Source organism: Pseudomonas sp. LJDD11, from assembly GCF_024584215.1.
Lineage (GTDB): Bacteria > Pseudomonadota > Gammaproteobacteria > Pseudomonadales > Pseudomonadaceae > Aquipseudomonas.
Genome location: NZ_JANJFL010000027.1, coordinates 1 through 83,284 on the forward strand (window position 1 = coordinate 1; position 83,284 = coordinate 83,284).

The following is an 83,284-nucleotide window of genomic DNA, read 5'->3' on the forward strand; positions in this document are numbered from 1 at the left end:
TCAAACCGAAAGACATGAGAGCCCCAGGTTGATACTGGCGAAATGGAGTTAAAAAATTATCGCGCTGTCAGACTAATGCTATAGCGTGCGCTCGGGTGGTGTCGGATAATTTTTGTTCCTGACAGCCCTCCGTATTATTCCGCCCCCTCGCAGCGTTGAAGCTCGGTTAACATGGAGATTTTGTATGGATACTTCCCTTGTAGGCATGAATGCCTACGGGACGAACGGCGTGCATCTTGGGCAAATGTGTAGTGATAGATGCATACGCAAGGATGGTGTTGTGATATTCAGGATCATTGATTTTAAGGTCTATTCGATGCATTCCCAGTGCCTGGGACGTTACGCAAACGGAGTTGGAACGCATTGGGGAGGGGGTGTGATTTTCTCGCTTTTGGAGGGTGACGATCTGAACAGCAATGCCGGTTGGTCATAAAATCAGCTCATTCTCCGAAAAAAGATGGCAACCAGCTATCTATCAGATAATTTGATGCCCAATTGGATCGCAAGGTGAGCGGCATGAACGGCATCGGCAGGCGATTGAAATATGAGCGCATCAGGCTTGGCTTTACTCAGGCCCAATTCGGGTCCGTCGGTGGTGTGGCAACTAACGCACAAGCGCACTACGAAAGCGGTGTGAGAGTACCTCGAGCAGATTATTTTGCGGGTGTCGCGGCAGCGGGCGCGGATGTCATGTATGTGTTATCAGGCGGCCGCTCCAGACCCTGCGGGGTAACTCTGCCTGAGCATGAGCGCTTTTTCATTGAAAGCTATAGATCGCTGCCTGGTAGTGGGAAGCATCTGATTCACCAGCTGCTTGAGATGCTTTGTGATGAGCGCTTCGTTCGGTGCTTGATGTGTCATGTTCAGCACGTTGGCTCTTGTGGGTATGACACTCAAAATGCAATGTCGCCTGACTGATGGTTTTTTGAGGGGATTTGGTTCGGCAGAACGCCGGAGATTGCCATGAATGGCCGGAGGCGGCCTGTTGCGGCCTGAGAGTTGTTCTTTTTGCCCTAAAATTGCCCTAAAACTATGGGGCGCAAAAGAAAAAGCCCCGATTTTATCTAGTAAAATCAGGGCTTTAGCTTACATCGAATATGGCGGTGAAAGAGGGATTCGAACCCTCGATACGATTTCTCGTATACACACTTTCCAGGCGTGCTCCTTAAACCACTCGGACATCTCACCGTATCTCGTTTCAGACGTTGCGTCCGTCGAGGTGCGCTAATGTAGTCGAACGTTTTTCCTTATGCAAATGTTTTTTTCAGATTTTTCATGTGCTTAAGCAAAAAAGCCGTCCTGGTGGGGTTATGGGTTCTGCAGGAATACCACATAACCCTTGAACCAGGGACTGGCTTGTAAAAAATCCGGCTCTTGCCATTCGCCACCCTGGATCAGGCCGACCTTGAACGGCAGGCCCAGGCGGCTCAGGCGCGGCAGGTAGGCGCCGTAGTCGGGGATGCTGTGGCGGCCCTGGTAGGTCTGGACCACGACTTCGTCGATCACGCCGTTGAGTTCGCCAATCACGCTGGCGTCGGCGTTGCTGCTCCAGTCCATCAGGCCGGTGATGCTCAGGCGGTAGTCGGGAGGCAGGCGCTGGCGCAGGTCGCGCAGGAAGGTCACGTATTCGTCGAGGTGGCGGGTGCGGGCGTCGAAGTCGATCTGGACGCCGACCACCGGGTTGCCGGCCCTGCGCCAGCGCTCGACCTGGGCGAGCAACTGGCGATATACGGTGTCGGGCCAGCGCAGGGTGTGGGCGCGGTAGACGATCCACAGCTGTTTTTGCGGCAGGCGGGCCACGCCCGGCCCTTGAGCGATGAAGTGCACCTGCGGGTCGCGGCGTGACTGGCTGATCTGGCCTTGCAGCACGTAGAGCGTATTGGCGTGTTGCAGCACCGGCTGCTGGTCGACGCCGGCCCATAGCCAGAACTGGTCGTAGTGGCTGGCGTCTACCGCCGCATGGCCGGGCTCAGTCGCCAGTAGGCAACTGAGCAGCAGCCAGGGCCAGGTTTTCATCATGGCTTTACCAGTAATACTGCAGGGTTTTGCCCCACTGAGTGCTGGCGTAGCTGCCTTTGAGCTGGCGGAACCAGGCTTTGCGGGTGGCCGGCTCGACTTCCTGGCCGCCACAGCTGTTGTAACCCGAAGGTGCATAGCAGTTGATGGCGCGAAACAGCGCATAGGCTTTGTCGTCACGGCCTGCCTTGGGGTTGTCGATCACCTGGCGATAGCCGTCGAGCCGTGAGAACACCTCGCCGGCAAAGCCCGGTGCGCTGCCTCCTAGGGTGTCGGCATCGCGGCGCTGATCCAGCGGCATGCTGTCGAGGCGGTTGCGCAAGATGAACTCGCCCAGGCAATTGAGCGCCTGAGGGTCTTTGCTATCAGCCTGCAAGGCGGCAGCGGTCTGAGCGATGCTCGGGCAGCTGTAGCCAGACTCGGCCTTGTCGCCTTGCCACTGGAACAGTTCCAATGATGGACCTTGCTGGTAGACGTAGCCCAGGCCGTAGCCCAATTGCTCTTTGGGCAGCGGTTCAGGCAAGCGTTTGAGGTCTTGTGCGAAGTCGGCATAGCGACCGCGCAGCAGGTCTTTGTAGAGCAGCACGAACAGCGCCAGGTTGCGTTCGCTGGTGTCCAGCCCGTTCAGGGTCTGCTCGCGCAGCAGTTGCGCATCGGCCACATGGCTGAGCAGGATGTTACGCACTTGCCGGGATTGGATCGGCGAGTCGGCGGCAAACACGCCGGACAGTTGCTCGTCGTGCTCGTAGCTCATCGACAGGGCCAGCTCCAGTTGCTCGCGTTGCAGCGGCGCCTTGGCCATCGGCAGGATGGCGAGCCACGTCTGTTGTGCTCCCTTGAAGTCCTGGCGAGCTTGCAAGGCCAGGCCGCGCAGCATTTGCTGGCTGAAGCTCAGATAACTTAGGGTGTCGCCTGCGGCAGGTGGCTGCGGCAAGTGCTCCAGTGCCTTCGCTGGATTGTCTTGCACATAAAATGCGTGGGCGGCCAGCAGGTAGTCATACATGGCCGGATCGTTGGCAAATACCGGCTGCTGGGCCTGCAGATCTTCCAGCGACAGGCCGGGGCGGGCCTGTTCGCGCATGCTCATCAGGTCAATGACCGCCAGCAGCAGAGGTTCTTGCAGCGTATGGGCACGGTTGATGAGTAACTTGATATCGATCTCGTTGATCAAACCATCCAGGCTGGCGTTGCGCTGTGCGTCGCTGGCTTGGGTCAACTGCCAGACATATTCGTCAGCCAGCTTGTCGTCGTTACCGGCCAGCCAGTGTACGCGGCGCAGTAAGCCGCGCGCTGATGCCGCGTAATCACCTTGCGGCCATTGGGCCAGGTATTGCTGGAACGCCTGGTCAGCGCGACCCAGCAAGGCCAGGTCCAGGCGATCAGGGTCGATTTCACCGTACTCAGTGAAGCCCGTTTCTTGCACCTGGTTGAGCAGGGTGCGAGCACTCATGTAGGCAGCGGTCTGGTTCAGCCATGGCTGGCGGCTGTCGGCCAGGCGGGCGAATCCGCTGGCGGCTGCATCAAAACGACCACTGTAGAAGTCCGCTGCTGCACCCAGGTAGAGAGCAAATGCCTGTGCCTCACTGGACGCCAGGTTGCCCGGTAGCAGGCTCGTTTGCTGGTCCGGATCCCAACTGCAGGCACCGAGCATTTGCAGACGGCTGTGGGCCAGTGCCTTGCGCTCGTTGTCTGTCAGTTCGGGGCTGTTCAGCACGGCGCTAATGAAGGCCGTGGCGCTGGCCTGATCGTTACTGCGGCAACGGCTGCCTTCACCTTGCAGAAACTCCTGCCCGGCGGTTGTTGCCGGTCGGCTCAGGCCCAGTCGTTGCAGTGGTGCAGCCAAGGGGTCGACAGCCTTGCTGGTTGGTTGTGCGTCGGCAGGCGTCGCTTCTGGCCTGAGCCGGTAAACCGGGAATGGCACCTGACCGTAGCCTTGTTCCAGGTCGAGGGCTTGCAACGGCTGCGGGCTTGGCGGCAGCACGCCTTTGTCGGCCAGCAACAGGCGCAGGTTGATCTGGCTATCGTTGCCAGGGCTGAGAAAGGCCAGGTTGCTGCACGGCTCCAGATTGTCCTTGATCAACGACCAGCGCGGGTAGCAGGAGTCGTCGCTGCTGGCCTGGGCTTGAAGGGAAAACGCGCAGCCGACAGTCACTGTCAGGGCAGTCAACAACCGCATGTGCATGAAGAGTCCTTGAATCATGGCTAGAACACAGGCGCAGATCATAGCCCGCCTTGTCCGTCATGTCCGTCATGCACGGCGGTGTGTTGAAAATTCCCACAGGGTTCACAGCATTCTGCTGAGGGTGTCGTCCTTGCGGATGAAGTGATGCCAGAGCGCGGCGGCAATGTGCAGGCCGACCAGGTAGTAAAACAGCGAGGCGAACAGCTTGTGCAGGTCTTCAAAATACTCGGCGGTACGTCCCGAGGTCGGCAGCGGCCAAGGGATGGCCAGCCCGGTAAACAGGATCGGCAGTTCGCCTTTTTCTACCAGTACGGTGAGCATGCCCAATATCGGCTGCACGAACAGGAACCCGTACATCAGGTAATGCGTCACTCGGGAGGCCACGCGTAATCTGTTGTGCAGGGGCGGGGTAATGGCTGGCGGCGCATGACGGCGTCGTTCGGCCAGGCGAAAGAACGCCAGGCCCAGCAACAGGATGCCGGTCAGGTAATGCCCTTGCACCACCATCATGCGGTATTCGGAAAAGCGGCTGAACTCACTGCGGCACAGAATCAGGCCATAAGCCAAGACAACCAGCAGTGCCATGAGCCAATGGAGCCAGCGGGCCTTTGCGGTATAGCGTGCGATTGACGAAGCGGCCACGGCTCGGTTCCTGTCGTCGTCTTGAATGAAATCAGCTTAGCCGGTTTTGCTGCGTTTCCAGCGAGTGGAAAAATCTGTCACCGGTGGCTCTCAGCCCCCTGTGCAAGCAACCCGCGTGCCGTTTCAGGTTTCAGTGTTCAGTAAAAAACCAAACGCCCCGCCAGGTGCGTGGGCCGCGCCATCACAGGCTTTGCCCGCACCTATGAGCGGGTAAGTGCTGTGCGCGGCATAACGCTCATTTATCGCTGACCAGCGTTGCATTCTGCGCGTTGGTCGATAAACGACGGAACCGGCTCGTTTGGCAAGCTTCATATGCAGTGATTGCCCTCAAGGAGTAAACGTTCTTGACCCGAGCCCATACGCCCGTCGGCCAATTACAGCCGGTATCGGCCAACCTCTCACTGAATGTACTGACCATGAATATGCATATGGGCTTTGGCTTTTTGAATCGGCGCTTCATCCTTCCCGAACTGCGTGAGGCCGTGCGCAGCGTGTCGGCCGATGTGGTGTTTCTGCAGGAAGTGCACGGTGAGCACCAGCGCCATGCCAGCCGGGTCAAGGACTGGCCGAGCATCTCGCAGTACGAGTTCCTGGCCGACAGTATGTGGAGCAGCTACGCCTATGGCCGTAATGCGGTTTACCCGCATGGCGATCACGGTAACGCACTGCTTTCCAAATACCCGATCCTGCGCCACGAGAATCTCGACGTGTCCATTCATGGCACTGAAGAGCGCGGTCTGCTGCATTGTGTGCTTGATGTTGCACACCATGGCCAGGTGCATGCGATCTGCGTGCATCTGGGCCTGCGTGAGAAGCACCGTGAGGCGCAGATCCGGCTGCTCGCGCAGCTGGTCAAGGGCCTGCCGGACGGTGAGCCGGTCATTGTGGCCGGCGACTTCAACGACTGGCGCCTGCGTGCCGATGCGCTGCTGGCCGGCACCGGGTTGCGCGAAGTGTTCGTCCAGCACACAGGGGCGCCGGCGCGCAGTTTCCCGGCGCGCTGGCCGCTGCTGCGGCTGGACCGGATCTATGTCGCCAACGCCACGACCCGGCGGCCGCAGGTGTTGAGCCATCGGCCCTGGTCTCATCTGTCCGATCATGCACCGCTGGCGGTGGAGGTGAGCTTATGAAACAAGGGCAATGGCGTGACGGTAACTCGGTTGAGTTGCTGATCAATGGCGAGGATTTCTTTACCGCCGTATTCCAGGCCATCCGCTCGGCACGCCGTCAGGTGCTGGTCGAGACCTTCATCATTTTTGAAGACCGGATTGGCGAAGGCTTGCAGCAGGCGCTGATCGAAGCGGCGGGTAATGGCGCACAGGTGGTGGTCACCGTGGATGACTACGGCACCTGTGATCTGAGTTCAGCGTTCGTCAAGCAAATGATCGATGCGGGTATTCATATCCAGTTGTTCGACCCGCAACCGCGTTTGCTGGGCATGCGCACCAATCTGTTTCGCCGTCTGCATCGCAAGGTGGTGGTGATCGATGGTGAGCTCGGCTTTATTGGCGGGATCAACTACAGCGTCGATCACATGACTGAAACCGGGCTGACTGCCAAGCAGGATTATGCGGTGCGGGTCCGTGGGCCGATCATTGCCGATATCCACCGCAGCGCCTTGGGCATGCTCAGCGCGGCGGTGCGTGAGCGGTTGGCGCCGGTGCCGCTGCGCCTCGAGCAGGCCGGCCATGCCCGGATGTTGTTGGCTGAACGGGACAACCGTCAGCACACCACCGACATTGAAGAGCAATATTTGCAGGCGATCAGGGCCGCCAATTCGCGGATCACCCTGGCCAATGCCTACTTCTTTCCCAGCTATCGGTTCTTGCGCGAGTTACGTAACGCCGCGCGACGCGGGGTCAAGGTCACCCTGATTCTGCAAGGCAAGCCGGACATGCCGTTCGTACGGGTCTGCTCAAGGCTGACCTACACCTACCTGTTGCGCGACGGGGTGGTGATCCACGAATACAAGCAGCGCGCGCTGCATGGCAAGGTGGCGCTGATCGACCATGAGTGGTCGACTGTGGGCTCCAGTAACCTCGACCCGCTGAGCCTGGCGTTGAATCTGGAAGCCAATTTGTTCATCCGTGATGCGCCACTCAATCAGCAGTTGCAGGAGCATCTGCTTGGGCTGGCGGCTGCCCACAGCGTGCCGATCACCCTCAAAGGGGCGGCGCGTGGCCAGTGGTGGAGGGCGCCGATGATTTTTCTGTGCTTCCACTTCCTGCGCCACTTTCCGGCCATCGCCGGGCTGTTTCCGGTGCACGGCATGCGCCTCAAGCCCCTGCGTGCGGCGGACGTGATGCCCGAGGCGCGGGTTGTTGAAGAGCGACAACAGGCGGCCCATGAGCTGTCCAATTCGGAGAAATCGTCATGAGCCAGGCTGGCGCTGCTGCATCCGAAACCCAATCAAGCAAATGGCTGTGGGCCAAACGCTTGCTCAATGTGTTTTTCATCGTACTGATCCCGGTGTTGCTGTTTCTGCTGGTCAAGAACCTTGATTGGCAGGAGGTCATGCAGGCTTTGCGCTCCTACAAGGCCAGTACCTTGTTCATCGCCGTGCTGGTGGCGGCCTGCAGCTACCTGGTCTACTGCGGCTTTGACATCCTGGCGCGCTTTTACACCCGGCATCGGCTGAGCATTGCCCAGGTCGTGCCGGTCACCTTCGTGTGCTACGCGTTCAACCTCAACCTCAGTTCCTGGGTAGGCGGCATTGCCTTGCGCTATCGGTTGTACTCGCGGCTGGGGCTGGATGTGCCGACCATCACCCGCGTTCTCAGCCTGAGCCTGATTACCAACTGGCTGGGCTATATGCTGCTGGCAGGTCTGGTATTCGCCTTGGGCTTTCTTGAGTTGCCGCCGGAGTGGGCGATTGGCAGCACGAGCTTGCAACTGATAGGCGTGGCGCTGCTGATCCTGTGCGCGGCTTATCTGGCGGCTTGCCGGTTTTCCAAGCGCCGGTGCTGGACCATTCGCGGCCAGGAGATTGTCTTGCCGACCCTGAGTCAGGCGCTGATCCAGGCCAGCCTGGGTGCCTTGAACTGGTCGCTGATGGCGCTGGTGATTTACACCCTGCTGCCGGACAAAGCGTTTTACCCGGCAATTCTGGGTGTGTTGCTGATCAGCAGCATTGCCGGGGTAATTACCCACATCCCGGCCGGGCTCGGTGTGCTGGAAACCGTATTCATGACCCTGTTGGCGCACCAGTTTTCCAAAGGTACCTTGCTGGCGGCGCTGATCGGCTACCGGGCAATTTACTTTTTGCTGCCGCTGCTGTTGGCGGTGGTGGTGTACCTGGTGCTGGAAAAGCGCGCCAAGCGCCTGGGTCAGAAAAATCGCCAGGCGCTGGAGGCTCAGTAGCGCGGTTCAGTGAGCGACTCTGGCAAACATCTTCACAGCGTCCACCGCGTGATTGGTGCCCTCGCTGATTCGCACGATGACCGAGCCGGCCTGGTCGGCGAGGTCAACGCCCTTGATCGCGTTGTTGCGGGTATTGTCCATGCTGTCGATGGCCTGGCGCGTTTCGTTCTGGATCATCCCGATCATCTCGGAAATCTCCGCCGTCGAGCGGCTGGTGCGCCCGGCCAATTGCCGGACTTCGTCGGCCACCACAGCAAAGCCACGGCCCTGATCACCCGCCCGTGCCGCTTCGATAGCGGCATTGAGCGCCAGCAGGTTGGTCTGCTCGGCAATGCTGCGAATGGTATTGACGATGGCCGTGATCTGCTCGGAGCGTGCGCCCAGTTGGGTGATGATCTTCGACGAATCTTCGATGCTCGATGAGATCTGGCGCATTTCCTGGGCGGCCTGCTGAATCACTTCGGTGCCGTGTTCGGTGACTTTGCGGGTCTCGACCGAGATGTGATACGCCTGGGCGGCACTGCTTGCATCACGTTCGTGCTGCTCAATACGCGGGGTGATATCGGCGGCGAACTTGATCACCTTCCACAGCTTGCCGCTGGCGTCGTAGATCGGATTATAGGTCGCCTCCAGCCAGACGGGCTGGCCGCTACGGCTGACACGCTTGAACTGGCCGCTGAACGATTCTCCCTTGTTCAGGCGTCGCCAGAAATCGGCGTATTCGTTGCTGTTGCTCTGCTCCGGCGGGCATAGCATGCGGTGGTTCTTGCCGATCAGATCGGTTTCGCTATAGCCCATGGTGCGTGTCAGATTGTCATTGACGGCCAGAATCCGGCCCTCAAGGTCGAACTCGATCACGGCCATGGCGTGGTCGATGGCTTCGAGCTTACGGCGCGCCTCGTTGTCGGCCTCGATTCGTACCGTGACATCGGTGGCGTATTTGATCACCTTGGTCACTTTGCCATTAGCATCGCGCACCGGGTTGTAACTGGCCTCAAGCCAGACGATGTGGCCGTCGCGGGCGACACGGCGGAAGGTCGAAGAAACGAACTCGCCGTTACGCAGGCGTGACCAAAGCCGATCGTACTCGCTGCTGCGGCCATCTTCAGGCGTGCAGAACATCCGGTGCTGTTTGCCAAGGATATCTTCGCGGCGATAGCCCATGGCGCTCAGGAAGTTGTCATTGGCATCGAGCACGACACCGTTCAGATCGAACTCGATACTGGCCATCGAGCGGTTGATCGCCTTTAGCAGGCTGGCCTGCTGCTCGACGAGCTGTTGCAGGGCAATAATTTCTTTAGTGTTTGATTTGAAGAACATAGCGGCAAGCTCACGAAGCGGCAGGCTCGGGTCCGGTCCATGATGATGCGAACAGGTTCGCATGCTTGTCCGTGTGCATTGAGCGCACTATAGATGGCACTTTGCTGCTTTGTACAATGCAATTTGTCTGAAGTTAAAAGATGTTAAGAGAGTTGCTCAAATCCCCCGGTCACTGTGAAAAATAGTGCGTTGTAGTGATGTGTATGAGGGAACGATAACTCATCCAGCCTGTCACTTTGCATCCGGGTGTGGTGAGCTTGAAAAGGGCAGGGGTATTACCGGTGCCAGCAAATGCCAGATGCATTTTATGGTCTTGCAGCTTGCCGGCCGGGCACTCTGGTCGAGTCGCGGCGAACTCCAGCCTTTTTGCACATTTTTTGCGCAATTGTTCGGCATAGATGGGTCAAACGGGTTGCCGACTGAGCATGGCAGCCGTAGACTGCCGCCCCTCTTGAGTGGAGTGCAGGGCGGTGCCTTTAAAAGCCATGGCGTCGACACGCCACGCCAAGGCCTCTCCAGACCGGCTAAATGCACGTTTTTATTAGAGAATTCAATGACAAAGGACCAGTTGCTGGCCATGCCGGCCGATGACTACATGAATGCTGAACAGCACGGTTTTTTCACCGAGCTGCTGCAATCGATGAAGGTTGAAATCCACGAGCGTATCGAAAAGAGCCGTGTTGCCATCGAAAGCCTGGACACCCCGGCAGATCCTGCCGACGCTGCTTCTGTTGAAGAAGAGCGTCACTGGCTGGTGAACTCCATCGACCGTGACCAGCGCATGCTGCCGCAACTGGAAATGGCCCTGACCCGTATCGCTGATGATTCTTTCGGCTGGTGCGATGACAGCGGCGAGCCCATTGGCCTCAAGCGTCTGTTGATCAGCCCGACCACCCGTTACTGCATCGAAGCGCAGGAACGTCACGAGTCAATTGACAAGCACCAGCGTCAGTACTGATCGCTCAGTGCTGAGGGGGACCTGACCGGGAGGCAAGCAACTGCCTCCCGGTTTTGTTGTGCCTGCCGTTTATCGTTTTTTACTGCGTTGTATTGATTCGGGCCGGATGTACCACTAACGAACCATGGCAAATAGCCTGTTCGTGGCGTTTAATGTTTTTCAATAAGAAAAACGACAGGTGGAGGGATCATGACCGACAACGTAGCCTATGCAGGGAAGCTGGCAGAGCCCGGCGTGCAGGCCCCCGTTTCACACGAATTCGCGCCCTTGTGGCTGGCACTGACACAAAGCCTTGGCATTGTCGTGCTACTGGTCGTCACCGGGTTGAATCTATTGCCCGTGTGGCTCGCAGCACCGTTGGCTGTTGCGCTGATCTGGCTGCCCCGGTTGCGCAAGCGCCAACCGGCATCGGCCCCTGAGGCCGCAAGCGCCAGTGACATCACCCGCCTGACCCGCGACCTGTCATTCACCACCAGCCATAACGCGTTGTCCGCCGCCAGTGTGTCCTTTTCGGTGCGGCAACTCGCTGGCCGGATTCAATCGCAGCTCAAGGCCGCCGAGCAGGTGGTGGGCAGTGCCGAAGTGATGATCGCCACCGAACAGCAGGCTGCGCAACTGAGCCAGCAGGCCCTGAGTGCAGCCAGTGAAGCGCGGCAGAGCAGTGAGGCCGGGCGTACGGTGCTGGTTGAGTCTATCGAGTGCATGCGCCGCCTGAGTCAGGGCGCAGTGGACAGCCGCCAGGTCATCCAGGCGCTGAGCCAGCGCAGTGAAGAGATCCAACGGGTCGCTCAGGTTATCCAGTCGATTGCCAGCCAGACCAACCTGCTGGCACTCAATGCCGCCATTGAGGCGGCGCGGGCCGGCGAGCACGGCCGAGGTTTTGCGGTGGTCGCCGATGAAGTGCGCGGCCTGGCGGGGCGTACGGCGACGGCGACTGAGGAGGTCGGGCAGATGGTTGCCGATATCCAGCAGCGGACCACCCAGGTGGTCGCGCAGATCCAGCAGTTATCCGTCGATCTCGACACAGGCGTACGTCAGGTCGAGGACACTGGCCAGCATCTGGAACGCATCGCCAGCCTGGCTGCCGACGTCGAAGTTCAGGTCAGCGAGATTGCTCAGGGCACGCAGATCAATCAGGAGCAATTGGGCAGCCTGTTTGGATCCATCGAACACATGCGCGCCGACCTGTCGGTCAGTAACCAGCAGACCCGCCAGCTGGCCGACTCTGCCGTGCAGATGGAAGGTCAGGCAGAGAGCATCAGCCAACGCCTGGCCGAGGTCGGGCTGGATGATTACCACCAGCGTATCTACGATCTGGCCCGCGAAGGCGCTGTGCAGATCGGCGCCCGCTTCGAGGCTGATATCGCCAGGGGCGCGGTGAGCCTGGATGATTTGTTCGACCGCAGTTACCAGCCTATCGCCAAGACCAGCCCGCCGCGCTTTCATACCCGCTTTGACGGCTACACCGACAAGGTGCTGCCGGATATTCAGGAGCCCTTGCTCAAGCGCCATGAGGGGCTGGTGTTTGCCATTGCCTGCACCCAGCAGGGTTATGTGCCGACCCATAACGCGGCTTTCAATCAGCCATTGACCGGCGACCCGGCAGTGGACACCGCGCGCAATCGTAGCAAGCGCAAGTTCGATGACCGCACCGGAATTCGTTGTGGTAGCCATCAGCAGGCGGTGCTGTTGCAGACCTACACCCGTGATACCGGTGAGCTTATGCATGATCTGTCGGTGCCGATCATGGTCAAGGGGCGGCACTGGGGTGGATTGCGTCTGGGGTATCGGCCCGAGCAGGCATAACAGCATTTTTGAAACCGACTTGCTGGCAGCCTGGCCTGTGTTTTTTAAAGGCGCCCCCCATAGGGGGGCTGGTCAGCCAAGGTTGTTGTAATTGATAACAGCTGAAGAATTATTGGGCGTGGGGTGTGTAGGAATTGGTTTAATTGTGTAGGAATATTCTGAAATATCTATGACTGCTTGACTGTCGTGTCACGTTGAGCAAGCTGTTTGTATGCGCAGAAAAAAGGCGCCAATAAATAGTTTGCAGTCGACGCATCTAAGGATGGATACACGATGAATACTACAGCACATGTAAATGTACACCCTGATACTGCGCAAGTTACCCGGTTCCCTGTGACCGTGCGGGTCGGGCTGTTTTTCGATGGCACCGGTAATAACCGGGTCAATAGCGGTATCGCCGCCCACTGCCGCGAACAGATGCAGGCCGGCCACCAGGAGCATACCCGCGAGTGCGCCGGGCGCCACGCCGGGTCACACGGTAGTTACACTAACGACTACAGTAATATCGCTCGTTTGTTCGAGCTTTATCGTAAACAGGCCGTTGCCCGGCGTGAAACGGATGGCTGGAAAGTTTACTGGCCGGTGTATATCGGCGGGGTCGGCACCACCTCAGGCGGGCGCGATTCGCGTTGGCCTGGGCAAAGTCTGGGGCGCGGCAGCACCGGGGTGCTGGCCAAGGTCGACAAGGCGGTCAGTCGGCTGGCCGAGTGCCTGGCGCTTTTTGCGCTGGATAATCCGGGGTGTGTAATTGATGTTCTGGAACTGGACATCTTCGGCTTCAGCCGCGGCGCCGCATCGGCCCGCCATTTGGTCAACGAGATTCTCAAGCAGGAGCGCGGAGCGCTAGGCCGTCTGCTGGCCGATACGACACTGGCCTGGAGCCCGACTTTCGGCTGGCAGCAAGGCAGTGTGCGGATCATGCTGGTCGGCCTGTTCGACACTGTTGCGGCAGTAGGCGGCTGGCGAGACCTGGGCAATGTGCGCGACTCTCATAACCGTCGGGTCAATCTGTATCTGCCACCTGGCTGCGCCAGGCAGGTGCTGCATCTGGTGGCACGGGACGAGTGGCGGCGCAATTTCGCCCTCAACAGTATTGCGCCGGGCTGGGAGCGGGAGATTGTGCTGCCGGGGGCGCATTCGGACATTGGCGGTGGCTACCATCAGTTGACCTACGAAGAGGTCCTGATGAGCCGCCCGCACACCAGTGTGGTTGGCCGGGATGTCCGTGATGAGGACAGCCCGGCCTGGCGAGAGGCTGAGGCAGACTTGCAGGCCATGGATGCCGCGTATTGGGTTGACCCTGCTGATCCACACGCCTGCCTGCAGGTGCAAAGCTCAACGGTGGCCAGTGCCAGGCATGCCGCAGGTTCCGGGGGCCGCCTGGTGATGGCCACCGTCTGTATGCGGCGGCAGGTCTGCGGGCATCTTTCGCGCATTCATTTGCGCATCATGCACACGCTGGCCTGTGATGAGGGGGTGCCCTTTGAAGCCATTGGTGATAGCCCTGACCTGGCGTTACCGCCCGCGCTCGAAGATATCTGCAGGCGCCTGATCGGTCAGGCGCGGGGCGATACCGTCGGGCTGAGGCCAGAGCAGCAACAACTGCTGCGCTGGCGCTATATCCACCACTCTGCCCACTGGGAGCCGCTCATCGGGACGCTGGGCGGACTGGGCGATGCATTGTTCGTGCATGCACCCCAGCCTGGGGGGCGTAAAATTCACCCTAATGTCGCCCCGTCCGATTATCCGTATTAAAGCCAATGCCGTTCACTTAGGTGCCTTATGCCCCGGTGGGAGCCAGCTTGCTGACGAAGACGGCAGCACATTCGCAGCAGAGGCTATGATTTGACTGGCCTCTTCGCGACCAAGGTCGCTCCCACAAAGGCAAGCATTGCGCTTGGCATCGGCGCTTTGTCAAACCGGCGGCAGATGCAAGCGCTCATTGAGTTCATCGACCACCAGAGCCCAGTCGTCATCGCTGCGCAGCTTTTCTTTGAGCAACTGGGCCTGGGCCGGGGTCCAGAACTCGGCATCGATCAGTTTGATCCCGTCGGGCAGCGAGTGATTCGCGATGAAGGCTTCAATGCTCGCCTCGTCGCTCTCAAGGCCCAGTTGGGCGAACAGGTCGGGCAGGCTAGGGTTTGGCAGTTCCATGGTCTCTCCTGAGCGTAATGTGAGCAGTTGTTGAGTATCCGATTGTCCCTGGGCAGGGGAGTTCGATCAAAAATGGCAGATAGGGCAACAATGAGCAGGAACTGTATACACACTCTGGATGCCATAGTTGTGCGCAGGCGGTAGAATCGCCGCCTGCCTGCCTGCGTCGTCAACTGCAGCGCACCAGCAGGTGCCCATCAGGAGTTTCAGCCGCCAGACGGCCACATAGGAGTGATAACAATCGGTTGACTGCCCTGGCATTGTCAGAGCAGTTCATTTTTCAGTTCGTTGGGGGTTTGTACTTTGGCTGTAAGTAACCTGGATACGCACGCCTTGTTCGTGCTTGGTGATCTTCGTGCAAAGTTGGTAAAGCAGTTTCAATCGCGCTTCGTCTATGTCGCCGAGCAATCGCCTGATGGCGTCTACATGGCTGAGATCGATACCGAAAGTGCGCTGGTGGTTGATGACAAGCCTCGGCTTGAGCTCAAGGTAGGCGACCACTTCCGTGCCGCCGTGTTGCCCAGCCGCGAAGGCGGCAAACTCGAGCTGCGCTTTCGCGATATCAAAATGACAATCTATGGGCTGGGGGAGTACGCGTTCGTCGACACGCCTGCCGGCCACGGCATCGTTTTCAAGGAAGGCCATGGTGTCATGCTGGTCTTCGCCGCTACCGAACAACTGCAGACCGGCCTGACCCAGACCCTCAAAGCCGCCATCGCCAAAGCCGCCAAATGGCGCAAAGGCGAACTGACCTTTCGTGCCAGCGAGTAACTGACTGCTGCAAGTTTGAGATCCTGCTTTCGCTTTTTGGGTTTCGTGCCGAGCAAGCGCCGCTGTGCCAAAACGGCATATCGGCGCGTAACGGCGATGCGGCGAGGATCAGGGCGTCGCGCTGAGGACGGGTCAGACTTTGGTCTGCGTGGCTGAAGCCGCGCCTACGCCTGCTTGCTGTCCGGTCGGTCACCACTGACCTCCGGCGGTACGTCCTCACCCGCCATCCGCTTGCGAAACAGGCTGGTTCGTGCCAGTAGCAAGGTCGTCACCGGCACGGTAATGGCCAGCAGAATCGGAATCAGCCAGGCGTGCAGCACCGGCCCGGACTTGAGCGCCGAGAAATACACAATCGACGCCAGCGCCACACACCATGCACCGATTGTCGACGCCAGTGCCGTGGGGTGCATGCGCTGGAAGAAATCCTGCAAACGCACCAGGCCGATGGCACCGGTCAGGGTGAACAGGCTGCTGGTCAGCAACAACAGGGCGGTAAGCACCTCGACCCAGAAGGGAACATCGTAGGTCATTCGATCACCTCACCACGCAACAGGAACTTCGCCAGGGCGAAGGAGCCGACAAAGCCAAACAGCGCAATCAGCAGCGCGGCCTCGAAATACGTGTCGCTGGCATAACGGATACCCAGCACCAGCATCATCAGCATGCCGATGATGTACAGATAATCCAGCGCCAGCACCCGATCCTGCGCCGACGGTCCGGTGAACAGACGCCACAGCGTCAGCACCATGGCCAGGGCAAATATCGACAGGCTGATCAGAATCGTCACACTGAGCAAGGCACTCATTGGAAAATCTCCATCAGGGGGCGCTCATAGTGGCTCTTGAAATGCTCGATAAACTGCGCCTCATCCTCCAGATCGAACACATGCATCAGCAAAATGCTACGGTCCAGCGCCAGTTCCGACCAGACCGTGCCGGGTACCACGGTGCAGACCATGGCCAGCGCCGCCAGGCCGTGGGCGTCATGCAGCTCCAGCGGCACCTTGACGAAGGCCGAGCGCGGCGGCCGACGTTTGAGGGCCCATACCGAACGCGCCACTTGCAGGTTCGATATCACCACATCCACCCCCACCCGCAGGATGAAACGCAGGATGGTGCCGGGCTTGCGAATCCGCGCCGGCATTGGTCGCAGCGAGGCAAACATCAGCGGGGCCAGAAATGCCAGGATGGCGCCGAGCAGAATGTGCCCGGCACTGAGCGAGAGGTTCAGCAACAGCCACAGCGCCCATAGCGCCAGCGACAGGAACGGGGCAGGGAAGAAGTGCTTCATGGCTGCTCCTGCGAAGTCTGAAGGGTTGGCCCCGGCACCGGGCGGGTCGCCATGACCGACTGGATGTACTGCTGCGGATCATGCAGGGTCGCTGCGGTGTCCTGGGTGTACTGCAACAGCGGTTCGGCCCGGAAGGTCAGGGTGATGCACAGGCCCAGCAAAACCACAATCGGCAGGTACTCACTGTGGCGCAGCAACGGCGGGACGGTTTCAGTCGGCGTCCAGAAGCGTTGCACGCCCAGGCGGACGAACGACATCAGCGCTGCCAGGCCTGAGAAAATCAACAGCGCAATTAACAGCCAGGCCTCAAGTGACACGGGTTGATCCTTGGCGACATCCAGGCCGGACGGGTTGAGCAGGGCGCTGAGCAGGGTCAGCTTGCCGATAAAGCCCGACAGCGGCGGCATACCGATGACCAGCAGCGCGCAGGCCACGAAGCACAGGCCCAGAAATGCCATGGTCATCGGGATCACCTGACCGACCACGATATTTTCCTCTTCATCGAGGTTGACGCCGCGGGGTGGGTGCAGGGACTCAAGATTGTGTGGCAACTGGTCGGCGTCCTCGTCCTCGCCATACTGGTTGGCCGAGCGTGAACGCTCGATCAGTTCGCCGAGCAGGAACAGTGCGCTGAGTGCCAGCGTCGAGCTGACCAGATAGAACAGCGCGCCGGCGGTCAGGCTCGGTTGGGCGAAACCGATCGCCGCCAGCAGGATGCCGGCCGAGACCAGGATGCTCAGGCTGGCCATACGCTCCAGACGCTGGGCTGCAATCACCGCAATGGCTGCCGTGGCAATGGTCGCCATGCCGCCGAAAATCAGCCATTCACCGCCGAAGAACGCTGACTCGCCAGCATGGCTGGAGAACAGCAGGGTCCACAGCCGCAGCAAGGTGTAGATCCCGACCTTGGTCATGATCGCGAACATTGCCGCCACCGGCGCACTGGCGGCCGAGTAGGCCGGCACCAGCCAGAAGTTCAGCGGCCACATGCCGGCCTTGGCCAGAAATGCCGTGGCCAGGATCGCCGCACCGGCGTGCAGCAGGCCGCGATCGGCCTCAGGCACCTGCGGGATCTTGACCGCAAGGTCGGCCATGTTCAGCGTGCCGGTCACGCCGTAGATCAACGCTGCGCCAATCAGGAACAGCGACGAAGCCAGCAGGTTGATGGCGATGTAATGCAGGCCCGCCGATACCCGCGCACGCCCCGAGCCGTGCAGCATCAGGCCGTAGGAGGCGGCGAGCAGCACCTCGAAAAATACGAACAGGTTGAACAGGTCGGCGGTCAGGAATGCACCGTACAAGCCCATCAGCTGGATCTGGAACAGCGCATGGAAACTGGTACCGGCCTTGTCCCAGCGCGCCAGGGCAAACAGCAAGGCGCAGACCCCGATGATCCCGGTCAGCACCAGCATCAACGCTGACAGGTGATCGACCACCAGCACGATGCCGAACGGCACGTCCCAGTTACCGGGCATGTACACGCCGATCGAGCCCATGCCGCCGCTTTCCTGAACCCACATCAGCAGGCGGATCGAGACGGCCAGGCCGAGCAGGGTCGAGAACAGGTTGATGCGCGCCTTTAGTGGGCGGTGCTTCTCGCCGAGCATCAGCATCAGCCCGGCGGTGAACAGCGGCAGCAGGATCGGGACAATGATCAGTTGGTTGATTGCACTCATGCTTTCGGCTCCCGGCCGTCGACATGGTCAGTGCCGGTCAGGCCACGGGAAGCCAGCAGAACCACCAGAAACAGCGCGGTCATGGCAAAGCTGATCACGATCGCGGTCAGCACCAATGCCTGGGGCAGCGGGTCGGTGTAGTGCAGCAGGTCATGCGGCACACCGTCCTTGATCACCGGCTCTTTGCCGATGAACAGGCTGCCCATACTGAAGATGAACAGGTTCACCCCATACGACAGCAGGCACAGGCCCATGATCACCTGGAAGGTCCGTGGGCGCAGGATCAGCCAGACGCCCGAGGCGGCCAGTACGCCGATGGCAACGGCAATCACTTCTTCCATCACAAGACTCCTTCTGGTGCGTGGACGGGCTGGCCCGGTGGCAGGGCGCCCACCGGCTTGGGCAGCGCGGTCGGGCGATGGCTACGCACCGCCTGGTGACCCAGGGCGGTGAGCATCAGCAGGGTCGAACCGACCACCACGGCGTAAACGCCGATATCAAAAAACAGCGCACTGGCCACATGCATGTCGCCGAGCACCGGCAAATGCAGATGCGCGGTATGGGTGGTCATAAACGGGTAACCCAGGGCCATGGCGCCCAGGCCGGTGAGCACCGAGCACAGTAGGCCGACGCCAATCCAGCGTTGCGGACGCAGGCTCATGTGCGCCTCGACCCACTGGGTGCCGGCGACCATGTATTGCAGGATGAACGCCACCGACATCACCAGCCCGGCGACGAAGCCGCCACCGGGCTGGTTATGACCGCGCATGAAAAGGTACATCGAGACGATGAAGGCAATCGGCAGCAGCAAGCGTACCAGGGCTGCCGGGACCATCATAAAGCCCAGTGCGGTGTCGCTGGCGCTGCGCGGGTTGACCAGGTCGGTGGCCACATCGCGGGCCAGCAGGCGCTGCTGGGCGGGCAGCGGGATGCTTTCTTTGGGCGGGCGGAAGCGCCGCAGCAGGGCAAACACGGTCAGCGCCACCACACCCAGTACCGTAATTTCACCGAAGGTATCGAAGCCGCGGAAGTCCACCAGCATCACGTTGACCACGTTGGTGCCGCCGCCTTCGGGCAGCGCTCTGCTCAGGTAGTAGGACGAAATCATGTTCGGTGTCTGGCGGGTCAGCATCGCGTAAGACAACGCCGCCATGCCGCCACCGACCAGAATCGCCAGGCTCAGGTCGCGCACCCGCCGGGTACGGGCCTTGAGTCGCGAGCTGACCGTGGCCACTTCTTCGCTACGCCGTGGCAGCCAGCGCAGGCCTAGCAGGATCAGCACTGTGGTGACCACTTCGACCACCAGCTGGGTCAGGGCCAGGTCCGGTGCAGAGAACCAGACGAAGGTGATGCAGGTCATCAGGCCGCAGACACTGACCATGATCAATGCCGCCAGGCGGTGATACTTGCCTTGCCAGGCGGCGCCGATGGCGCAGGCAATCGCGATCAGCCAAAGCGTGACGAACACCCCGGAGCCGGAAATCTTCGGCCGGTCGCCCCAGCTCAGACCGCTGTAATACATCGGGATAAAGCCCAGCACCACGGCGGTGAGAACCAGCGCGAACAACTGCGGTTGCAGGCGGCGGGTGGTCAGCCGGCGCTCGACCCGACGCGCCCAGTGCATGGTTGCCACCAGCAGTTTTTCGAACGAGCGCTTGCCGTTGAGCCGGCCGATCAGCGGCGGCCCGCTAAAGCGCTCGTTGCGCAGCGGGTTGCGCAGCAACAAGTACAGCAAAATGCCGCCGCCCATCGCGATCAGGCTCATGATCATCGGCGCATTCCAGCCATGCCAGATGGCCAGGCTGTACTCGGGCAACTCTGCGCCGACCACCGGTTGCGCCGCTGTAGCCAGTATCGGACCCACCGACTGCGCCGGGAAAATACCAACCACCAGACACGCCATCACCAGCAGCTCGACCGGCATGCGCATCCAGCGCGGCGGCTCGTGGGGCGAGAGCGGCAGGTCCTTGGCCATCGGGCCGAAGAACACATCGACGGTAAAGCGCAGTGAGTAGGCGACGCTGAACGCACCGGCAATGGTTGCCACCACCGGCAGGGCGATTTCGACCCACATTGACGAGGTAATGAACACTGTTTCGGCGAAGAACATCTCTTTGGAGATAAAGCCGTTCATCAGCGGCACGCCGGCCATCGCCGCACTGGCGACCATGGCCAGCGTGGCGGTGTACGGGATCATCTTGACCAGCCCCGACAGCCTGCGGATATCCCGCGTGCCGCTCTCGTGGTCGATGATTCCGGCGGCCATGAACAGCGAGGCCTTGAAGGTTGCGTGGTTGAGGATATGAAATACTGCAGCGACGGCCGCCAGCGGGCTGTTCAGGCCCAGCAGCAAGGTAATCAGGCCCAGGTGGCTGATGGTTGAGTAGGCGAGCAGGCCCTTGAGGTCATTCTGGAAAATGGCGGCAAACGCACCCAGCAGCAGGGTGCAGGCGCCCGCGCCGCTGACGATCCAGAACCATTCCTCCGTGCCGGACAATGATGGCCATAGCCGGGCCATCAGGAATACCCCGGCCTTGACCATGGTCGCCGAGTGCAGATAAGCCGAGACCGGGGTCGGCGCGGCCATGGCGTGGGGCAGCCAGAAATGAAACGGGAACTGCGCGCTCTTGCTCAGTGCGCCGATGAGAATCAGCGCCAGCAGTACCGGGTACAGGGCATGGGCACGAATCGCATCACCCGATTCCAGCACCCGCTCAAGATCATAACTGCCGACCACATGACCGAGCACCAGCATCCCTGCCAGCAGCGCCAGGCCGCCGGCGCCGGTGACCAGCAACGCCATGTAAGCGCCGCGCCGCGCATCGTTGCGGTGGTGCCAGTAGCCGATCAGCAGGAACGAGAAGACGCTGGTCAGCTCCCAGAAAAACACGATCTGGATAATGTTGCCGGAGATCACCAGGCCGAGCATCGCGCCCATGAAGGCCAGGAAAAACGCGAAAAAACGCGGCACCGGGTCATCCGGCGACATGTAGTAACGGGCATACAGCGACACCAGCGCGCCGATCCCCAGCACCAGCATGGAGAACAGCCAGGCAAAGCCGTCCATGCGCAGCACGAAGTTAAGGCCCAGGCTGGGCAGCCACAGATACTCCTCGCGGATCACCCCGCCATCGGCAATCTGTGGGTACCACAGCGCGACCTGCAGTGCGCCGCCAATGGCAATCAGGCCGGCCAACAGGGATTCCGCGTTGCGGGCGTTATGCGGCAGCAAAGCTGCCAGACAGCTGCCGATAAAGGGCAGAAGCAGTAGAACTATCAGGGACATAGGCTTCTAATCTGCGGAGAAATATTAAGCATCATACGTGCCAGATCGTTCATCACCAAACGCCGTTGCTCTGAAATTTCCTACAAAAAATGTCTGGAAATCAATGAGCTGTCACTGAAAGGACCAATCGGTCATGTCATGACGGCAGTAGGTGATGGCTGTCAGGTAACAGCTATGACCCTGAGGCCAGAGCCAAGGTGCCAACGACAGGCAGAGTATTTTCCGCAGATTGAGACAGTGTCATGAAGCTTGCGGTTTGACGGGCAGACAAGGGGCGATGGCTTTTTCAAGCGCGATCTTGACGGCCATGGCGTCACCGGGTTGTGTAGCGGTTTTAAACGGCCTGGCAACTTCGGGCAGCGTGGATTCCTGCATCTGACTGTCGCTTGCCATGATCGAAAATAATGTTTGTTGGGGCTGCGCGGTCAGCCAGCGGCGCAACACGTCGTACAGTGAAACGTCATGCCACTGGTCCGGGTTATCGATGATGCTGGTGATCTTTTCCAGCAGGTGCTTCTCATGGTTGTCGGGCATCTGTGCTTGTTCGATGGCTGGTTGGGTGCGGTAGTAGTCCAGCATTTGCCCATAGGCTTTGGTAACGTTGCGGGTCAGGCTGTACTCCAGCATTACTCCGGCTGCGACACGACATCCCCAGGCTTCCCGCTGGTCATAGGATTCAGACCAGGCGGCTCTGCGTTCGTGAAGGGTGAAAGCACCGCTGTCATCGTAAGTAATGGCGGCAAGCAGTTCAGGCGACATGCCCTTGAACGGGTTGGGGCCTTGATTGTTTTTAAAGTCAGTGGCTCTGCGGGCCCGATCCAGAATCTCGGGGTCATCGCTATTGGGCCGTTCGGCGTCATTGATGGTATGGGGTGCGGCCAGACGCACGCTATGAATCTGGGTAAGCGCTGTTTGCGCTACGGCCCTTAACTGGTCGCGGTTCAGGCTGGCATCGCGATGCTTGGCGCGCTGCAAGGCGTCACTCAACTGGCGGGCCATGGGGGATATCTTGTCTGCACCAGGCTCATCGGATGGGACTTTCAGGTTCTGGGCCAGGGTTGTGGATACTTGAGCAGGTTTAGCCGTTGGCGTCAGCGCTTTGCAGGCACTGTTCGAAGATGTGCAAGTAGTCAAACCAGACATGATTTACTCCTATGATAAAGAACATCGCAATTGCAAAGCCTGTTGTGGCTACAACCAATGACGCAGGCTGTAGCCGCAACGGTCGTGTTTTTTATCTCATGGTGAATACGACACTCCATGAGTGGTCAGAGAAACTGGTCGAAGTTACCGTGACCGTACAGGTTGCATTGCCGCTACCGATAGCCTTTTTGTCCCACTTTGGGACAGTGTTCAGTTTGCCGCTGAATAGGCCGCCAGGGGCGACACTTTTGATGTACGAAGTTCTGAATTCGCAGGCTTTATTACCTATGGTGTAACGCAATGATGCGGTCGTGATATCCGCGAGCGCTGTATTTACTACGGTGAATGAATTTGAGTTTAGGCCCTTAATCGATAGTGCTGGCGTTGGGCTCGCATGAGCGTGGGTCATGGCGCTTGTAGATTGGTAGTGCATCTCCTGATCACTGAGGTTTTTTACCGTGATATGTACCGGTGGCCCTGCTTGTGCCAGGTGGCTCGCAAGAATACTGCCTGCAGTCAGTGTGATCATAAAAGCGTTTTTAAAAGTCATGATGGATTTGCCCTGATTATTAGATTTGTTGTTTCATGGCAATAACGGATGGTGAGAGTTCGTTGTCTCTCGCCTTATCAGTTATGCGTGTCATTGGCCGGGTTTTTCTTAAATATCTAAGTCCCGGGGTTAATGTGCCGCTGGTGCGCTAGGCACAATTTTTAAAGTTGTTATGCAATACGACAAAATATTGCGGAGTGATTTCATCTTGGGGTGGGTTGCGGCGTTTGGCGATCAGACTTTTTTGACGCAGTTTGTAGGGCATTTCCGAGATTTTCACCGTTCAAGTAAAAACACCGGTAACCCTTTGTTTCGCTAATGTTTAAGAGGATGAAGCGCGACGGCCCGTTGCAGGCCGCCGTTGAGAGGTTTGAATCAATCAGTGGAAAACGTCAGTCGGGCTTGGGCAATGCGTCGCCTGCCTGGTCTGCGTCCTCAGCCTTGCGCTTCTTCATTTCGCTGACGATCACCCCGGCGACGATCAGCGCGCCGCCCAGCAAGGCCAGGCCTGGCAGGCGTTCGCCGGCAAGGCGGCCGAGGATGCCGGCCCAGACCGGTTCGCCGGCATAGATAACGGTGGCGCGGGTCGGCGAAACGCTTTTCTGTGCCCAGTTCATGGCTACCTGGATCACTGCACTCATCATCCCCAGGCCGATGGCGGTGCTCAGCAGCAGCCAGGAAAAGTCTGGAATACGTTCACCGGTCGGCACCACCATTAAAAACGCCAGCAGTGATGCCGTGGCCAGTTGCACGACGGTGACCCGGCGTACATCGACCTGGCCGGCATAGGCGCTGATCATGATGATTTCTGCGGCAATGGCCACGGCGCTAATGATGGTGGCGATTTCACCGGGGCTGAAATTCAGGGCTGCGCCTTGCGGGCCTGACAACAGCATCAACCCGCTAAACGCCAGCATGATGCCCAGGCTCGGCATCAGGCCGGGGCGGCGGCCGAGTACCAGCCATTGCAGTAGCGGCACAAAGGGTACGTACAGCGCGGTAATGAAGGCCGACTGGCTGCTGGGGATGGTCTGTAAACCGACAGTCTGCAAGCCATAACCGAGCATGATCGCAGTGCCGATAAACACCCCGGCGCGCAGTTCCAGCCAGGTCAGGTCGCGCAGCACCTTGAGGCTGAACAGCGCGACCAGCAGCGCTGCTGCCGCAAACCGCAGGCCGACAAAGAACATCGGCCCACTGACGGTCATGGCGTGTTGCACCAGCAGGAACGTGCCGCCCCAGAGCATGGTGATAAAGATCAGGACGGCTTCTGCTTTACTGACTCGGGGCAATCGGTTGGGTAATTTCATTGCGCTACCGCTGTGGAACCTTGCATGGTGAGGGAAGGGCGGCCCACAATGCGCCGCAAGTTGAGCAGTATAATGCGCAAGCGCTTCGAGTGAGCAATATGATGCACAAAGATATTTCCCCGCGTGCCCCGGTGTTGCAGCATGTGGGTCTCAATGTTCGACGACTGCGCAATGCCGCTGGCATCAGCCAGAGCGCATTGGCCGACAAGTCCGGGGTCAGCCGGCGCATGCTGGTGGCCATCGAGGCCGGTGAGAACAATGTCAGCCTGGCGACCCTGGACCGGGTTGCCGAGGCACTGGATGTGGCGTTCAGTGACCTGATCCAGGCACCGGATGTGCACGACCATAGTCGTATCAATGAGCTGGCGTGGGCCGGCACCCAGCCGGGCAGCAAGGCTGTGTTGCTGTCCAAGGCGCTGGCCCGACGTGAGGTGGAGTTGTGGGAGTTCTGTCTGGAACCAGGCGATCGCTATGATTCCGAGCCTGACCCGGAAGGCTGGAGCGAGCAGGTGTATGTGATCGAAGGTCAACTGAGCCTGCGGCTGGGCAGCCATGAGCAGCCTCGGCAGATCGCGGCCGGTGAGTTCTTCATGTTCCCCAGCAACCAGACCCATTCATTCTGCAACGACGCTACGACACTGCTGCGCTTTGTGCGCAATGTCGTGTTATAGCTTTGTTTTTTTGCCTGGAGCACCTGAATGAGCCCTGACAGCGTCGATGTGCTGATTATCGGCGGCGGTCTGAGTGGCAGCCTGCTGGCCATGCAGTTGCTGCGCTTGCCGGGCCGGCGACGGATCATGATTGTCGAGTCACGCGCCGAACTGGGCCGTGGCGAGGCCTACAGTGCCACCGAGCTGGGGCATACCCTGAACGGCAACGCGGCACGCATGGGCGTCGAACCGGATAACCCGGATGATCTGAGCCAATGGCTGGCCGGGCATCTGGCTGCAGGCGGCTGGCCGCAAGCCCATCAACAGCGGCTGCCGGTGGCCGAGCTGTTCCCGCCGCGCGGGCTGTTCGGCACTTATGTGCAGGAGCGTCTGGAGCAGGCCCGGCGGCTGGGCGCCAGTCATGGTTCGACTGTCGAACACCGACGTGGCGAAGCGGTTGACCTGCAAGCGGCTGAGCAAGGCATGACGCTGACCCTCGACAACACCGAGACCGTGCATGGCCGGGTGGTGGTGTTGGCCACCGGTATGTACGCGGCGGCGCGCACCCCGCAGCATCACAGCGACGCGTTGGGTGCCGCCGCGCTGGATCCCTGGGGAATCGAGGCCATGCGCGGTCTTGATGCGCAATCGCGGGTGGTGATCGTCGGTTCCGGGCTGACGATGGTCGATGCCCTGGAGTCGTTGCAGCAGGCCGGGCATCGTGGCCCCATTCAGGTGATTTCACGCCACGGATTATGGCCTCATGTGCGTCGCCAGCCGCCGCAATGGCCGGACTTTCTCGCTCACGACCACAGTATCCGCAGTCCCTTGCAGTTGCTGCGCAGCCTGCGTCAGCAGTGCCGCCAGGCGATGGCCGCCGGCATTGACTGGCAGGCCCCGCTGGATACCGTGCGGGCGCATATCGGCCGCCTGTGGAGCCAGGCCAGTGATCGGCAGCGCCGGCAGTTCGTGCGGCATGTGCGGCCCTGGTGGGAGAGCCATCACCACCGCTCGCCGCCGCAGGGAGCTGCGTTGCTGGAGCGGCTGCTGGGCGAAGGGCGTCTGGGCATACTGGCTGCGACCCTGCTGGGTGTCGAGTCACGGCCCGGTGAGCCGTTGCAGGTGCGCATTCGGCGTCGCGGCGCGACACAAGCCGAGTTCATCGGTGCTGATGCCTGGATCAACTCCAGCGGTATTCAATACGATTGGCGTCGGGTCGACCGGCCGTTGCCGCGCCAGTTGCTGGCGCGCGGCCTGGTGCGCCCCGGTCCGCTGGCGCTGGGTATCGACGCGGATCCGGGCGGCGCGGTACGCAGTGCCGATGGGCAACCCTCGGCGTGCCTGTTCGCCATGGGCCCACCGCTGCGCGGATTATGGTGGGAAAGCACTGCAGTGCCAGACGTAGCCAGTCAGGCCAAAGCGTTGGCGGCGCGTCTGGTTGAGGTGTTGGCTTAACGGCTCTGGCAGGCACCGCAGGCCCCTGTAGGAGCGACCTTGGTCGCGAAGACGGCGGTACATTCGCAGCAGATGCGGTGACTTTACCGGCCTGTTCACGAGCGAGCGCGTGCCCACAGGGATCTGCGGCGCCTGGCCGAACAATATTGAACCTATGCCTGGTCCAGCAACTGCGGCCCCGCACCCTGGCTGCCCAGTTCGTCGCCCCAGTTACGCAGTGGGCAGGCCTGCATCGACAGGCAGCCGCAACCGATGCAGCCGGTGAGTTGATCACGCAATTGCGTGAGTCCCCGAATGCGCTCGTCCAGCTCGACGCGCCATTGTTCTGAAAGTTTCTGCCAGTCAGTAGCGGTCGGCGTGCGGCCCTCGGGCAGTGCCTGTAAAGCTGCATGGATACTTGCCAGTGGCAGGCCCAGACGCTGGGCCACCTTGATCAGCGCGACACGGCGCAGCATCTCGCGGGGATAACGGCGCTGGTTACCGGCGTTGCGCTGGCTGCTGATCAGCCCTTTGCTCTCATAAAAGTGCAGCGCCGTGACCGCCACGCCGCTGCGCGCCGCCAGTTGCCCGACACTGAGCTGCTGTTGGGCCGGGGCGGGGGGCTTGTTCATGGGCAAATTCCTGCTTGACCTAAAGTTAACTCAAGGTTTTACCCTGCGCAGCCATTACCCGCAATCATCGCGCTCAGGGAGATGCCTATGCATGGCTACAGTCAACTTGTCGAATTCAGCGTCGAAGCTACTCAGCAATCAGCGCTGGTCACTGCCTTGGCGCAAGTAGATGAGCAATACACCAGCAGTTGCCCCGGATTCATGGGGGCGAGTGTGCAGGCCAGCGAAGATGGCAGGCGGGTGCTGCATCAGGTGCTCTGGCAATCACGGCAGGCCTGTGAGGCGGCGTTGTCAGCGATCGAATCCAGCGTGTATGACCTCAACGTCCTGATTCGCCTGCATCGGGTCCGGGCGGCGAGCTTCGGCAGTTATCAGGTGCTTAGCCACGTGCCGCCTCGCGTTTGATTTCAGACCGACAGGTTCAATACCCGGTCACCTTGGCGATACTGGCCGACCCGGCGTTTGTTGACGGTCAGTTCGCCCAGGCGAATCAGGTGGCTGCGGGTCACATTGCGGGTCAGGCCCAGCAGATTCGCGGTATGCACCTGATTTTGATGACAGAAGCGGTAGGCCGCACGCAGCAGGGCATCTTCGACCTTTTCATGCAGCGCGCCGGCCTGATCCTCGAACAGTTTGGCAAAGGCCTGAGCGAGTAGCTGCTCGGTCGTCAGCCCGTCTGCCTCGCTTGCCGAAGGGCTCACTGGCGGTGTGAGCTGGCGCTGCGAGAGGTGCAGGTCGTCGGCTTCGAGCAGGCCGTTACGACACACCAGCAGGCTGTGATGAATCACGTTTTCCAGTTCGCGGATATTGCCTGGCCATGGGTGTTGCCTGAGTTTGAGTTCGGCTGCGCGGGCGAGCCGTGCCGGTGCATGACCGAGGCGTCGGCAGTAGCTTTCGATGAAGTGCCGGGCCAGCGGCAAAATGTCCAGTGGCCGCTCACGCAAGGGTTTCAGGACCAGGCTCACCACGCTCAACCGATAGAACAGGTCTTCACGAAACTGCCCGGCGCTGATGGCGTGGTCCAGTTGCACATTGGTGGCCGCCAGCACCCGCACGTCGATAGGCTGGCTCTTGCGTGAGCCCAGCCGCACCACTTCGCGCTCTTGCAGGACGCGCAGCAGCTTGACCTGCAGGGCCACTGGCAAGTCGCCGATTTCGTCGAGAAACAAGGTGCCGCCGTTGGCCGCTTCGAACCAGCCGGGTTTGGCCGCGTGGGCGCCGGTGAAGGCGCCTTTTTCGTGGCCGAACAGCTCGGCCTCGACCAAGGACGCGGACAGCGCCCCACAGTTGACCGCTACAAAGGGTCCTGCACTGCGGCTACTGAGGGCGTGGATCTGCCGGGCGACCAGTTCCTTGCCGGTCCCGGTGGCGCCGATGATCAAGACACTGGCGTCACTGGGTGCGACCTGGCGGACATGCCCGAGCAAGGCCTGCGAGGACGGGTCTTCGAACACCAGCGGCGGCGCAGGCAGCGCACGGTCACGCAGCGGCACGGCCATGCTCACTTCGCCTGCTGTGGCGGCAGGTCATTGGCGATCATCTCGCCGAACGGCCCGGTCAAATTGGTCACCCCACGCCCGGCCAGGCTGGCGTAGGGCTCGGGCAGCAGCGGGAACACCAGTTCAGCGAAGCGGTAGGCTTCTTCCAGGTGCGGGTAGCCGGAGAAAATGAAACTGTCGATGCCCAGGTCGGCGTATTCCTTGATCCGTGCTGCCACCTCTTGTGGATTGCCGACCAGTGCGGTGCCGGCGCCGCCGCGCACCAGGCCAACCCCGGCCCACAGGTTCGGGGCGATTTCCAGATTGTCGCGCTGGCCATCGTGCAGCGCCGCCATGCGCCGCTGGCCTTCGGAATCAAAACGCGAGAAGGATTTTTGCGCGGCGGCGATGGTTTCGTCACTGATCGGCTCGATCAGGCTGGCAGCGGCTTGCCAGGCCGCTTCGCTGGTTTCCCGGACAATCACGTGCAAACGAATCCCGAACTTCACGGTACGCCCCTTGCGCGCTGCACGCTCACGTACATCGGCCAGCTTGGCGGCGACCGCAGCGGGGGGTTCACCCCAGGTCAGGTATACGTCGACCTGCTCGGCTGCCAGGTCATGGGCTGCGTCGGAAGAACCACCGAAATACAGCGGCGGGTAGGGCTGTTGCAGCGGTGGGTACAGTGCCTTGGCATTTTCCACATGCAGATGTTTGCCCTTGAAGTCCACCGCCTCACCCTGCAACACCCGGCGCCAGATCTGGAGAAATTCGTCGGTGACTTCATAGCGTTCGCTATGGCTCAGATGAATGCCATCGCCGCGGTTCTCGTCCGGGTCGCCACCGGTGACCACATTGATCAGCAGCCGGCCGCCTGACAACCGGTCCAGAGTCGCAGCCATGCGCGCCGAGACCGTCGGCGAGATGATCCCCGGACGAATCGCCACCAGATAACGCAGGCGTTGGGTCAAGGGGGCCAGTGCCGAAGCCACTACCCAGGAGTCTTCGCAAGAACGGCCGGTAGGAATCAGCACCCCGTAGTAGCCCAGATCGTCAGCCGCCTGCGCGACTTGCTTGAGGTAGTTGAGCGTCACCGGGCGCGCGCCTTTGGTGGTGCCCAGATAGTGGCCGTCGCCATGGGTGGGGAGAAACCAGAAAACGTTCATAGCAGTCCTTCAGAGGCTGGGGTCGACCAATGGGTACTGTTGGCTGGCAGACAGTGGGTCAACAGAGCAGGGATCACCCAGTCTTTATACGGACGTATTTTTATTCCTCAAAATATCTTGGAATCATATTTTTATCTCTATATGGAATATATGGCGTTTTGAATGTTTTCTGGCTACTGACTGAACCGGGCACTGTTGCTGGAGCAACAGCCAGTTGGGGCGTTGGTCTCACAGGTGAAACTTTGCTGTTCGCCGGGCAGTCACCTCTGAACCAACGCGTGGGGAACAGGACAATGGCAAGGGCAATCTGGAAGGGCGCGATCAGCTTCGGTCTGGTGCATATCCCGGTGGCACTGGTGTCAGCCACCAGCAGCGAGGGCGTGGATTTCGACTGGCTCGACAAGCGCAGCATGGACCCGGTGGGCTACAAACGGGTCAACAAGGTGACCGGTAAAGAGGTCAGCGCAGAAAACATTGTCAAGGGCGTGGAGTATCAGAAAGACCGCTACGTGGTGCTCAGCGAGGAGGAAATTCGCGCCGCCCATCCCGAGGCGACCCAGACCATCGACATCTTTGGCTTTGTCGACAGCCAGCAGATTCCCTTGCAGCACATTGATACGCCTTATTACCTGGCGCCGGTGCAACGTGGTGAAAAGGTCTACGCCTTGCTGCGTGAGACCCTGCATACCAGCAACAAGGTGGCCTTGGCCAATGTGGTGCTGCACACCCGCGAGCATTTGGCGGCATTGATGCCGTTGGCTTCGGCGCTGGTGCTGGTATTGCTGCGTTGGCCGGAGCAGGTGCGTGATATGGATGAGACGCTGCAACTGAGCGAGGCGGTGACGGACGTCAAACTGAGTAAAGGCGAGCGGGATATGGCGAAAAAGCTGGTCAAGGACATGAGTGTCGACTGGCAGCCCGAGGACTACCGCGACACGTTTCAGGACAAGATCATGGCGTTGGTCAAGACCAAGGCCAAGCGCGGCAAATTGGAAGCCGTGGGTGGGCAAAGCCCGGATCCTGAGCGCAAACAGGCGGACGTGATTGACCTCACCGAGTTGCTGCGCCAGAGCTTGGCCGGCCAGAGCAGCCCGCGCAAGACCAAGGCGTCAGCCAGGGCTTCGGCCAAGCCTGCCGCCAAGTCCGGTGAGGCCAAACCGGCAAGCCCTGGCAAACGCCGCCGCGCCGGGTAGTGATTGAAGGAGTCGCCAGATGGTCAGCGAGTACACCCGCAAGCGCCGTTTCGATATCACCCGCGAACCGCCAGAGACCGGCACCCGCAGCAAGCGCAAGGCCGCTGGAGAGGCGCTGAGCTTTGCGATCCAGAAGCACGACGCCAGTCACTTGCACTACGACTTGCGTCTTGAACTGGACGGTACTCTGAAAAGCTGGGCGGTACCCAAAGGCCCGAGCCTGGACCCGGCACACAAGCGCCTGGCAGTGCAGGTCGAAGACCACCCGCTGGCGTACGCCAGCTTTGAAGGGCGTATTCCCGAAGGGCAGTATGGTGCCGGTGAGGTCATTGTCTGGGATCGCGGTGTCTGGCAGCCGCACGGGGATCCGCGCAAGGGGTATGAAGCTGGCAAGCTGGAATTCACCCTGATCGGGGAAAAACTCAATGGCGAGTGGGCGTTAGTGCGCACCCGGCTCAAGGGCAGCGGGAATCGCAAGCAATGGCTGCTGATCAAGCGCAGCGACGATGCGGCGCGGCCGGTCGATGAATTTGATATCACCGTCGAGCGCCCCGACAGTGTCTTGAGTGACGCCACCCTCAGCCGAACCCGGCCGGCCAGGCCTGAGCAGCCGAAAAAACCCACAGCCTTCGTACACACGTTGAGCCCGCAACTGGCCACCCTGATGGACCGACCGCCGCCCGGCGACTGGCTGTATGAGATCAAGTACGACGGCTATCGGATCCTGACCTGCATCCACGCCGGTGAAGTGCGCCTGCTGAGTCGTACCGGCAATGACTGGACAGCACGGATGCCAAGGCTTGCCAAGGCGCTGGCCAGGCTGGGGCTTGAAGACAGCTGGCTCGACGGCGAGGTGGTGGTTCTCGATCGTGACGGCTTGCCGGATTTTCAGGCGTTGCAACGGGCATTTGATGAGCACAGCGATGCACAGATCGTTTACTACCTGTTCGATGCGCCTTGGCTCAACGGCGATGACCTGCGCAAGCAGCCGCTGCAAGTGCGGCGTGAGGCTCTGGCCCAGGTGCTTGAAGGTCAGCGCAGCAAATTGATCAGATTCTCCGCAGGCTTTGCCGCCAGTCATCACGACATTGTCGAGAGTGCAAGGGCCATGGGCCTGGAAGGGGTCATTGGCAAGCGTGCTGGCAGTCTCTACCAGGGCAAGCGCAGTGCTGACTGGATCAAGCTCAAGTGCCGTCTGGCTCAGGAGTTTGTGATCGTCGGCTACACACCGCCCGAGGGTAGTCGTAGTGGTTTCGGCGCGTTGTTGCTGGCGGTCAATGATGCCAAGGCGGCAGGATTGGTGTACGCCGGGCGGGTCGGCAGCGGCTTTGATGGCAAGACGCTGCGCCAGCTCAAGCAACAGCTTGATGCATTGCAGCGTGACAGCTCGCCGTTATGCAAGCCGCTCAGTCGTGAGTTGAGCCGCGATGTGCAATGGGTTGAACCGCAGCTGGTCGCCGAGGTGCAGTTTGCCGAATGGACCCGAGATGCGCTTTTGCGTCAGGCCTCGTTCATCGGCTTGCGTACCGATAAGCCGGCGGCGCAGGTGCTGCGTGAGGTCGCCCGCCGAGCAGGTCTGCCGTTGGTGGATGAGGCGCAGCCGGACTCCTCAGAGCAGGCCACTAAAGCCTGCGTCGCCGGCGTCGCGATCAGTCACCCTGAACGGGTCATTGATCCGCAAAGCGGCGTCAGCAAGGCCGTTCTGGCGCAGTTCTATCTGGCCATTGCCGACCGGCTGCTGGCTGAGCTGAGCAAACGTCCGGTCGCGTTGCTGCGTTGCCCGCAAGGCATCGAGGGCGAGCAATTTTTCCAGAAACATGCCCAGCGCTTGAGCATCCCGAAAATCACTCAACTTGACGCGTCTCTGGACCCCGGTCATGCGCCGCTGCTGCAGATCGATAACCGGGCAGCGCTGGCCGGTGTGGTGCAGATGGGGGGAATCGAGTTGCATACCTGGGGCGCTACCAGTGACCGGATTGAAACTCCGGACCGGCTGATCTTCGATCTTGATCCCGATCCGGCGCTGCCGTGGTGCAGCATGATCGAGGCCACCCAGATGCTCCTGGCGGTGCTCGATGAGCTGGGCCTGCAGGCCTTTCTGAAAACCAGCGGCGGCAAGGGCATGCACCTTATTGTGCCGCTGGCCCGGCACACCGGTTGGGATCAGGTGAAGCGCTTTGGCAAGGCGGTCGCCGAATTCATGAGTCGCCAGTTGCCCGAACGCTTCAGCGCTACGGCCGGCCCACAGAACCGGGTCGGGCGGATCTTTATTGACTATCTGCGCAATACCCGCGGCGGCACTACGGTGTCGGCCTGGTCAGTGCGCGCCCGACCTGGCCTGCCCGTGTCAGTGCCTGTCGGTCGCGATGAACTGGCGACCCTGAGCTCGGCCCGGCAATGGCACGTTGGCAACCTGGCGGAGCGCTTGCGCGATCTGGACGAAGATCCATGGGCGGGCTATCACAATCGCCAGCGCATCACTCAGGCGATGTGGCGACAGTTGGGTATTGATGATTGAGCTTACGATTCGCGGTTGCCGCGTGCGGGTCTAGGCTTATGGTTTTGCTTGCCCGGCGCTGAGCGTTCAGCGCGGGTGCGTCACATACAAGGAGAATCCGCATGACGCCATCCTCATGCCTGACCCGTCGCCGTCTGCTGGCGCTGGCCGCTGGCACTGCCGCAGCCCTGAGCCTTGATTCGGCCAGCGGTGCTCAGCAGCCGGTCATGCAGCCTGTCACCGATTTTTCCGCCAAGCTTCCAGGAGACCGCACCATGCAGACTCGTGCAATCCCTTCAAGCAACGAGCCTTTGCCGGTGATCGGCGTGGGTACCTATCGCGGCTTCGACGTCGCCACGTCAAGCCCGGCCTATAAACAATTGCGTAGCGTACTCGATGCGCTGTTCGCCGCCGGTGGCACCGTGATCGACAGTTCGCCCATGTATGGTCGGGCCGAGCAGACCACCGGCGAACTGCTGTCTATCCACGAGCCGCGCTCGCCGGCTTTTCTGGCCACCAAGGTATGGACCCGCGGCCGCAAGGAGGGCATTGCACAGATGGAGGAATCATTGCGTCTGTTGCAGACCGAGCGCATCGACCTGATGCAGATTCACAATCTGGTCGACTGGCAGACCCATTTGCCGGTGCTGCGTGACTGGCAAGCGCAGGGGCGGATTCGCTATGTCGGCATCAGCCACTACACCTCGTCGGCCTACGATCAGGTCGAGGCGGTGCTCAAGACTGAACAGCTGGATTTCCTCCAGATCAACTATGCATTGGATGATCGCGCGGCCGAAGCCCGGCTGTTGCCGCTGTGCCGGGAGCGTGGGGTGGCGGTGATCTGCAACCGGCCGTTTGGCGGTGGCGGGCTGTTGTCGCGGCTCAAGGATAAGCCGCTGCCCGGCTGGGCGGCGCAGGTGGAGGCCAGCAGTTGGGCACAACTGGCGCTCAAGTTCCTGCTCGCCCACCCGGCGGTCACCTGTGTGATCCCCGGCACCGGCAACCCGAAATACATGGCCGATAACGCCGGTGCAGGTTTCGGCCCGACCCTGACCGATGCCCAGCGCCAGCAGTTGATCGCCCTGATCTAAGGGGCCCTGGCGCCAATACTGTTCGGTCAGACCGGTGGGAACAGCCGGCCGGCGTTCAGTTGGCTGTGGTCCGGCATTCCGCCGTCTTCGCTACCAAGGTAGCTCCCACAGAGGTATATAGCGCCTAACCGAACAGTATTGACCCTAGCGGCGGTCCTTCTTCGGCGCTGGCGGCAACGGCGCGAACAGCGCCTTGAGATCGTCATCGCTGAGCTTCCAGTCGCCTTGGGTACGGCCATCGAGAACACCGGCGGCCAGTGCGGATTTATCCTGCTGCAGGCGCTGGATCTTCTCTTCCACCGTACCCCGGGCAATCATCTTGTAGACGAACACCGGCTTGTCCTGACCGATCCGGTAAGCGCGGTCGGTGGCCTGATTTTCCGCCGCTGGGTTCCACCACGGATCGTAATGGATCACGGTGTCGGCAGCCGTGAGGTTAAGGCCCGTGCCGCCGGCCTTGAGGCTGATCAGGAACACCGGATGGCGGCCTTCCTGGAAGTCGCGGATCGGCGTGCGCCGGTCACGGGTCGAGCCGGTCAGCAGCGAATAGGCGATGTTGCGTTGCTCAAGCTCCTGCTCGATCAGTTCGAGCATCGAGGTGAACTGCGAAAACAGCAGGATGCGCCGTCCTTCGGCGAGCAGTTCCTCAAGCATTTCCATCAGCCCGGCAAGTTTGGCCGAGCTGCCGTGGCGCGGGTTGATCGGCATGTTGTTGACCAGTCGCAGGTCGCAACACACCTGGCGCAGCTTGAGCAGCGCTTCAAGGATGACGATCTGGCTGCGCGCCATGCCCTTGCGGTCGATCTCGTCCCGGACTTTCTTGTCCATCGCCAGGCGCACGGTTTCATACACGTCGCGCTGGCCATCGTTGAGTTCGACCCACTGGATGATCTCGGTCTTGGGCGGCAGCTCGGTGGCAACCTGCTCCTTGGTGCGGCGCAGCAGAAACGGTTTGATCCGCGAATTCAGGTGCTTGAGCCGATCAACATTGCCATGCTTTTCGATCGCGGAGCGGTAGTTGCTGTTGAACTCCTTGCTGCTGCCCAGCCAGCCGGGCATCAGGAAGTGAAACAGTGACCAGAGTTCCCCCAGGTGGTTTTCCAGCGGTGTGCCGGACAGGCACAGGCGCTGTCGGGCCTTGAGCTGACCGGCCGCCTGGGCGGCCTTGCTCTTGGGATTCTTGATGTACTGCGCTTCATCGAGAATCAGTACATGCAGGGGCAGTTTTTCCAGATGCTCGACATCGCGGGGCAGCAGCGCGTAGGTGGTCAGGATCAGGTCATAGCGTTGCAGGTCGGCCAGGTCCTGATGGCGCTGGGCACCGTACAGGGCCAGTACCTTCAACTGCGGGGTGAAGTGTGCTGCTTCGTCGAGCCAGTTGCCGATCAGGCTGGTGGGCATCACCGCCAGAGCCGGACGATCAAGACGCCCGGCCTGTTTTTCCAGCAACAAGTGGCTGAGGGTCTGCAGGGTCTTGCCCAGGCCCATGTCATCGGCCAGCACGCCACCGACTTCCAGCTCGCGCAGCGACTGCATCCAGCTCAGGCCCTCAAGCTGATAAGCGCGTAACTGGGCGTTGAGTCCCTCGGGCAGGTTGACGGTCGCATCCTTGATATTGGCCAGGCGTTCAGCGAAATGCCGCAGTCGGTTACCGCCTTCCCAGGACAGCGGCAGCTCGTCGAGTTCGACCAGCCGCGCCGCGTCGGCGGTGTTCAGGCGCAGGCGCGTGTTGTCCGGCTCGCGCCAGTAGAAGTCGCCAAGCGTGGCCAGCACCGGTTTGAGCCGGCCAAAGGGCAGGGCAATCTGCACCGGGCTGCCACCGCTCTGGGTGAAGTGGTTGAGCTGCACCAGCAATTGTTCTTCATCGCCGCGTTTGGCCACGGCGGCGGGGCTGGTCAGTTCGGGGTGGCTGCGCAGCAGGTTGATCAGGATCGGCAGCAGGCTCAGGCGCTCGCCATTGACGATGATCCCCAGTTCCAGGTCGAACCAGTTACGGTCTTGCTGCTCGTCGACCACGGCATACCAGTCATCCACCGGCGTGACATCGAAACCGAAACCGTCGCGGATGTCGATTTCCCAGCCTTGCTCACGCAGTTTCGGCAGGTCATCGAGCACAAAATGCAGCCAGGCTTTTTCGCCGGGCAGCTCGTACATTTCGCCGGCGCTGTCAGGCAGTGCCTTGCTTTGTCGAGTGGCGATCTTGAAGCCCATGTCGCTCAGTTGCTGGCGCAGCTCGCGTTCGCGCTCGCCTTGGCGGCGGATGCGCAGGGTTTCGGTCGCGGTGTGTTCGAGGATGTCACTTTTCTGGTTGACCAGATCGCTGCCCAGGCTGCTGGTCAGGATGCTTACATGGGTGGTGCCTATCGCATAGTGCTTGCCGTAGGCAAATGCCAACGCCGCACGGTGATGAGTCTGCCGCTGCATGCGCCCGTTACGCGGTTCGAAGGCGGTGAATTCGAGGCTGGCCAGGGTCAGGCGCGGACGCGGTTGCAGGTCATCGATCAGCCGCTCGGGCAGTTTCGGCTGCGCGAGCGCTGGCGCTGGCATGGCCTGCAGCAGTTCATCGCGGTTGTGCGGGTCTTGCAGGTAATGCAGCGCCGCCACGCAGTGCTTGCAGTCTCTGCGTACCGGGCAGGTGCAGGTGCATACCAGGTAATGCGGGGTCAGCGCCGGGTCCTGAAGCACCAGCGACTGGCTGTAGCGCTCGCCACCGCTGCCACGACAGCGGGTACGCACGACCTGGTCGCTGACCTGCTCAAGGCTGATGCGTTTCTGTCGCGCATAGTCACGACCGCGCTCAAGCGTCTGGGCTTTGAAGAAGTGTGTCCATGGTCTGGCCAGGACTTTTTCAAGAATCGATGACACCGGTGTGTAAGGCCTTGCAGTGGCGATGCTTTGAACAAGCCGGACAGTGTACCCGGCTTTGCGCGGATCAGAGTGGAGAAACCTTGATCAGCAGGGCCAGGCTGCCGTAGTCGAGGAAGGTCAGCTCGCCGTTCTTGATCCGGGCGCTCTGCTTGAGCCGCTCGCTGCCTTGCAAAATACCGTGGCTATCGAGGCGGTTGACCCAGAATTCTGCGTCGTAGTCGGTGAAGCGGCCGATCGCCACGCTCAGCGTGCCTTGCACCGGGAAATGACCGAACTGCTCATCACCCTGGGTCACGGCCACGCGGCTCGGTTGCTCGCCGATCTGTTGCTGCCAGGCGCGGTGCATCAGTACCTGATACTGGCCGCTGGCGGTGAGTTTTTCGGCCAGGCCGTTGAGTGCAGTGGCGCGCTGGTTGCCGGCTTCAATCCGGGGCGCGCCGGCGTCCCAGTGCTCGGGCGCCGGTTGTGGGGTCGCGGCCGGCTCGCCGAGTTGGCGGAACAGGATGGCTTCGACCAGGTATTGATCATTGGCAAAGGCGCTCGGGGACAGCGCAGCCAGTAGCACGGTGGTGAACAGGATCAATGAGCGGTACAGGCGCATGAACACATCCTTCAGGCAGATTTCGGGGTCAGGCGCTCCAGCAGCGCCTCAATGGTGTTGAAGCGCTCCTCAGGGCGTTCCATCGGCACCATGAATTTGAACAGCGTGGCGCCTTCGAATTTGTAACGGTTGGGCTGGCCCTGAATCAGCTTGATCAGGGTCAGCGGGTCGACCGGCGTGTTGGCCGCGAACTCGATACGCCCGCCCTGCGGCCCGGCGTCGATCTTGCTGATCCCCAGTTGCTCGGCGACCAGTTTCAGGTGAGTGATGCGCACCAGACTTTTGGTCGGCTCAGGCAGCAGGCCGAAGCGGTCGATCATTTCGACCTGCAGATCCTTGAGGCCGTCTTCGTCGGTGGCGTTGGCGATGCGCTTGTAGAGGATCAGCCGTGCATGCACGTCGGGCAGGTAGTCCTCGGGAATCAGTGCCGGTACTCGCAGGTTGATTTCCGGGCCGCCGCCCAGCGGCTGGTCGAGGTTGGGCTGTTCGCCTTTGCGAATGGCCTTGACCGCACGTTCGAGCATTTCCATGTACAGAGTGAAGCCCACCGCCTGGATCTGGCCGCTCTGGCCGTCGCCAAGCAGTTCACCGGCGCCGCGAATTTCCAGGTCGTTGGTGGCCAGCACGAAACCGGCGCCCAGGTCCTGGGTATTGGCGATTGCTTCCAGACGCTTTTCGGCATCCGGGGTGACCTGCTTGCGCGGCGGGGTCAGCAGGTAGGCATAGGCCTGGTGGTGACTGCGCCCGACCCGGCCGCGCAACTGGTGCAACTGGGCCAGGCCGAACTTGTCGGCACGCTCGATGATGATGGTGTTGGCGCTCGGCACGTCGATGCCGGTCTCGATGATGGTCGAGGCCACCAGCACGTTGAAGCGCTTGTGGTAGAAGTCGCTCATCACCTGTTCGAGTTCACGCTCGCGCATTTGTCCGTGCCCGATGCCGATGCGGGCCTCGGGCACCAGTTCAGCGAGGTCGGAGGCGCATTTCTCGATGGTCTTCACGTCGTTGTGCAGGTAGTACACCTGGCCGCCGCGCAGCAGTTCACGCAGTAGCGCTTCCTTGACCGTGGGCTTGTTCTGCTCCATGACGAAGGTGCGCACCGACAGCCGACGGGCTGGCGGGGTGGCGATGATCGACAGGTCGCGCATGCCTGACACTGCCATGTTCAAGGTGCGCGGGATCGGTGTGGCGGTCAGGGTCAGGATGTCGACTTCACTGCGCAGGTTTTTCAGCTGTTCTTTCTGGCGCACCCCGAAGCGGTGTTCTTCGTCGATGATCACCAGGCCCAGGTTCTTGAACTTCACATCGTCCGAGAGCAGCTTGTGGGTGCCGATGACGATGTCGATCTTGCCTTCGGCCAGATCGGCCACGGCGGCGTTGACTTCCTTGGCCGATTTGAAGCGGCTCATCACCTCGACCTTGACCGGCCAGTCGGCGAAGCGGTCGCGGAAACTGTTGTAGTGCTGCTGGGCGAGCAGGGTGGTGGGCACCAGCACCGCGACCTGGCGGCCGCCATGCACGGCAATGAACGCAGCGCGCATGGCCACTTCGGTCTTGCCAAAGCCCACGTCGCCACACACCAGGCGATCCATGGGTTTGGCGGCGAGCATGTCGGCGCGTACGGCCTCGATGCTCGACTGTTGGTCGGGAGTTTCTTCGAACGGGAAGCCGGCGCTGAACGTCGCGTAATCGGCTTTGGGGTCTTCGAAGGCATAACCTTCGCGAGCTGCGCGGCGGGCGTAAATGTCCAGCAGTTCGGCGGCCACGTCGCGGACCTGTTCGGCCGCCTTGCGCTTGGCCTTCTGCCAGACTTCCGAACCCAGCCGGTGCAGCGGTGCCAGTTCGTCATCGCTGCCGGTGTAGCGGGCGATCAGGTGCAGGTTGGCCACCGGCACGTAGAGCTTGGCGTCGTCGGCGTACACCAGGGTCAGGAACTCGGCGACCTGGTTGTCGACCTCAATGGTCGCCAGCCCCTGATAGCGGCCCACCCCGTGGTCGATATGCACCACCGGCGCGCCTTCGCGCAGTTCGGTAAGGTTCTTGATAACCGCATCGTTGCCGTGCTCGGCGCGTTTTTCCCGGCGCCTGCGCTGCATGACCCGCTGACCGAACAGCGGGCTCTCGGCGACCAGCGCCAGGGACGGGTCATCGAGAACCAGGCCTTCATCCAGCGGCGCGATGGTGATTGCCAAACGTTCAGTGCCAGCGACGAAATCCTGCCAGCCCTCGACGGTTTTCGGCCGCAGTTTGAGGCGATCAAGCAGTTCCAGCAGCACCTCGCGGCGGCCGGCCGATTCGGCGGTGAACAGCACCCGGCCGGGGAACTGATCGAGGAAGTTCGACAGCGCCGCCAGTGGCTGACTGGCCTTGGCTTCGATGGCCAGCTCTGGCAAGGGCTGGGCCGGGAAACGTTCGCGACCGGCACCGGCTTCGATGTCCTGCTGGCTGGCGACCACCCGCGGCCAGTTCTTCAGGCGGGCAAAGCAGTCTTCCACCGGCAGGAACAGTTCGGCAGGCGGCAGCAGCGGCCGGTTGGGGTCGATGCGCCGTTCTTCATAACGATTGCGTACGTCGTTCCAGAAGTTCTCGGCGGCCTGCTCGATGCCGGGCAGGGAGAACACCTGGGTGTCTTGCGGCAGGTAATCGAACAGGGTCGAGGTTTCTTCGAAAAACAGCGGAATGTAATACTCGATCCCGGCCGGGGTGATGCCGCTGTTGAGGTCCTGGAAGATCGGGCTGCGGCGAAAGTCGACATCGAAGCGTTCGCGAAAGCGCGCCTTGAAGCGCACCACTTCATCCTTGTGCAGCGGAAATTCCTTGGCCGGCAGCAGGCGCACAGACTCGACCTTGTCGATTGAGCGCTGGGTGTCCGGGTCGAAGGTGCGCAGGGTTTCGATTTCATCGTCGAACAGGTCGATCCGATAAGGCAGTTTGCTGCCCATCGGGAACAGGTCCAGCAGGGCCCCGCGCACGGTGAACTCGCCATGCTCGTAAACCGTGTCGACGTAGCGGTAGCCGCTGGCCTCCAGCCGAGTGCGCATGGCTTCGACGTCAAGCTTCTGGCCGACATCCAGCACCAGGCTGCTGCCCAGCAGGAATCGGGTCGGGGCCAGGCGGTGCAGGGCGGTGGTGATCGGCACCACCAGCACGCCGTGGTCCAGTTCCGGCAGGCGGTACAGGCTGGAGATCCGCTGCGAAATGATGTCCTGATGCGGCGAGAACAGGTCGTAGGGCAGGGTTTCCCAGTCCGGGAAATGCAGCACCGCAAGCTCCGGGGCGAAGAATTTCAGCTCCTGCTCAAGACGCTCGGCACTCTGGCTGTCAGCGGTCAGCAACAGGGTAAAGCGCCGCGCGGCGCTGGCAGCTTCGGCGATGGCCAGGCTTAAGGCGGCACCTTGCAGGTTGCCCCAGTGTTGTTTGCCGGCGGCGGCAGGCAGATGCGGTAGGCGCAGAACAGACACGGACGGTCGGACTCCAGCTGGGCGACAAAGGCGGCGATTGTAACGGGGTGCAGTGGGGCTGTCAGTTTTCCAGCGCTGTCGGCGGGCTTTTAAACATGGAATTTATGTAGTGCCAGAAGATCTGACAACCGCGCATTGCTCATAAACACTGGGGCGGTCATAATGTAGCCCCTTTTTTCAGCCCCTACATGTGGAAGGTTCCCGTGACTCAGAAGCCCGACCAGTGCCTTGGTGAATGGATCGATCGTGAAGCCCTCGCCGAGGCGATGATCCCGCTCCTCGGCCAGCTGTACCGCAATAACAATGTGGTCACTTCGATCTACGGCCGCAGCCTGATCAACCGTTCAGTCATCGCGATTCTCAAGGCTCACCGCTTTGCCCGTCATCGCCAGGCCGATGCGAGCGAGTTGTCCGTACACGAGACTTTCCCCCTGCTCAAGGCCATGAGCGAGCTCAAGCTGGGCGCCGCTTCCGTGGACCTGGGCCGTCTGGCCGTCAAGTTCAAGACCGAAGGCAACGGCCGCAGCGCCGAGGAATTCGTGCGTACCGAACTGGCCGCCGTGGTGGGTCAGCAAAGTGCTACGCCTGCCAAGGGCAAGGACGTGGTCCTGTACGGTTTCGGCCGCATCGGCCGCCTGCTGGCGCGTATCCTGATCGAAAAAACCGGTGGTGGTCTGGGCCTGCGCCTGCGCGCCATCGTGGTGCGCAAAGGCGCCGAGAACGATCTGGTCAAGCGTGCCAGCTTGCTGCGCCGCGACTCGGTGCATGGTTCGTTCGACGGCACCATCACCATCGATGAAGCCAACAGCACCATCACCGCCAACGGCAACCTGATCCAGGTGATCTACGCCAAGAGCCCGACCGAGGTGGATTACACCCAGTACGGTATCAGCGACGCGCTGCTGGTGGACAACACCGGTGTATGGCGTGACGCCGACGGTCTGGGCCAGCACCTGACCTGCCCGGGTGTTGATCGTGTGGTGCTGACCGCGCCGGGCAAAGGCAAGCTCAAGAACATCGTGCACGGTATCAACCACGGTCAGATCACTGCCGATGACAAGATCATCTCGGCGGCGTCCTGTACCACCAACGCTATCGTGCCGGTGCTCAAGGCGGTCAATGACAAGTACGGCATCGTCAACGGTCACGTTGAAACCGTTCACTCGTACACCAACGACCAGAACCTGATCGACAACTTCCACAAAGGTTCGCGCCGTGGCCGTAGCGCCGCGCTGAACATGGTCATCACCGAGACCGGTGCCGCCACCGCAGCTGCCAAAGCACTGCCGGAACTGGCTGGCAAGCTGACCGGTAACGCGATTCGCGTGCCGACGCCGAACGTCTCGATGGCGATCCTGAACCTGAACCTGGAGAAGGCCACCACTCGCGAAGAGATCAACGAATACCTGCGCGACACCGCGCTGTATTCGGATCTGCACAAGCAGATCGACTACGTCAACTCGCAGGAAGTGGTTTCCACCGACTTCGTCGGCTCGCGTCACGCCGGTGTTGTCGACGCCGAAGCGACCATCGCCAACGACAACCGCGTTGTGCTGTACGTCTGGTACGACAACGAGTTCGGTTACAGCTGCCAGGTGGTGCGCGTGATGGAAGACATGGCCGGGGTCAACCCGCCAGCGTTTCCTGCGTAAACGCAGCTTTAAGTTGTAAGCGGCAAGCTGCAAGTGGGTGTTGTCTGGGCTGACCGGGCATCACCAGAAAAAACGGGTCGATTGTTCGACCCGTTTTTTTTCGTCTGCAGTTTGTGCGGGCGGCGCGCTCAGCTTGCGGCTTGAAGCTTGCCGCTTGTAGCGCTCTTGGCCCGGAACAGCACCAGGGTGGCTATGAGGCCAAGGATCGCCGCGCCGGTCAGCCAGATGCCTGGTGCCGCTTTGTTGCCCAGTTCATGAATCAGCCAGGTGCAGGCTGCCGGGGTGAAGCCGCCGAAGGTGGCGGTGGCCAGGCTATAGGCCAGCGAGAAACCGGTGGTGCGTACATCGGCGGGCATGATCTCGGTCAGCGCCACGACCATCGCGCCGTTGTAACTGCCATACAGGAATGACAGCCACAGCTCGACGGTCAGCAGGTTGGCAAAACTGGGGTGCGCGACCAGCCAGGACAGGGCAGGGTAGGCGGTGAGAATGGCCAGCACGGTGGCGCCGATCAGCAATGGCCGCCGCCCGATGCGGTCGGACAGGCTGCCCATCACCGGCAGCCAGATGAAGTTCGACACGCCGACGCAGACGGTCACCAGCAAGCTTTCCAGGTCGCTCAGGTGCAGTTCGTTCTTGCCGAAGGTCGGGGTGTAGGCGGTGATCAGGTAGAACGATACGGTAGTCATCACCACCAGCGCCATGCCGGCCAATACCAGGCCGAAGTTCTGGCGGATCGAGCGCAGCACTTCACTCAACGTCGGGCGATGCTTGCGCGCTTCGAACTCTGGAGACTCCTCAAGCGAACGACGGATGATAAACAGCGCCGGCACGATCAGGCAGCCGATGAAGAACGGCAGGCGCCAGCCCCAGTCGCCCATCTGCTCAGGGCTCAACCAGTGATTCAGCGCCACACCCAGCAGCCCGGCAAACACCACAGCAGCCTGTTGGCTGGCCGACTGCCAACTGACAAAGAAGCCTTTGCGGCCTGGCGTTGAAATTTCCGCGAGATAAACCGACACGCCGCCCAGCTCAACGCCGGCCGAGAAGCCCTGCAACAAGCGGCCCAGCAGAACCAGCAAGGGCGCGGCCAGGCCGATACTGTTGTAGCCGGGCACGCAGGCGATCAGCAACGTACCCATGGCCATCAGACCCAGAGTAATTAGCAGCCCTTTACGGCGCCCGTGGCGGTCAATGTAAGCACCCAGAAAAATCGCCCCTAACGGCCGCATCAGAAAGCCGGCGCCGAAGGTGGCCAGCGACAGCATCAGCGAGGCAAATGCGCTGTCGGTAGGGAAAAATGTCTTGGCAATGGCCGTGGCGTAGAAGCCATAGACCATGAAGTCGTACATTTCGAGAAAATTGCCGCTGACAACGCGAAAAATCGCCTTGCCTTTGCTGGTGGTTGTGGTCATGGCTCTGACTCTTCAGGCTGGATATTGAGGTTGTTGGTCAGTCTGCTGGCTGCCGTGGCAGCACTCCGGGTCTGTGCCCGGATGAGGGCTATTTGTAACAGTATGTGTAAAAATGCCCTCAAACAACCTGTCCAGAGCCGTTAGCGAGCTAATGAAAGGCTGGTTCAAGGTTTGTTCAGGTTGGCAGGGGCAGCAGGCAAAAAAGGATTACCCACACGGAAACAATGTATTACCCACGAAAAAGTGGCCTTCGTCACGACCAAGGGGTAATGTTCCCGGCTTGAGCGCAGCACTAGACTGCAACGCGTCATTTAGCCGCAGACGCCAACCCGGCGCGCGGCCTGTTCTATAGGAGTACGCATGGCTGTCTACAACTACGATGTCGTGGTATTGGGGTCCGGTCCCGCCGGCGAAGGCGCAGCAATGAACGCTGCCAAGGCCGGTCGCAAGGTCGCGATGGTCGACAGCCGCCGTCAGGTCGGTGGCAACTGCACCCATCTGGGTACCATCCCTTCCAAGGCACTGCGTCACGCGGTCAAGCAGATCATCCACTTCAACACCAATCCGATGTTTCGCGCCATTGGCGAGCCGCGTTGGTTCTCTTTCCCGGATGTGCTGAAAAGCGCCGAGGTGGTGATTGCCAAGCAAGTGACCTCGCGCACCAGCTACTACGCGCGTAACCGCGTTGACGTGTTCTTCGGCACCGGCAGCTTCTCTGACGAAAACAGCGTCAGCGTGGTCGGCAGCAACGGCGTGGTCGACAAACTGGTCGCCAACCAGATCATCATCGCCACCGGCTCGCGGCCTTATCGCCCGGCTGATATCGATTTCAACCACAAGCGAATTTACGACAGCGACACGATCCTGAGCCTCAGCCATACCCCGCGCAAGCTGATCATTTACGGCGCCGGTGTGATCGGGTGCGAGTACGCCTCGATCTTCAGTGGTCTGGGCGTGCTGGTCGAGCTGGTCGACAACCGCGATCAGTTGCTGAGCTTCCTGGACAAGGAAATCTCCCAGGGCCTGAGTTACCACTTCAGCAACAACAACGTCATGGTTCGTCACAACGAAGAGTACGAGCGCGTTGAAGGCCTGGAGAACGGTGTGGTCCTGCACCTCAAATCCGGCAAGAAGATCAAGGCCGACGCGTTGCTGTGGTGCAACGGACGGACTGGCAACACCGACAAGCTGGGCCTGGAAAACGTCGGCCTGAAAGCCAACGGTCGCGGGCAGATCGAAGTCGATGAAAACTACCGCACCGAGGTCAGCAATATCTATGGCGCCGGTGACGTGATTGGCTGGCCGAGCCTGGCCAGTGCGGCCTATGACCAGGGGCGTTCAGCGGCGGGCAGCCTGGTGGATAACGGCAGTTGGCGCTACGTCAACGACGTGCCTACCGGCATCTACACGATTCCCGAGATCAGTTCGATCGGCAAGACCGAGGCTGAGCTGACCGAAGCCCGGGTGCCGTATGAAGTCGGCAAGGCATTTTTCAAAGGCATGGCCCGTGCGCAGATCTCCGATGAGCGGGTCGGTATGTTGAAGATCCTGTTTCACCGTGAAACCCTTGAGGTGCTGGGCGTGCATTGCTTCGGTGACCAGGCCTCGGAGATCGTTCACATCGGCCAGGCGATCATGAACCAGCCAGGTGAAGCCAATACGCTGAAGTACTTCGTCAATACCACCTTCAACTACCCGACCATGGCCGAAGCCTATCGGGTAGCGGCCTACGACGGTCTCAACCGGCTTTTTTGAGCGGCTCCGGCCGGCGGCCTGAGCCGGCCGGAGAGATCAGCGATTCCCGAGGGTGGCAGTGGCCAAACCGGGAAAGTCTGTGATCAGGCTGTCTACGCCGAAGTCGGCGAGCCGGCGCATCAGCGCCGGTTCGTTGACTGTCCATACCGACACGTGCAACCCCTGGCGCTGAGCCTTGAGCAGGCGTTCCGGGGTGCACAACGTCCAGTTCAGGGCGAGAATCTCACAGCCATAGGCTTGCGCGACTTTCAACGGGTCGAGCCAGGCGTATTCGGCTACCAGCCCACGAGAAATGTCCGGCGTCAGCTCCAGTGCTGCGCGCAGCACTTGCCGTGAGCTGGACGTGATGGTCACCTTGTCGAGCAGCCCGTGGCGCTGCACCAGCTCGCGGATGGCCAGTACCGTATTGGCGGCGCGAACCCTTGATGCGCTTTTGACTTCCAGTTGCCAGTGATCGAAATCGCAGTGTTCGAACAGGGTTTCCAGGCGCGGGATCGGACAGGGGCTGACCCAGCCGGGACCGCCGCGACGAGCGTCGTAGGTCACCAGATCGCTGGCCAAATGTTCATGAACCTTGCCGCGCCGGTCGGTGGTGCGTTTGAGGGTTGGGTCATGGATAACCATCAGTTCGCCGTCGCGAGACAGGTGCAGGTCCAGTTCGCAACGGCGCACGCCGTGCTCCAGGCACTGTTGGAAGCTGGCAAGGGTGTTCTCGGGGGCTTCGCCCTTGGCGCCGCGATGGCCATAAATTAGCGTCACAAATACTCCGTAGCAGCGGCCGGGCAGCGATCCGCTTCAGTCGCGAATAGACAATTGATGGACCCGACGCTCATGCGTCGGGCGCTGTGTTCTGTTCCCGCGCCTGACGTCGCTGCTGGGCCTGGCGTTGCAGCACATGACGGGCGAGCAATTGCCGCTGTGCATCGGGCAGGTCGACAAATTCGGTATCAATTTCGAAGGCGTTATCCGCCTTGGGCACGCAACTCACCACTCGGGCTTCGAGCATCATCCCGGCCGCTTGCGGCATCAGGACCATTTTGATCGAGAGGCGTGAGTCAGGCGTGTAGGACTGGGCTGAACTGAACTGGATCCCGCCTTCAGACAGCAGTACCGGTTGCGGGGTGCCCAGTTCGCCCAGAGCGGTATTGGCCACGACCTGGCCGAGCAGGTCGATGCGCTTGCTCATGGCTTTGAGGAAACCGTTCAACACCCGGTCGCGGTCATCGAGCTGGCGTAGCAGATGCTGGGACTCGAACTCGCTGACATGCAGCTCGCTGAGCAACTGAAACAGCGCGGTAATGCGCGGCATCGTGCAGCTGGCGGCCTCGTCGAGCGGGTTAATTTCCAGTGCGACGCTGTCTTCGATACGGTAGTATTCGCGGCGTCTTTCTTCATCTAATGTCGACATGGCGAACCCGTGCCTGCGGCTGTGGTCAGAGAGTTTCGAGTGTAAGGCCGCACATGGCAGCCCGCCACACGGATGTCCCATTCCTGCGAACAATTCCTTAAATGTTCAGACCTCTTTTTGCTTTTATCGGCACCCGCTACACCCGTGCCAAGCGACGTAATCATTTTGTTTCCTTTATTTCCCTGACGTCGATCATCGGCCTGGCCCTTGGCGTGGTGGTGATGATTGTCGTGCTGTCGGTCATGAACGGTTTCGATCACGAGATGCGTACCCGCGTGTTGGGCATGGTGCCGCATGCCACGGTCGAAGGTGACGAGCCGATCCGCGACTGGCCGCAGCTGGCCGCCAAAGTCAGCGCCAGCCCGGGCGTGCAGGCGGTGGCGCCGTTTACCCAGATGCAGGGCTTGCTCAGCCACGAAGGCATGGTCCAGAAAGTCCTGCTCAATGGTATTGACCCGAGCCAGGAAGACAAGGTTTCGATCATCAGCCAATTCGTTCGTCAGGGCGCGCTCAGCCAGTTGGCGCCGGGTGAGTTCGGCATCATCATCGGCGACCGCGCCGCGAACAAGCTGGGTGTGAGCCTCGGTGACAAGCTGACCTTTGTCGCGCCCGAAGTGGCAGTGACCCCGGCCGGTCTGTTTCCGCGCATGAAGCGCTTTACCGTGGTTGGTATCTTTCATGTCGGTGCCGGCGAGATCGACGGTTTTCTCGGCCTGACCAATATCGAGGACCTGGGTCGCCTGCGCCGTTGGCAGCCCGATCAGGTGCAGGGCCTGCGCCTGAAGTTCGATGACCTGTTCGAGGCACCGCGTGGCGCCTGGCAGATCGCTCAGGACCTTGGCGGCAGCAAGTATTACTCGCGTGACTGGACCCGCACTCACGGCAACCTGTATCAGGCCATCCGCATGGAGAAATCCATGATTGGCTTGCTGCTGTTGCTGATCGTTGCGGTGGCGGCGTTCAACATCATTTCCACACTGGTGATGGTGGTCAACGACAAGAAGGGTGATATCGCGATCCTGCGTACGCTGGGTTCCACGCCGGGGCAGATCATGGCCATCTTCATGGTCCAGGGCACCGTGATCGGCGTGGTCGGCACCCTGATCGGTGCCGGGGTGGGCATTCTGGCTGCGCTCAATGTCAGTGCTGCGATTGCCGGTCTGGAACGCCTGATCGGCCACAAGTTTCTCAATGCGGATGTCTACTTCATCGACTACCTGCCGTCACAAGTGATGGCTCAGGATGTGCTTCAGGTGTGTGGCGCCGCATTGCTCCTGAGTTTCCTCGCCACCCTGTATCCAGCCTGGCGCGCAGCGCGCACCCAGCCGGCAGAGGCGTTACGTTATGAGTGAGTCGGGCATGTCTGAAAAAGCTGTGTTGAGTTGCCGCAACCTGGGTAAGTCCTACGATGAGGGGCCGGAGTCAGTTGTGGTGTTGTCTGGCCTGCAACTGGAACTGTTTCCCGGCGAACGGGTGGCGATCATAGGCAGTTCGGGTTCCGGCAAGAGTACCTTGCTCAACCTGCTGGGCGGTCTCGATACACCGTCGCAGGGCAGTGTCTGGCTGGCCGGTGAAGAGCTGTCTGCGCTGAACGAGAAAGCGCGTGGCCTGCTGCGCAACCGGGCGCTGGGCTTCGTTTATCAGTTTCACCACCTGCTGCCTGAGTTCACCGCGCTGGAGAACGTCTGCATGCCGTTGCTGATCGGCAAAACGCCGATCCCTGAGGCGCGCGATCGGGCCACCGCGTTGCTCAAGCGGGTCGGCCTGAGCCATCGTCTGGCGCACAAGCCCGCCGAGCTGTCTGGCGGTGAGCGTCAGCGCGTGGCGATTGCCAGGGCACTGGTCAACGAGCCAGGTCTGGTGATGCTCGACGAGCCGACCGGCAACCTCGACCATCACACGGGGCAGGGGATTCAGGACCTGATGCGCGAGCTGAGCACCGCGTCGCGCACCGCGTTTCTGGTGGTGACCCATGACTTGAATCTGGCCAGGCAGATGGACCGTGTCCTGCGCCTGGAAGACGGCCGGCTGGTCGCCGACTGATTCAGCCGGCCCGCTACCTCCTGAGGTGGCGGGTCGATTCTTTGCCTGGCGTGGTGAGTCACAAGTTCGCGTGATAAATGGCGAGTGATTTTTGCAGCCAGGCAAGGCGCCGCGACGAGCCATAGCAGGGCTATGGCGAGGAGTGGCAACGCTGCATGGCAGTGCAAGGCACCGCCAGTATTGTGCAGTTAACTTGTGATTCACCACGCTAGGTGCCCTGCGAATGTTCAGACCCTTATCCATCTTCATCGGCGCGCGCTACACCCGGGCCAAGCGTCGCAAAAGTTTTATCTCGTTCATTTCCATGACCTCGATGATTGGCCTGGCCCTCGGTGTGCTGGCGATGATCGTTGTGTTGTCCGTGATGAACGGCTTTCAGCGGGAAATGAGCTCGCGCATCCTCGGCATGGTGCCGCACGCTTCGATTCTCGGGGTCAAGCCGCTGGACGACTGGCAGCAGGTTGCCGATGCAGCGCTGCGCAATCCTGAGGTGGTGGCGGCTGCGCCGTTGACCGAAATGGAAGGCATGCTGTCGTACCGTGGCGCCATGCAGCCGATTCAGGTCAGCGGCATCGATCCGGCGCGTGAGCATGAAGTCTCGATTGTGACCCGGCACATCACCCGTGGCAGCCTGCAAGACCTCAAACCCGGCGAGTTCGGGGTGGTACTGGGCGAGATCACGGCGCGGCGTTTTCGCTTGAATGTGGGCGATGCGCTGACCTTGATTGTGCCGGAAATCAGCAATGCGCCTGGCGGCATCACGCCGCGTCTGCAGCGTCTGACCGTGGTGGGGCTGTTCAAGGTCGGTGCCGAGCTGGATGGCTCGATGGCGTTGATGAATATTGCCGATGCCGGGCAGATGCAACGCTGGCAGCCTGGTCAGGTGCAGGGGGTGCGTCTGGCGCTCAAGGATCTGTACAAGGCGCCAGAGGTGTCCAGGTCGATTGCCGGCGGGCTCGGCAGTGCCTATCGCGCCGATGACTGGAGCCACACCCAGGGCAGTCTGTTCAGCGCCATGAAGATGGAAAAGACCATGATTGGCCTGCTGCTTCTGATGATCGTTGCGGTGGCGGCGTTCAACATCATTGCCACGCTGATCATGGTGGTCAACGACAAGGGCGCCGATATCGCGATCCTGCGCACCCTGGGTGCGACGCCGCGGCAGATCATGGGGATCTTCATCATTCAGGGCTCCCTGATCGGTGTGGTGGGTACCCTGATCGGCGGCGTGCTGGGGGTGATCGCAGCGCTGAATGTCAGTGCGCTGGTCGGCTGGCTGGAGCGGGTTACCGGCCAGCATGTGTTCAGCGCTGATGTGTATTTCATCAGCAACCTGCCGTCCGAGTTGCAGGCTGCTGACGTGCTGCTGATTTGCAGCGCCGGCTTCATTCTCAGTTTTCTGGCCACCATCTACCCGGCCTGGCGTGCCGCCAAGGTCGAGCCGGCGACTGCCCTGCGCTACGAATAAGCTGGCAGGCGGATCACGAAGCGGGTCAGCCCGCCTTGTGACTGGCACTCGATCGTCCCGCCATGGGCGTGGATGATCGAGCGGCAGATCGCCAATCCCAGCCCTGCATGCTCGTGACGGTCGGCCCGCGAAGTATCGGCGCGATAGAAACGATCAAACAGGCGCGCCACGACGTGGGGCGGGATGTCCGCCCCGGGATTCTCTACGGTCAGCATCGCGCCTGCGGCGCTGTCTTGCAGTATTACGGCAATCTGGCCGCCGCTTGGGGTAAAGCGCAGGGCATTGCTCAGCAAGTTGGACAGCACCCGGCGTAACAGGGCGCGATCACCACGCGACACTGCCTGACCCACGCGGTGCAGCTCGATGCCGGCATCCTCGGCCAGCGGTGCAAGGTACTCCAGCACCGCATCGGCTTCATCTTCCAGGCGCAGTTCATCCTGCGCCGGGGCCAGCAAGCCTTGTTCGGTTTTGGCCAGCAACAGCATGTCATTGACCATCTGCGCCAGGCTTTGCAGCTCTTCCAGATTGCCGAGCAACGTTTCGCGGTAGTGTTCGGGCGTTCGCTGCCGGGTCAGGGTCACCTGGGTCTGGGTCAGCAGGTTGGACAGCGGCGTGCGTAACTCATGGGCAATGTCGGCACTGAACGCCGAGAGTCGCTGAAAGCTGTCTTCCAGGCGGGTGAGCATGGCGTTGAAGGTGCGGGTAAGTTCGGCCAGCTCGGCTGGCATCCGGGCGTCGGGCAGGCGAGTGGTCAACGAGCTGGCCGAGACCCCGGCCGCCACTGCGCTCATGCGCTGCAGCGGCCGCAAACCGCTGCGCGCCGCCCAGGCGCCGAGCAGTGCGGTGGCCAGGGCGCAGAGCCCCACGGTCAGCCAGATCAGGTGCTGCATGCGCTGTAGAAAGTGCTGATGGTGAGTGATGTCCAGCACCAGCGTCAGGCGCGGCGAGCCGGGCTGCGCCGGGTCCAGCGGTGCCGTGAAGACCCGATAGTCGCCCAGAGTCTCGCTCAGGGTATGCAGGCCAGTGCTGGACGGCAGCGAGAGTTGCGAGGGGGTGTTATCGAACCAGATATGACCCTGGGCGTCGCTGATGCGCAGCATCAGATCGGCATGGCTGGTCAATTGCGTTTGATGCGTTGCCAGCGCCGCAGGATCCTTTACGTCTTGCAACGCAGCCCGCAGGCTGGCCAGCCGACTGTCGAACAATTGCTGATCCAGTTCCACGAAGTGACTGGCACTGGTCTGGCTGAACAGCGCCCCGGCAATCAGTGACACCAGCGCTGTGCAGCCCGCGAACAGCAGCGCCAGGCGGCTGCGCAACGACAGTCTTGCCAGCCTGCTCACGGCGCCTGCTCCTGCAGTACGTAGCCCATGCCGCGCACGGTGTGGATCAGCTTGTGGTCGAAGTCGTCATCGACCTTCATGCGCAGGCGGCGCACCGCCACTTCGATGACATTGGTGTCGCTGTCGAAGTGCATGTCCCAGACCTGGGCAGCAATCAGCGACTTGGGCAGCACTTCGCCCTGGCGGCGCAACAGCAGTTCCAGCAGGGCGAATTCTTTGGTGGTCAGGTCCAGGCGTTGCCCCTCGCGCTCAACCTTGCGCTGCAACAGGTCCAGACGCAGCTCGCCAAGCTGCAGGCAGGTCTCCTGAGGCGGCGCCCGACGCAGCAAGGTGCGGACCCTGGCGAGCAACTCGGAAAATGCGAACGGCTTGACCAGATAATCATCGGCGCCCAGCTCCAGGCCGCGGACCCGATCTTCGATGGCATCGCGGGCCGTGAGAAACAACACCGGGGTCTGTAGCCCGTTGGCGCGCAGTTGCTCAAGAATCTGCCAGCCATCGACGCCGGGTAGCATCACATCGAGAATCAGTAGCGCATGTTCGCCGCTCAGTGCGCGGTGCAGGCCACTGTGGCCGTCATTGGCCAGCTCGCTGTCGAAGCCGGCTTCGTTGAGCCCCTGGCGCAGGGATTGGCCGGTGCGGGCCTGGTCTTCGACGATCAGTAATTTCATCTGCCGATCACTGCTTGCTTAAAACAGGCTTTATACCGTGTCAGGCGGGCCAGCGGTGCAAGCTTACTGTGTTGTAATCCGCCGCATGGCCGCACGGGCTGAACGCTGCCGGCAAAACAGGTAGACTTGCCGGGTTATTTTCCGAGATTCCTATACCGCCATGCATCCTGCCGCCGAACACTCGCCCCTGGGCAAGTCCAGTGAGTACGTCTCTAGCTACACGCCTGAGTTGCTGTTTCCGATTCCGCGCGCCGCGAAATGGGCCGAATTGGGCCTGAGCGCCGAGACACTGCCGTATCAGGGCGTCGATGTGTGGAACTGTTATGAGCTGTCCTGGCTGCTGCCGTCGGGCAAGCCGGTGGTGGCGATTGCCGAGTTCAGCGTGCCGGCCGACTCGCCGAATATTATCGAGTCCAAGTCGTTCAAGCTGTACCTCAACTCCCTGAATCAGACCGTATTCACCAGCCGTGAAGCCTTGCACGAAGTGTTGGTCAGCGACCTGTCGGCAGCGGCCGGCAAACCGGTTGGCGTGCGTATCAGCAGCCTGGACGAGATCACTGCACAGGGTGTGGCGGCCTTGCCTGGCGAGTGCATCGATGAGCTGGATATCGAAGTCAGCAGCTATGATCATCCGCGTCCCGAGTTGTTGCGCTGTGACCCGGCCCAGGTGGTCGAGCAGAGCCTTTACAGTCACCTGCTCAAATCCAATTGCCCGGTGACCAGTCAGCCGGACTGGGGCACGGTGGTGGTGGAGTATCGCGGCGCGCAACTGGACCCGGCCAGCCTGCTGGCGTACATCGTCAGCTTCCGCCAGCATTCGGATTTCCATGAGCAGTGCGTCGAGCGCATCTTTCTCGATCTTCAGCGCTTGCTCAAGCCGGAAACACTCACTGTGTATGCGCGTTATGTACGCCGTGGCGGGCTGGACATCAATCCGTACCGCAGCACCCATGCCTTGCCGATCAGCAACGAGCGTCTGGCACGTCAGTGAAATGTTTTGCAATGAAAAAGCCCGTCAAATGACGGGCTTTTTTATGAAGGATGTCAGATGCCGATATTGCCCAAGGTCACGACGATATTACGCAGCGTGCCGGCGATACCCGGATGTTCCAGTTCGAAGCGCTCGACCGCCAGGTTGACGCCATCCACCAGGCTGGTGTCTTGCGTGTGAGTGGCGTCTTCCAGTTCGATCTTGCTTTTGATCTGTTGCATCAGTTCATGCAGCTCAACACGCTCGGTTTCCGACAGCGGCGGGTTCTGTTCCAGTTGCTCATGCAGGGCATTGAGTTGTTCTTGCAGTTCGCGGGCGGGCATGGCGTGCTCCTTCTTCGATAAGCCTCACTCATGGACCCTTGGTGCAGGCGAAAGGTCCCTGTTGCCAGTAAGCCTAATCCAGATCGGAGTGCTTTGCCGCTGACCGGCGTCAGGGTTTTTCGCCCTTGCTGCGGCGCAGCACGATATCGGCCAGACACGACTCCAGATCGCCCAAGTGATCGATCACCGAGTGGGCGCCCAGGCTGTACAGGTGCAGCGTGGCCTGGGCACGCTGACGCTCGCGCTGGTCGTGATCCAGTGCCTGCCATTGCTCGGCGCTCAGGCCGCACAGTGAACCGCAGGAGGCCAGGCCGATGGTCCATAGCCCGGCGTTCAGGCCTGATTGCAACAGCTGTGGATTACCGCTGACCAGCACGCAGCCGTCGAGCTGGCTGACCTTCAGGGTCATCAGGGCCAGCCAGCAGGCATCCGGCGCCGGCCACTGCACCGGGCTGCGCGGGGTGGCGCAGATCAAGTCGCCCAGCGGGCTTGAAAGGCTCAGGCTCAGCGGGTCGGGCAGATCGTCCAGCCAGGCGCAGGGAATGCCTTGCTGGCGCAGGCTGTGCAGGCTTTCCAGTGCGCCGGGCGTGAGTTGCGCGTGGCTGTCGAGAGCGGCCTCGCTTTGGCTGTCCATTTTGCTGGCAGCTTGCCCGCCAAAATCCACCAGGCAGCCACTGAGGCCGAACAGCAGGGCGGAAAAAGCCGGCATGGGCGTGTCGACCGGTGCAAGCATGGCGGGATTCTCCGAAATAGCCTGCACGCTACCGGAGCTCGATGACAGAAATATGAATGCGCGGTGACCGTCAGCGATGCTGGCGCGCGTATGCAAGTCTGCCTGATTGGTCACGAAGGCTTTATACTGCCTGCCTTTGCCCGCCGTTGTGGCCGGGTCATCACCTCTGACAGGAGTTTGCGTTATGCCCCAATCGCGTAACGGCTTTATCCAGCGACTGGCCCGTCTGTCTCTGTGCGCCGGCGTCGCTATGGTCCCGATGGCTGTCCAGGCCGCCGAGGATGACCCTTGGGAAAGCATCAACCGGCCGATCTTTCGCTTCAACGACCTGGTTGATACCTACACCCTCAAGCCGATCGCTCAGGGCTATCAGTTCATCGCGCCACAGTTCGTGGAAGATGGCGTGCATAACTTCTTCAACAACATCGGTGATGTCGGCAACCTGGCCAACAACGTGCTGCAGGCCAAGCCTCACGCTGCCGGGGTCGACACCGCGCGGCTGATCGTCAACACCACGTTCGGCCTGCTGGGGTTCGTCGATGTCGGCACGCGCATGGGCCTGCAACGCAGCGACGAAGATTTCGGCCAGACCCTGGGTTACTGGGGCGTAGGCAGCGGTCCCTACGTTGTACTGCCGCTGTTCGGCCCCAGCACTGTGCGCGATACCTTTGCCAAATACCCGGACAGCTACACCACGCCGTGGCGTTACATCGATCACGTGCCGACCCGTAATTCGGCATTGGGTGTGAACCTGATCGATACCCGCGCCAGCCTGCTGTCGGCCGAGCGTCTGGTGACCGGCGACAAGTACACCTTTATTCGTAACGCCTACCTGCAAAACCGCGAATTCAAGGTCAAGGACGGTCAGGTCGAAGACGACTTCTGATTGTTGCCGACAATCCGCTGTCAGCTTTCGGCGAAGGTCTTCAGTGCCTCGCCTTCCATTCGGTAGCGCACCCACTCGGTCTGTGGGCGCGCACCGATTGATTCATAAAAGCGAATGGCCGGTTCATTCCAGTCCAGCACGCTCCACTCGAATCTGCCGCACGCTTTGGCACAGGCCTCACGGGCCAGGTGTTTGAGCATCAGCTTGCCGGCGCCGGTGCCGCGGTGTTCGGGGCTGATGTAAAGGTCTTCCAGGTACAGTCCATTACGGCCCTGCCAGGTCGAGTAGTTGAAAAAGTACACCGCGAATCCGATGGGCTGCTCGTCGCGGCAGCAGATCAGGGCATGGCTGGTGGCCTGTTCGACAAACAGCGTGCGCTCGATGTCAGCAACACTGGCCAGCACCTGGTGACGGGCTTTTTCGTAATCGGCCAGTTCGGTGATGAAGGCCAGGATCTGTGCGGCGTCTTCGCGGCGGGCTGGGCGGATATTCAGGTTCATGCTGGCGGCTCGGTGGTTGGAATGTGCAGCAGACTAAATCAGTCAGTAAGATGCATGTAGTGCAATTTATTCAGGGTTGAGTGAGCGCTATGCATTCTGTGTTGAGCCGACTGGATTTGAACCTGCTACGCATCTTCGATGCCCTGTACCGCCACGCCACAGTGGCCGCTGCGGCGCAGGAAGTCTCGCTCAGTGCATCGGCGTTCAGTCACGCTCTGGCGCGGCTGCGCGAGGCACTGGGCGATGAATTGTTCATTCGTCAGGGTAATCGCATGCGCCCTACGCAGCGGGCTGAACAGCTTGCCAGCGTCGTTGCGCTGAGCCTGGCCACGTTAAACGATGAGCTCGAACAGTGGGCGCCGTTCGAGCCGCTGACCAGCGAGCGGGTGTTTACCTTTGCCGCCACCGACTACACCGCCTTGCAACTGTTGCCTGGGTTGCTGGCGCGGCTGCAGCACTGCGCGCCACGCTTGCGGCTCAAGGTTGTGCACGCCGAGCGCAAGATCTGCATCGAAGACCTGGCGTGTGGGCGGATCGATTTCGCCCTTGGTTATGGCGAGGAGCGTGACAGCCTGCCGCCGGGTATCGACTGCGAAGACTGGTCGAGCGGGGAGTACGTGGTGATCGCCCGGCGCGGCCATCCGAGGATCGATAACAGCCTGGACCTGGCGACGTATCTGGCCGAGCGGCATGTGGTAGTGACGCCGTGGGGCGAGAGCTGCGGGGTGGTGGATCTGGTTCTGCAAGGTATGGGCTTGCAGCGCGATGTGGCCTTGCAGATTCCGGCGGTGCTGGTCGGGCCGTTCATCATCGGCGGCAGCGATCTGATCATGACCCTGGCCGGGCACGCCGCGCGCCAACTCGCGCCGGCGGCAGATATCGTGCAGTTTGCGCCACCGTTTCCGATCAAACCCTACGTGCTGCGGCTCTACAGCCACCGCAAGTATGCGCGTAGTGACGCCCATGCCTGGATGGCGGGTCAGTTACGCACATTGTTTGCCGGGCTGCCGCCCGCTTGAGCGCGTGTTCAGCTCATGGAAATGATCGACAGCCCGAGCTTCTGACCGCCATCGTCCTGGTCGGCCAGCCAGACCACTTCGGTTTCAGCTTCCAGGCCTTTGAGGGCAGGGTGGTCAGAGTCGATCCGCACTTTCAACCGGTCACCGACCTGGAACGTGCGGGGCGCCTGTACCTGCATGCCACTGCTGGACAGGTCCAGGCATACGGCTGGAATGATCTGCCCGGCATGGATGATGCTGACGTCGGCATCGACGCGCATACGGATGAAATCCCGCTTTTCGGCATATCCCTGATCGATACGGCTCATGGTTTGTCCTAAGTTTTGGTTGCTGAACTAAGCGTTCTTATAACTCCCGGCGATTTGTGATGTAAAGACGTAAATCAAGCGTGGAAGTTCGCTTGAAACGCCCGGCGGATGGGAGTACCGTCTGCGCCTTGAAGGGCACCTCTGAAGCGGCGGCGTATTGTCGTCCAGAGTGGCTAGAAAGCGAATCCAGTAAGCAGCACCGGCATGTACCGGGCCGCCTACCTCAACCTGATCTGGCGCCGTTTGCCCACATGCCTAAAACCAGTGCAACGCTGCTGATTATCGATGACGACGAGGTCGTGCGTGCGAGTATCGCCGCCTACCTGGAAGACAGTGGTTTCAATGTCCTGCAGGCCATCAATGGCCAGCAGGGTGTCGAGATTTTCGAGCAGGAAAACCCCGACCTGATCATTTGCGATCTGCGCATGCCCCAGATGGGCGGCCTCGAGCTGATCCGCAAGGTCACTGCTAGCTCGCCACAAATGCCGGTGATCGTGGTCTCTGGTGCCGGTGTCATGAGCGACGCCGTCGAGGCCTTGCGCCTGGGCGCTGCCGATTACCTGATCAAACCCCTCGAAGACCTCGCAGTGCTTGAGCACTCGGTGCATCGCGCCCTGGATCGCGCGCGCCTCGAGCAGGAAAACCGGCTCTACCGGGAAAAGCTCGAAACCGCCAATCGCGAGCTTGAAGCGAGCCTGCACCTGTTGCAGGAAGATCAGGATGCCGGTCGGCAAGTGCAGATGAACATGCTGCCAACCAGCCCCTGGTCCACTGAGCAGTTCAGCTTCGCCCATCAGATCATTCCGTCCCTGTATCTGTCGGGTGACTTCGTTGACTATTTTCGGGTCGACGAGCGCCGTGTGGCGTTCTATCTGGCGGACGTCTCGGGTCATGGCGCGTCATCGGCGTTCATTACCGTGCTGCTGAAGTTCATGACCACGCGGTTGCTGTTCGAGTCCAAGCGGGGGGGGACGCTGCCTGAGTTCAAGCCTTCCGATGTGCTGGGCCATATCAATCGCGGGCTGATCAGCTGCAAGCTGGGCAAACACGTGACCATGGTGGGCGGGGTGATTGATGAGCAGGCGGGCACGCTGACCTATTCGGTGGGCGGTCATTTACCGCTGCCGGTATTGTTCAGCGAAGGTCAGGGCCGTTATCTTGAGGGCCGCGGCCTGCCGGTAGGGTTGTTTCAGGAAGCCACCTATCAGGATCACGTCCTGGAGTTACCCGAGGCGTTCAGCCTGACCCTGTTGTCTGATGGCATACTGGATCTGCTGCCCGGTGATACACTCAAGGAGAAAGAAGCTGCCTTGCCAGAGTTGGTCAAGACGGCGGGCGGCAGCCTGGATGGTCTGCGTCAGGTTTTCGAATTGGCTACGCTAGGGGAGATGCCGGATGATATCGCCTTGTTAGTGTTGAGCAGGAATCTTTGATGAGTACCGGTAGAATCCAGTTCGCCGAGCAAGAAGGCACCTTCGTTCTCAAGTTCGTCGGTGAAGTACGTCTGACCTTGTGCTCGGCCTTGGATGCGACGATCGAGCGGATCTTCACCGCGCTGAATTTCTCGGCCATCGTGATCGATCTGACCGAAACGCGCAGCATTGACAGCACCACATTGGGCCTGCTGGCCAAACTCTCGATATTGTCGCGGCAGAAGGTCGGGCTATTGCCAACCCTGGTGACCACCCACGAAGACATCACCCGGCTGCTGCAGTCGATGGGCTTCGATCAGGTGTTCAATATCGTCGATCACCCGGTCCCGTGCCCGGAGTGCCTGACTGACTTGCCCTCCCAGGATCAGGGTGAGGAAGTGGTCAAGGCCAAAGTGCTGGAAGCGCACAAGATTCTGATGGGGCTCAACGAGTCCAATCGTGAAGCGTTTCACGACCTGGTCAATGCCCTGGAGGGGCAGCGCTAGTTTTTGGCGGGCGTTAGCTGACGTCAGCAAAGAAGGGGCGATACCTGCGCAGGTATCGCCCTTTTTTGTATCAGGCCTTTGCTGACAGCAGGGCTTCGAGTTTTTCCTGATCGCGGGCAAACTGACGAATGCCTTCGGCCAGCTTCTCGGTGGCCATTGCATCCTCGTTGGACAGCCAGCGGAATTGTTTCTCGCTCAGGCTCAGACGCTCTTCGCCGGCCTGGCCGGGCGCCAATTGCCGGGTCAGGCTGCCTTGGTCTTCATCCAGCTGTTTGAGCAGCTCGGGACTGATGGTCAGGCGATCACAGCCTGCCAGCTGTTCGATCTGACCGATATTGCGAAAGCTCGCACCCATCACCACCGTGTTGTAGCCATTGGCCTTGTAGTAGTTGTAGATGCGCGTCACTGACTGCACGCCAGGGTCTTGGGCGCCGGTGTATTCCTGCCCGGTGGATTTCTTGTACCAGTCGTAGATACGCCCCACGAACGGCGAAATCAGAAATACTCCGGCTTCGGCGCAGGCAACTGCCTGGGCGAAGGAGAACAGCAGGGTCAGGTTGGTCTGGATACCGTCCTTTTCCAGCTTCTCGGCAGCGCGGATGCCTTCCCAGGTCGAAGCCAGCTTGATCAGGATGCGATCGCGGCCCACGCCTGCCTCTTCATACAGACCGATCAGGCGCTGACCGCGCTCGATCATGGCCTGGGTGTCGAACGACAGCCGCGCGTCCACTTCTGTGGACACGCGGCCAGGAACGACGTCCAGGATCTTGCGGCCGATGGCCACGGCAAAGCGGTCGCTGGCCAGGCCAATATCACCCTGACTACCGCTGAAGGCCACGGCCAGCAGCGCAGCATTGCTCTCGTTAGAGGCCGCCTTGAGCAGCAACGAGGGGTTGGTGGTTGCATCCACTGGCTTGAGACGGGCGATGGCGTCGAAATCACCGGTATCGGCCACAACAGTGGTGAATGCTTTGAGTTGTTCCAGCTTGGAAGTCATGAGTGTGCTCTGTCCTGTGCGATGCGATGACATTACCCGAGCCTAGTCGACCGCTCAAGACGGCCGGGCTAAAACAGCCCGTGTGGGTTAGCGGTGATTTTTCATGGCCGCCGGGTATGTGAATTAGGGAAGGCTGAATGAGTTGGAGTGTCATTCAGTGAGCTTGTTCCAAATGATCTGCAGGTGGTTGCCGGGCATCAATCAGCGTCAGTGCCATCCACTCAGTGCGGCCCGAGGCGCAGGTTGAGCTTTTCAGAGGGCCACCATGAAAATGACGGTGCGGGCTGGTAACAGCCCGGCTGGTTCGGTGGGCTGGCATCGCACCTGACGGTGTAGCCGTTTTCGCCAATCTCTCGTCCGCCTTCGCCAGTGCCTCGTTCGCTGTACGACGAGCAGCCGGCCAGAAGCACTGTCAGTGCCAGGGTTTTCATTGCCAATCCCTTTTAACCGAAACGTCCGGACTCTAGCACGCCTGGCGGCGGCACGTGCTTGTAGCCACTGATGGTCTCGAGAAGTGATCTGCATTTAATAAAATCACATATCGTGATTGATTGAATTCACGAAAAGTGATTAATTGCATGTGGATTTTGCAATTCTGCTGATTGCTCAGCCCCGGTCGAAAAGGGCTTAAGCCAAGGAGCAGCCTTGCATTGCAATCAGATACGACTTTCGATTGGGGACATCATCATGAACTACAGCAGCGTATTGAGCGCCGTCATTGCCTCCCTGGCCGCCGAGACCCGGGATAACACCAGCAAGCAGGCGTGGCAAAAACTGTACAACGCCGACGCCACCGGGCAGGCCGATGCCAGCGTGCTGGGCAGCGAGCGCTTTGCCGGTATCGATCCTGCGCAGGTGGGGTGCTGGATGCATGCGCGTCTGCAGGCCCAGTTGGCGCCTTGCCATTGGCGGGTGCTGCAAGCCCGGTATGGCACGCACAAGGCCCGCAAGGTCGAAGCCATCAGCGCGTTGATCGCTCAAGTCAACTGCGCAGCGCCACGGCTGTTTGTCTACAAGGCGGTAACAGCCTGGGCGATTCCGCCACTCAAAGGGCTCAAGGCCGGCTCTCAAGGTGTGCGGCGTTCCACTGACATCATTGTTTTGCCGGACGGGTTCTACGACATCAGCACCTGGGATACCCAAGGTTTGAGCCGCACCACCTACTGGCGCTGGAAAAAATCTGTGGAAGCCACACTGGATCAGTGGGTGGGTGAGGCTCTGGCACAGGCAGAAACTGTTTTATTGCATGAGGGCATTTTATTTTCAAAAACAGCTTGATTTGTTTGCAACAAAGCAATATTGTTTTCTCCATCATGTGATCACTGCGACCGACAACCCGATTGTGCAAATCACCAGAACCCGGCCATCGAGCCGGGTTTTTTGCGTCTGCAGGTTCGACCGGGCAACCCGTTGCCCATTTCATTGACATATTTGAACTGGAGGTCCGGAGATGGAGTTTCTTCATCGCCTGTTCGACAAGGCCGAATGGGCGTTGGCCGGGCTGATCGGCGCCGTGGTCGCCAGTTGGTGGCACAAGGACGACCTGACCAGCCTGCGCGCCTGGGTCATCTTTCTGGTAACCGGCGTGGCCTGCGCGCTGTATCTCACCGGCATGCTCAGCGACTATCTGGGCGTAACCGAGCCAAACAACGTTGCCGGCGTCGGCTTTTTGCTTGGCAGCTTCGGCGGCGCAGCCATGGCCGCCATCCACCGGGCGATCAAGGCTGCTGACCTGTGGGCACTGATTCGTCAGAAGTTCGGCGGCGGTAACCGCTAAGAGGGTGTTTACAAAATAGGCGAACGAAGGCAAGACAAGGCGAAATCGGGCGAAAAAGCGCAGTGTACATAAGTACATGAGCATTTTTAGGTCGATTTCAACGCCGTATTGCCGAGTGCAGCCATGTTGTAGACACCCTCTAAGTCCAGCCCAACCCTTTCATCTGCAACACCCACCCGTACCCGCCTTCGAGCGGGTTTTTTCGTTATATGGAGAGTGAAACATGAGCAAAATGGCCAACGGCTCCGCCGTCGAGACCTACTACATCGAAGAAGTGAGCGGCGCGATTGCGGCCAATCCGGCCTGGAAGCCGATCCGCTTCGTCAGTTCCGGGCTGACCCCGAACATCAACCAGATCGACACCGCCGAAATGAACCAGTCCCGCCAGCGTCCGCCCAGCCGTGGCGGTACCTACAGCGTGGCCGGCGATATCGCGGTGGAGCTGTCCTTCGCCAGCTTCGATGACCTGATCCAGTCGTCTGTTATCTGGAGATCAATGAATGTCCCATATTCAACTGAGCAACACCGCACGTGCGCCTCCGCGCATACGTGTGCCCAAAAAAGCATCTGCTGGCTGTAATGGCCAAAGCAATCGATCACGCACCCGACTGGCGGTATAGTGGCACTTCTGACGACCCATCTTCATGTGCAGGAGCAGCCCTATCCCCGAACTCGCCAGTCTGTTTGCCTTTGCGCTCATTTGTCTGGTGATGGTGCTGACGCCCGGTCCGAACATGGTCTATCTGATTTCCCGTTCCATCTGTCAGGGCCGGATGGCCGGGCTGATTTCCCTCGGTGGCGTGGCGCTGGGCTTCATGGTCTATATGTTCTGCGCCGCGCTGGGGATCACCGCATTGGTCATGGCGGTGCCTTATGCCTACGACGCTTTGCGTCTGGCAGGTGCCCTGTATCTGTTGTACCTGGCCTGGCAGTCGGTCAAGCCCGGCGGCCGGTCGCCGTTTCAGGTTCGTGACCTGCCTAAAGACAGCCCGCGCAAGCTGTTCATGATGGGTTTCATCACCAGCCTGCTCAATCCCAAAATCGCCGTGATGTACCTGTCGTTGTTGCCGCAGTTCATCGCGCCTGAAGGCCATGGCAGTGTGCTGGTGCAATCGTTGATCCTGGGCACTACCCAGATCATGGTCAGCGTCAGCATCAACGCGCTGATCGTGTTTATGGCCGGTGCCATTGCGGTTTTCCTTGGCGAGCGTCCGCTATGGCAGGTGCTGCAACGCTGGCTGATGGGCACAGTACTGGCTGGGCTGGCGGTGCGGATGCTGGCAGAGGGGCGGCGCTGAGTGGTGGTGAGGCGAATCTCATGTGCTCTGCGACTTCCTGTTAAACTATGCACCTTTCGTCAGGTGTCGTTTACGTCGCCTGATCTCGCTTTCTGACGTGCCGAACTGCAACCGTGACTATCCAGCCCGATACTGCCGCTTCTCTCAAACCCACCAAGCCCGACCCCTCCCGCCGCTTCTCCGTGGCGCCGATGATGGATTGGACGGATCGCCATTGCCGTTACTTTCTGCGCCTGCTCTCCAAACACACCTTGCTCTACACCGAAATGGTCACTACCGGTGCGGTGTTGTTCGGTGATCGCGAGCGTTTTCTCGGTCATCACGAGGCCGAACACCCGTTGGCCCTGCAACTGGGGGGCAGCAATGCGGCGGATCTGGCGGCTTGTGCGCGTCTGGCTGAAGCGGCGGGGTATGACGAGGTCAACCTGAACGTCGGTTGCCCGAGCGACCGGGTGCAGAACAACATGATCGGCGCTTGCCTGATGGGCCATCCGGCACTGGTCAGTGATTGCGTGAAGGCCATGCAGGATGCCGTGGCGATTCCGGTCACGGTCAAGCATCGGATCGGTATTAATGGTCGTGACAGCTATGAGCAACTGTGCGATTTCGTCGGCCAGGTGCGTGAGGCGGGGTGCCGCAGTTTTACCGTGCATGCGCGGATTGCGATTCTCGAAGGGCTGTCGCCCAAGGAGAACCGCGAGGTTCCGCCGCTGCGCTACGACGTGGCTGCGCAATTGAAGACTGATTTTCCAGACCTGGAAATCATCCTCAATGGCGGTATCAAAACTCTGGAAGACTGCCATGCGCACTTGCAGACCTTTGACGGCGTGATGCTGGGGCGTGAGGCTTACCATAACCCTTATCTGCTGGCCGAGGTCGATAGCAAGCTGTTTGGCGTGCAGCAGGCGCCCATCAGCCGTGCCGAGGCCATGGCGGCGTTGCGCCCTTATGTGGTCGATTATCTTGGGCGCGGTGGCAACATGCACCATATCACCCGCCACATCCTTGGCCTGGCGGTGGGTTTTCCGGGGGCGCGGCGTTTCCGGCAGATTCTCTCTACCGATATCCAGAAAGCCGAACAGCCACTGGCGCTGTTTGATCAGGCGGCGCAGATTCTGGAAGGGCGTTAACTATGTAAGCCAGGTGTCGTCTTGTTGAGGCGGCACCGGGAAAACCGATTTACGCGCATTCACCAGTCGCTCATTTAATACCACCCCTTAAGCTCGCTTGACTCAGGATTCCATCCCTGCCTGAGTGTGCCCGGTCATCAAGTGGGGCGGGGCGGTAATCACTATATTTCACCCGCTGTTGTCCTGGATCAAGGCGGCGCCGAAACGCACTGGCTGCTGCTCGGGCATGGGGCTATGTTCAATACATACCCACTTGCAGGAGAGCAGTCATGCACAAGGTTCTGGTTCCTTTCGATGGTTCGGCTCACGCCCGGCATGCGCTGGACTATGTGATCAATCTGGCAGGCCAGGTCGCCCGGCCGCTGGAAGTCCATGTGCTCAACGTTCAGTCCAGCCCGATGGCTTATGGCGATTATCTTGCGCCGGACATGATCGAAGGTGTGCGGGCCGGTTTGATCAATGAGGCCATGGGCGTGCTGAACAAAGCCAGTGCGCAGCTTAATGCCAGCGGCATCGCCCATGAGGTTCATGTCGATATGGGCAATGTCGCCGAGCAGATTGCCGATGCAGTCAAGAAGCTCGGGTGTGACACTGTGGTGATGGGCACTCGTGGGCTGGGCAGTTTCGGCGGTTTGCTGTTGGGCTCGGTGGCCAACCGGGTGATCCATGATGTCTCGGTCCCGGTGGTACTGATCAAGTAGTCATTGCGCTCACTGCTGCACCGGCGTGCTGCGCGGGTGCAGCAGTTCGATGTTTTCTGCTGGTATCAACTGGCGCAGGGTTTTGTACAGCGCCCGGGTTTCCAGCAGGTTCCAGATCCGCAGCATGGTTTCCAGGGCATCGAGCGGTTTACTGATGAAGTCCCGGGCGCCGAGGGCCAGGGCGCGCAAGCGTGTATCGCGGGTCGCATCGGCGGTCAGGACCAGAATCGGCAGGTAGTGATTGGCCGGAATGCGCCGATTCAGCTGTTCCAGCACCGCGAAGCCGTCGAACTCCGGCATGTGCAGGTCGAGTATCACCAGGTCGGGCTCAAAACTGTTGAACAGGTCCAAGGTACGAAGCGGTTCGGTGCTGCTCAGCACGTTGCGCAGGCCTTCACGCGCGAGTAACTGTTCCATCAGATCGAGGTTGGGACGTTGATCGTCGATGATCAGAATTCGGAAATCTCCGTTCATGCAGGCTCCGGTAGATGCAGGTCCAGGTGATCGAGAAACGCCGGGATGTGCAGCGGCTTGGTGAGAATCGCGCTGGCACCGGCGGCACGCAAGGCGCTTTGGGTCAGGTCGCTGGCATCAGCGGTCATCATCAGCACCGGCACATTGGCCGTGGCCGCCGACTGGCGCAGCCGCTGCAGCACTTCCAGGCCCTGCAGGTCAGGCAGGTTAACGTCCAGCAGGATCAGGTCCGGTGCATGCTGGCGTGCCAGGTCCAGGCCCAACTGGCCGAGCATGCTCGACAGCAACTGGATGCCGGGGCGGCGTTGCAGCAGGGTTTCGATCAACGCCATGCTCGACAGATTGTCTTCAATGCACAGTACCTTGCCGCGCACCGTTGCGGCAGTCGGTGTCGGTATTTCCTGGCGCAGGGCGGGCGGTTGTTCAATGGCTCGCTGTGGCGCTATCTGAGCGGCGGGCAGTTGCATAATGAAGCTGCAACCCTGGCCTGGCCGGTTGTTCACCAGCAAATCGCCTTGCATGGCTTGCAGCAGATTACGACTCAGCGCCAGACCCAGGCCGGTGCCTTCTACATTAGGGTCGTTGCCCAGGCGTTCGAAGGGTTTGAACAGGCGATCCAGCCGCTCGACAGGGATCCCCGTGCCGGTGTCGTGGACGGTTATCGTCATGCAGCCGGGTTGTTGCGCCACCGTGATCCACACCCGGCCGGCGCTGCGGTTGTATTTGATGGCATTGGATAACAGGTTGAGCAGCACTTGAATCAGGCGTTGCCGGTCTGCTGTCACACCCCAGTCCCGAGGCAGCGCCGGTGGCTCGCTCAGCTCGATCCCGGCGTCGCTTGCCATGGGCCAGACCAGGCTCAGCGCTTCCTGCAACACCTCGGTCAGGGCAACGGGTTCAGGGTTGAGGGGCAGGCGTCCGGCTTCGATGCGGGCAATGTCGAGAATCTCGTTGATCAGGGTCAGCAGATGCTGGCCGGCACGCAGGATATGCCCGACCTGAGCGCGGTGCGCGGGGCTGGCATCCATGTCCAGCAGCTGCGCGAACCCAAGGATCGAGTTGAGTGGCGTGCGCAGCTCATGGCTCATCCGCGATAAAAACTCGCTTTTGGCCCGGCTGGCACTTTCTGCTTCCTCACGGGCCGTGCGCAGGGCAATTTCAGCGCTGCGCCGGTCGGTGATGTCGCGGGTAATCTTTGAGAAACCGCGCAGCACACCGCTGCCATCGTATTGGGCGGTGATCACCACGCTGGCCCAGAAACGGCTGCCGTCCTGGCGGCAGCGCCAGCCTTCTTCCATGTAGTGGCCTTGGCGAGTGGCTTCGTTCAAGGCCATGGCCGGGTGATGCGGACGCTCCTCGGGCAGATAGAACAGCGAGAAGTGGCGACCGAGGATCTCCTGCTCGGTGTAGCCCTTGATGCGCTCGGCGCCGGCGTTCCAGCTGGTGACCTGGCCTTTGGTGTCCAGCGCGAAGATTCCGTAGTCCTTGACCCCGTCGATGATCAGGCGCAAGCGTTCTTCGTTGTCACGCAAGGCGCGTTCACGCTCGGCCAGTAACTGCCCGGCTTCCACCAGGCGGCTACCCAACTGGCCAATTTCATCGTTTTCAGGGGGCTGCGGATGCAGCGGTTGGCCGAGCGCCAGGCGCTGGGCATTGCCTTGAACCTGCTGGACCCGAGTGACGATACCGCGCGACAGTAACAGCACCGCGACGATCGCGCCGAACAGGCCGCAGCCGGCCGCCAACAAGGTCGACAGCAACAGCCGTTGGCGGGTGGCAGCCGCGTCGGCGGTGCGCTCGTCGAGCAGGGTGTCCTCGCGGGTACGCATCAGGCTGATGCGTTCGCGCAGCTCGTCGAGGATGTGCTTGTTCTCAACCAGAATGGCGGCAACGGCCTGGCCGTCGGCATCGTTGAGAGTGCGCAGCAAGGCCAGGCCCTCAACCTTGGTCTGGATCAGCGGCTCGATGGCTTCAAGGTGGGCGCGGATCTGCGCATCGCGCACGTTCTGATCGAGCCGTTGCAAGGCGGCGTCTATCAGCGCTTCGGCACGCAGGTAAACCGGCAGAAAGTCTTCGCGGCGGGTCAGCAGGTAGCCGCGTACGCTGGCGGCGGCTTCGGCCAGTTGGGTGTGCACGGTCTGGATATCGCCCTGCACCAGCAGCACCCGGCGTACGTCTTCTTCGGCGCGGGCGGTCTGGCGTTCGGTGATGTAGATCAGCACCAGTGAACAGAGCAGCAGCACCAGCGGCAGGGAAATCGCCACCAGCGCCTTGCCGCGCAAGGGCAGGTCGGCCCAGCGACTGGCCGGGCTCTGTTTGGCCGCAGCAGGCGGTTTTATGTCCATTGGCTGGGCACCAGGCCGAGCGCGACACCGCGCACCGCCGCTTGGGTGCGGTCAGCCGCACCGAGTTTGCCGATCACCCGCTCGACGTGGGCTTTGGCCGTGCCGGTGGTGATGCCCAGGCGTTCGCCGATTTCCCGGTTGCTGCAGCCGCCGGCCACCAGTTCAAGCACCTGACGCTCACGGGCGGTGAGGGTTTCGAGCGTCGGAGCGGCCTGTGCGCCGCGCTCGGCCATGCGCCGCAATAAGCGGGCGCTGACCGCCCCATTGAGGGCCTCTTCACCACGGGCGACCCGCTGCAGGCTAGCAATCACCTCATCACGGCTGGCGTCCTTGAGCAGATACCCCACTGCGCCGGCAGTAATCGCCGCTTCCAGATGATCAATGCTGTCGTCCATGGTGAAAATCACCACCTTCAGCGCAGGCATGCGTTGTTGCAGCAGGCGAGCTGCCCCCAATCCATTGAGCACCGGCATGCGGATGTCGAGGATGGCAATGTCTGGTTGCATGGCTTCGCACAGGGCTACGGCCTGCTGGCCATCACTGGCCTGGCCCACCACATCAAACTCCGGGTGCCCGGCCAGCAGCGCGACGAAACCGGTGCGGGTGACTTCGTGGTCGTCGGCCAGGACCAGGCGCAGGGGTGCAGTCATGAGTTTGCCTTGTTGTGATGGGTTAACGGAACAATGGCGCGTAATCGGGTGCCGCCCGCCGGGCGACTGGTACAGCTGAAGCGCCCGCCCAGCAGGCCGGCGCGCTCCTGCATGGCCACCAGGCCCAGCGACTGACCGCTCGCTGGCAGGTTGCTGTCGAAGCCACGACCGTCGTCTTCAAGCAGCAGTGCGACATGGCTCTGGTGCAGCTCCAGCTCCAGTTTGACGTTGGCGGCCCCGGCGTGCTTGAGGATATTGTTGATGCCTTCCTGGGCAATCCGAAACAGCGCGATCTCTACATGGCTGGGCAGGCGCGAAAGTGAGCGGGAAAACCAGTGCACGGTGATGCCGGCCTCGCGCAGCCGGTCGACTTCCTTGTCCACCGCCTGGAACAGGCCGAAGTCGTCCAGCACGCTGGGGCGCAGGCCGCCAATCAGGCGCCGGCCTTCGCCCACGCAATGCTGGGCCAGATCGAGAATGGCCTGCAGATCGTCGTCCAGCGGCGCGTTCAGCGGTGGGCAGCGCCCGGCAAAACCTTGCAGGCGCTGATGCAGACCGGCCAGGGTCTGGGCCAGGCCGTCGTGCAGGTCATAGGCGACCCGCTTGCGTTCATCCTCCTGGGCACTGAACAGCCGATTAACCAGCTCGGACATGCTGCGTTCGCGCACGATCAGCGTCTGCAGCAGGCGGCTGTTCTCCAGATGCGCAGCCAGCAAGGTAGCCAGCAGATGCAGCGATTCGATGTCTTCGCTGTCGGGGGCACCAATCGGTACGCTGTTGGCCAGCAACAGCATGCCGAACGGGCGGTCATCGGCGCCGCGCAACGGCAGGCACAGGACGTTGGGCAGGGCACTGTCGAGTCGCTCCAGCCAGCGCGGTTCCTTGGCTGAAGTATCGGCCTGGCCGGCCAGCTCGCTCAGCTGTTCCTGATTGCCCACGCTGGCAGTGGGTTGCACGGCCTCTTCAACATCCCATTCCAGCAACAGGCCGTGATCCATGGCGACAAACGCACAGGCGCGCTGGACCACTTGCTGGCGCATGGCCTGCGGAGCCAGCCGGGTCAGCTCCCTGCCGGTGTCGACCAGCAGGCGCAGTCGTGCGGCGCGGCTTTGTGACTGGCGATACTGGGTACGGATTGCCAGGGCGCTGGCGGGGTCATGGGCTGAACTGTGCATGCAGAAGGCTCCGGAGGGGCGCCCGCCCGGGCGCCAGAGTGCTATTAGAACCCGGCTGGCAGGGTATTGCCCATCTGCCGAATGGCATAGGCAAATAACCCCGGTTGGCCGATGGCTGGCTCAGCGCGGCGCGGCAAAGTACAGCCCATACCAACCCGCAGGAATCACCGCGATGAAACTGAAAACTACTGTCCTGGCTCTGACCCTCGCCCTTGGCGCACCCTGGGTGTCTGCCGCTGACCCGATTGCTCCTTATGTGTACCGTACGGTGGCCGAGTTGCCGAGCAATGCCAAAGAGCGTGAGATCGCCAGCCTGTTCGATCAGTGGAACGCGGCTTTGAAGACCGGCAGCGCCCAGCAGGTGGTCAGTCTGTATGCCCCGGATGCGGTGTTGCAGCCGACCGTGTCCAACCAGGTGCGCAATACCCCGGCATTGATCACTGACTACTTCGAGCACTTTCTGGCGCTCAAGCCGGTCGGCCGTATCAACTATCGGGAAGTGCGCCAACTGGGTAATGATGCGGCGATGGACAGCGGGGTCTACACCTTCACCCTGACCGACGCCAACGGCAAGACCCGTGACGTGCAGGCCCGTTACACCTTCCTGTATGAAAAAGTCGGCGGCCAGTGGAAGATCCTCAACCACCACTCATCGGCCATGCCGGAGCCGCAGCCAGTGATGCACGCCAGCAAGTAAGGCAAAAAAAACGGGCGGCTCGCACAGCGAACCGCCCGTTGGCTTTTCAGTGCAGCGGTTCAGCCTTTGGTCAGCGCCTTGATGAGCTGTTCTACATCGCTCTGCAGCCCGGTCAGTGGATCTTCGGCTTCATTACCGAGCACCAGCAATTGACTGCCGGCGGCACTGATCGCCGCCTTGACGGCCTCTGGTGGCTCACGATGGTCAAGCACCACCGCCACCTCATTGTCCTTGAGTGTTGTGCTCAGGGTGTTCAGGGCCGCAGGCGTCCATTGGTCGTCAGCCAGCACCTGGCGGCCGACCTGCTCAAGGTTCAGGCCGCTGATCAGGTAGCCCAGCCGCTCGGAAAGGCTGACCACCGCCACACTGTCGGCCTGGGCCAGGCGTTTTTCGCTGTCGGCACTGAGTTTCAGTAGCTGCTGCTTGAGGCCTGCCAGATTGCTGTCGATCTTTGCCTTTGCCTCGGGTGCCAGGCGCACCAGGTCGGCGGCCAGTACGTCGGCCATGCGCCCGAGGTTGTGGCTGGCCAGCCACGGCTGGCTGTTCAGGCCATCGGTGGTGTCGCCGGGTTGCAGGGCCACGCCGGGCAGGGCGCCGTCCACCGGGCGCGCCGCATCGATCTCGACGATGCGGATATTGCTGCGTCGGGCGTGGGTGTACAGCGGGTCTTCAGTCCAGATCGAGCGCAGGCCGATCACTGCATCGGCCTGGTTGGCCAGCTTATGTAGAGCCTCGGCGCCGCGACCGCTGAAGTAGGCGCTTTGCCGCGAGCCGGGCAGGTTGGCGGCGGCGGCGCGCTCCAGCACCACGCCGCTGTCTTTGAGCAGCAACTGACCGAGGCCGTAGGTGATGGGCAGGCTCGCCAGCACCCGCACCGGCTTGGCGGCCTGCTGCTGGGCCGGTGGCGGCGTAGCGGCCAGCAGGTGAGGGCTGAACAGACCGCCAAGCGGCAGTGCCAGGCTGATTGCGAGGCTGATTGCGGGGCTAAGGGTACGCAGGTTGGGCAGGTGCATTATCCGATGTTCCCTTTCAGGCTGGGGAGGGTGCCACGGGCGATGGCGGCCAGGGCGAAGGCCGCCCCGCAGACCAGAATGATGGCAGCGCCGGAAGGCACCGGCAGGTCGAAGACGATGGGCAGCAGGATCCCGCACAGGGTGCTGACCGTGGCGATCAACACCGAAATCCAGAAAAAGCCCTTGAGCGACTGGCTCAGCAGGCGGGCCGCCGCTGCCGGAATGACCAGCAGGGCGCCGACCAGAATCGCGCCGATGACTTTTACCGCCGCCACGGTGATCAGGGTTACCAGCACCACAAACAGATAGTCCAGCAGCTTGACCGCCACGCCGCGCACCGCAGCCAGTTGCGGGTTGAAGCTGGCCAGCATGATGCGGTTGTAGAGCGGCAGGCTCAACCCCATGACCAGCGCGCCGACCACGGTCAGCACCAACAGGTCGTTGCCATTGACGGTCAGCACCGAGCCGAACAGTACGTTTTCGAGGATATGCACGTTGATCTTGCCGGCCAGCACCAGCAGCAGGCTGGCGCCCATTGCCAGGGATACCGATAGGAATACCCCAATCAAGGTATCCGGCGTCAAGCCGGTACGGTTGCGTAAATAGTTGAGCACGATGCCGAACAGCAGGCAGTAGGCGAACAGGCTGCCGTACGGGCCGGTATAGGGCTCGCCGAGCAGGATGCCGATGGCCACGCCGGTCAGGGCGGCGTGGCCGACTGCTTCGGAAAAGAACGCGAAGCGCTTGACCACCACCAGGGTGCCCAAACCGCCCAGCACCGGACCGATCAGCAGGCCGGCCAGCAGGGCGTTGACCACAAAACCATAGGCCAGTGCTTCAGGCAGATAGCCGGAACTGGCGAGGTCCTGAACGAACAGGCGAAAGTTCTCGTAAGACATCACGCGTCACCCCCGCTGCTGCGTGGCTGGGCAGAAAACAGCGTGAGCAGCCGCTCCGGGGTCAGTGCAGTCTGCGCCGATTCATCGAACAGCACCCGGCGATTCAGCCCGGTGACCCGATCAGCCAGGCGCTTTACCGCGGCCAGATCGTGCTCGATCCACAGCACTGTGATGCCGCTGCGTCGCCAGTCGGCAAGCAGCCGTTCGAAGACCTGGATGCCCGGTTCGTCGAGGGCTGACATGGGTTCGTCGAGCACCAGCAGTTGCGGGCTGGGAATCAGCCCCTGGGCCAGCAGCACGCGCTGGCGCTCACCACCGGACAGCGCGCCCATGCGTCGCTTGCGTTTGTCGTGCATCCCGACCCGCTCCAGCGCTTCACCGATGGCGGCGGCGTAATGCCTGGACAGGCCGAGAAAGGCCGGGCGGCGTTGGCACATGGCGGCCATGAAGTCTTCGACGGTCATCGGCAGGCCACGGTCGAACTCCAGCGCCTGGGGTACATAGCCGATCACGCCTTGCGCGGCGGGCCATTGCAGGCTGAGTTGACCCTGGTGCGGCATCTGGCCGAGCAGGGTTTTGATCAGCGAGCTCTTGCCGCCGCCGTTGGGGCCGACCAGTGCGTGGATATTGCCGGGTTCCACCGCGAAGCTGATACGGTCAAGAATCACCGTGCGGCCCAGGGTCAGGCTGACCTGGTCGAATTCGATGGCCGGGCCGTTGCGGGTCCGCTGGATCTGTTCGGCTGCGGTCATGCGCCACTCTCCTGAATGGCCCGGACCACGGTGTCGAGGTTGCCGGTCATGTCCTTTTCATACTTGTCGGCGGTGTACTCGCCGTAGGAAATGTGCGACAGCGGGTAGAGTTTCACACCGGACTCGCGCTGGATGGTATCGACATAGCTGGAAGGGAAATCCATTTCGGAAAAGATCACCTTCACGTCCAGCTCGCGCAGTTGGTCGATGGTTTTTTTCAGCTGGCTGGGGCTGGGTTCGATGCCGTGGGCCGGCTCGACCACTGCGGTGACCTCCAGACCAAATTCGCGCAGCAGGTAGTCGTAGGCGGCGTGCACCGTCGCCACGCGCAACTCGGCATTGGGTGCCTGGGTCAGCTTGGCCAGGGCGTCGGCACGCATCTGCCGCAGCCGCTTGGCGTAGGCCCGGGCGTTGGCGGTGTAGGTCTTGGCGTTGTCCGGGTCGAGCTTGCCCAGTTCACGGGCAATGTTATTGACCTGGGCGATCGAGGCGCTGATCGACAGGAAGGTGTGCGGGTTGACCACCTTGCCGGCGCCGCGGGCGGCAATACCGGTGGCGGCCAGTAGTGGTACGTCGGCGTTCGCTTCGATCACCGGGACCTTGGGATTTTCGCTGGCCTCGATCATGCGGTCAGCGAAATCGTCGTGGCCCACGCCGTTGAGCACGATCACGTCCAGCGAGCCGATCCGTTTGATATCTTCGGCGCGAGGTTCGTAGGCGTGCGGGTTGAAACCGGCCGGGATCAGCGGCACCACCTCGGCCTTGTCGCCGACGATGTTGCTGACATAGCTGTAGTACGGGTGCAGGGTGATGCCGATGCGCAGGCGTTTGGCAGCCTCGGCGCTGGCTAGTGATGGCAACGTGATGGCGAACAGGCCGGCCAGCAGGACGCCCAGCAGAGGGCGACGGGGGAGCGAAATAGGCATGGTCAGGCGATCTTCTGTGCGATGAGTGCGTGGGTTCAGTGCCGATGCTGACGGGTGACACCCGCATCGAACTGGCTAACGACCTGCTTCCAGCCAGCGGCGATCAGGCTCGCGTCGCTCAGGTCGGAGGGGGCGCTGAGGCGCGCGTTACGGTTGATCCAGATGTCCGCCGGGGCGTCGGCAGTTTGCTCGGCGTGGCGCTGGTTGCGCAGCAGAAACGAGCCGGCCACCTCGCTGGCCTGGCTCAGGCCCAGCCAGGCGTCACCGGCCATCTGCCATTGATGCGCACCACGGGTGGTGGCGCTGACATCCTGCACGAACGGCGGCAGGCCTTCTTCAGCCAATTGCTCAACGCTCACCGGGGTTTGTTGCTCCTGGGCCAACAGACGGGCCTCATCGAGGCTTACCCGCAGGTCGGCATAGATGCCTTGCTCGGCGGCATTCAGGTCACGGCGGGCATCCAGTTGATGGCTGGCCACGGCCTCGGGCTCATGGCTTTCACCGCGCAGGCCGATCACCGCGCTGGCCACCGCGAGAATCAGCAGGCAGGTCAGCAGCACGTAGAGGGTTTCATGCCCGGCGCCGGCCGGGCGGACAATCTGGCGCGTCTGGGTACTCATCGGGAGGCGATATCCGCCTGGTCGATTTCCACCACGTGGCCGGGACCTGCGTCAAACAGCACGTAGAACTCGGCTGCCGGCTTTTTGAAGGTCAGGGTCGAATCGTTGCCCAGTTTGCCGGGCAGCAGGATGGTCTCGTCATAGCCGATCACATCCAGGGTCACGCCAGCGGCTGCGCTGCCGTCGGAGAAACCGCCGGTGCAGCGGATGTTCTCGCTGTCGATCTGCTCGCATTCACAGATCGGGTTATGCGCCAGGGCCGTACCGCTGACGCCCAGAATCAGCAGGGCACTTGCCGCGACGCGGCGCAGGGAAAATAAACTCATTTTTTGGCTCCTTGGGTTTTCAGCCAGGCCACGGTTGCCGGAGAGGCTTGTGCAAGGGGGATGGAGGCTTGATGGACGGCACCGTCCCAGCCTTCCATGGTGATCCACAGCTCGGCATCAAGCGGGCTGTTCTCGGGAATCTGCATAAAGGCACCCATGCGATAAGCCGGGCCGAAGAAAATCGCGCCGGCAGTACGCAGGCTGCGCGGCTTGCCGATGCGCAGGTAGGTGGCTTTGACCTGCTCGGCGCATTCAGTGCACAGCGCGGCATTGAAGCTCTTCATGTAGCCGACCGGCGCATCCAGGCGCGGCGCTTCATCGCGCAGTTCGGCCAGGCGCAGACTCCAGGGACCGACCTGGACCTGACCGATATCGCGCTGGCCAAGGCCGGCGTCGCCGCGAAACAGTGCCGCATCGGCAAAATACTTGGGCATGAACCCCAGCGGAATCAGGATCAGCAAAACATTGATGTGGAAGCGCCACTTATGCCAAAGACGGCTCAAGGGCGAGCGTTGCTGTTGCACGGTTGCAGCCTTGCTCACAGGGAAGTCTCCGCAGGTACGTGGGGCACGGCAGGCTCGGGCCTGGCCTTGGCCTGGTTGGCGGTCTTGGCCTCACGCTTGAGGGCGTTGAGGGTTGCCAGCGCGGTGCGCTTGCTCCAGATCAACAGGCCGCTGAGCACCATCATGCTCAGCACCAGGCCGAAAAACGCCCAGATCAGCTTGATCCAGATACCGCCGAAGTCGCCGGTGTGCAGCGGGCGCATCGACTCGGTGACGAACTCGATCTTGTTACGGTCCGACAGCAGATGGGTCGACGCCACTTCACCGGTGTAGGGGTTGATCTCTGCGGTCTGGAACATCAATGGGTACCAGCTGCGACCGGCGATGCTCATGTTGCTGTAGGCGTTGAGTGGCGGGCTGATGAAGCTGGCTTCAAGACCCGGAATATGCTGTTGGGCGATTTCCATCGCCTTGTCCAGGGAGATCATCGGGACTGGCTTGCCATCGGCGGTCAATGGCACCGACGCGTGTGGCAGGATCGAGGCTGCCGGTGCGCGGCTGGACAGGCTGATATTGTTATCGCCCAGAATGGCCTGGATCAGGAACCAGATACCGGTCACCGAAATGACCAGGATGAACCAGATCGACCAGATGCCGCTCAGGCGGTGGAAGTCGCCCCAGAAGATCCGTGCGCCGTGGTTGAAACGCAAGGTCGGCTTGAAAAAGCCTTTCCAGAATTTTTTGTAGACCACCAGGCCGGTGATCAGCGACACCAGCATCGGAATGCCCAGCAGCGATACCAGATACCAGCCCCAGGAGTAACCATTGGTGAACGGCACCAGCCACCAGCCATGCAGGGCGCGGGTGAATTGGCGGAAGTCGAACGACGCGGCAAAGCCCTGGATGGCCCCGGTGTAGGGGTTGACGTAGGCATTGGTGGTGCGACCCTCAGGAAAGGTAACCCGCACATTGAGGGCGAAGTAGTCCCCGTCGGGCTGCGAAATGAAGCCTACATTCAGGTTGGGTTCGTTCTGTTTGATGGTGTTGCGGATCTGTTCGAAACTCAGTCGCTGGGCGTCGTCCGAAGGTGCCGTGGCGCGAACCTCAGGGTAGGCCAGCCACACGATCTCCTTGCTGACCACGGCCAGGGTGCCGGTCACGCACACGATCAGGACAAAAAACCAGATAGGCAACGCCACCCAGCTGTGCACCAGGAACCAGATTTTTGAGCGGGATTTCTTGGACATTGGAAGCAGGTCTCGATTCACGGGTCGGAGCCTTCTGAAGCGAGACTCCGGTAGACGCCATTTGGCCGCAACGATAGCAAACGCAGCCGGTGTATCTAGATAAAGACGAATGAGAACGAAATACCCGCATCCAACATTGGCTGAAATATGTAAAAAAATATTTCAAGAAGGGTGGGGTAGCCGCTAAATGGGCTGGCAAGGTGCCGCAGGCATCAATGGATGCCTGCGGGGAGGGAGGTCAACGGCAGTGCTTAAAGCACTTGGATAATCGCCTCGCACACCTGATCGATGTTCTTCTGGTTCAGCGCAGCGACGCAGATACGTCCGGTGTCCAGTGCATAGATACCGAACTCGTTGCGCAGACGCTGGGCCTGGGCGGCGGTCAGCCCCGAATAGGAGAACATGCCTTGCTGACGAGCGACGAAACTGAAGTCCTGGCCGACCGGGTTGTTGGCCAGGCGCTCGACCAGCGCTTTGCGCATGTCTTTGATGCGTACACGCATTTCAGCCAGTTCTTCTTCCCACATCGCGCGCAGTGCCGGGTCGTTGAGAACGGCAGCAGAGATGATTGCGCCGTGGGTCGGCGGGTTGGAGTAGTTGGTGCGGATCACACGCTTGACCTGCGACAGCACCCGGCCGGTTTCTTCTTTGGAGGCGGTGATGATCGACAGCGCGCCGACCCGCTCGCCATACAACGACAGGGACTTGGAGAACGAGCTGGAAGCGAAGAAGGTCAGGCCTGAATCGGCGAACAGCCGCACGGCAGCGGCGTCTTCGTCGATGCCCTGGCCGAAGCCTTGATAGGCCATGTCGAGGAATGGCACGTGGTTTTTCGCCTTGACCACTTCCAGGACCTTTTTCCAGTCGTCCAGGCTCAGGTCGACGCCAGTCGGGTTATGGCAGCAGGCGTGCAGGACGATGATCGAGCGCTCTGGCAGGTTCTGCAGGTCTTCGAGCATGCCGACGCGGTTCACGTCGTGGTTGGCGGCGTCGTAGTAGCGGTAGTTCTGCACCGGGAAGCCGGCGGTTTCGAACAGCGCGCGGTGGTTTTCCCAGCTTGGGTCGCTGATGGCGACGGTTGCGCCCGGCAGCAGTTGCTTGAGGAAATCTGCGCCGATTTTCAGCGCGCCGGTGCCACCGACCGACTGGGTGGTCAGCACGCGGCCGGAGGCGATCAGCGGCGAGTCGGCGCCCAGCAGCAGCTTTTGCACCGCTTGGTCGTACGCGGCGATGCCGTCGATTGGCAGGTAGCCGCGTGGCGCATGCTGGGCGACGCGGATCTCTTCGGCCTTGGCCACCGCGCGCAGCAGCGGGATGCGCCCGTCTTCGTCACAGTAGACACCCACGCCCAGGTTGATCTTGTTGGTACGGGTGTCAGCGTTGAATGCTTCGTTGAGGCCCAGGATAGGATCGCGTGGTGCCATTTCGACAGCGGAGAACAGGCTCATTGTTTGCGGCGGCTCTGAGTAGGAAGAAGAAAGGACGCACGCTCCGGTCCGAATGCCCCAGAGCAGTGCACAAACGGGGAATGAGTATAGTGAGCAACGCCGGATACGGCGACGGCATCCGGTGGGTTTTTTCCAAATATTTCGCTTTTTTGACCGTTACTTTTGTTGAACCACCGACAGCCACCGGCCTCAATCCTTTATCAGGGGTGCAAACGCTATCAAAGGGTGTATATCCTTACAGGTGCGGTCGAGCAGGCCGTGATATTTTTCGCAAGCGATCACCCAAGAGGCCGGTCATGTCCGAGTTCCAGCTCGTTACCCGTTTTCAACCTGCCGGCGACCAGCCTGAAGCCATCCGCCTGATGGTCGAGGGCATTGAGGCCGGGCTGGCGCACCAGACCCTGCTCGGGGTAACCGGCTCCGGCAAGACCTTCAGCATTGCCAACGTGATTGCCCAGGTGCAGCGCCCGACCCTGGTGCTGGCGCCGAACAAGACATTGGCTGCGCAGTTGTACGGGGAATTCAAGGCGTTCTTCCCCAACAACGCAGTGGAGTACTTCGTTTCCTACTACGACTACTATCAGCCCGAAGCCTATGTGCCGTCGTCGGATACCTTCATCGAGAAGGACGCCTCGATCAACGACCATATCGAGCAGATGCGGTTGTCGGCGACCAAGGCATTGCTGGAGCGCAAGGATGCGATCATCGTCACCACGGTGTCGTGCATTTACGGTCTGGGCAGCCCGGAAACTTACCTGCGGATGGTCTTGCACATCGACCGGGGCGACCGGCTTGACCAGCGCGAGCTGCTGCGCCGCCTGGCTGACCTGCAGTACACCCGTAACGACATGGATTTTGCCCGCGCCACCTTCCGGGTGCGCGGTGATGTGATCGACGTCTACCCGGCAGAATCCGATCTGGAAGCGATCCGCATCGAGTTGTTCGACGACGAGGTCGAAAGCCTCTCGGCATTTGACCCGCTGACCGGTGAGGTCATCAGCAAATTGCCGCGCTTCACGTTCTACCCCAAAAGCCACTACGTCATGCCGCGCGAGACCCTGCTCGAAGCGGTCGAGGGCATCAAGGTCGAACTGCAGGAGCGGCTCGACTACCTGCGTGGTGCCAATAAGTTGCTGGAAGCCCAGCGCCTTGAACAACGCACCCGTTTCGATCTGGAAATGATGCTGGAGCTGGGCTACTGCAACGGTATCGAAAACTACTCGCGCTACTTGTCCGGCCGTCCGGCCGGTGCGCCGCCGCCGACCCTCTACGACTACCTGCCGGCCAATGCCCTGCTGGTGATCGATGAGTCTCATGTCAGCGTTCCGCAGGTCGGTGCCATGTACAAAGGCGACCGCTCGCGCAAAGAAACCTTGGTGGAATACGGCTTCCGTCTGCCATCGGCGCTGGATAACCGGCCGATGCGCTTCGATGAGTGGGAGGCGATCAGCCCGCAGACCATCTTCGTTTCTGCAACGCCGGGGCCTTATGAAGAAGAACATGCCGGGCGGGTGGTCGAGCAGGTGGTGCGACCGACCGGCCTGGTCGACCCTGGGGTGGAGATTCGCCCGGCGCTGACCCAGGTCGATGATCTGCTCTCGGAAATCCACAAATGCGTGGCCGTCGAGGAGCGCGTGCTGGTGACCACCCTGACCAAGCGCATGGCCGAAGACCTGACCGATTATCTGGGCGATCACGGGGTCAAGGTGCGCTACCTGCATTCGGACATCGACACCGTCGAGCGGGTCGAGATTATCCGTGACCTGCGGCTGGGCACCTTCGATGTGCTGGTGGGCATCAACCTGCTGCGCGAAGGTCTGGACATGCCCGAAGTGTCGCTGGTGGCCATTCTTGATGCTGACAAAGAAGGCTTCCTGCGCTCTGAACGCTCACTGATCCAGACCATCGGTCGGGCGGCGCGCAACCTCAATGGCCGGGCGATTCTGTATGCCGACCGGATGACCGGGTCGATGGAGCGGGCGATCAACGAGACTGAACGCCGCCGCGAAAAGCAGGTGGCGTTCAACGAGGCCCACGGCATTGTGCCCAAAGGTGTGTCGCGGGAAGTTGCGGACATTCTCGAAGGCGCGGTGGTGCCCGGTGCACGCAGCAAGAAACGCAAGGGCGCCGCCAAGGCGGCCGAAGAGCAGGCGCGGGCCGATGGGCAATTGCGCTCGCCAAGCGAAATCACCAAGCGCATCCGCCAACTGGAAGAGAAGATGTACCAGCTGGCCCGCGACCTGGAATTTGAAGCGGCGGCGCAACTGCGCGACGAAATCACCAAACTGCGCGAGCGGCTGTTGACCGTGTGACATTCCCTGTCATGCATCGGTAGGAGCGAGCTCGCTCGCGAAGCTTTTTTTCGCGGCTAAAGCCGCTCCTACGGTGTGCGCTGGAGCCACGAGGCTCCGGCCTGCTAATATCCCCGGTTTGATCGACCTGAACCGGAACTATCCATGACCACTGTCCGTACCCGTATCGCGCCGTCGCCTACTGGCGACCCTCACGTCGGCACTGCCTATATCGCGCTGTTCAACTACTGCTTTGCCAAACAGCACGGCGGCGAGTTCATCCTGCGCATCGAAGACACCGACCAGTTGCGCTCGACCCGTGAGTCCGAACAGCAAATCTTCGACGCCCTGCGCTGGCTCGGTATCGAGTGGAATGAGGGGCCTGACGTGGGTGGTCCGCATGGTCCGTACCGGCAGAGCGAGCGCGGCGATATCTACCGCCAGTACGCTCAGGAACTGGTCGACAAAGGGTACGCCTTCCCGTGCTTCTGCACTGCTGAAGAACTGGACCAGATGCGCGCCGAGCAACAAGCCCGTGGCGAGACACCGCGCTATGACGGTCGCGCCCTGCTGTTGTCGCCTGAAGAGGTCCAGCGCCGCCTGGCTGCTGGCGAGCCGCACGTGATCCGCATGAAGGTGCCGAGTGAAGGCGTGTGCGTGGTGCCGGACCTGCTGCGTGGCGACGTCGAGATCCCGTGGGACCGCATGGACATGCAGGTGCTGATGAAGGCCGACGGCCTGCCGACCTACTTCCTGGCCAACGTGGTCGACGACCATCTGATGGGCATCACCCACGTGCTGCGTGGCGAAGAATGGCTGCCATCGGCACCCAAACTGATTCTGCTTTACGAGTACTTTGGCTGGGAACAGCCGCAGCTGTGCTACATGCCGCTGCTGCGTAACCCGGACAAGAGCAAGTTGTCCAAGCGCAAGAACCCGACCTCCGTGACCTTCTACGAGCGCATGGGTTTTATGCCCGAAGCCATGCTCAACTACCTGGGGCGGATGGGCTGGTCGATGCCGGATGAGCGCGAGAAGTTCACCCTGCAAGAAATGGTCGACAACTTCGACCTGTCGCGTATCTCGCTGGGCGGGCCGATCTTCGATATCGAAAAACTGTCGTGGCTCAATGGCCAGTGGTTGCGTGAACTGCCGGTCGAGCAGTTCGCGGCGCGGGTCCAGCAGTGGGCGCTCAACCCTGAATACATGATGAAGATCGCCCCGCATGTGCAGGGCCGGGTAGAGACCTTCAGCCAGATTGCACCGCTGGCCGGGTTCTTCTTTGCCGGTGGCGTGACACCGGATACAGCGCTGTTCGAAAGCAAAAAACTGTCGCCTGAGCAGGTTCGGCAACTGATGCAGTTGATCCTCTGGAAGCTTGAGTCGCTGCGCCAATGGGAAAAAGACGCCATCACCGCCTGCATCCAGGCAGTGGTTGAGCATCTGCAACTCAAGTTGCGTGATGCCATGCCATTGATGTTCGCCGCCATTACCGGCCAGGCCAGCTCGGTATCGGTGCTCGATGCCATGGAGATCCTCGGCCCGGACCTGACGCGCTTCCGTCTGCGTCAGGCGCTGGACCTGCTTGGCGGTGTATCGAAGAAAGAAAACAAAGAGTGGGAAAAACTGCTGGGCGCCATTGGCTGAGCGGGTTTGGCAATACCTGAACACGGCTGCCAGAGTTGTTTCTGGTGGCCTTGCGGTAAGCGGGTTTGTGGGGCGGGGCAGGGCAGGTAAGTGATTGTTCTGTCGAAAAAAGTTTTTGATTTTTCGCGAAAATAAATTTGACAGAACATTTAATCGCTCTTAATATGCGCCCCGTCCACTGATGTGGGGCTATAGCTCAGCTGGGAGAGCGCTTGCATGGCATGCAAGAGGTCAACGGTTCGATCCCGTTTAGCTCCACCAAATTAAAGGTTCAGAGTCATCCAGCAATGACTTTGAATCGATCGGCGCAAGCCGGTCATGAAGGTTTTGTCCCCTTCGTCTAGTGGCCTAGGACACCGCCCTTTCACGGCGGTAACAGGGGTTCGAGTCCCCTAGGGGA

General features: G+C 61.0%; 76 protein-coding genes and 2 tRNA genes. 34 read left to right on the forward strand and 44 right to left on the reverse strand.

Annotated features, from left to right (window positions below; translation table 11 throughout):
- The first annotated feature begins 516 nt into the window (after nucleotides 1-516).
- Nucleotides 517-918 carry a helix-turn-helix domain-containing protein gene (locus NRB16_RS23840; RefSeq protein WP_257107077.1) on the forward strand — a complete coding sequence of 134 codons (402 nt, stop codon included), beginning with the start codon at nucleotides 517-519 and terminating at the stop codon, nucleotides 916-918.
- 180 nt (nucleotides 919-1,098) lie between these two features.
- On the opposite strand, the gene NRB16_RS23845 is transcribed toward NRB16_RS23840, so the two are convergent.
- From NRB16_RS23845 to NRB16_RS23860, 4 genes are all read right to left on the reverse strand, one after another.
- Nucleotides 1,099-1,188: transfer RNA gene (locus NRB16_RS23845), tRNA-Ser, on the reverse strand.
- A 120-nt stretch (nucleotides 1,189-1,308) separates the two neighbouring features.
- Complete coding sequence (locus NRB16_RS23850; protein ID WP_257107102.1) at nucleotides 1,309-2,016, reverse strand: DUF3142 domain-containing protein; 708 nt, start codon at nucleotides 2,014-2,016, stop codon at nucleotides 1,309-1,311.
- A 7-nt stretch (nucleotides 2,017-2,023) separates the two neighbouring features.
- Nucleotides 2,024-4,198 carry an outer membrane assembly lipoprotein YfiO gene (locus NRB16_RS23855; protein ID WP_257107078.1) on the reverse strand — a complete coding sequence of 725 codons (2,175 nt, stop codon included), beginning with the start codon at nucleotides 4,196-4,198 and terminating at the stop codon, nucleotides 2,024-2,026.
- A 102-nt stretch (nucleotides 4,199-4,300) separates the two neighbouring features.
- A complete protein-coding gene (locus NRB16_RS23860) occupies nucleotides 4,301-4,840 on the reverse strand; it encodes a cytochrome b (protein WP_052483433.1) in 540 nt (179 codons plus the stop codon).
- Between the two features lie 344 nt (nucleotides 4,841-5,184).
- Between NRB16_RS23860 and NRB16_RS23865 the strand changes: the two genes are divergently transcribed.
- From NRB16_RS23865 to NRB16_RS23875, 3 genes are read left to right on the forward strand one after another with little or no spacing between them, the layout of a single operon-like run.
- Nucleotides 5,185-5,970 (forward strand): endonuclease/exonuclease/phosphatase family protein, encoded by a 786-nt coding sequence (locus tag NRB16_RS23865; protein ID WP_253110325.1) that lies wholly within the window; start codon nucleotides 5,185-5,187, stop codon nucleotides 5,968-5,970.
- The gene (gene clsB, locus NRB16_RS23870) at nucleotides 5,967-7,217 is read left to right on the forward strand and encodes a cardiolipin synthase ClsB (RefSeq protein ID WP_045489976.1); all 1,251 of its coding nucleotides are present in this window, start codon (nucleotides 5,967-5,969) and stop codon (nucleotides 7,215-7,217) included. The genes NRB16_RS23865 and clsB overlap by 4 nt, the downstream gene beginning before the upstream one ends.
- A complete protein-coding gene (locus NRB16_RS23875; RefSeq protein ID WP_253142149.1) occupies nucleotides 7,214-8,200 on the forward strand; it encodes a lysylphosphatidylglycerol synthase domain-containing protein in 987 nt (328 codons plus the stop codon). Before clsB ends, NRB16_RS23875 begins: the two co-directional genes overlap by 4 nt.
- A 6-nt stretch (nucleotides 8,201-8,206) precedes the next feature.
- Here NRB16_RS23875 and NRB16_RS23880 read toward each other — a convergent pair whose 3' ends face one another.
- Complete coding sequence (locus tag NRB16_RS23880) at nucleotides 8,207-9,520, reverse strand: PAS domain-containing methyl-accepting chemotaxis protein (RefSeq protein ID WP_045489980.1); 1,314 nt, start codon at nucleotides 9,518-9,520, stop codon at nucleotides 8,207-8,209.
- A gap of 553 nt (nucleotides 9,521-10,073) precedes the next feature.
- On the opposite strand from NRB16_RS23880, the gene NRB16_RS23885 reads away from it, so the two are divergent.
- The 3 genes from NRB16_RS23885 to NRB16_RS23895 all read left to right on the forward strand — a co-directional run bounded on the left by NRB16_RS23885 (nucleotide 10,074) and on the right by NRB16_RS23895 (nucleotide 14,039).
- A complete protein-coding gene (locus NRB16_RS23885; RefSeq protein ID WP_045489981.1) occupies nucleotides 10,074-10,478 on the forward strand; it encodes a TraR/DksA C4-type zinc finger protein in 405 nt (134 codons plus the stop codon).
- A gap of 189 nt (nucleotides 10,479-10,667) precedes the next feature.
- Nucleotides 10,668-12,284 carry a methyl-accepting chemotaxis protein gene (locus tag NRB16_RS23890; protein WP_257107079.1) on the forward strand — a complete coding sequence of 539 codons (1,617 nt, stop codon included), beginning with the start codon at nucleotides 10,668-10,670 and terminating at the stop codon, nucleotides 12,282-12,284.
- Between the two features lie 273 nt (nucleotides 12,285-12,557).
- Nucleotides 12,558-14,039, forward strand: a complete 1,482-nt coding sequence (locus NRB16_RS23895) for a DUF2235 domain-containing protein (protein WP_257107080.1) — start codon at nucleotides 12,558-12,560, stop codon at nucleotides 14,037-14,039.
- A gap of 159 nt (nucleotides 14,040-14,198) precedes the next feature.
- Here the strand turns inward: NRB16_RS23895 and NRB16_RS23900 are convergent, their stop codons facing one another.
- The gene (locus tag NRB16_RS23900) at nucleotides 14,199-14,438 is read right to left on the reverse strand and encodes a DUF2789 domain-containing protein (RefSeq protein WP_045489988.1); all 240 of its coding nucleotides are present in this window, start codon (nucleotides 14,436-14,438) and stop codon (nucleotides 14,199-14,201) included.
- A gap of 303 nt (nucleotides 14,439-14,741) precedes the next feature.
- Here NRB16_RS23900 and NRB16_RS23905 point away from each other — a divergent pair, with 303 nt between their 5' ends.
- Nucleotides 14,742-15,209: a hypothetical protein gene (locus NRB16_RS23905; RefSeq protein ID WP_045489990.1), complete on the forward strand. Its 468-nt coding sequence runs from the start codon at nucleotides 14,742-14,744 to the stop codon at nucleotides 15,207-15,209.
- A 164-nt stretch (nucleotides 15,210-15,373) separates the two neighbouring features.
- On the opposite strand, the gene NRB16_RS23910 is transcribed toward NRB16_RS23905, so the two are convergent.
- The 8 genes from NRB16_RS23910 to NRB16_RS23945 all read right to left on the reverse strand — a co-directional run bounded on the left by NRB16_RS23910 (nucleotide 15,374) and on the right by NRB16_RS23945 (nucleotide 24,464).
- Entirely contained in the window at nucleotides 15,374-15,739 is a 366-nt protein-coding gene (locus NRB16_RS23910; RefSeq protein WP_045489991.1) for a Na+/H+ antiporter subunit G, read from the reverse strand.
- The gene (locus NRB16_RS23915) at nucleotides 15,736-16,014 is read right to left on the reverse strand and encodes a K+/H+ antiporter subunit F (protein ID WP_045489993.1); all 279 of its coding nucleotides are present in this window, start codon (nucleotides 16,012-16,014) and stop codon (nucleotides 15,736-15,738) included. Before NRB16_RS23915 ends, NRB16_RS23910 begins: the two co-directional genes overlap by 4 nt.
- A complete protein-coding gene (locus NRB16_RS23920) occupies nucleotides 16,011-16,499 on the reverse strand; it encodes a Na+/H+ antiporter subunit E (RefSeq protein WP_045489995.1) in 489 nt (162 codons plus the stop codon). Before NRB16_RS23920 ends, NRB16_RS23915 begins: the two co-directional genes overlap by 4 nt.
- Nucleotides 16,496-18,175, reverse strand: coding sequence for a monovalent cation/H+ antiporter subunit D (locus NRB16_RS23925; RefSeq protein WP_257107081.1), 1,680 nt, complete (start codon nucleotides 18,173-18,175; stop codon nucleotides 16,496-16,498). The genes NRB16_RS23920 and NRB16_RS23925 overlap by 4 nt, the downstream gene beginning before the upstream one ends.
- Complete coding sequence (locus NRB16_RS23930; RefSeq protein WP_045489999.1) at nucleotides 18,172-18,516, reverse strand: Na+/H+ antiporter subunit C; 345 nt, start codon at nucleotides 18,514-18,516, stop codon at nucleotides 18,172-18,174. The genes NRB16_RS23925 and NRB16_RS23930 overlap by 4 nt, the downstream gene beginning before the upstream one ends.
- A complete protein-coding gene (locus NRB16_RS23935) occupies nucleotides 18,516-21,461 on the reverse strand; it encodes a monovalent cation/H+ antiporter subunit A (RefSeq protein ID WP_045490000.1) in 2,946 nt (981 codons plus the stop codon). The genes NRB16_RS23930 and NRB16_RS23935 overlap by 1 nt, the downstream gene beginning before the upstream one ends.
- Nucleotides 21,462-21,701: 240 nt before the next feature.
- Nucleotides 21,702-22,436, reverse strand: coding sequence for a hypothetical protein (locus NRB16_RS23940; protein ID WP_257107082.1), 735 nt, complete (start codon nucleotides 22,434-22,436; stop codon nucleotides 21,702-21,704).
- A 1,110-nt stretch (nucleotides 22,437-23,546) separates the two neighbouring features.
- Nucleotides 23,547-24,464, reverse strand: coding sequence for a DMT family transporter (locus NRB16_RS23945; RefSeq protein ID WP_257107083.1), 918 nt, complete (start codon nucleotides 24,462-24,464; stop codon nucleotides 23,547-23,549).
- A 101-nt stretch (nucleotides 24,465-24,565) separates the two neighbouring features.
- Between NRB16_RS23945 and NRB16_RS23950 the strand changes: the two genes are divergently transcribed.
- The gene (locus NRB16_RS23950) at nucleotides 24,566-25,135 is read left to right on the forward strand and encodes a helix-turn-helix domain-containing protein (protein ID WP_045490003.1); all 570 of its coding nucleotides are present in this window, start codon (nucleotides 24,566-24,568) and stop codon (nucleotides 25,133-25,135) included.
- 27 nt (nucleotides 25,136-25,162) lie between these two features.
- Complete coding sequence (locus NRB16_RS23955; protein WP_257107084.1) at nucleotides 25,163-26,569, forward strand: FAD/NAD(P)-binding protein; 1,407 nt, start codon at nucleotides 25,163-25,165, stop codon at nucleotides 26,567-26,569.
- 152 nt (nucleotides 26,570-26,721) lie between these two features.
- On the opposite strand, the gene soxR is transcribed toward NRB16_RS23955, so the two are convergent.
- Complete coding sequence (gene soxR / locus NRB16_RS23960) at nucleotides 26,722-27,180, reverse strand: redox-sensitive transcriptional activator SoxR (protein ID WP_257107085.1); 459 nt, start codon at nucleotides 27,178-27,180, stop codon at nucleotides 26,722-26,724.
- 87 nt (nucleotides 27,181-27,267) lie between these two features.
- Here soxR and NRB16_RS23965 point away from each other — a divergent pair, with 87 nt between their 5' ends.
- Nucleotides 27,268-27,585, forward strand: coding sequence for an antibiotic biosynthesis monooxygenase (locus NRB16_RS23965; protein WP_257107086.1), 318 nt, complete (start codon nucleotides 27,268-27,270; stop codon nucleotides 27,583-27,585).
- Nucleotides 27,586-27,587: 2 nt separating this feature from the next.
- On the opposite strand, the gene NRB16_RS23970 is transcribed toward NRB16_RS23965, so the two are convergent.
- Together NRB16_RS23970 and ssuD are read right to left on the reverse strand one after the other, a co-directional pair.
- Nucleotides 27,588-28,679 (reverse strand): sigma-54 interaction domain-containing protein, encoded by a 1,092-nt coding sequence (locus NRB16_RS23970; RefSeq protein WP_373568502.1) that lies wholly within the window; start codon nucleotides 28,677-28,679, stop codon nucleotides 27,588-27,590.
- A gap of 2 nt (nucleotides 28,680-28,681) precedes the next feature.
- Entirely contained in the window at nucleotides 28,682-29,824 is a 1,143-nt protein-coding gene (ssuD, locus tag NRB16_RS23975) for an FMNH2-dependent alkanesulfonate monooxygenase (RefSeq protein WP_045490008.1), read from the reverse strand.
- A gap of 293 nt (nucleotides 29,825-30,117) precedes the next feature.
- On the opposite strand from ssuD, the gene NRB16_RS23980 reads away from it, so the two are divergent.
- The 3 genes from NRB16_RS23980 (at nucleotide 30,118) to NRB16_RS23990 (ending at nucleotide 34,605) form a co-directional block, all read left to right on the forward strand.
- Complete coding sequence (locus NRB16_RS23980) at nucleotides 30,118-31,017, forward strand: Ku protein (RefSeq protein ID WP_257107087.1); 900 nt, start codon at nucleotides 30,118-30,120, stop codon at nucleotides 31,015-31,017.
- 19 nt (nucleotides 31,018-31,036) lie between these two features.
- Nucleotides 31,037-33,535, forward strand: coding sequence for a DNA ligase D (gene ligD / locus NRB16_RS23985; protein ID WP_257107088.1), 2,499 nt, complete (start codon nucleotides 31,037-31,039; stop codon nucleotides 33,533-33,535).
- Between the two features lie 101 nt (nucleotides 33,536-33,636).
- Nucleotides 33,637-34,605 carry an aldo/keto reductase gene (locus NRB16_RS23990; RefSeq protein WP_257107089.1) on the forward strand — a complete coding sequence of 323 codons (969 nt, stop codon included), beginning with the start codon at nucleotides 33,637-33,639 and terminating at the stop codon, nucleotides 34,603-34,605.
- Nucleotides 34,606-34,749: 144 nt separating this feature from the next.
- On the opposite strand, the gene NRB16_RS23995 is transcribed toward NRB16_RS23990, so the two are convergent.
- The 3 genes from NRB16_RS23995 to mfd all read right to left on the reverse strand — a co-directional run bounded on the left by NRB16_RS23995 (nucleotide 34,750) and on the right by mfd (nucleotide 41,535).
- Entirely contained in the window at nucleotides 34,750-37,470 is a 2,721-nt protein-coding gene (locus tag NRB16_RS23995) for a DEAD/DEAH box helicase (RefSeq protein WP_253140341.1), read from the reverse strand.
- A 67-nt stretch (nucleotides 37,471-37,537) separates the two neighbouring features.
- The gene (locus NRB16_RS24000; RefSeq protein ID WP_253110366.1) at nucleotides 37,538-38,074 is read right to left on the reverse strand and encodes a CsiV family protein; all 537 of its coding nucleotides are present in this window, start codon (nucleotides 38,072-38,074) and stop codon (nucleotides 37,538-37,540) included.
- 11 nt (nucleotides 38,075-38,085) lie between these two features.
- Complete coding sequence (gene mfd / locus NRB16_RS24005; protein WP_045490013.1) at nucleotides 38,086-41,535, reverse strand: transcription-repair coupling factor; 3,450 nt, start codon at nucleotides 41,533-41,535, stop codon at nucleotides 38,086-38,088.
- Between the two features lie 188 nt (nucleotides 41,536-41,723).
- On the opposite strand from mfd, the gene NRB16_RS24010 reads away from it, so the two are divergent.
- Complete coding sequence (locus NRB16_RS24010) at nucleotides 41,724-43,187, forward strand: glyceraldehyde-3-phosphate dehydrogenase (RefSeq protein WP_257107090.1); 1,464 nt, start codon at nucleotides 41,724-41,726, stop codon at nucleotides 43,185-43,187.
- A gap of 128 nt (nucleotides 43,188-43,315) precedes the next feature.
- On the opposite strand, the gene NRB16_RS24015 is transcribed toward NRB16_RS24010, so the two are convergent.
- Nucleotides 43,316-44,602, reverse strand: a complete 1,287-nt coding sequence (locus NRB16_RS24015) for an MFS transporter (protein ID WP_045490015.1) — start codon at nucleotides 44,600-44,602, stop codon at nucleotides 43,316-43,318.
- Between the two features lie 360 nt (nucleotides 44,603-44,962).
- Between NRB16_RS24015 and sthA the strand changes: the two genes are divergently transcribed.
- Nucleotides 44,963-46,357, forward strand: a complete 1,395-nt coding sequence (gene sthA, locus NRB16_RS24020) for a Si-specific NAD(P)(+) transhydrogenase (protein WP_045490016.1) — start codon at nucleotides 44,963-44,965, stop codon at nucleotides 46,355-46,357.
- Nucleotides 46,358-46,393: 36 nt separating this feature from the next.
- Here the strand turns inward: sthA and NRB16_RS24025 are convergent, their stop codons facing one another.
- Together NRB16_RS24025 and NRB16_RS24030 are read right to left on the reverse strand one after the other, a co-directional pair.
- Nucleotides 46,394-47,116 carry a glycerophosphodiester phosphodiesterase gene (locus tag NRB16_RS24025; RefSeq protein WP_253140344.1) on the reverse strand — a complete coding sequence of 241 codons (723 nt, stop codon included), beginning with the start codon at nucleotides 47,114-47,116 and terminating at the stop codon, nucleotides 46,394-46,396.
- A gap of 70 nt (nucleotides 47,117-47,186) precedes the next feature.
- The gene (locus NRB16_RS24030; protein WP_257107091.1) at nucleotides 47,187-47,765 is read right to left on the reverse strand and encodes a PilZ domain-containing protein; all 579 of its coding nucleotides are present in this window, start codon (nucleotides 47,763-47,765) and stop codon (nucleotides 47,187-47,189) included.
- Between the two features lie 101 nt (nucleotides 47,766-47,866).
- Between NRB16_RS24030 and NRB16_RS24035 the strand changes: the two genes are divergently transcribed.
- The 3 genes from NRB16_RS24035 (at nucleotide 47,867) to NRB16_RS24045 (ending at nucleotide 51,276) form a co-directional block, all read left to right on the forward strand.
- Nucleotides 47,867-49,117 (forward strand): lipoprotein-releasing ABC transporter permease subunit, encoded by a 1,251-nt coding sequence (locus tag NRB16_RS24035; RefSeq protein WP_045490019.1) that lies wholly within the window; start codon nucleotides 47,867-47,869, stop codon nucleotides 49,115-49,117.
- 7 nt (nucleotides 49,118-49,124) lie between these two features.
- Nucleotides 49,125-49,808: a lipoprotein-releasing ABC transporter ATP-binding protein LolD gene (gene lolD / locus NRB16_RS24040; protein WP_173426691.1), complete on the forward strand. Its 684-nt coding sequence runs from the start codon at nucleotides 49,125-49,127 to the stop codon at nucleotides 49,806-49,808.
- A gap of 223 nt (nucleotides 49,809-50,031) precedes the next feature.
- The gene (locus NRB16_RS24045; RefSeq protein ID WP_045490021.1) at nucleotides 50,032-51,276 is read left to right on the forward strand and encodes a lipoprotein-releasing ABC transporter permease subunit; all 1,245 of its coding nucleotides are present in this window, start codon (nucleotides 50,032-50,034) and stop codon (nucleotides 51,274-51,276) included.
- Here NRB16_RS24045 and NRB16_RS24050 read toward each other — a convergent pair.
- Nucleotides 51,267-52,610, reverse strand: coding sequence for a heavy metal sensor histidine kinase (locus NRB16_RS24050; protein WP_257107103.1), 1,344 nt, complete (start codon nucleotides 52,608-52,610; stop codon nucleotides 51,267-51,269). The genes NRB16_RS24045 and NRB16_RS24050 overlap by 10 nt on opposite strands.
- Before the next feature lie 5 nt (nucleotides 52,611-52,615).
- Nucleotides 52,616-53,290: a heavy metal response regulator transcription factor gene (locus tag NRB16_RS24055; protein ID WP_045490022.1), complete on the reverse strand. Its 675-nt coding sequence runs from the start codon at nucleotides 53,288-53,290 to the stop codon at nucleotides 52,616-52,618.
- Nucleotides 53,291-53,450: 160 nt separating this feature from the next.
- On the opposite strand from NRB16_RS24055, the gene queF reads away from it, so the two are divergent.
- Nucleotides 53,451-54,281 carry an NADPH-dependent 7-cyano-7-deazaguanine reductase QueF gene (gene queF, locus NRB16_RS24060; protein ID WP_257107092.1) on the forward strand — a complete coding sequence of 277 codons (831 nt, stop codon included), beginning with the start codon at nucleotides 53,451-53,453 and terminating at the stop codon, nucleotides 54,279-54,281.
- A 53-nt stretch (nucleotides 54,282-54,334) separates the two neighbouring features.
- Here queF and NRB16_RS24065 read toward each other — a convergent pair whose 3' ends face one another.
- Both NRB16_RS24065 and NRB16_RS24070 read right to left on the reverse strand, forming a co-directional pair.
- Nucleotides 54,335-54,604, reverse strand: a complete 270-nt coding sequence (locus NRB16_RS24065; protein WP_045490025.1) for a DUF4404 family protein — start codon at nucleotides 54,602-54,604, stop codon at nucleotides 54,335-54,337.
- Between the two features lie 109 nt (nucleotides 54,605-54,713).
- Entirely contained in the window at nucleotides 54,714-55,337 is a 624-nt protein-coding gene (locus NRB16_RS24070; protein ID WP_045490027.1) for a phosphatase, read from the reverse strand.
- Between the two features lie 184 nt (nucleotides 55,338-55,521).
- Between NRB16_RS24070 and NRB16_RS24075 the strand changes: the two genes are divergently transcribed.
- The gene (locus NRB16_RS24075; RefSeq protein WP_253110397.1) at nucleotides 55,522-56,223 is read left to right on the forward strand and encodes a VacJ family lipoprotein; all 702 of its coding nucleotides are present in this window, start codon (nucleotides 55,522-55,524) and stop codon (nucleotides 56,221-56,223) included.
- Nucleotides 56,224-56,243: 20 nt separating this feature from the next.
- On the opposite strand, the gene NRB16_RS24080 is transcribed toward NRB16_RS24075, so the two are convergent.
- On the reverse strand, nucleotides 56,244-56,723 hold the full coding sequence (locus tag NRB16_RS24080; RefSeq protein WP_257107093.1) for a GNAT family N-acetyltransferase: 480 nt from the start codon (nucleotides 56,721-56,723) through the stop codon (nucleotides 56,244-56,246).
- 89 nt (nucleotides 56,724-56,812) lie between these two features.
- Between NRB16_RS24080 and NRB16_RS24085 the strand changes: the two genes are divergently transcribed.
- Nucleotides 56,813-57,742 carry a LysR family transcriptional regulator gene (locus NRB16_RS24085; protein WP_257107094.1) on the forward strand — a complete coding sequence of 310 codons (930 nt, stop codon included), beginning with the start codon at nucleotides 56,813-56,815 and terminating at the stop codon, nucleotides 57,740-57,742.
- Between the two features lie 8 nt (nucleotides 57,743-57,750).
- Here the strand turns inward: NRB16_RS24085 and NRB16_RS24090 are convergent, their stop codons facing one another.
- A complete protein-coding gene (locus tag NRB16_RS24090) occupies nucleotides 57,751-58,050 on the reverse strand; it encodes a PilZ domain-containing protein (RefSeq protein ID WP_045490035.1) in 300 nt (99 codons plus the stop codon).
- Nucleotides 58,051-58,301: 251 nt separating this feature from the next.
- Between NRB16_RS24090 and rssB the strand changes: the two genes are divergently transcribed.
- Entirely contained in the window at nucleotides 58,302-59,483 is a 1,182-nt protein-coding gene (gene rssB, locus NRB16_RS24095; RefSeq protein WP_045490037.1) for a two-component system response regulator RssB, read from the forward strand.
- On the forward strand, nucleotides 59,483-59,968 hold the full coding sequence (gene rssC, locus NRB16_RS24100; RefSeq protein WP_045490038.1) for an anti-sigma factor antagonist RssC: 486 nt from the start codon (nucleotides 59,483-59,485) through the stop codon (nucleotides 59,966-59,968). The genes rssB and rssC overlap by 1 nt, the downstream gene beginning before the upstream one ends.
- A 70-nt stretch (nucleotides 59,969-60,038) precedes the next feature.
- On the opposite strand, the gene tal is transcribed toward rssC, so the two are convergent.
- Together tal and NRB16_RS24110 are read right to left on the reverse strand one after the other, a co-directional pair.
- Nucleotides 60,039-60,965: a transaldolase gene (gene tal / locus NRB16_RS24105; RefSeq protein WP_257107095.1), complete on the reverse strand. Its 927-nt coding sequence runs from the start codon at nucleotides 60,963-60,965 to the stop codon at nucleotides 60,039-60,041.
- Nucleotides 60,966-61,186: 221 nt separating this feature from the next.
- A complete protein-coding gene (locus tag NRB16_RS24110) occupies nucleotides 61,187-61,396 on the reverse strand; it encodes a hypothetical protein (protein ID WP_253140353.1) in 210 nt (69 codons plus the stop codon).
- A 256-nt stretch (nucleotides 61,397-61,652) separates the two neighbouring features.
- Here NRB16_RS24110 and NRB16_RS24115 point away from each other — a divergent pair, with 256 nt between their 5' ends.
- From NRB16_RS24115 to NRB16_RS24140, 6 genes are all read left to right on the forward strand, one after another.
- The gene (locus tag NRB16_RS24115) at nucleotides 61,653-62,243 is read left to right on the forward strand and encodes a hypothetical protein (protein WP_257107096.1); all 591 of its coding nucleotides are present in this window, start codon (nucleotides 61,653-61,655) and stop codon (nucleotides 62,241-62,243) included.
- 172 nt (nucleotides 62,244-62,415) lie between these two features.
- Nucleotides 62,416-62,742 (forward strand): MFS transporter, encoded by a 327-nt coding sequence (locus NRB16_RS24120; protein ID WP_253140355.1) that lies wholly within the window; start codon nucleotides 62,416-62,418, stop codon nucleotides 62,740-62,742.
- A gap of 223 nt (nucleotides 62,743-62,965) precedes the next feature.
- Nucleotides 62,966-63,322, forward strand: coding sequence for a phage tail tube protein (locus NRB16_RS24125; RefSeq protein WP_253140356.1), 357 nt, complete (start codon nucleotides 62,966-62,968; stop codon nucleotides 63,320-63,322).
- Between the two features lie 64 nt (nucleotides 63,323-63,386).
- Nucleotides 63,387-64,040 carry a LysE family translocator gene (locus NRB16_RS24130; RefSeq protein WP_306456519.1) on the forward strand — a complete coding sequence of 218 codons (654 nt, stop codon included), beginning with the start codon at nucleotides 63,387-63,389 and terminating at the stop codon, nucleotides 64,038-64,040.
- Between the two features lie 113 nt (nucleotides 64,041-64,153).
- A complete protein-coding gene (dusA, locus tag NRB16_RS24135) occupies nucleotides 64,154-65,170 on the forward strand; it encodes a tRNA dihydrouridine(20/20a) synthase DusA (RefSeq protein ID WP_257107097.1) in 1,017 nt (338 codons plus the stop codon).
- Nucleotides 65,171-65,439: 269 nt separating this feature from the next.
- Nucleotides 65,440-65,871, forward strand: coding sequence for a universal stress protein (locus NRB16_RS24140; RefSeq protein WP_253110443.1), 432 nt, complete (start codon nucleotides 65,440-65,442; stop codon nucleotides 65,869-65,871).
- A 9-nt stretch (nucleotides 65,872-65,880) separates the two neighbouring features.
- Here NRB16_RS24140 and NRB16_RS24145 read toward each other — a convergent pair whose 3' ends face one another.
- The 4 genes from NRB16_RS24145 to NRB16_RS24160 are packed head-to-tail and all read right to left on the reverse strand — an operon-like array spanning nucleotide 65,881 to nucleotide 70,515.
- A complete protein-coding gene (locus NRB16_RS24145; RefSeq protein ID WP_045490050.1) occupies nucleotides 65,881-66,345 on the reverse strand; it encodes a response regulator in 465 nt (154 codons plus the stop codon).
- A complete protein-coding gene (locus NRB16_RS24150; protein WP_257107098.1) occupies nucleotides 66,342-68,690 on the reverse strand; it encodes an ATP-binding protein in 2,349 nt (782 codons plus the stop codon). The genes NRB16_RS24145 and NRB16_RS24150 overlap by 4 nt, the downstream gene beginning before the upstream one ends.
- Nucleotides 68,681-69,340 carry a response regulator transcription factor gene (locus tag NRB16_RS24155; protein WP_257107099.1) on the reverse strand — a complete coding sequence of 220 codons (660 nt, stop codon included), beginning with the start codon at nucleotides 69,338-69,340 and terminating at the stop codon, nucleotides 68,681-68,683. Before NRB16_RS24155 ends, NRB16_RS24150 begins: the two co-directional genes overlap by 10 nt.
- Nucleotides 69,337-70,515, reverse strand: a complete 1,179-nt coding sequence (locus NRB16_RS24160; protein ID WP_253110447.1) for a sensor histidine kinase — start codon at nucleotides 70,513-70,515, stop codon at nucleotides 69,337-69,339. Before NRB16_RS24160 ends, NRB16_RS24155 begins: the two co-directional genes overlap by 4 nt.
- Nucleotides 70,516-70,687: 172 nt before the next feature.
- Here NRB16_RS24160 and NRB16_RS24165 point away from each other — a divergent pair, with 172 nt between their 5' ends.
- On the forward strand, nucleotides 70,688-71,212 hold the full coding sequence (locus NRB16_RS24165) for an SgcJ/EcaC family oxidoreductase (protein WP_045490055.1): 525 nt from the start codon (nucleotides 70,688-70,690) through the stop codon (nucleotides 71,210-71,212).
- Nucleotides 71,213-71,271: 59 nt separating this feature from the next.
- Here the strand turns inward: NRB16_RS24165 and NRB16_RS24170 are convergent, their stop codons facing one another.
- The 9 genes from NRB16_RS24170 to NRB16_RS24210 all read right to left on the reverse strand — a co-directional run bounded on the left by NRB16_RS24170 (nucleotide 71,272) and on the right by NRB16_RS24210 (nucleotide 78,946).
- Complete coding sequence (locus NRB16_RS24170) at nucleotides 71,272-72,219, reverse strand: metal ABC transporter solute-binding protein, Zn/Mn family (protein ID WP_373568503.1); 948 nt, start codon at nucleotides 72,217-72,219, stop codon at nucleotides 71,272-71,274.
- A 5-nt stretch (nucleotides 72,220-72,224) separates the two neighbouring features.
- Complete coding sequence (locus NRB16_RS24175; protein ID WP_253110451.1) at nucleotides 72,225-73,124, reverse strand: metal ABC transporter permease; 900 nt, start codon at nucleotides 73,122-73,124, stop codon at nucleotides 72,225-72,227.
- A complete protein-coding gene (locus NRB16_RS24180; protein ID WP_045490058.1) occupies nucleotides 73,124-73,876 on the reverse strand; it encodes a metal ABC transporter ATP-binding protein in 753 nt (250 codons plus the stop codon). The genes NRB16_RS24175 and NRB16_RS24180 overlap by 1 nt, the downstream gene beginning before the upstream one ends.
- Nucleotides 73,873-74,802 carry a metal ABC transporter substrate-binding protein gene (locus NRB16_RS24185; protein WP_045490060.1) on the reverse strand — a complete coding sequence of 310 codons (930 nt, stop codon included), beginning with the start codon at nucleotides 74,800-74,802 and terminating at the stop codon, nucleotides 73,873-73,875. Before NRB16_RS24185 ends, NRB16_RS24180 begins: the two co-directional genes overlap by 4 nt.
- Nucleotides 74,803-74,837: 35 nt before the next feature.
- Nucleotides 74,838-75,422 carry a DUF6162 family protein gene (locus NRB16_RS24190; RefSeq protein WP_045490062.1) on the reverse strand — a complete coding sequence of 195 codons (585 nt, stop codon included), beginning with the start codon at nucleotides 75,420-75,422 and terminating at the stop codon, nucleotides 74,838-74,840.
- Entirely contained in the window at nucleotides 75,419-75,748 is a 330-nt protein-coding gene (locus NRB16_RS24195; RefSeq protein ID WP_045490065.1) for a hypothetical protein, read from the reverse strand. Before NRB16_RS24195 ends, NRB16_RS24190 begins: the two co-directional genes overlap by 4 nt.
- A complete protein-coding gene (locus tag NRB16_RS24200) occupies nucleotides 75,745-76,290 on the reverse strand; it encodes a hypothetical protein (protein WP_045490066.1) in 546 nt (181 codons plus the stop codon). Before NRB16_RS24200 ends, NRB16_RS24195 begins: the two co-directional genes overlap by 4 nt.
- Nucleotides 76,287-77,498, reverse strand: coding sequence for a PepSY domain-containing protein (locus NRB16_RS24205; protein WP_045490068.1), 1,212 nt, complete (start codon nucleotides 77,496-77,498; stop codon nucleotides 76,287-76,289). The genes NRB16_RS24200 and NRB16_RS24205 overlap by 4 nt, the downstream gene beginning before the upstream one ends.
- A gap of 251 nt (nucleotides 77,499-77,749) precedes the next feature.
- On the reverse strand, nucleotides 77,750-78,946 hold the full coding sequence (locus NRB16_RS24210; protein ID WP_045490070.1) for an amino acid aminotransferase: 1,197 nt from the start codon (nucleotides 78,944-78,946) through the stop codon (nucleotides 77,750-77,752).
- Nucleotides 78,947-79,242: 296 nt separating this feature from the next.
- Between NRB16_RS24210 and uvrB the strand changes: the two genes are divergently transcribed.
- From uvrB to NRB16_RS24225, 3 genes are all read left to right on the forward strand, one after another.
- Nucleotides 79,243-81,258, forward strand: a complete 2,016-nt coding sequence (gene uvrB / locus NRB16_RS24215; protein ID WP_257107101.1) for an excinuclease ABC subunit UvrB — start codon at nucleotides 79,243-79,245, stop codon at nucleotides 81,256-81,258.
- A gap of 144 nt (nucleotides 81,259-81,402) precedes the next feature.
- Nucleotides 81,403-82,884, forward strand: coding sequence for a glutamate--tRNA ligase (gene gltX / locus NRB16_RS24220; RefSeq protein WP_045490074.1), 1,482 nt, complete (start codon nucleotides 81,403-81,405; stop codon nucleotides 82,882-82,884).
- A 185-nt stretch (nucleotides 82,885-83,069) separates the two neighbouring features.
- Nucleotides 83,070-83,145: transfer RNA gene (locus NRB16_RS24225), tRNA-Ala, on the forward strand.
- The last annotated feature ends 139 nt before the right edge of the window (nucleotides 83,146-83,284 follow it).

Coding starts and splice junctions, on each gene's coding strand:
- NRB16_RS23965 (WP_257107086.1), top strand. CDS start 27,268: ATGCATGGCTACAGTCAACTTGTCGAATTCAGCGTCGAAGCTACTCAG.
- uvrB (WP_257107101.1), top strand. CDS start 79,243: ATGTCCGAGTTCCAGCTCGTTACCCGTTTTCAACCTGCCGGCGACCAG.
- sthA (WP_045490016.1), top strand. CDS start 44,963: ATGGCTGTCTACAACTACGATGTCGTGGTATTGGGGTCCGGTCCCGCC.
- lolD (WP_173426691.1), top strand. CDS start 49,125: ATGTCTGAAAAAGCTGTGTTGAGTTGCCGCAACCTGGGTAAGTCCTAC.
- NRB16_RS24210 (WP_045490070.1), bottom strand. CDS start 78,946: ATGAGCCTGTTCTCCGCTGTCGAAATGGCACCACGCGATCCTATCCTG.
- NRB16_RS24070 (WP_045490027.1), bottom strand. CDS start 55,337: ATGCTTGCACCGGTCGACACGCCCATGCCGGCTTTTTCCGCCCTGCTG.
- NRB16_RS24145 (WP_045490050.1), bottom strand. CDS start 66,345: ATGAACGGAGATTTCCGAATTCTGATCATCGACGATCAACGTCCCAAC.
- NRB16_RS24090 (WP_045490035.1), bottom strand. CDS start 58,050: ATGAGCCGTATCGATCAGGGATATGCCGAAAAGCGGGATTTCATCCGT.
- NRB16_RS24185 (WP_045490060.1), bottom strand. CDS start 74,802: ATGCCTATTTCGCTCCCCCGTCGCCCTCTGCTGGGCGTCCTGCTGGCC.
- ligD (WP_257107088.1), top strand. CDS start 31,037: ATGGTCAGCGAGTACACCCGCAAGCGCCGTTTCGATATCACCCGCGAA.
- NRB16_RS23880 (WP_045489980.1), bottom strand. CDS start 9,520: ATGTTCTTCAAATCAAACACTAAAGAAATTATTGCCCTGCAACAGCTC.
- NRB16_RS23910 (WP_045489991.1), bottom strand. CDS start 15,739: ATGACCTACGATGTTCCCTTCTGGGTCGAGGTGCTTACCGCCCTGTTG.
- NRB16_RS23885 (WP_045489981.1), top strand. CDS start 10,074: ATGACAAAGGACCAGTTGCTGGCCATGCCGGCCGATGACTACATGAAT.
- NRB16_RS24000 (WP_253110366.1), bottom strand. CDS start 38,074: ATGCGCCTGTACCGCTCATTGATCCTGTTCACCACCGTGCTACTGGCT.
- rssC (WP_045490038.1), top strand. CDS start 59,483: ATGAGTACCGGTAGAATCCAGTTCGCCGAGCAAGAAGGCACCTTCGTT.
- soxR (WP_257107085.1), bottom strand. CDS start 27,180: ATGAACAAGCCCCCCGCCCCGGCCCAACAGCAGCTCAGTGTCGGGCAA.
- NRB16_RS24045 (WP_045490021.1), top strand. CDS start 50,032: ATGTTCAGACCCTTATCCATCTTCATCGGCGCGCGCTACACCCGGGCC.
- gltX (WP_045490074.1), top strand. CDS start 81,403: ATGACCACTGTCCGTACCCGTATCGCGCCGTCGCCTACTGGCGACCCT.
- NRB16_RS24155 (WP_257107099.1), bottom strand. CDS start 69,340: ATGACTGCACCCCTGCGCCTGGTCCTGGCCGACGACCACGAAGTCACC.
- NRB16_RS24150 (WP_257107098.1), bottom strand. CDS start 68,690: ATGGACATAAAACCGCCTGCTGCGGCCAAACAGAGCCCGGCCAGTCGC.
- NRB16_RS24175 (WP_253110451.1), bottom strand. CDS start 73,124: ATGTCTTACGAGAACTTTCGCCTGTTCGTTCAGGACCTCGCCAGTTCC.
- NRB16_RS23900 (WP_045489988.1), bottom strand. CDS start 14,438: ATGGAACTGCCAAACCCTAGCCTGCCCGACCTGTTCGCCCAACTGGGC.
- NRB16_RS23970 (WP_373568502.1), bottom strand. CDS start 28,679: ATGGCCGTGCCGCTGCGTGACCGTGCGCTGCCTGCGCCGCCGCTGGTG.
- NRB16_RS23840 (WP_257107077.1), top strand. CDS start 517: ATGAACGGCATCGGCAGGCGATTGAAATATGAGCGCATCAGGCTTGGC.
- rssB (WP_045490037.1), top strand. CDS start 58,302: ATGCCTAAAACCAGTGCAACGCTGCTGATTATCGATGACGACGAGGTC.
- ssuD (WP_045490008.1), bottom strand. CDS start 29,824: ATGAACGTTTTCTGGTTTCTCCCCACCCATGGCGACGGCCACTATCTG.
- NRB16_RS23925 (WP_257107081.1), bottom strand. CDS start 18,175: ATGAGTGCAATCAACCAACTGATCATTGTCCCGATCCTGCTGCCGCTG.
- NRB16_RS23930 (WP_045489999.1), bottom strand. CDS start 18,516: ATGGAAGAAGTGATTGCCGTTGCCATCGGCGTACTGGCCGCCTCGGGC.
- NRB16_RS24065 (WP_045490025.1), bottom strand. CDS start 54,604: ATGCCCGCCCGCGAACTGCAAGAACAACTCAATGCCCTGCATGAGCAA.
- NRB16_RS24030 (WP_257107091.1), bottom strand. CDS start 47,765: ATGTCGACATTAGATGAAGAAAGACGCCGCGAATACTACCGTATCGAA.
- NRB16_RS23890 (WP_257107079.1), top strand. CDS start 10,668: ATGACCGACAACGTAGCCTATGCAGGGAAGCTGGCAGAGCCCGGCGTG.
- NRB16_RS23855 (WP_257107078.1), bottom strand. CDS start 4,198: ATGCACATGCGGTTGTTGACTGCCCTGACAGTGACTGTCGGCTGCGCG.
- NRB16_RS24160 (WP_253110447.1), bottom strand. CDS start 70,515: ATGCACAGTTCAGCCCATGACCCCGCCAGCGCCCTGGCAATCCGTACC.
- NRB16_RS23875 (WP_253142149.1), top strand. CDS start 7,214: ATGAGCCAGGCTGGCGCTGCTGCATCCGAAACCCAATCAAGCAAATGG.
- tal (WP_257107095.1), bottom strand. CDS start 60,965: ATGACTTCCAAGCTGGAACAACTCAAAGCATTCACCACTGTTGTGGCC.
- NRB16_RS23950 (WP_045490003.1), top strand. CDS start 24,566: ATGCACAAAGATATTTCCCCGCGTGCCCCGGTGTTGCAGCATGTGGGT.
- NRB16_RS24085 (WP_257107094.1), top strand. CDS start 56,813: ATGCATTCTGTGTTGAGCCGACTGGATTTGAACCTGCTACGCATCTTC.
- NRB16_RS23935 (WP_045490000.1), bottom strand. CDS start 21,461: ATGTCCCTGATAGTTCTACTGCTTCTGCCCTTTATCGGCAGCTGTCTG.
- NRB16_RS24125 (WP_253140356.1), top strand. CDS start 62,966: ATGAGCAAAATGGCCAACGGCTCCGCCGTCGAGACCTACTACATCGAA.
- NRB16_RS24115 (WP_257107096.1), top strand. CDS start 61,653: ATGAACTACAGCAGCGTATTGAGCGCCGTCATTGCCTCCCTGGCCGCC.
- NRB16_RS24190 (WP_045490062.1), bottom strand. CDS start 75,422: ATGAGTACCCAGACGCGCCAGATTGTCCGCCCGGCCGGCGCCGGGCAT.
- NRB16_RS24120 (WP_253140355.1), top strand. CDS start 62,416: ATGGAGTTTCTTCATCGCCTGTTCGACAAGGCCGAATGGGCGTTGGCC.
- NRB16_RS24180 (WP_045490058.1), bottom strand. CDS start 73,876: ATGACCGCAGCCGAACAGATCCAGCGGACCCGCAACGGCCCGGCCATC.
- NRB16_RS24055 (WP_045490022.1), bottom strand. CDS start 53,290: ATGAAATTACTGATCGTCGAAGACCAGGCCCGCACCGGCCAATCCCTG.
- NRB16_RS24015 (WP_045490015.1), bottom strand. CDS start 44,602: ATGACCACAACCACCAGCAAAGGCAAGGCGATTTTTCGCGTTGTCAGC.
- NRB16_RS23945 (WP_257107083.1), bottom strand. CDS start 24,464: ATGAAATTACCCAACCGATTGCCCCGAGTCAGTAAAGCAGAAGCCGTC.
- NRB16_RS23980 (WP_257107087.1), top strand. CDS start 30,118: ATGGCAAGGGCAATCTGGAAGGGCGCGATCAGCTTCGGTCTGGTGCAT.
- NRB16_RS24110 (WP_253140353.1), bottom strand. CDS start 61,396: ATGAAAACCCTGGCACTGACAGTGCTTCTGGCCGGCTGCTCGTCGTAC.
- NRB16_RS23915 (WP_045489993.1), bottom strand. CDS start 16,014: ATGAGTGCCTTGCTCAGTGTGACGATTCTGATCAGCCTGTCGATATTT.
- NRB16_RS23895 (WP_257107080.1), top strand. CDS start 12,558: ATGAATACTACAGCACATGTAAATGTACACCCTGATACTGCGCAAGTT.
- NRB16_RS23920 (WP_045489995.1), bottom strand. CDS start 16,499: ATGAAGCACTTCTTCCCTGCCCCGTTCCTGTCGCTGGCGCTATGGGCG.
- queF (WP_257107092.1), top strand. CDS start 53,451: ATGCATCCTGCCGCCGAACACTCGCCCCTGGGCAAGTCCAGTGAGTAC.
- NRB16_RS24075 (WP_253110397.1), top strand. CDS start 55,522: ATGCCCCAATCGCGTAACGGCTTTATCCAGCGACTGGCCCGTCTGTCT.
- NRB16_RS24140 (WP_253110443.1), top strand. CDS start 65,440: ATGCACAAGGTTCTGGTTCCTTTCGATGGTTCGGCTCACGCCCGGCAT.
- NRB16_RS24195 (WP_045490065.1), bottom strand. CDS start 75,748: ATGAGTTTATTTTCCCTGCGCCGCGTCGCGGCAAGTGCCCTGCTGATT.
- NRB16_RS24165 (WP_045490055.1), top strand. CDS start 70,688: ATGAAACTGAAAACTACTGTCCTGGCTCTGACCCTCGCCCTTGGCGCA.
- NRB16_RS23850 (WP_257107102.1), bottom strand. CDS start 2,016: ATGAAAACCTGGCCCTGGCTGCTGCTCAGTTGCCTACTGGCGACTGAG.
- NRB16_RS24035 (WP_045490019.1), top strand. CDS start 47,867: ATGTTCAGACCTCTTTTTGCTTTTATCGGCACCCGCTACACCCGTGCC.
- NRB16_RS24080 (WP_257107093.1), bottom strand. CDS start 56,723: ATGAACCTGAATATCCGCCCAGCCCGCCGCGAAGACGCCGCACAGATC.
- NRB16_RS24010 (WP_257107090.1), top strand. CDS start 41,724: ATGTGGAAGGTTCCCGTGACTCAGAAGCCCGACCAGTGCCTTGGTGAA.
- NRB16_RS23990 (WP_257107089.1), top strand. CDS start 33,637: ATGACGCCATCCTCATGCCTGACCCGTCGCCGTCTGCTGGCGCTGGCC.
- clsB (WP_045489976.1), top strand. CDS start 5,967: ATGAAACAAGGGCAATGGCGTGACGGTAACTCGGTTGAGTTGCTGATC.
- NRB16_RS23955 (WP_257107084.1), top strand. CDS start 25,163: ATGAGCCCTGACAGCGTCGATGTGCTGATTATCGGCGGCGGTCTGAGT.
- NRB16_RS24130 (WP_306456519.1), top strand. CDS start 63,387: ATGTGCAGGAGCAGCCCTATCCCCGAACTCGCCAGTCTGTTTGCCTTT.
- NRB16_RS24205 (WP_045490068.1), bottom strand. CDS start 77,498: ATGTCCAAGAAATCCCGCTCAAAAATCTGGTTCCTGGTGCACAGCTGG.